We start from the raw sequence: 115,343 nt of genomic DNA, 5'->3' as shown, positions 1-115,343 counted from the left end.
TTATTAACAAGAGAGCAAGTGGAAGAACTATTTCACTCTCAAGAGTCATCAGAAGTATATTGACGAGTAGAGCCATTTCCTATGCCATTTATTTGGCTGGGGATGGCTTTATTTCATGGTTTTAGAAATGGCTTGTGTTAGTCATGCAGATTTTATATGATTAGAGATGAATGATTTTATTCGGAAAAGGATTCTTTGTTATATAAGGAGCAGAATTATGAAGGAAATCACACGTAAATTAAATGGCGAAATTGACCGGCTGACAAATAAGACATTCAAGTTTGATGAACGAGTAAAGGAAGGCTGGTTCTCTGCCGTCTATTTTTTGAAAACGAAAGAAATAGTGAAAGAAAATCTGGAAGACAATCATGTGACGATGCAGTTTTTCCAAAAGAATGATGCGGTGTTATGTGGTACGGATGAAGTGATTGCCCTTATCCACACGTTCGCTGACAATCCGGAAGAATTGGAAATCTATTCTCTTAAAGATGGCGATAAAATCAGCCCATTTGAGACAGTAATGACTATTTCAGGTCCTTATCAAAATTTTGGTTACCTGGAAGGGATTATTGATGGAATTTTTGCCCGACGGACATCTGTGGCTACGAATGTATATAACGTGGTGAAAGCTGCCCGGACCAGTGGCAAGCAGAAACCGATTATCTTTATGGGAGATCGGGATGATCATTATACCCAGCAAGCTGGGGATGGATATGCATCCTTCATTGGGGGATCGACAGCTCAGGCTACCCATGCGATGAATGAATGGTGGGGAAAAGAAGGCATGGGAACAATGCCGCATGCGCTCATTCAAATGTTCAAGGGTGATGTTGTAGCTGCAACGAAGGCCTATCATCAACAATTTCCTAAAGATGAACTGATGGCGCTTGTTGATTATAATAATGATGTCATCACCGATTCCCTGAAAGTGGCACGGGAATTTGGTGACGATCTGAAAGCAGTACGTGTAGATACTTCTCGGAGTATGGTGGATAAATATTTCTTGCGGAACCAGCATTTAATGGGTACATTCGACCCTCGAGGGGTAAATCCAGAGCTGATTTTCGCTTTAAGAAGAACCTTGGATAAAGAAGGTTTCGACCATGTGAAAATTGTAGTGAGCGGTGGGTTTACAGAAGGTAGAATTAAGATGTTCGAAGAATTAAAAGTCCCTGTGGATATGTATGGGGTCGGCGGCAGTCTGTTAAAAATAGATATCGGCTTCACAGGAGACAATGTTTTGCTGAACGGAAAACCTGAAGCTAAAGAAGGACGCCGTTATCATCCAAACCCAAGATTAGAAAAAGTTCCATATCATCCCCAAACAACAGAGGAAGACAACGAATAGTATAGTAGAAGACTTACGTATATAATGTAAGTCTTCTTTTCAATTTACTCCTTTTCTTAATCTGGTATTATTGGTGTCTGCCTAAAGTTCAACTTTAAAGGGTTAAAGTGTATGGGAATAGGCTATAACCAAAAGTGCCTGGCGAAAAGCCTATTATTTAAATATACTTTGTTTTTACTTCCTGTTATTCCATGCTAAAATAGGGAAGTATAAAATTATCCGGGCTCCTCATAGGGCAAATGTAATTTGTTTTAACAGCAGCCTGGCGACAAAATCGCAACTTTTAGTATGATACATATACTAAGGAAAAGTGACTCACTAATTTTGGAGGTACTTGTTTATGACGACTTACCATTTCATTGGTATCAAAGGGACTGGAATGAGTGCCCTGGCGCAAATTTTGCATGACTCGGGCGAACATGTCCAAGGTTCTGATGTTGACAAACGTTTTTTTACTCAAGAAGTATTGGAAGCTAAAAATATAAAGATATTGCCTTTTTCGAAGGGTAATATTCATGAGGGCTTAACGATTATTGCCGGAAATGCTTTTGCTGACGATCATGAGGAAATTGTAGCAGCTAAGGAACAAGGTCTTCCTTATTTCCGTTACCACGAATTTTTAGGTGAATGGCTTCAAAAATATACAAGCATTGCGGTAACAGGAGCCCATGGGAAAACCTCGACTACTGGATTGTTAGCCCATGTACTTTCAGAAAATTATCCAACTTCCTATTTGATTGGAGATGGCACTGGAAAAGGCCATAGAGACAGTCTTTATTTTGCCTTTGAAGCTTGTGAATATCGGCGTCACTTTCTTTCTTACCATCCGGATTATGCCATTATGACAAACATTGATTTTGACCATCCGGACTATTTCACAAGTATCGAGGATGTATTCCAGGCGTTTCAGGAAATGGCCAAACAGGTGAAAAAAGGGATTATTGCCTGCGGAGACGATGAACATTTACAGCATATTCAAGCAAATGTTCCTGTCTTATATTACGGCCTGGGAGATTCGAATGATTTTCAGGCACAGAATATTCAAGAGAGCAGTGAAGGCACGTCTTTTGATGTATTTGTAAGAAATACCTACTATGATACCTTCTTAATACCAGGGTATGGCAATCACCATGTGCTTAATGCTTTGAGTGTGATAGCTTTATGTCATTATGAAGGCATGACCGCGGAAGAAATTAAAAAAATGAGTTCCTTTGGGGGGGTTAAACGTCGATTCACCGAAAAACAAGTAGGTGATCAGGTATTGGTAGATGATTATGCGCACCATCCAATTGAAATTTCAGCCACCATCGAATCGGCGCGTAAAAAGTATCCAGAAAGAGATGTGGTAGCGATTTTTCAGCCGCATACATTTACCAGAACGAAAACCTTCCTGAAAGAATTTGCCGAAAGCTTGAAAGAAGCCGATGCCATTTATCTTTGTGATATTTTTGGCTCTGCCAGGGAGGAAAATGGTAATTTGACAATTCAGGATTTGCAGAATCTGATTCCGGAATCGAATCTCCTTATGGCAGAAAATACGGATGTTCTAAAAGAATATGATCACAGTGTATTAGTTTTCATGGGTGCCGGTGACATTCAAAAGTATCAGCAGGCGTATGAATTACAGTTAAATAATTAAATGAGGAGAGGCTGCATTTTCAAGAGTATCGACCCCAGCAGGTGCTGGAAGGCACTCTTGAAACAGCTTCTTTTGTTTTTATCGGAACATAAGAAAAAAATTTTTACAGATTCAGACGAAAAAAAAGGATATTCCAAGATTTAAAACGAATAATACAGTAATAGAACTGGTTCCCTATATCCACGTTTAGCAATAATCAAGCCAGGGTACTTACTAAAACATGACAAATACATAATAAAAGGAGTGAGCAGGGGGAATGGAAATTCTATTATACATTGCTGCACTCATTGCAGCTGTAGCTTTTGCAGTATTGGTGATCTACCTAAGTATCACCTTGAAATCAGTTTCCAGGACAATGAACAACGTAGCAGATACTCTCGAAGGTGTCGAGGAACAGATGGAAGGAATCACCCTTGAAACGACAGCGCTATTGAATAAAACCAATAAATTGGCAGAGGATGTAGGGGAAAAATCACAGAAACTCAATTCATTGGTAGATGGCGTTAAAGGAATCGGGGATTCTGTTCAGGAATTCAACCAGTCTATCCGATCCGTTTCAAGAAGCTTAACATCATCAAAGATCAATGATGATGATTCCGCAGCTCAGGCGATGAGGTGGGGGCAGGTAGCCATCAATCTGTACAAAAAATATAAAAAAGAAGATGGAAGAAAAACAGAGGGAGGAATTTAAGGATGAGTGAAAACAAGAACCAAAACCAAACAAACGGCAGAGATTTTCTGGTAGGATCTTTGATCGGCGGTGTTGTAGGTGCTGTAGTGGCACTGTTATTCGCTCCTAAAGCGGGACGCGAATTCCGTGATGATATTAATCAGGGATCGAATTACCTGAAGGATCGTGCCGGTGAGTGGAAGGACGTTGCATCTGAAAAAAGCGGAGAATGGAAAGAGCGCGCTGTTGAATCTTCTTCCCAGCTATCCAAAAACTTCTCAGAAAAATCCCAGGAGTTTGGCACAAAATTCAAGGATTCAACAAAAGTGATCAGCGATAAAGTCCGCAATATCCGAGGCCAGGATGACGCAGAGGCAGAAGAAGCCGCTCAGGAAGTTGCAGAAGCCATTGAAGAAGCTGCAGAAGAGCTGGAAAAGCAACAGGAAGCTACCACCACTTCAAGCAATGCAAAATAAATAAAATGACGAGGCTGCTAATAGTCTCGTCATTTTCATGTCTATCATAGAGGAGGAAGGAACATGAGTATACACGTATTAAAAAACGAAGAGGAATTTAATCAGTTAGTAGAAGAAAATAAAGATTTCTATCTGCTCAAACACAGTTTGACTTGCCCAGTCAGCACGTTTGTAAAAACACAATTTGAAAAATTTAATAATAAAACAGAAATACCATGCTACATGCTTCATGTACAGGAAGCCCGTCCATTATCTAACAAGATTGCTGAGGAATATGGTATCCGTCATGAATCGCCTCAGGCATTATTATTTCAAGGTAAGGAAGTAATCTGGCATGATTCTCACGGAGCCGTTACGGAAGAAGCATTAGAAGGGAGCCAACAAAAGCTCGGTTAGTTTTTCATTTTGGCTATGTAGGGATCTTCCATTAAAGATCCCTTTTCTTGAAGACTCAGTTTCGAGATAGTTTGTTTCCGTTACGGTAGTAACGGTGTGGAGGGCCGGGAAATTACTCGCTTTCCGTGGGCGTATGGTGAGCTTCCTCGGGCTAAAGCCATGTACTGTTCTCCCATTCGACTTTGAATAAGCTTCTTGAATAGACACCGCACGAAGGAAATGCGTAGCATTTTCGAGGAGTCTCGCAATTTCCCGGACCTCCTTGCATTTATAAGAGAACGGAAAAATCTGAATATCGTTCTTCAAAAAAGAGTGAGCTACGCATGAAATGTGAGCTTAAAACCCATCTTTGTTCAATTATCCATTAAAAGTAGAAGACATCTACAATATAACAGCGGTTCTTTTCTCCCATCCTTCGGATGGGGTGGTTGGGAAACTGCGAGACTCCCGTGGGAGAAGGATCTAGGCGAGATCCCACAGGGCGATAGCCCGAGGAAGCTCGCCAGTTCCCCCACAGGAAAGCGAGTGGTTTCCCAGCCGCCCCAGACACTTTTATGGTAAAGAACCCTAGATATCTCGAAATCAAGTCTTCGACTTTTCGGCCCTTTTATTGAATAAGCATTTTTTACAATCAAAAATGAGAAATCGTTATATTTTTAACTGTAAGCGATTACATAATTGTTTTGTTTGAACATCTAAAAATTCTTCTGGATTTTATCGCTTTAAAGGGGTGACAAGAAGAGTTAAGTCATATATAATGTTCCGTAATTATCATTTAAAAATATTCATTATTTCAGCAAAGTAAAACGGAATGGAGGCTTTTATTATGAGCAATGAACAACTAGATCAATTACGAGATGAACTGGATCGGGTGAATCTGGAAATTTTAGATCTTATTAATAAACGGGGAGAACTCGTACAGGAAATCGGGCAAGTTAAAACTACCCAGGGGGTCAACCGTTTTGACCCGGTCCGTGAGCGGAAAATGCTGGATCAAATCCAAGAACATAATAAAGGACCTTTTGAAACTTCCACGATTCAACAATTATTCAAAGAGATCTTTAAAGCCAGTCTTGAACTGCAAGAAGACGATCACCGCAAAGCACTACTGGTTTCCAGGAAGAAACAAGCTGAAGATACGATTATCGATATCAACGGTGAAAAAATTGGTGATGGCAATCCGCACTTTATCATGGGGCCATGTGCAGTAGAAAGCTATGAGCAAGTAGCGGCTGTTGCAGAAGCTGTAAAGAAACAAGGATTGAAAATTTTACGAGGTGGAGCATTCAAACCTAGAACATCCCCTTATGATTTCCAAGGACTGGGGTTAGAAGGGTTGAAGATTTTAAAACGGGTAGCTGATGAATACGACTTAGCAGTCATCAGTGAAATAGTGAACCCTGCAGATGTGTATAAGGCGGTCGACTACGTAGACATCATTCAAATTGGAGCAAGGAACATGCAGAACTTTGAACTCCTCAAAGCTGCAGGTTCAGTAGATAAGCCGGTATTACTGAAACGAGGCATGTCCGCCACTATTTCAGAATTCATCAATGCAGCAGAGTACATCATTTCCCGTAGTAATGCTAATATCATGCTTTGTGAACGTGGAATCCGTACCTACGAGAAAGCAACCAGGAATACATTAGATATATCTGCGGTACCAATCCTGAAGCAAGAAACGCATTTACCAGTAATGGTGGACGTTACCCACTCTACCGGCCGTCGCGACTTATTGCTGCCGGCAGCTAAAGCTGCTTTGGCCATTGGAGCAGACGGTGTGATGGCAGAAGTGCATCCTGATCCTGCTGTGGCACTTTCTGACTCAGCACAACAGATGGATATTGACATGTTCCATTCCTTCATGGAAGAACTGACTAAATAACTAGTAATCAAGTAGGGAGAACCGGACTGAGGCTCAGTCCGGTTCCTTTTGTTTTTGTACTTATTCATAATTTTGCCACCTTGTGGAAAACTGAGCGAAGAAACTTGTTGAATTGGTTACTTTGTAATTTTATAAAGTTCAATTATAGGGTATGATTTGTATAGGGATTTTTCTGTACGTCTTTATTGCGGCGAGTAATATAGTATAATATGATTGTTTTATTGATACGCAAACATAGAAGAAAGAATTTGAGGAGGGAACTTTGCATGAATGTAACTATATATGATGTAGCAAGAGAAGCAAATGTATCAATGGCGACTGTATCGAGGGTTGTGAATGGCAATCCTAATGTCAAGCCTGCGACTAGAAAGAAAGTGTTGGACGCGATTGAAAATCTGGGTTATCGCCCGAATGCAGTAGCTAGAGGATTAGCCAGTAAAAAAACTACAACCGTCGGGGTAATCATTCCCGATATTTCCAGCATCTTTTTTGCTGAATTGGCAAGAGGGATTGAGGATATTGCTACGATGTATAACTACAATATTATCTTAAGCAACTCGGATCAAAATAAAGAAAAAGAAATTCATCTAATAAATACAATGCTCGGAAAACAGGTAGATGGTCTCGTATTCATGGGTGGCAAGATTACGGAAGACCACATCCGTGAATTCAAGAATGCTTCTGTACCAGTAGCGTTGGCTGCTACCATTGATGAAACTGAAAGCACTCCATCGGTGAATATCAATTATGAAGAAGCAGCCTTTGAAGCCACTGAATTATTGATATCTCATGGGAATGATCGAATTGCATTTGTTTCAGGCCCTGAAAATACAGAAATCAATACACAGAAGCTTGATGGATACAAGCGTGCATTGAAAGAAGCGGGACGGGAAATATCAGAAGGTTTAATTGTAACGGGTGATTATTCTTATGATTCCGGCATTGAAGCTTTTGAACAATTGAATGCTGAAGGCCAGCCTCCTACGGCTGTTTTTGTAGCTTCTGATGAAATGGCTTTAGGTATCATCCATGGAGCACAGGACAAAGGGTTGAAGGTACCAGAGGATATCGAAGTATTTGGATTTGATAACACCCGTTTAGCTACAATGGTTCGTCCGACTCTTTCTACGGTCGTACAGCCAATGTATGATATTGGAGCGGTTGCGATGCGGTTATTGACAAAATATATGAACAAAGAAGAAGTGACCGAGCAAAATGTAGTACTTCCGCACCGAATTATTGAAAGAAACTCAACAAAGTAAATTGGATGTCGATATTAGGAGTAGAATATAACGCGTCAGTTAGGGAGAGAGAGTATGAAAAAGCGTGATATTTTAACTCCAGTTGGCATCACTCTAGGGACAATCATGATCATGTTTGGAATTTTGTCGAGTGGTGGGGCTTCTGGTTTCCAATCATTCATACAAATTTCTTCGATTGTGATTGTCCTTGGTGGTTTAATGGCAGCACTTATTATCAACTTTAATATCCGTGAACTTAAATTAACATATCGGGTGTTCAAGGAATCTTTTAATCAGAATGACTTGAACCTTCGCGAATTAATTACATTGTTCATTCGTTTATCCGATAGAGCACGCCGGGAAGGCTTGCTGGCATTAGAAACAGAATTGGAAGATGTAGAAGACCCTTTTATCAGAAAAGGCGTATTGCTGGCGGTAGATGGGATTGAACCCGAAGTTATTCAGGAAATTATGGAAGCAGAAATAACGGCTTTGGAAGAAAGGCATCAACGAGGGCGCTCTATTATTGAAAAAGCTGGAGAATATGCTCCGGCATGGGGCATGATTGGCACGTTGATCGGGCTGGTTTTGATGCTGAATAGTCTGACCGATCCCACAACGCTGGGTCCTAAGATGGCCGTCGCACTCCTGACCACTTTTTATGGTACAGTCATGGCAAATCTGGTATTTATCCCTATGGCAGGCAAGCTGGAAAATAAAACAGAGCAGGAGATCTTCCTAAAACAGATTATTATTGAAGGGGTCATAGGTGTCCAATCCGGTCAGAATCCGAAAATTTTAGAAGAAAAACTTAGTGCCTTCCTCTCAGATGAGGAGAAACAAGAAACGAAAGAGCAGGAAGAAGCGTTCATGGGGGAAGCGGCTAATGAAGTCTAGGAGATCCCTGAAGAAACGCGAAGAAAAGGGTGCACCGCGATGGATGGTGACATATTCTGATCTCATGACCTTGATTCTGGTTTTTTTCATTCTTTTATTTTCTATGTCACAGATTGACTTAGTTAAATTTGAGGCAATTTCCGAATCGTTTCGAAATCGGATGATTTTTGATTTTTATCCTTCCCCCGTAGAGATGGATAATCCCACAGAAAGGACGGACCCGCTTGAAAGTGGGGAAGCGTCGAATGAATTTGAGAACCCAACCAATGAAATGAATGCCACCACCTATGATTCAGAGGCTGAAGAGGCAAATGATGAAAACGATTTGGACCAATTAGTTGAAGAAGTAGAAGCTTTCTTAGATAAAAACGAGCTAAATGAAGTGATTTCTGCCAATCGTACAGACCGCGGTGTGGTGCTGGTTCTTCAGGAACAACTGTTATTTGATTCCGGTGAAGCAAAAGTATTAGAGTCAGGAAAGCCTTTTTTGAGCAAGGTGGGTACGTTATTGACGAATATACCTAACGATATCACGGTGGAGGGTCACACCGACAATCGGCCGATTTCAACATTCAGGTATCCTTCAAATTGGGAATTATCTGGTGCAAGAGCAAGCAGTGTCATCCGGTACATCGTAAGAGAGACTAGTCTGGATAGCGAGCGCTTTTCGGCCATCGCGTATGCAGATACACGTCCTGCTGTTCCTAATGATACACCTGAAAATTGGAGTAAGAATCGCCGTGTGGAAATCGTAATTTTAGAGGATACTTATAATAATGAACAAACTTCTTAATAATAAATGAATTAATAAATACCACCTCTCTCCAGGTGGTATTTATTAATTAGGGAGATAAATGGTTATATTTTTTCTGGTTATGGATGAATTGCAAAGCATTTGCTAAGACCTTTTTATTCTTTTCTGTGATTTCTGCTTTTCTTGGAATGGGTTTATAAAAGCCCTCCGGGTCATGCCACGTGGTTGGAAGGTCTACAGGTGACTTTTTTTGCCATTTTTCTATCCATTTAGCAGGGAGGTTACCTGTAAATGGCTGGCCGGTAGTCATAGTTTTCCAAATTTGTGCCCATGCCCTCGGGACGACTCTCCAAATGTCATAACCTCCTCCGCCCAGCGCTATCCACCGTCCTTCACAATGCTGGTGAGCTAATTCGTGTGCCAGCTTAGGTATCCGTTCATAGATTTGCATCGTTGAACATAAATGAGTCAATGGATCAAAATAGTGGGCATCTGCTCCGTTTTGAGTCACAATGACGTCAGGATTGAAATATTCCACAATTTCTTTGAATGCGGATTCATAAAGTTCCAGAAATGACTCATCTTCTGTAAAAGCATCAATAGGCAGGTTGAAGGAATATCCGTATCCTTCTTTTAATCCTCGTTCGGTTACATTCCCTGTGCCAGGAAACAGATAGCGACCTGTTTCATGAATGGAAAGTGTGCAAACGTTAGGATCATCATAAAATAACCATTGAACCCCATCCCCATGGTGTGCATCCGTGTCTACATAGAGGACTTTGTAGCCATACTTCTTTCGAATGTATTCAATGCCGACAGCTCCGTCATTATAGATACAAAATCCCGAAGCCTTCCGTTCAAAGCCATGGTGGAGACCGCCTCCAAGGTTGAGCGCATGTTCACATTCCCCTTCAAGTACTGCATCAATAGCAGTCAAGGTACTGCCGACTAGAAGAGAAGAAGCTTCATGCATGCCTTTGAACATAGGGGTATCCTCTGTGCCGATGCCAAATTCCATGCCTTCTTCTTCTGTAAGATTTCCTGTGCTTGCTTTTTTTACTGCCTCGATGTAGGTGGGACTATGTACCAGCGCTAACTCTTCTTCTGTAGCCGAGCGCGGGGAGAGAAGGTGTTCTGGTTGTATAGAATTTTCTAACTCCAACAGATCTTTTGTCATTTGCACGCGTAACTGGTTGAAGGGGTGGTCGTCACGAAATTTATATTGTGTAAAAGCAGGGGAGTATACAAAAGCAGACTGGCACTTCATAATGACATCCCTGGCATGTTTGGCCATAACACTTCATACCCTGCTTCTTTTAAGTCTTCGATTGTCGGCATGGGGTTCATCGTCTGGATACGGAATACCAGTATTTTATATCTGGAATCCGGTTTATATGGGTAAATTAAAACAGAACTGATATTCACTTTTCTTTTCCCGAAAACCTGGGTAACCTTCGGAAGGATGCCGGGAATATTTTTTACTTTTATTTCTATTTGTGAACTTTGTACGTTCGTACCTGTCAGCTGAATCAATGTATAAAGCATATCCTTTTCGGTAATGATTCCTATCAGTCTTTCTTCCTTTGTTACTGGTACACAGGCAATTTCATGTTCATAAAAAATGCTTGCTACTTCTTCTACAAAGTCAAGCGGGTGAACTGTAATAACGGGGTGGGACATAATCGTCTGAATTTCATTTTCAAATTCTTCAGCCTCTGAATCATCAAAAATGGAGGGACTTGCATCACGTACATCACGATCTGAAACAATGCCGATAACATAATTATTTTCATCCACAATAGGTAAATGACGGATATGATGCTCATTCAAAAGCTGCAATGCTTTTCCAATCGTTTCGGTCGGCTTCATAGTAATGACGTCTGTCTTCATGATTTCTTCTACTAGCATGGGGTTTACCTCCCTTGTGTACGTTGTTGATGTCGATTTAAAAATCTTAGACGATCAAATTTTTCAACAGATGATTGCGGAACATTCTCGCCAATGCGCACCATTAAACAGTTCGCCGGATGGGAAACGATTTCGGGATCGTCTGTAGGAGCAGGTTTCAGCCCACCTGCAGCCATCATTTTCTCCATCACTTTCCGATAGTTCCAAATGCTTAACCCCGTTCCTTTGAGGTCCCAATGCCAATAATATTCAGTAGAGATGATGATATAGTTTTCCATAAATTCATCCATCATCGCTACTCTCAGCAAATGAGATCCTACTCTTGCCCCGCGGAAATCAGGAATAACTTCAATGGCTCCCAGCTCAATTAAATCTTCCATTTGAAACTCTGACCATCGTTCTAATGGATCAGGGTGTAAATAAGTTACATAGCCAGCGATGGTATTTTCATGTCTTGCAATGATAATACGCCCTTCTTCAAAATCTGCAATGCTTTTGACTGCTTCAAATTGCTTAGGGCCTGGTCGGAAAGCATTTAAGTCTGGATGAAATTCATAGTTGGAGAGTTCTTCTGAGGTTAGGGGACCTTCGATGACTAATGGACCTTTTTCCGTATCTAAGACCTTGGAATGATACGTCTTTACATGCTTCATTGATACACCACCTGCTATAAAGGTTATTATCACTGTTGATTTTCATTATACATGAAATCTATTTAAATTGAATCTATCAGCTGGATCTAACAAGTGAAATCTTTGCAAAAAATCCTCCTCTCAAAAAGAGAGGAGGATTATTAAAGGCCGTTTATTATCGGTTAAAATTTTGGCTCATGATAGGAAAGGGCGGATTATTCTTCTCCATCTTCGGATGGTGCTTCGGATTCTTCATCTGCCCCATCTTCAGCTGCATCATCCGTATCTTCTTCTGATTGCTGTTCATCTGTCTGTGATTCGGATGTATCGTCTGTAGATTCTTCTTCAGGTGCATTGTTATCTTCTTCGGCCGGTTCATCGGATGGTTCTTCTTCCGGCTCATCTGCAGGGGCATCGGCCGGTTCATTCGGTTCATCCGGTTCATTAGGCTGACCAGGTGAACCTACTTTGACAGCGGAAGACATGGACGATTCCATACCGAAGTAATCGACTGCTTTTACAGCATAAAAGCCATCAGAACCAGAAAAACCATATCTGGTGTCTGTGGTACTGCCAATGAGGCTGTATGACCCATTCTCTGAGGAAGCACGATACACACGATATCCCACAACATCATTGCTGGATGAAGCCGACCAGCTAACTGCAGAACTGTTCGCTGTCACGCCACCCGGTGCGGCAGGATTCTTACCGTCATTTTCAATTCCTTCTGATGCGTCAATGGAACTGCCGTCTGGTAAAGCTACCTTGCTCCATTTATCCGAAGAAGGGATTAAATGAGGTAAAATATCCGGTTTATCCAGGCCTCTTTCTTTTAAGAAATCTGGATTCAGTGTTACGCCTCCGCTGCTCTTATTAACGAATTCGCTTGGTGTACTTGGACCTGCGACAACCAGCTTATCTTTGACTTTGACAAAGTCGCCGCCGCCACTGGTTAAGCTGTCATCTTTCTTAGTTGGAGCATGGTCGGCATTGTAAATATCTTTTTCGACTAAACCAGCTTTCGAACATAAGTCGGAAGGTACCAGCCCGGAAGTGGCACAATAAGAGCGCTCTACGATCCCGTCCGGCCGCTCGAAGCTTTTATTTGGTGCCGCCAGTTCAGGATTAACTTCCGATATTGCATTTACCACTCGCGCCCAAAGAGCTGTGTTCCGGCTGCTATAGCCATTACGGTCCAATTTGAGTTTATAGTCGTAGCCCATCCACATACTCACGGTGATATTCGGATTCGTGGCAACGAACCAGGTATCCGTATAATCATTGGATGTACCAGTTTTACCGGCCCAATCGACGCCTGGATTAGACAACTGTCCTTTAATACCGGAAGCTGTCCCATAATCGAGTACATCTCTCATCATATCAACCGTCAAATAAGCGGTCTGCGGGCTGAATACTTTTTCAGCTTTATTTTCATGTTCATATATCGGTTCGCCATTTTTATCGACAATTTTTTCTATCATGTAGCCATCAGCGAATTGGCCATTATTACCCAACGTTGCGAAAGCATTGGTATTTTCTTCAATGGTTACATCCTGTGCCCCGATAGCGGTTGCCTGGTAAGAGAAGGCTTCATCAGCAATGGTAGTGAAGCCCATTGCTTTTCCGTATTTCGCCATGTCCACGCTCTTGTTAGCTTCATTGAAAGCTTTGACAGCAGGTATGTTGTATGATTTAGCCAAAGCATATCTGATGGAAGTAAAGCCATGATACCCACCGGAATAGTTCCTCAGTTCTTGGTCGATTCCTACATATTTGAAAGGTACATCGGCAAAAACAGATCCAGGGTGTAATATGCCTTCCTCTATTCCTGGTGCATAAGCGATAAGTGGTTTCATGGTACTACCGGCTGATCGTCTGGCCTGGGTGGCGTGATTCAATTCTCCATGTTTGAAGAAGTCACGACCACCAATGAAGGCGAGTATCTTACCAGTCTTGTTTTCCATGATTACACTGCCGACTTGAACGGGTAGTGTGACATCAACCATATTGCCGTCCGCATCTTCCAATTGGGTGGTTTTATTGCGGCCATAGTTGTTATACTCATTTTTAACTTTCTGTACGACGTCATACATTTCTTTATCGATTGTTGTGTGAACTTTATATCCTCCAGAGCGGAGTTCGCGTCTGGCATTCGCTTCATACTCTTCCCGGAGTTCTTCATCAGATTGTAAATCTTCCATTGTATGGCCGTCTTGTTTTGCTAGACTCCTAGCGAGAATTTCCTGGGCACGTTCTTCTACTTCAAATGTAAGCCATGGATAATCATTAATAGAAGAAGGTTCTGGATCAGCCAGGTTTGATTTAATATCATACTCAAGCGCTTCTTCATATTCTTCCTCGGTTATATAGCCGCCCTCCAGCATTCTGGAGAGCACTTCCCGCATTCGGCTGAGTCCTGGTTCGATATTTTCTTTTTGCTGTCCTCCATTAGTAAAGGGAGAATAGTAAGTAGGACTTTGTGGAAGGCCGGCAATAAAAGCAGCTTGAGGAAGTGTGAGATCTTTAGCATCGACATTAAAAATCCCTTGTGCAGCTGTCTGGATACCTGCAATATTTCTTCCATTCGCATCACGTCCGAACGGGACGATGTTTAAGTATGCTTCTAAAATTTCATCTTTTTCGAAGAAGCGTTCTAAACGTAGAGCAAGCAGGATTTCTTTGGCTTTACGTTCAAAAGAAACCTCATTTGTCAGAATCTGATTCTTGATGATTTGCTGCGTCAAAGTACTTCCCCCGGTTTTTATGGAGGCATTGGTTACTTCCTGTGCCACAGCTCTCATAATTGCTTTTGGTACTACTCCGTCATGTTCATTGAAGTTTGCATCTTCTGTCGCAATGATGGCATTTTTTAAATAAGGGGCAACTTCATCGAGGGTCACTTCTTCTCTGTGTAAATCTGACCGAATTTTACCTAAATATTTATTATCTGCAAAATATAGTTCTGAGGTAGAAGCGTAATTATACACATCCTGGCTCATTTCCTCTTTGCTCATGACCTTTTCGTCTTTTACGAGTGAGGCAAAATAACCAGCTCCAGCACCTCCGGCAAAAAACAAACCGATAATACCGAGCACAATGAAAAATAAGATGATGTTCCACGTAACATCATAAGTAATACGGCTAGACTTTTGGAGTTTTCCACTTCGCCAAAATTCCAGCAGTTTTTCTTTATTTATACCTTTTTTGGGGTAATTAGACATAATAAGACCTCCTAAAAAATCCATTTTATATTATAACACATCCTGCCAATGTCAGGAATGCACGAATGGAATTAAGGATTGCTTTTTTGGCAGGTCTATGTTAAAAATATTATTAAGTTAAATAGCAAGAGCAATGAATGATTGCAGTAACAAGAGGATCACTGTATTCAGAGAGCCGGCGGCTGCTGCGAGCCGGTACAAATTCACCTTGTGAAATACGATCTGGAGCTTTCTTCTGATTAAACAGAAGACGGTTTTAACCGAGCCGTTATCGATACAAGTGGCACAGGAGTGTGCAACAAGGGTGGTACCGCGACAAATCTCGTCCCTTTTTTCTGCTGGGCGGGTTTTTTTATTTGTCCGGAAATATATGCATGGTGGTAATCAATTGGAGGAGTGAGGATATGGACATTCTACAAGATTTAGAAGAGCGTGGATTAATTAATCAAGTGACAGATGAAGAAGGTTTGAAAAAGCATTTAGCAGAAAATCAGGTGACACTATACTGTGGATTTGATCCGACAGCAGATAGTCTGCATATCGGTCATCTGCTTCCGATACTGATGTTGAAAAGGTTCCAGCGTGCCGGGCACCGTCCGATCGCCCTTGTGGGTGGCGGAACGGGGATGATCGGGGATCCGAGCGGCCGTTCCACCGAGCGACAGCTGAATGAAGCGCACGTAGTAGAAGGTTACAGTGAAAGTATTAAAAAGCAGCTTGCCAAGCTGTTGAATTTTGATGAAGGCGATAATGCAGCAGTCGCGCGTAATAACTACGAATGGTTGTCATCCATTAATATCATCGAGTTTTTGAGAGATACCGGCAAGCATTTTGGAATCAACTACATGCTCGCTAAGGATTCAGTGGAATCCAGAATTGAGCATGGGATTTCTTATACAGAGTTCAGTTACATGATTTTACAATCTCTGGACTTTTACAACTTGTACCAGAAAGAGAACTGTACGCTTCAAATTGGTGGAAGCGACCAGTGGGGTAACATTACAGCTGGGCTGGAATTCATTCGTCGCCGTGCAGCAGGAGAAGAAGAAGTGAAGGCATACGGCATGACGGTCCCATTGGTGACAAAGGCTGACGGCAGCAAGTTCGGAAAGACAGCAGGAGGAGCAATCTGGCTCGACAGTGAGAAAACTTCCCCTTATGAATTTTACCAATTCTGGATTAACACAGATGACCGAGATGTCATTAAGTTCTTGAAATCTTTCACATTCCTGGAGATGGCTGAAATAGCAGCTCTTGAAAAAGAATTGCAGGAGCAGCCGGAAAAGCGGGCCGCCCAGCGCAGGCTGGCAGAAGAAATGACGGAGATGGTGCATAGCAAGGAAGCACTGGAACAGGCGCAGCGAATTACCGAAGCACTGTTCAGCGGGGATATCAAATCATTGTCTGGTGAAGAAATTGAACAAGGATTCAAAGATGTTCCTACACACGTGGCAGACAACAAAGAACTCGGTTTGGTAGAACTGCTAGTAGAAGCGGGTATCGCTTCATCAAAAAGACAGGCGCGTGAAGATATCAAAAATGGAGCCATTTATATCAATGGGGAACGCCAGCAGGAGCTTGGATATACCCTCCGGGAAGAAGATCGTATCGAAGGAAGATTCACGATCATTCGCCGTGGCAAAAAGAAATACTTCATGATTCGCTTTCAATAAATCATTCAAAACCTGTGGCATAGACCACAGGTTTTTGCTTTTTGATAGGGACGCTCATTTATTACAGAATTAATCACCTTTATCTGTCATATAAAAAAAGCCATCCGAAAACTCGGATGGCTTTTTTGGAAGCATATTAACGAGAGTAGAACTCAACGATAAGCGCTTCGTTGATTTCAGAAGGAAGTTCAGCGCGTTCAGGAAGACGGCTGTAAGTACCTTCCATTTTCTCAGCATCGAAAGTAAGGTATTCAGGAACAAAGTTGTTCACTTCAACCGCTTCTTTAACGATGTCAAGGTTTTGTGACTTTTCGCGAAGGCCGATAACTTGACCAGGCTTCACGCGGTAAGATGGAATATCAACACGTCCACCATCGACAGTCACATGGCCGTGGTTTACCAATTGGCGAGCTTGACGGCGAGTACGAGCCAAGCCAGCACGGTAAACAAGGTTATCCAAACGGGATTCCAGTAAGATCATGAAGTTCTCACCGTGGATACCTTTCATGTTACCTGCTTCTTCGAATAGGCGACGGAATTGACGTTCCGTTAGTCCAAACATAAAGCGAAGCTTCTGCTTCTCTTGTAGTTGAAGACCGTATTCTGAAAGTTTTTTACGTTGGTTTGGACCATGTTGTCCTGGAGCGTAAGGGCGCTTGTCAAGCTCCTTACCTGTTCCGCTTAAAGAAATGCCAAGGCGACGTGACTTTTTCCAAGTCGGACCTGTATAGCGTGCCATAGGTATTTCCTCCTTTTTATTTTATTTGCATAAAATAAGAACAGTGTGTCCCACACACGATGCTCATTTTGTTTTCATGCACCATCGCTCCAGCAGCAGAGAGTTACACGATGCACCTCACCTGGAGGAACAAAATGATGACAACGCAGGTTCACATAGGCTGCCATTTATTTTACACAAAGGCTATTATAGGCTTTACACATAAAGAAGTCAAGGAAGAATTGAAATTTGATAGACTCTATCACTAGATGTACTGTTCCAGCATCCGGGCGAATTTTTCCAGATAGATTTGATCTGTTTCATCGAAGCGAGATTTTGATGGGCTGTCGATATCCAGTACACCGAACAATTCCTTGTTTTTAAAAAGAGGAACGACTATTTCTGACTGGCTGGCAGCATCACAGGCAATATGCCCAGGGAAAGCATGGACATCCTCCACAAGCTGGGTTTGTTTATCTGCTACAGCTGTTCCGCACACACCTTTGCCGGAAGGAATGCGTACGCAAGCCGGCAGTCCCTGGAATGGTCCCAGCACAAGTTCTCCTTCTTTCCAAATATAAAAGCCAACCCAGTTAACATCATTTAAAAACTGGTTTAATAGGGCGGAAGCATTTGAGAGGTTGGCGATCTGATCGCTTTCTCCTTCCAATAAAGCAGCAAGCTGCTTAATCAATAGCTGATAGTTTTCTTCGCGGGTACCATTATAATGCATAGTTTGGAACATAAGATTACCTCCAGTACATATTCGATATTTTTCGAGCCTGCAGGTGCAGGAATTGACGAACGTTTTTTACAGGATTCTTGGTGAATAACGGCGAATTTTTAATCTAATAAGAGAGGAGCTGATGTCCTGATGAAAAAGACCACGACCAGACAAAAAGTGATGGATGTCGCTTGCCGGCAGTTTTTCCTAAAAGGATACCATGGTACCTCCGTCAGGGATATTGCTGGTGAGGCCGCTGTGAATGTTTCTTTGATCAGTTATTATTTCACCAATAAGCAGGGCCTGCTTGAAACGTTGATCATTGATTATTATGAGGATTATATCGGTCTGGTCGAGCAGCAGGCTGATGCAATGGATGAATTAGACCCGATTGATCGTCTTTGCCGATTAATTGAAGTAATTCTACATTACAAGCAGGATCGTCATCAACTGACATGTCTTATCCAACGGGAGCTGTCTCTTGACAACCAGTTTGTACGTGAAATGCTGGTAACCTACTTGTCTAAAGAAAACCATTTGCTATATGGGTTATTCCAGCAAGTAGTAGCTCCGGTGGTGAGAGAAAAACGGGACGCCCGGTTTTTATTTCTTCAATTTAAAGGCATGCTTCAGTCCCCTTATGCTATGCCGCATGATTGGAAGGATTTTGTGACATTCGACCAATCCCATAGCTATTTTGCTCAACAATATAGCCGTACGGTTCAAAAGTGGGTGCAAATGCTTTGTAATCAGCCGGTTGTCAGTGTGTGATCGATTCGGTCAAAGCCTTGGCCGATTCCTTTGCTTTTATGAGCATCAGATCCATAGATAAGCTCGATTCCTGCCTGATACGCTTGTCTGGCGATACGCTGCGGAGGATAACTCTCCAGGCAGGCGGGCTTAAAATACCCTGCAGCGTTGTAGTCCAGCTGATAACGGCCCTGCTTAACTTTTTCCAACAACGCAGATATAGGAGCATCCCAGTCTGCGGGAGATGGAAAATGATGATGGAATTTGCGCACGAGCGTCATATGACCGATTCTGGCAGGCTTGTACGGCCCAAGGTCTGCCTTTATTGATTTTTCCAACGTTCGAAAGTAGGCATGGTAAACTTTTTCGAGCGAGCCGAAGTCATCGATTGCTCCTTGGAAAGCTGATTCACTAAAGTCAATGCAATGATAGTGGACTGGCCCTTTCAGAAAATGGACAGAAAGTATACTGTCATCTAATCTGCTGCCATATTTGGAAAGAAAATCACTGGTTTCCTGCTCGTAGCCTTCAATGTAATCGACTTCCAGCCCAATAAGAATGTCAATATCCCTTTGATATTCTTTTTTTACTTGTTCAATATCCTGGATATAGCGCTCCAGTAATCGGAGATCCATGCCACTGTCTTTATCAGGCACAGGATCAAGGAAAGATGGTGGCAGTGGTGCATGTTCTGTAAAGGTCATCGAGTGGTATCCTTGCTTCAAAGCCTCTTCTACGTAGGCTTTTAATGGATCGGAAGTGCCGTGTGGACAATAAGGAGTATGAATATGGCCGTCAATTTTCATCGAAATTCCCCTTTTGTGTAGAAAAAAATGTCATATTGTTAATTATTTTGAAATATTTTAGCCAAAATGATTGTTCTCATGGTATCATAATTACAACAATTTATCATTTTGGAGCCTATTTTCCCCTATTGGAAGGTGTCATCTGTTAGGAGGCTGTTTATGGAGTACGTGATCGGGATTATTGTATTGATTATCGGCTTAATCATATATGGATTAATTAGCCGTAAGAAGTTGTATGATCAAGTCGATCGACTGGAAAATTGGAAAATGGATATTATGAATCGGCAAGTGACCGAGGAGCTTTCTAAAGTAAAGAACCTTAACCTCTCGGGTGAAACTCAGGAAAAATTCGACGGTTGGCGAGGACGCTGGGATCGTATTCTTACCCAGGAATTGCCGGACTTAGAAGAAGATTTGTTTGATGTGGAAGAAGCTGCTGACCGTTACCGTTTCCGGAAAGCAAAACAGAAGATTCAAGAGACGGAACAAAAACTGGAAACGATAGAAGCGGACATCAAAAAGATTTTTAAAGAGCTTGAGCAGCTCCTTGAATCGGAACAGTCAAGCCGAGAGGAAGTAGAACAGGTACAACCTGTATTGAAAGAGCTGAAGAAAGAGTTAATGCAGAATCGCCATAAATATGGTAAAGCCTATCGTGCATTGGATAAAGAAGTAAGTGAGATTCAGCAATCCCTCGATGAATACAAGAAGTTGACCGAGCAAGGAGATTATATGGAAGCCAATGAGCTTGTCCAAACGTTAAAGGTTAACTTGGCAGACCTTCAGGAGCGAATTACCGCATTGCCGCTGTTGTATAAAAAATGCCGGCAGGAAGTTCCTGGCCAGCTTGACGAAATCCTTGCAGGTATGGCAGAGATGAAAGAAGAGGGGTACCGTCTGAGCCACCTTGGTTTTGAAAAAGAAATACATACTCACCGGGAGACATTGGCTGCGTGCGTGTCCACGATGGAAGATGGAAGCCTTGATGGCGTCGAAGATACTGTGAAAGAAATGGAAGCCCGTATTCAGGAAATTTATCAGTTGCTTGAAAAAGAAGCGATTGCCAGGAATACTATTGAAAAACAATTTGAGCCATACCAGGAAGTGCTGGAAGAATCCGAACAGATTCTACTTGCCACAAAACATGAAGTGCAAGAGCTGCAGCGTACCTACCATTTTGAAGATAAGGATATGGAAAAGCAGCTGCTGCTCGAGAAATGGATGGTTAAAATTAAAAAGCAATTCATGGATTTTCAAAAGAAAATGGAAGATGACACGACTTCTTATAGCGAGCTGCAAGAACAACTTAAGGATTGTCAACAGCAGCTGGAAGAACTGCAGGCTGAACATAAAGCGTTCAGTGAAAGCATTAGAGCTTTGCGGCAGGACGAAAATGAAGCAAAGCAGAAACTGGTAGCTATGCAGCAATCGTTACTGGATATAAACAGAAAGCTCAGCAAGAGTAATCTGCCTGGCATACCCGAGGAGCTTGCGGAGGAACTGAAGCGGGGCCATGAAGAGCTCGAAAGAGTTTTTATAAGTCTGGAAGAGCAGCCGCTTGAAATGACCAAGGTCAACAATACATTAGATGAGGCCTCTGAAAAAATCGGCCAGGTAACTGAAGCTGCAAGCCGGACAATGGATCAGGCTCTTCTGGCCGAACAGGTGATTCAATACGGGAACCGTTATCGCAGTCAATATCCATTGGTTGCAGCCAGGCTGTCTGAAGCCGAACGTGAATTCCGTTCGTTCAATTATGAGACTTCATTTGCACTGGCTTCTGAAGCTATAAAAGAAGTAGACCCAGACCTGATGAACCGATTGGAATCACGTGATGACGTATTAGTGTAAGATGGAAACGGTGGACATCCGTTTTGGATTAGACTTTAGACTTCCTTCCTGCTGAAATGAATAGTATTCCAGATAAATACAGGAACCATCAATTCTATGATGGTTCCTGTATTGTTTATTTTTAACAAAAGGTATGATAATATATGAGACTGCAAAATAACGCCAAAGGGGAAATCCCGATGATTTATTTAGATAATAGTGCTACGACGAAACCGTATCCAGAAGTAGTCGATACCTTCCAAAAAGTAGCGGAACAATATTATGCCAATCCTTCTTCCATCCATAGCTTTGGCAGTGAAGCTGAACGTTTATTGCTTCAATCCAAAAAGCAGGCTGCCCAGCTGCTTAAAATAGCAGCTGAAGAAGTTATTTTTACATCAGGTGGCACGGAAGGGAACAATATAGCTATCAAGGGAATTGCATTGGAGCACCAAAATCGAGGGAAGCATATCATTACCAGTCAAGTTGAACATCCTTCCGTCCTGGAAGCATGTGCTTCTTTAGAAAAGCTGGGCTTTGAAGTAACCTATCTACCTGTGACGGAAGCAGGAGAAGTGCGCTTGGAAGATGTGAAGGAGAGTATCCGTCAAGATACCATATTGCTTTCACTCATGTCTGTAAATAATGAGCTGGGGACTATCCAGCCGATTTATGAAATAGGGCAAGTCGTGAAACTACATCCAAAGTTGTTTTTCCATGTGGATCACGTACAGGGACTGGGTAAATTAGAACTTGATTTTTACGAGTGCGGAATCGACTTATGTACCATGTCCGGTCACAAGATTCACGGGTTGAATGGTACAGGTGCTTTATTTATAAAAAAAGGAACCAGGCTATTTCCTCTTCATCATGGAGGGGGACAGGAAGGGGCATACCGTGCTGGTACAGAAAACCTGCCTGGTATTGTTTCTTTTGTGAAAGCTTTGCGCTTAATTTTGGAAAAAAAGCAGACAGAACTTTCCACCTTGAAGAATTTGAATCGCCGACTCCGGGAAGGGTTAGCACAAAATAGATTTGTGATCATCAACTCCCCTAAGGACGCTGCACCGCATATAGTTAATGTTTCTGTTCCGGGTTTTAAACCGGAAGTGGTGATTCATGCACTTGGAGAAAAAAATATCTTTATCTCTACGATGTCAGCATGTTCCTCCAAACGAGCCGATGAAAGTGCGGTACTGGCAGCCTGTCGCCTAAGAGAAGACAGGACGACAAGTGCATTGAGAATCAGTTTGTCTTATCATACGACACAAAAGGAAATTGATATATTTGTCTCGGAATTAGCTAACGTTTTAACCGAATTAAATAAAGTAATGGGGTAGATAAAATGGAATTTGATCAAATAATGGTGCGGTATGGCGAGATGGCACTTAAAGGGAAAAACCGTCATAAATTCGAGCAAAAACTGCAAAGCAATCTGGTGCATAAACTGAAAAAGTTTCCTCTTGCCAAGCTGAAAAAAACGAGAGATCGTATGTATATCCTTTTGAATGGGGAAGATCCATATGAGGTAATGCAGACATGTCAGGAAGTCTTTGGCATTCAGAGTTTAAGTTTTGCCCTTCGTACCGAGCAGGATGAGGAAAAAATCAAGGAGGCAGCATTATTTGCTTTTCATGACGCTAAGCATGCCAGTACCTTCAAAATTTCTGCCAAGCGAACCGATAAGACATTTCCGGTCAAGTCTCAGGAAATGAATCAAATGCTAGGGGCGCATATCCTGAAAAATACGTCAGATGTTACAGTTGATGTTCACCGCCCGGATGTTGAAATAGTCGTGGAAATACGTCAGGATGCTGTCTATGTAACCTCGAAGAAATACCAAGGTGCTGGCGGACTTCCTGTCGGTACAACAGGGAAAACTTTATTGCTCTTGTCTGGCGGAATTGACAGCCCTGTTGCTGGATATCTTGCCATGAAGCGTGGAGTAGAGGTCGAAGCTATTCACTTCCACTCGCCACCTTATACAAGTGAACGAGCCAGACAAAAAGTAATGGATTTGGCTCAGGAAATGACCAGGTTCGGTATCAAAATGAAAGTGCATATGATACCTTTCACAAAAATTCAGCAGAAAATTCATCAGGAAATGCCTGAAGGTTACAGCATGACAATCATGAGGCGCATGATGCTTCGAATAAGTGAGGCTGTAGCAAGGGAACAGGACATTCTTTCTATGACAACTGGCGAAAGCCTTGGCCAGGTTGCCAGTCAAACAATGGAAAGTATGAGTGCTATTAATGAAGTTACAAATTTTCCTGTCATACGACCGCTAGTAGCCATGGATAAATTAGATATTATTTCGATATCACAAAAAATCGGCACTTACGATATTTCCATTCGGCCATATGAAGACTGCTGCACGGTTTTTGTGCCGAAAGCTCCTAAGACGAAACCAAAGAAGGAAAAAGCCCGCGAGTACGAATCTGCGGTCGATTTTTCTGAAGATATAAAAGAAGCGGTGGAGCAAAGAGAAGTGATAGAACTGAAGCTGCAAACCGAGTTGAAAATTGAAAATGAATTCGAAGATTTGTTTTAAACACTGATATTACAGGTTTCAAGCTACTAGCAACAAATACCAGCAAGAGGTCTGAATGAAAAAAATCCTCGTTACACATGATAGAAGTAACGAGGAGGTGAAATAACATGGCTCAAAACAACAACTCAAACCAATTGCTTGTACCTGGTGTACAACAAGCTTTGGATCAAATGAAGACTGAAATCGCTCAAGAATTCGGAGTTCAACTTGGTCCTGACTCAACTTCCCGCGCTAACGGTTCTGTTGGTGGTGAAATCACTAAACGCTTGGTTCAACAAGCTGAACAGCAATTTGGTGGTCAACAATAACTAATTAAATATGTATGGCAAAAAAGCCTTGCTGGCCAACAGCAAGGCTTTTCTTAATAATTTGCCCTGTTTAAGTTTCTTTACTTTAAGTAGTAAATAAATACCCGAAAAGTCGAAGACTTGATTCGAGTTAATTGTGGAAGCGTTTCACAGCCCATCCATTACCTTTCGGTAACGGACCCAACTATCTTGAAGGTAGGCTTCAATTAAAGGGAGCTTTAATTGGAAAAGCAAAACTTATATTAACAGCCAGTCATTCTGTAGTCGCAATCCTAATATTCAACATACCAGTTGTAAATAGTTGATGTATGAGCTGAGAAAGACGAAAATAAGGTAAGGAAAAAGATGAATTTATAGTATACAATGAGTGGAAAGAAGGGAGATGGGACAATGGCCGAACTATGGTATGGAGGCAAGATTTATACGATGGAGCGAGAGAACGACTGGGTAGAAGCAGTAGTTACCGATAAGGGAAAAATCATAGCGGTAGGCGACAGTCAACAATTGTACCGTACATATGGAGATCAACTTACCAAAGAATATAACCTGATGGGCCAGGTCATGTATCCTGGCTTCGTAGATAGCCATTTGCATATTATTGGACATGGAGAGCGGCTGCAGCGGCTCGATTTGTCGTTTATGAAGTCCGCTGAAGAAGTGAAGTGGGCGTTAAAACAGCACGCAGAGCAGGTTCCCAAAGGCGAATGGATCATTGGGGAGGGATGGAACGAAAATCAATGGAGTGACCAGCGGATTATCTATAAGGATGAACTGGATGAGATTACAAATGAACATCCCATGATGTTGACACGCATCTGCCGTCATGCACTGCTGGCTAATTCTAAGGCAATGGAACTTGCTGGTGTTACAGCTGCTACAAATGATCCTCAGGGCGGTCTGATTGTACGGTCGGACGCTGGTGAACCCCTTGGTTATTTTCATGACCAGGCACAGGAGCTGATCAAACAGGCAATGCCGGAAGTCACCCCTCATTATTTGGAACGGGCTCTGACATTAGCTGTAAATGATATGCATCGGCATGGATTGGTAGGCGGACATACGGAAGATTTAAATTATTATGGCGGCTTCCAAAAAACATTTGATGCTTTCTGTAAAGTCATTGATGGAAACCAACTGAAATTCCGGGCACATTTACTTGTCCATCACGAGGTAGTGGAAGACATGCATGACAATGGGTATCGATATAAAAGCGGTACAGAATTCGTGGAATTAGGAGCCATGAAGATCTTTTCGGACGGTGCCCTTGGTGGCAGGACGGCTTGGTTGTCCGAAGCGTATGCCGATGACCCATTGAATGAAGGAGTAGCTATACACGAAAAAGCACAGTTAGAAGCGCTTGTTCAGCAGGCAAGAAAAAAACGAATGCCAGTGGCTGTACATGCGATTGGTGATCAGGCTGTAGAAACAATAGCCGAGATTCTCCACGACAATCCACTGGATAGTGGGGAAAGAGATCGGATTATCCATGCACAAATATTACGGGATGAACTATATGATAAGCTGACAAAGCTGAATGTTATTTTAGATTTACAGCCGACTTTTGTAGCATCAGATTTTCCGTGGGTCATTGAGAGAATTGGAAAACATCGGCTGACACATGCTTATGCATGGAAAACATTGTTAGATAAAGGGATACCTTGTGCGGGTGGTTCTGATGCCCCGATTGAAGAAATTAACCCGTTATTAGGTATCCGCGCGGCAGTCGAGCGTAGAGCCAGTTTTGATCAGAAAATATATAATGCTTCCCAACAGCTCTCCATGTATGAAGCGATTTCTCTTTATACAAGTGGAAGTGCGTATGCTATCCGTCATGAAAATGACCGAGGTAAGATTAAAGAAGGCTACACAGCAGATTTCACTGTGTTAGATAGGGACCTGTTTACGTTAGCTCCCCATGAAATAGGCGATACAAACGTAACAATGACGATTGTAGACGGGGATGTAATGTATCAGCGGACATAAAAAACAGAAGCCTGACACAGGGAGATGTGTCAGGCTTCTGTTTTTTTATTAAAGTACTTCACCCTGCTCCAGCACTTACTTTGTGGCTTAAAGGAATGTGCGCTGGACGCGGTCCCAGAAGGTGTTATCTTTCATTTTAACGGTTTTGATGACTCGGTCACTTAATTGGATAGATAACTCCTTGATGTTTCTGATGGAGTATGCTTCGTTGTCCATCCCAATGATCGGATAGTCATTTCCATCCTGCTGCACTTTAAGTTTCAATGTGCGTTCATTGCCAAGGACAAATGGTGAGCCCAATGTGCGGTAGCGATTATTGTTTAAAGAAGCAAGTTCGCTGACCTGGAAACATGGGAGTTTTGGATCGATGACAGCTCCTTTGGTTGATTTGTTATAACCTGTACTTCCAGTTGGTGTTGAGACTACCAGGCCATCACCTCGGAAGGTTTCAAACTGGCGCCCATCGATGAATACATCAATTACGATCGTCTTAATTAATGTTGAACGTACACTGCATTCATTCAGGCAAAGCATGGTAGACTCGTTATTGACTGTAGTTTCTATGACGGGGAATCTTCTCACTTCCAGGTCGGCATTTACCATCGAATCAACCATTTTATCAAAGTCGTCGATATTGAAATCACAATAAAGACCTGCCTCATCTTCTCTGCGAACACCTACATATAAGCAATCCTGCCGGAAACCCGTTTTCCTGACTGCTTGCAGGAACGTCCCATCTCCGCCGACACTGACAATGATATTGGCGTCCTGTGGATCCTCTAATATAGTAAAGCCATTCTCTTCTGCTAAACGAAATAAAGGCTTTAGTTTTTCATCGAGCTCTTCATTAGGCGGGTAATAAAAGTATAGATTTTGTCTGTCATTTGCCATTATGTATGCCTCCCTCTACATGGTAATCCTTATTTTATCATCTCTGACTGTGAAGTGGAAATGCTAAGAGAGATGGTCGCCTATTTAAAATTAAGGTAAGTTTACAACCGTATAGAATTTAAGAATTGTCTATAATATCTTTTGGGAAAATCTGAGTTTTCTTTAAAATATTGATGATAGATGTTTATTAGGATGGTCATCTGAGGATACTAGTATGCAGGTGAGGCTCATGAAATGGATATTGATTAGCTTGATTGTGTTAATTATCATTGTGACCGGTTTATTGTTCATGAAGATATCATTACGTTTTCATTTAAAAATATTGCCAGAAGACAAGCGTCTGACTTTAGTCGCTTATTTCGGCTTTCTTCCTGTTTTCCGCCGCCAAATAGATTTTTCGCGGATAGTAGAAAATGAAGAAGAGTGGGCTAAAGTTGAAAAGAAAGCAGAAGAAATTTGGAAGGATAAAGTTTCGGAAGAGAAAGTTAAAAGGAGCCTTTCTTTCTCTCAGGTTATGGAATTGGGAAGGGTCATAACCGTACATAAAATGGATAGTATCATGCGTGTAGGCACGGGAATGGCTTCATCAACAGGATCCTTGGCTGGAGGGTTGATGGCTTTAGGGGCTCTTTTGGAACAGTTGCTCGACCAATTGTTTACCATAAAAAAACCAGCTAAATTCCGTGTGGAACCGTCGTTTCAAATGCCCTGTTTCCATGTACTTGCCGATGGTATATTTTCATTTCGTCTGGGCAAAGCTATATATGTGTGGTTACGATACGTGAACAGAAAAGCTGAGTAAGCCAGATGACAAGCAGGAGGTAATAACATGGATGAGCATCCGATTCAAGGTCTGATGACCACAGCAATGGATAGTCTTAAAGAAATGATTGATGTTAATACAATCGTAGGTGAACCGGTCGAGTCCCCTGATGGAAGCATCATCATACCTGTGTCCAGGGTAGGCTTTGGATTTGCTGCCGGCGGCAGTGAGTTCAAACCTAAAAGCGGAAGCGATCAAGGGCAGGACAGCGGCCAGGGGCAGTCTGATATGGAACTGCCTTTTGGAGGTGGAAGCGGGGGCGGAGTCTCTATTACCCCGATTGCATTTTTAGTTGTCAGAAAACAAGGAGTCCAAATGATCCATTTGAACGAACAGACCCACTTATATGAACGAATGCTTGACTTGGCACCGCCAGTCATTGAGAAGATACAGGAGATACTGCAAAAAGGTAATAAAAGTGGAAGCCAGCAGGAATCGAGATCGAGACGTTCTTCTTCCGATCTTTTATAGGTTAATATTAGACATTGAAACAAACTGCCTTCATAATAAAAGATAGGCAGTTTTTTTTGGGTAACTAAATTTTAATGGATGCAAGGAGGACGATGAAATGGCTTCAATTACATTTAAAGAAAACCCGGTTACACTAGTTGGAGAAGAAGTAAAGGCAGGGGACAAGGCACCTGATTTTAAAGTACTGGCAAATGACCTAAGTGAAGTTACATTGGATGATTACCAGGGCAGCGTGAAATTGATCAGTGTAGTTCCTTCTCTTGATACTGGAGTTTGTGCGGAGCAGACGCGTCGTTTCAACGAAGAAGCTACCAGCCTGGGGGATGTCAAAGTATTGACCATCAGTATGGATTTACCGTTCGCTCAAAAGCGCTGGTGTGGTGCGGAAGGTATCGAGAATGTTGATACGTTGTCAGATCATCGTGATGCTTCTTTCGGTAAGGCATATGGTGTATTGATTGAAGAACTGCGTCTCCTGGCTCGAGCCGTTTTTGTTGTTGATTCCGAGAATAAAGTCACTTATGCAGAGTATGTCAGCGAAGCAACGAACCATCCTGATTATGAATCAGCGATCGCTGCGGTTGAACAGGCCAAGTAAGTTGACTGCCATTACACGAAAATGTATCATCGGAATGTAAATAGGATATCGATTGAATCAACATGGCGCATTTCTAAAAATGAATGCGCCATTTGCTTGTTTATAAACTTTGAATCATAGGAAAGTGCAGGGGTAAAGTAAGGAGGAGACGTCAATGGACCATAAACATGTAGAAGAACTCTTTGAATGGATCGATGAAGCGGCGACAGCTATCGAATATCAGGAAAACAGCACCTATTTAGAAGCTGTTGCAGATGCCCTGGATGTTTTATTTCATCAAACACCCTTTGATGATATGGCTGAGCTGTTAAAACAGCAGCTAGAAAAACATTTAAAAGACATTGAGCTGAACAAGTATGAAAAAGAGGAAATCCGGAAATCGACACAGCTTGCGATATTAAAAGGGATGAAGGGAGCCACTCAGCAGCAGCATCTTATCACCCCCGATACGGTGGCTATGTTTATGGGGTATTTAACTCAGCGTTTATTTCCTGGTGAAAAGGAATTACGAATTTTCGATCCTGCCTGCGGTACTGCTAATTTGCTGACTGCAGTATTAAACCAGCTGGATAAGAAGGTTGCTGCTTATGGAAGTGATGTGGATGAAACGCTGATGAAGCTGGCCTTGGCAAATGCCAACCTTCAAAAGAGTGAAATAGAATTTTTCCATCAGGACAGCTTGCGGCCGTTTCTGTTAGAGCCAGTCGATTTTGTTTTAGCTGACCTTCCTGTTGGTTATTATCCTGATGAAGTCCAGGCGAAAGAGTTTACGTTACACGCGGAGGAAGGATATTCTTACTCTCATCATTTATTCATCGAGCAAGGGCTCCGGTATACAAAGCCAGGCGGATTTTTGTTGTTCATCATTCCTAACTTTTTGTTTGAGAGTGATCAGGCCCAGCAGCTGAATGAGTTTCTCAGAGAGCAGGCTCACATTTTCGGGATGCTTCAGCTGCCAGAAAGCCTGTTTAAAGAAGAAAAACATGCCAAAAGTATCCTGATTCTGCAAAAAAAGGGAGAAGGGTCTAAAGCACCGAAAGAGGCCTTGCTTGCGAAGCTTCCTTCCTTTAAGAATCACACCGCAATGGCTGACATACTGGGTCAAATCAATCAATGGTTCGAAAAAAATCATTCTTCCTAATTATGTGAAAATAAAGATTTTCTTGCGTAAACGTTACCATTTACCCTTGCATCTTGAAAATGTCTACGCCGGGTGATTAAATGGTAGTGGAAAGAAACAAGAGAGCCTAATTTAAGGGGATGAACAACCTTGAGTAAAATCATAGCTATTAATGCCGGCAGTTCTTCATTAAAGTTTCAACTGATGGAAATGCCGGAAGAAACTGTAATCACGAAAGGTTTAGTTGAGCGAATCGGCATCAACGATTCTATCTTTACTATAGAAGTGGGCGCCGAAAAAGTAACGACCACACAGGATATTGCTGACCATGCAGAAGCTGTCAAAATGCTTTTGGGGAAATTAACTTCTACAGGTATTATCGATTCTCTGGATGAAATCGATGGCGTAGGTCATCGTGTTGTCCATGGTGGAGAGCGGTTCAGTGATTCCGTTCTGATCACGGATGAAGTCATTAGAGAAATTGAAGAAGTTTCTGACTTGGCTCCACTTCATAATCCGGCTAACTTAACGGGCATCCGGGCATTTAAACAGGTACTACCGGAAGTACCATCGGTGGCGGTATTCGATACAGCTTTTCATCAAACAATGCCAGAACAATCGTATTTATATAGCTTGCCGTATGAGTATTATGAAAAGTATGGCATACGTAAATATGGCTTCCATGGTACTTCACATAAGTACGTTTCCGAACGAGCGGCTGAAATGCTAGGTTTGCCGATCGAACAGCTGCGCGTAATCTCCTGCCACCTAGGTAACGGAGCGAGTATAGCGGCAATCGAAGGCGGAAAATCCATCGATACTTCTATGGGATTCACTCCATTAGCTGGTGTAACGATGGGGACACGCTCCGGGAATATCGACCCTGCTTTGATTCCTTATATCATGGACAAGACAGGCAAAACTGCTGCGGAAGTGATGAATGTATTAAATAAGGAAAGCGGTATGCTTGCACTTTCCGGCTTCTCCAGTGACTTGCGTGATATTGAAGAAAAAGCTTCTGATGGAGAAGAGCGTGCAGAATTGGCTTTAGAAGTATTTGCAGCACGCATCCATAAATATATTGGCTCTTATGCCTCCCGCATGCATGGAGTGGATGCAATTATCTTTACGGCGGGTGTAGGAGAAAACAGTACAGCAATCCGTGAACGCGTCCTGAAAGGGCTGGAGTTCATGGGTGTTTACTGGGATCCTTCTCTTAATAAAGTCCGTGGAAAAGAAGCTTTTGTAAACTATCCACATTCACCAGTAAAAGTGATGATTATTCCAACCAACGAAGAAGTCATGATTGCTCGTGATACGGTTCGTCTATCCAGTTAATCTATAACCAGGTATCCAGCTCTTAAGGGTTGGATACCTGGTTTTCTTATATAGCAGATTTTCTTTTTTCTCCTATTCAAGCTAGAATAAGAATAGACATGTAAGAGAGGATGGGAGGAACCACAATGAGTGACAAAAAAGTGAGTAAAGACATCCAACTGTGGAAAAGACATTATACCGATTACCAGCCCAACGATTTTGAGCGGATGTATGATGCCTGGATCAATCAGACGTTTGAAAATATCGACCCAAAATGGAAAAAGCTATTTTTTAGTAATTTGGATAATTACTTATTCCATACCCATGCCTTCATCCAGGGCACCTCTTTTCAGAATGATGCAAGAGAGCGTATTATTACGGTAGGACGGGTATTTGATCCGGAAATTGAACAAATTTCCGACTTGGACGTTTTATCGGTCGATCGACTTACATATATCGCACAACAGCAGATTTCACGAATTCGGCTTTATTCTTTCGCTCAGGGCGGCCTTACAGGAACAGGCGGCTTGTTATTGTTCGGAATTGATTTTCCATTAATGATGGGGATGAACCTGAGGGCTGTACAGATGATTGGGTTGTCTTTTGGTCATGAAATGAACCACCCATACGAAATGATGCTTTCTCTTCGGGTCTTCCATGCCGCAACTTTACCGAAACGAATGCAGAAAAAGGCATGGGATGAACTTATCAAGGAAATAAGAAATGATAGACACCCGTATGTGTTTGAAGGCGCAGACGAGCTGACTGATGAATCCTGGCTGGAGCAGCCACTTAAGCAAGTGTTTAAATCTTTGTTTATCATGATGTTCCGTAAAAAAGTGATCCAGGGTCTCCCGTTAGTCAGTATGGGAGTGGGAGCTGTAGTCAATTATCGTCTGACTCGAAGGGTATCTGAATTCGCTCTAAGATTTTATCAATATCGGTATTTACTAGAACAAGAAGGTGGGGAGAACCATGTCCGTTGAACAACATAAACAAGAAGCAAAACTCTCTATCAGCTGCATGGTTATTACAGTCAGTGACACAAGAACTAAAGAAACAGATAAAAGTGGGGACTTAATGATCGATTATCTGACCTCGCATGGCCATCATATCGTTGATCATCGAATAGTAAAAGACGAGGAACAAGCGATAAGAGCAGCGGTTAGTGATGGTTGTGAAGACCCTAAAGTAGAGGCGGTTCTGACAAATGGCGGTACAGGGATCGCCAAACGTGATGTGACAATTGAAACAGTGGCTGCCCTGTTTGATAAGGAGATCACTGGCTTCGGGGAACTGTTCCGTATGCTGAGTTACACAGAAGATATCGGCTCAGCTGCGATACTCTCCCGTGCGATCGCCGGTGTAAGCGGGGATACTGCAATTTTTTCGACACCCGGGTCGAGCGGAGCGGTGAAATTGGCGATGGATAAGCTGATCATTCCTGAACTTAGCCACATCGTACGTGAAATCCAAAAAGATATCTAAAGTTAACCCTGCCTCTCTTATTTGATAGGCAGGGTTTTTTCGTTGTTTTTGGATGACGTAATGTGAGGGTTCGTCCGGTACCATATCCATAAGTCATTGATTGTAGAAGCAAACTCGCTGATTTGATTGTTCAAACGACAGGATGCTTCGAAATCATCTTCACGGTTAAGTTTATAAAGGCATTGGTCTATTTCTCTCTCCAGCTCCTTGACTCTATCCGGTATTGCTCCCCTATGATTTTCCCATTCAGCTAATATAATTGCCTGTTGCTCAATGGAATAGGAAGAGAATGAGCGGGGAAGTTGCGGTACAGAAATCCCGAGCCGTGAATCATAGGTGAAAAAATGTTCCATAAAGTCTCCAATCCATTATTTTTGTTCTGGCATCCGTACAACCAGTACATCACACTTGGCATATCGGGTAATATGTTCCGATACACTTCCGATGAAGAAGCGTTCCATAGCATTTAACCCGGTAGCTCCACAGATAATTAAGTCTGCTTTGTATTTTGGTGCTACATCTTTTGCAATTTTAATTTTAGGTGAACCATATTCAACATCGATTATGATATTGTCGACTCCTGCTGCTTTTGCTTTGTCCTGATATTCATCCAACAGCTCTTTCGCGTAACCTTCCGCGCGAATAGCAAGAGACCTGTCATAGGCTTCGACTGTTGCAAAGGCGCGTGTGTCGACTACATGGGAAAGAATCAGCTGGGCATCATTTCGTTTGGCGATATCTATCGCTTTTTTAAAAGCGTATTCAGCAGCGTTAGAACCATCAATAGCTACCACAATATGGCTATATTCAAATGACATAGGAAACGCTCCCTTCCTTTTTATACTTCTATTATAACATGCAGAATGTTATTAATGTAAACGTTGTCAGTGATGAAAATATACACTTTTGTGAACATTATTAATGGAGGTGGAAAATATGAAAAAAGACAAGAAGCTATTCAGGCAAGAAACGGGAACCCCGGAAGAAGGAATTAATGAAAGCTATCAGACAGGAAATATTGAATTCCAGCCACGTAAAGAAAAGCAGCATAAGAGTGACAGACATGACAACCCCGGATCGGATTGAATCAGAGGCAGCATGGCATAGTATTTCCATGCTGCCTTTTTGTTAAAAAGCGTCACATGTGAACCATTTTCGCTTTATGTAGTAAAGTAGAGGTAGCATGTATAGTTTATCATCTTGAGATCAGCGAAATGCTGGGATATTTACATAAAAAACAGCTGATTGTCAAAGACTGAAGGGGGAATCATTATGCGCCATGCGCTGATTACGGCCGGGACAAAAGGACTGGGTAAAGTAGTGACTACACGTTTCTTAGAGAAGGGACATTCTGTAACGGTCACCTATCGTACTGACCGTAATAAAGCGGAACAGCTTCTGGAAGAATGGCCAGAGGAGCACAGCCGCATTCAGATTATCCAGGCAGACGTAACAAAAAAAGAGGATCTGATCAGGCTTGTTCAGGAAACCGTGGACCGTTTTGGGAGGATTGATTATTTGATCAATAATGCGGGTCCTTACATCTTTGAACGTAAGAAATTACTCGATTATACACAGGAGGAATGGGACGCTATGATCCGTGGTAACCTGGATGCTTCCTTTCATTTATTTCAACAGGTTGCCCCTTATATGAGAAAGCAGCAATTCGGCCGAATCATCAATTACGGGTTTCAAGGGGCTGGTGCAGCATCAGGATGGATCTATCGTTCTGCTTTTGCAGCTGCTAAAGTCGGATTGGTTTCCCTGACGAAAACGATAGCTTTTGAAGAAGCGGAAAATGGCATTACATCCAACATGGTTTGTCCAGGAAATATTACGGGAGACATGAAGGAAACAACAATTGCAGAAAGCCGCAAATACCATGATGAACATACTCCAATAGGCCGGTCAGGTACAGGAGAAGATATCGCCCGTACCATCGAATTTTTATGCGATAAAGACAGCGACATGATAACCGGAGCCGTCTATGAGGTGACCGGAGGACTGGATGTCATCCACCGTCATCGATGATGGTGTAAATTTTGTCGATTTAAAATGTAAAAAAGTAAGATATTTGTTACAATGTAAAGGCTTACATTTGTGCCATCTATCCACTCGACACAAATAATGGTATAGTGATTGTGATAAGGGAAGGACAAGAGTCCTAGAACAATGGATTGGGAGGTAAATGAATATGAAAATCGGAGTACCCAGAGAGATAAAAAACAATGAAAATCGCGTTGCTATGACTCCGGCCGGGGTTATTTCTTTGACAAATGCCGGTCATGAAGTGTATGTGGAAGCAAATGCAGGAATAGGCTCTAATTTCACGGATGCGCAGTACATAGAAGCTGGAGCCCACATTGTCGACACAGCTAAAGAAGCCTGGAGTCAGGAGATGGTCATGAAAGTTAAAGAGCCCCTTCCTGAAGAATATGATTATTTTTATGAAGGGCTTATCTTGTTTACGTATCTTCATCTGGCTCCAGAGCCGGAATTGACAAAAGCATTGATCGATCGTAAGGTGGTCAGCATTGCTTATGAAACGGTTCAATCGGATAATGGCTCGCTGCCATTATTGACCCCGATGAGTGAAGTTGCCGGTCGTATGGCTACCCAAATAGGCGCGCAGTTTTTAGAAAAACTGCACGGCGGTAAAGGTATTTTACTTGGTGGTATTCCGGGCGTTCGCCGCGGCCGGGTGACCGTAATCGGCGGGGGAGTTGTGGGAACGAACGCTGCCAAAATAGCGATGGGACTCGGTGCCGATGTCACCATCATTGATTTAAATCCAGAACGTTTACGACAATTGGATGATATATTTGGGTCCGAAATCAATACATTAATGTCAAATCCATTGAATATCCAGGAAGCCCTTGCGGAATCGGACCTCGTAATCGGAGCTGTTTTGATTCCAGGAGCGAAAGCCCCGAAACTAGTTACCGATGAAATGGTACAGTCTATGATGAAAGGTTCAGTCATCGTAGATGTAGCAATCGACCAGGGGGGTATTTTTGAAACAACGGATCGAATCACTACCCATGACAATCCAACATATGAGAAACATGGTGTTGTCCATTATGCTGTTGCCAATATGCCTGGGGCAGTTCCGAGAACATCTACCATAGGATTGACCAATGTCACTATTCCTTACGCACTTCAGCTGGCGAACAAAGGATATCGTCAGGCTTGTCAGGATAATAAAGCATTGCGCAAAGGAATCAATACACTTGATGGTTTTGTCACGTACCGTGCAGTTGCTGAAGCTCATCAGTTGGAATACTCAGATGTTGAGACATTGTTAGCGTATAATTAATGGGGAACAGCGAGGAAAGATTAAACTTTCCTCGCTGTTTTAGATAGGATGAATATAAAAATTTTAATAAAAAAATGAAACGTTCTTATTATCATTCCGTATATAAAAGTGACGCAGCGTTTTCAGGAAGGAGAGGTGGCTGGTCTGGGACTGTTTTCACGTTTATTTTCAAATAAAAAAGCACAAGCTCCAAAAGTGAAAGAGCGAACGCCACTGAATATTCAAGTAGGAGATATCGTGAACTATGAACTGGTAGATTATGAAGTGGTAGGAAAAATCACTTATAGGGAACATGCCTATGAATGGTTTGGTTATCAATTGCTTGAAGGGCGCTCCACAATTTGGCTTTCAGCTGAAATGGACGATGAATTAGAGCTGGGTATTTATCGAACGATCAAACTGCCCGTCTCTCAGCCTTTCCCGAGCAAACTGGAATATGAGGGGAAGACCTTTCATAAGGATAGCGATGGGCAAGCAAGAGTAGTAGGTGAGGGAAGAAGCCGCAACGTTAATGGACAAATGATCCAGTATGCCGATTATATTTCAGAAGATGAGACAGCGTATCTTAGTGTGGAGGCCTGGGGCAGCGATACAGAAGTGAGTCTGGGTCACGATATTGATCCGTATGATATTAAAATTATAGCAGGGTCCCATTAATTTTAAGGAGGAGTTTAAAGATGTTCCAATTTTTTAAGCGTATGAAGACGGTTGTTAATTCAGAATTGAACGCGATGTTGGATAAAGCGGAAGATCCAGTGAAAATGCTGGATCAGTTTATGCGCGACATGGAAAATGATATCCGTGAAGCGGAGAGTGCTGTTGCCAAGCAGATTGCAAACGAGAAAATGTTGAAAAGGAAATATGATGACGCCCAGGCACTTGTCGATAAGCGAATGAAGCAAGCGGAACAAGCGATTGAAGCAGGGAATGAAGATCTGGCACGACGTGCACTGGAAGATAAGAATAGTCAACAGGAGCAGGCGGAGCAGCTGAAGGCATCGTGGGAACAGGCAAAAACAGATGCAGACAGTCTGCGCGAAAAGCTTGACGAAATGAAAAAGGAATATCAGCAGATGAAATTGAAGAAAGATTCTCTTAAAGCTCGTTCCGAATCTGCCAAAACCCGTACGAAGATGAATCGCACGATGTCCAATATCGGCGGAGATGAATCTCGCCAGGGTTTCGACCGGATGGAGGAGAAAGTACTCCAGCAAGAAGCGGAAGCAGAAACAAGCGAGGATATGTCACAGGCCAGCCGTTCTTTGGACGATGAATTTGAAGCTTTGGAGAAAAACGGAGTGGATGATGAGCTGGCAGCCTTAAAGAAAAAAATGGGCAAAGAGTAACCCACTTACTGAGCATAGCTATGACAACAGATAATGGAGCTATGGTAGAAGGGTCTGACTCGAATAGTCAGGCCCTTCTCCGTTAGTCCATGAATCTCTCTCCAGAAAGGAGGACTCGATATGAAGGATTACCTGGTATTGTTTGGCTTAGGTATTATTGTAATCGTCTTGTTCATGAATGTCTTTGGCGGTAATGACGACAGGTCAAGAGGGATTACCGGGCCCCTATCTAACGAGGAACGTACATATGATGAGTTACCTGATGAACAGGCAAAAACAGATATTATCTCCGCTATGGAACAATCCAGCCCGGAAGATGCTGATAAAATGGTCAGTGACCATTTCCCCCTGATTGACACTATACGTACCGATCAGGGCATTTCCAAGATATATGTAACCAGGAAGTTCACCATACCCGAACTTGCCGATCTGCTTTCTGAAACGCTTGAGCCGGAAGAGAAGAGTGATTTTACCGAGAATAAACAAGTGCTTGTTTATCCGGATGATTTTGTAATTATGAAAGAAAGTGAAGAAGAGCCTGGAGTGGTGTTCATAGAACTGGCGAATGATCAATTCGTACGCAATCATTACTCCCCAGGTTTCTTTAATGGACTCCTGACTTATGCCGTGTTGAACCGAATGCTGAACTCCAATAATTGGGCAGATAAACAGGCTGGGCGTTGCCGGGCATCCAATGATTGTTATGGAGGGTACTCGATGTACGGTGGATACCGTTCAGGTGAGACAGGTACATTTCGTGGTTCGTCGGGACGTGGTGGAGGACCTGGCACAGGAAAATAATTATCTAGGAGGTTGAATTATGGGACCATTCATTGCTACTTTTGCTTATTTTGTTATTGCCATTATTGTTGTATTGGTCGGCTTGGTAATTTTTGAAGTGATCACGTCCAAGTATAAAGATTGGGATGAAGTTAAACAGGGTAACACTGCAGTTGCGTTATCGATAGCCGGAAAGATAGTTGGAATTTGTATCATCCTTTCATTTGCCATATATCATAGTTTGACACTGTGGGATACATTGATTTGGGGTGCTTATGGTGTGGCGTTGCAAATGCTTGCCTATTACCTGTTTGAAATTTTCACTCGAAAGTTCTCTGTCGAAACCATGCTGAAGGAAAACAATATCGCAGTCGGCATCATTTCAGTAGGTGTATCGATCGGCTTAGCCTTCGTTATCGGGGCATCCATCACATAAGCCTTCGTCTCGGGCTGCCTCCGCTTAGGCGGTGCAGCCCTTTTCTTTATTTTAAGAAAGTTTAACTTTGTTGAAGGATTAAAGTATAAGATAAACTAAGGCTTTCGCTATAAGTGCTTGGCGACAAGCCATATTTTCTAATGTGCATTCGGAGTGATTAACAATGAAACAAGAAGCTGTCAAACAGAGTCATTTCATATACTGGGCTTCTGGTATTGTCTCCATTTGCGGTATCATTTTTGAAGTTTTATTTGGCGCGTTAGGTTCCTACATACTTGGGGATGGAGTCAAACAATATACATTGACTATCAGCCTCTTCTTGACAGGCATGGGGATTGGAGCTTCCATTAGCGAAAAGGTGATGAAGCGATTAATTGTCGCTTTCATCTGGATAGAGTTCCTGGTTGCTTTAATTGGGGGCTTTTCCAGCTTCATTATGTTTGGAATGACAGCTTTTGCACCAGACGGGACAGATGCTTTATTTTTATACACGGTGACTTTAACCATTGGGGCACTGACAGGGCTTGAATTGCCGATTCTCATCAGAAAAGCAAATGAGATTGGCGTAGAACTTAACCGGAGTACTGCCCGCGTGTTATTTTCTGATTATGCCGGTGGATTAATTGGCGGTCTGTTATTTGTTTTCTTGTTGAGGCCACAATTAGGTATGGTTAAAAGTGCATTTTTTGTAGGGCTGATCAACCTGACAGTAGCCATGGCTGTGCTGTATTTATTCCGAAAAGAAATCTTAAAGCTGAAAATTCACCTGATTTCCGGGGTGGGAATCGCTATATTCCTGATTGCAGGATTGTTTTTTGGAGAAGAAATGGCATTTTCTTTTGAGCAGAAATTATACAAGGATCCCATCATACATTCAGAAAACAGCGCTTATCAAAAAATTATCCTTACCAAAGAACAAGGGGACACCCGTCTTTATCTAGATGGTTCGCTGCAGTTCAGCTCTTTTGATGAGTATCGTTATCATGAGACCCTTGTTCACGTACCGATGACTGCAACTGAAGATGCTAAGCGTGTATTAGTGCTTGGCGGTGGGGATGGTCTTGCTGTCAGGGAACTTTTAAAATATGACGAATTAGAATCAATCTACCTGATAGATTTGGACCCTGCCATTACCGAGCTGGCTAATAATAATTATCATTTGCTGCAGCTGAACCAGGGGGCATTGAAGGATGATCGAGTAACTGTGCGTAACGAAGATGCCTTTGAATATTTGGAAAAAGACGGGATGTTTTATGATGTCATTCTCATTGACCTTCCTGACCCGAATAATGAAAGCCTGAACAAATTATACACACGGGAGTTTTACTCTCTCGTAAGAAATCATCTGCGTCCTGGGGGAGCAGCAATGGTACAAGCCACAAGCCCTGTGTTTGCGACAGAAGTCTATTGGACGATAGATGAAACAATCCGTTCCGCCGGGTTGGAAACGGAAAATTTTCATGTAGATATCCCGAGCTTTGGGAATTGGGGTTTCGTCATGGCATCCCGGGATCCGATTAATTTATCTGGACTGGACTTTACTGTTGAAACCGATTTTCTGACCGAAGAGCTGCTTTCTGCTTTTACGGTGTTTGGAAAAGATGAGGACAGGGAAATATTCAATCGCAAAGGGGAAAAGGTTTCCCTGAAACCCAATACATTGATCGACCCTCATTTAATTGAAAAATACGAGCAGGCTTGGGATAATTACTAAATGAGGTTATAGTAAATTTTACGAACGAAGGAGAGGATAGTGTGAAAGCAACTTATCATGGTCATTCAGTCGTAAAAGTGGAAGCGAATGGAAAAATGATTTTATTCGATCCGTTCATTTCTGAGAATGGAAATACGGACCTTAATGCTGATGAAGTTAAAGCGGATGTGATCCTGTTGACGCATGGTCATAACGATCATGTGGGGGACACGGTAGATATAGCTAAGCGTAATGACGCATTGGTAGTAGCGCCTTTCGAACTGGCTACTTACCTTGGAAATAAAGGCGTGAATGCGCATCCGATGTATATTGGCGGCTCTCATGAGTTCGATTTTGGTAAAGTGAAGTTTACTCAGGCATTTCATGGCTCTTCTTACACGGAAGAGGATGGTACCATCGTCTACACTGGTATGCCAACTGGTATTTTATTGACGGTTGAGGGGAAGACCATCTTCCATGCGGGTGATACTGGATTGTTCAGTGATATGAAAATGATTGGTGATATGAATAATATCGAGTTGGCGTTCCTTCCAATCGGAGATAATTTCACTATGGGACCTGACGATGCATTAGTCGCAGCGAAGTGGCTCGATGCTAAACAGGTTGTACCTATACACTATAACACCTTCGATTTAATCAACCAGGACGGAAAAGCATTCGCAGAAAAAGTGAGCCCTGGAACAGGGAAAGCATTGGAAGTAGGCGAATCTATTGAACTATAAGTAAGACATGGAACCGTCACTCTACATGAGTGGCGGTTTTTTAACTGGTTAAACAGCATGGCGGCTTTACCAATGAAAATCCCGAGCTTGGATTTTCTGTAAAAAATTGCAGGAAGCCTGTATCATCTGTATAATAACAATTAGATACATAAACACTAGTACAGTTAGAAAGAATGGTGAATGACAATGGCTACGAAACATGAACAGATCCTGCAATTTATTGAATCACTTTCTGTGGGCAATAAAATATCCGTACGCCAAATCGCGAAAGAATTAAATGTAAGTGAAGGAACCGCCTACCGAGCGATTAAAGAAGCGGAAAATCAAAGCCTTGTGAGTACAATTGAGCGGGTGGGGACAATCCGCATCGAAAAGAAGAAAAAGGAAAACATTGAACGGCTCACCTTTGCGGAAATTATCAATATAGTTGATGGTCAGGTCCTTGGTGGTAGAGAAGGGCTATATAAAACATTGAATAAGTTTGTCATCGGTGCCATGAAACTGGAAGCGATGATGCGCTATACAGAAGCAGGGTCGTTATTGATTGTCGGGAACCGTACGAATGCGCATGAATTAGCGTTAAAAGAAGGAGCGGCTGTGTTAATTACAGGTGGTTTTGACACCGAAGAACGAGTAAAAAAGCTTGCGGATGAGAAAAAACTCCCGATCATTTCCACTAGCTATGATACGTTTACCGTAGCTGCAATGATCAACCGTGCTATTTATGACCAGCTGATTAAAAAAGAAATCGTCCTTGTCGAAGATATCTATACTTCATATGAGCAATCTTATTACCTTAAAACAACAGATTCCGTCCAAAATTGGCATGAATTAAATGAGGCTACTTCTCACAGCAGGTATCCAGTAGTCGACGCAGCTAACCGGGTAGTAGGGATGGTAACGTCTAAAGATGTCATCGGAAAAGACAGAAGTCTTGGTATTGATAAAGTGATGACAAAGAACCCTATGACCGTCCAGACGAAAACTTCCCTGGCAAATGCCGCTCACATGATGGTGTGGGAAGGTATTGAGATCATGCCGGTTGTTGATCAGCATCATAAACTCCAAGGCCTCATTTCAAGGCAGGATGTATTAAAAGCCCTCCAGCATATCCAGCGCCAGCCTCAGGTGGGTGAAACCATTGACGATCTCGTAAGCAAACAAGTAGAAGTTCTCGCTGAAGAAGGCAATGATATGCTGTTCCAGGTAGCTGTTACACCTCAAATGACCAATCAGCTTGGCAGCCTTTCTTACGGAGTATTTACTTCTCTCGTCACAGAAGCAAGCAGCAGACTGCTTCGCAAGTATAAAAAAGGTGATTTGGTGGTGGAGAATTTATCCATCTATTTCATTAAGCCGGTACAAATAGAAAGTGTTATTGAACTTAAACCGGAAATCATGGAAGTAGGTCGTAAATTCGCAAAAGTGGATGTGGAGCTTTACCATGAAAAAACGTTGGTTGGAAAAGCTTTGTTGATGGCTCAGCTAATCGATCGGTAATAAGAGAAACCTTTGATATATTTCACATTTTGGATGTTAATTAGATATAACATGATAAAAAGGCAGTGCGAATATGCGCTGCCTTTTCGATCGACATCAGTTTGAGACTGCTGCCTCTTGTTTTTGATATTCTTTTTTATAATGGCGTGAACTTTTAAAACCGGTATACATTTGCATCCCGCCTAGAATGAGGAATACGATCCCGATATATAGGGAAAGTTTTGTACCATAAAAAAGGTATTGGTTGATACCGAAGAAGAATACGAAGCTCCCTAGACAGATACGTGCTTTTCCATTGAAATATAATTGTGTCAATCTGTCCCTGGTCCGGGTAATATTCACTTTATAATAAATATATAGAACGAGTGATACCAGAATCAAGGTAGAAAATATCAACATGAAATCTACTCCCTAAAAATGTCTTAAATCAATACCATTGTAGCTTGTTTTAAAGATTTATGCTACCTGATATTAAGTTTCTATGATTAAATAAGAAGTAACCATGCAAGGTAAGGAGAAATCATATGTGCAAAAAAGAGATCTTCCAGAAAATTAAAGACTACGAGAAAATCATTATTCACAGACATGTACGTCCTGACCCGGATGCTCTGGGATCAACGGGTGGACTGAAAGAAATCATCCGCGCCAGTTTTCCAGACAAAGAAGTTTTACTTGCCGGGGAGGAAGACCCATCACTAAATTTTCTTATAAGGATGGATGAGGTATCCGATGATGATTATAACCATGCGCTTGTCCTCGTCTGCGATACCGCTAATGAAGCAAGAGTTGATGATCAACGCTATACAAAAGGAAAAGAAGTAATTAAGATTGACCATCATCCCAATGTAGACAAATACGGGGACATCCAGTGGGTTGACACGGATGCGAGCTCCACCAGTGAGTTGGTTTATGAATTTTATCTTGAAATGAAAACAGAGGGAGCCAGGCTCACCGAGGAAGGAGCCCGCCTTTTGTATGCAGGTATTGTGGGGGATACGGGGCGCTTTCTATTCCCTAGCACCACTCCGAAGACGTTGAAATATGCCGCGGATTTAGTCGAATATTCGTTTGACCGTCCAAGTTTATATGATGGGATGTATACAACGAGGATGAATATTGTACGGCTGAAGGGGTACATTTTGCAACATTTCACAGTTTCCTCTTCAGGACTGAGTACGATTCGGATAACAAAAGAGATTATGGAAGAATACGGGGTTTCCGTCCTGGAAACAAGTCAATTGGTAGGCATACTTGGTGATGTGGAAGGGGTTCTTTCCTGGGCATTCTTTGTTGAAGAAGATGAGGTAATCCGGGTGCGATTGCGTTCCAGAGGCCCTGTGATCAATGGGGTTGCGGCAAACTTTAATGGCGGTGGCCATCCAATGGCAGCAGGCGCTTCAGCCCATTCCTGGGAAGAAACGGAAGCTATCGCCGCGGAACTGGAAGAAGTGTGCCGTAAGTATAAGCTTGAGCACAGCTGACACTTTGTAAAAAACAAACAAAATAACCCTCCGACCTGTCTCAGGTCTGTGAGGGTTCATCATTATTAATGCTTAGATTCGACCGGATCTACCGGAATAAACCAACAGCCGGTATCGGTACGATCGAAAAAGACATTAAGCTGGCGTCTGGCTACATCTCTTTTCATTAGACGGATGAGTTCATCAGTTTCTGCGTATGCGGTGTAACCGTTCATAAGCTGTGCAATCTTTTCTTCAACCAGACGGTGACGGTCCATTATCAACATATCACTCACCCCTTTGGATAGAATGCTATTTATCTAACTCTATTGTATAATGTTCAACAGTTTTCTGCTACATTTTTCTGAAAATTTCATCATTTTGTCATAATTTCAATTTTGCTCTTTAAGTATCAATAGAAATGCTTAATTCTAGGCTTAGCTGTCTGTAAATGATAAGCTGAACGACCTCTACCCGGTAAGTGAACTCATCAATTTGATACCGTTTATTTTCTACAGCTTTAATAAGGAAGTCACGGTTTTCGCCGACATCTTCTACATTTCTCCCTATGACATCCTCTAATTCTCCTTTGATTAGAGTTTCTAATTGGTGTTTCGTCAGCCGATCCAATTGCAGACGTTTATCGTTTGTGAAGGTGATCCCGATTTGTTTAATGGTGAATTGTTCCTGTTCTTCTTCATGGGTGTTCAATAGTCCCTCATACGCAGATTCAAGTTCTGTCAATTTTCCGCGCAGTCGAATGTTTTCCTCTACCCAATGTTCAAGCAAGCTCCCGTGTACATATAAAAAAAGACCATAGGCAATAATGGCACCGACGACTGCCCCGGCAAAAAAACGCTGCCAGCTTTCCCGTTTATAGTATGTGGGTATATGCATTATGTGATATCCTCTTGCAGGATCCATTGAAAAAATACCATGGCTGCTTTTACTCCACCCATGGCTGCCACAATGACCATGATCTGTTTAAATAAATCAAAGGTTGATCCATCTAAAATTCCTTTTTCAAACCGGGCAATCGTATCAAATGTTCCTCCGATAGCTGCAACAATTGCCCAAATCCGCAACCCTTTGGCAATCCGTACCATCGATGTATAAGGAGCTTCTCCGGTTATAAGACTACCCAGACTTCCAATAAAGGCTCCGCCCACCATCACCCCGAACGCAATGAAAAAAACATGAATCATGGAGACAATCAATCGTTCTTCCACTATCATTCATCCTCTCTTGCATGTACTACCCAGCCTGTCTTTTTATACACTTCTATTATATTTATGAATTTATCAGACAAGGTATGCGGTCTGGTTTCATTCCGCTTCATGTATCAGCTATAATTATAGTTAAGGAAGAAAGGTGATTGGAATGGCTTCGTTTACCCACTTGCAAGTACGTAGTGGTTATAGCTTAATGAAAAGCAGTATTTCCATAAAAAAATTAGTGGAAAGAGCAAAACAGAGCGGCTTTAATTCATTGGCACTAACGGATGAGGGGGTCTTGCACGGGGCCTTGGAATTTTACCAGGCGTGTCATGAAGCGGACATCCATCCGGTAATTGGCATGTCAGTGGAATTGGTGGAAGGAGAAACCCTCTTTTCTGCCGTATTATTAGCAGAAAATCAGGAGGGATATAGAAATCTCTTAAAATTGAGCACATACATACAAACTGGAGATACACGTAGTTTGGAACTGGAGGAGTTACAGCCCTACACTACGGGCGTAATTTTTATCTTGCCGGCAGCAGGGTCGCCGTTAGCAGTCTATCTTGAGAAGGGACAGGAAGAAGCTGCCTATCACTTTTTCTCGGAATGGTCTTCGTTATTTGAAAGATCAAAGGCTTATATAGGGGTAGAGGACCACCAGCTGGAAAAGGAAAGAAGATTACACAGAACCCTGAAGCCGTTTGTCGATCAGTATGGAATTGCTGCAGTCGCTTTGCAGGATGTCCGATATCTGCAGGAGGAAGATGCGCAGGCATATGACTGCTTAACAGCGATCAGGGAAGGGCGGCGCTGGTCATCTGATGCAATGGATAACTCAAACAAAAATCGTCATCTAAGAAATCCTGATGAAATGGAAGAGTTGTTCTCTGACTGGTGGCCAGAAATTCTTACATCATCCAATCAGATTGCCGATCAATGTAAGGTGACACTGGCCCTGGAAGAAAAAAGAATCCCCAATTTTCCAGTCCCTGATGGAAAAAACTCCGATGAGTATCTAAAGGAATTATGCATGAAGGCATTAGAAAAAATGGAGGAAACGGAAAGAAAGCAGGCAAAGGAACGCCTGGAATACGAATGGGGAGTAATCGCTTCTATGAATTTTAGCGATTATTTTCTGATTGTTTGGGACTTTGTTGCTTATGCTAAGCGGAATAATATCAAAGTAGGACCAGGGCGGGGATCAGCTGCTGGATCGCTAGTCGCCTATCTGCTTGGTATCACGGAAGTCAATCCGATCCAATATGATTTATTGTTTGAACGATTTCTAAATCCGGAGCGGGTGACAATGCCTGATATTGACATTGATTTCTCTGACCATCGAAGGGATGAGGTGATCCAGTATGTCACCAACAAATATGGGACCGATCGTGTAGCTCAGATCATCACTTTCGGTACATTTGCAGCCCGGAGCTTGTTAAGGGAACTTTTTAAAACCATAGGCATCGATCAACAGGATGCGGCTTTTATACTCAAAGAGTTTTCTGCCAGCAGTGACAGAACAATTGTAGGAACTGTAAAGCAGTCCGAAGAGCTGGCGGCCTATATCCGCCAGTCTCGAAAGTTACAATTATTGTTTAAAATTGCCGCCAAACTGGAAGGTTTGCCACGACATACTTCTACGCACGCAGCCGGTGTAGTCATCAGTGATGTTCCGCTCACCCAGGAAGTACCGTTGATGGCTGGTCATGAAGGTGTCCCCCTCACGCAATATGCTATGGGAGATTTGGAAACAATCGGCTTGCTTAAAATGGACTTTCTTGGTTTACGGAACTTAACGCTGCTCGAGAGAATTGAAGCAAATATTATACGTTCTGGCAATCCGGGATTTTCACTTGATTCTATTCCTTTTGAAGACACGGAAACCTACCAACTATTGCGTGACGGGCGTACGAATGGAATTTTTCAATTAGAATCCCAGGGAATGAAAAATGTTTTACAAAGACTAAAGCCAAATCGGTTTGAAGATGTGGTAGCGGTCAATGCGTTATACCGGCCAGGTCCGATGGAATATATCCCGGTCTATATCGCACGGAAACACGGAGAAACTTCTGTAACCTACCCCCATCCGGATGTAGAGCCGATATTAGAAAAAACATTCGGTGTGCTGGTCTATCAAGAGCAAATCATGCAGGTAGCCAACCAAATTGCAGGCTTCAGCCTGGGGCAGGCCGATATTTTAAGAAGAGCAGTCAGTAAAAAAAAGCAAGGTTTGATAGAAGAACAGTACAAAGCCTTTATCGAGGGCGCCAGGCAACAGGGCTATCAGGAAAATGTAGCAGAAGAAATATATAAGTGGATTGTTAAGTTTTCCAACTACGGATTTAACCGAAGCCACGCGGTAGCGTATAGTATGATTTCCTATCAGCTCGCTTATTTGAAAACTCATTATCCCGCTTTCTTTCTAGCAGAGCTGATGAATGCTAATGCAGGTAATCATGAAAAGCTTGCATCGTATATCAGGGAAGCTAAAGACACTGGTGTTCAGGTTCTTTCCCCTTCCATCAATCATAGCAATATGGTTTTTCGAGTAAAAAAAGGAAATATCCACATGGGGCTGCTTTCCATAAAAGGTGTAGGAATGCAGGCGGTACAGGAAATACTGGAAACCAGAAAGCAAGGCCCATTCAAAAATATCTTTGATTTTTGTTTAAGGGTTCCTTTAAAGGCAGTAAACAGACAAGTGATCGAAGCGCTTATTCTGGCAGGGGCATTTGATGAAATATACAATAACCGGGCTAGCCTCCTTGCCAGCGTCGATCATGCTATAGAACAAGGAGAACTTTTTAAGGAGTTTGATGATCAGCCATCCTTTTTTCAGGATGAATTGACGCTGGACGTCAATTATGTTCAAACAGAGCCGTTTTCCCAAATGAAACAATTGTCCATGGAAAAAGAGGTGCTTGGCACCTACATGTCGAGGCACCCCTTAGAAACTTACCGGCAGAAACTTCGTGCCAATGCCTTTATCGCATTAAGGCAAATGGATGCCGTCAAGCAGAAGAAACGGTTAAAAGCTTGTGGGGTAGTCGAACATATTAAGCAAATCAGGACCAAGCGCGGAGACCCAATGGCTTTCATGACTATCAGTGATGAACAAGGAGAAGCAGAGACCGTGATATTCCCTGAGCTATACAGAAAGGTAAGGCCATGGCTTCAGGAAGAAATGTTGATCTGTTTTGAGGGGAATATTGAGGATCGGAACAATCAGCTTCAATGGCTGCTTGCTGATATCCAGCCATTTTCAGAAGATATTCTGGAAGCGGACATAGAGACTCCTAAAAAACTTTTCATCAAACTTTCGGAACAGGAAGAGCTTGATGCTTTGCAGGCGATTCGGCAAATAGCTGAACATTTCCCAGGTAATACGCCTGTTATTGTCCATCATGCCAGAAAGGGAAAAACCTATCAGCTCTCCAGCGAGTATTACGTAAAACTCACAAGAGAATGCCTGACAGCGCTGCATGATTATTTCGGGAAAGACTCAGTCGTTCCAGCATCTGCTAAATGAACAGGATGGGCTTAGCAGACCAAAAAAGGTCTGTTAAGCTTTTTCTTATATAAAAGCTCTAAACTTATTAATTTTTCAATAGAGACTTCTTCAACAAAAGGTCCGAAAAGTCGAAGACTTGCTTCCGAGATATACACTTACCACCGTAAGGGAAACAGTTTCTCTTGAAACTGAGTGTTCAGCAATTGGGAGATTTACTGGAAAATCAATATGGTGATTAACAGTTCTAAGTAGATGGTGGGTGTCGCTTTACACCTATATATCATCTGTTATAATTAAGGAGTCTAATAATGGTGGTCTGACCACTCGATGCTTTTATATTATTCATTATCTATTGTTTATAAAGGAGCGGTTATAAGTGTCAAACTTAAGAGATGAAGCATTACATGTTCATCGTGTCAATAAAGGAAAATTAGCTACACATTCAAAGGTACCAATAAAGAATGCTAAAGATCTCAGCCTCGCTTATTCCCCAGGGGTGGCAGAGCCGTGTAAAGAGATCTATGACCATAAAGAATCGGTTTATGATTATACGATGAAAGGGAACATGGTAGCTGTTGTCAGTGACGGGTCAGCCGTGCTCGGATTAGGTAATATTGGCCCTGAAGCTTCCTTGCCTGTCATGGAAGGGAAAGCTGCATTGTTCAAAAGTTTTGCTGGTGTTGATGCTTTCCCGATCTGTCTGGACACGCATCAAGTGGATGAAATTGTAAACACAGTCAAACTGATGGAGCCTACCTTCGGTGGAGTGAATCTTGAGGATATCGCTGCTCCAAATTGTTTCCTTATTGAAGAAAAACTGAAAAAAGAAACGAATATCCCCATTTTCCACGACGACCAGCATGGAACTGCTATCGTAACAGTAGCTGGTTTGATGAATGCTTTGAAAATAGTAGGAAAATCGTTTTCTGATATCAAAGTAGTCGCTAATGGTGCCGGTGCTGCCGGAATTGCTATCATCAAACTCCTTTACCACTTCGGTGTCCGGGATATCATCATGTGTGACTCGAAAGGCGCCATTTTTGAAGGCAGAAATTATGGTATGAATGATGTGAAAGATGAAATAGCTAAAATAACGAATAAGGATAAACAAGAGGGCTCATTGGAAGAGATTATGACAGACGCAGATGTATTTGTCGGCGTTTCAGTGGGTGGATTATTATCAAAAGAAATGGTGGAGTCCATGAATGATGATCCAATAATTTTTGCTATGGCTAATCCAGATCCGGAAATCATGCCAGAAGATGCAAAGGCTGCAGGAGCACGAGTAATTGGGACAGGGAGATCGGATTTTCCTAACCAGGTAAATAATGTTCTCGCATTCCCGGGAATTTTCCGTGGAGCGTTAGATGTACGGGCAACTCGCATCAACGAAAAAATGAAGATTGCGGCTGCAGAGGCAATCGCTTCTCTTGTTACAGCTGACGAATTAAACGCTGATTACGTAATCCCTGCACCTTTTGATGCACGTGTAGCCCCAGCTGTAGCTGCTGCAGTGGCTAAAGCGGCAATGGAGTCAGGAGTAGCACGTATGCATGTAGATCCGGAACAAGTAGCTGAAAAAACAAGACAACTTACTATGATTGATGAAGATTAATGAAGGGAAGGGAGAAAGCATCCATGTCTTTCTCTCCCCATTACATAAAGGAAGATATTTCTCTCTTTTGGGAAGAATTAGTCAGGTGTTGGTATAAAGGAGTGGCTTTCCCGTGTCTGGGTCGCAAAAAGTAAAAGTTTATGAAGAGGTATTGCAGCAAGTTAAAGCATATATTGAAGAACATCACCTTAGCCCAGGAGATAAACTCCCCTCTGAACGTGAACTTAGTGAGTTGTTGAATGTCGGCCGTTCGTCAATCAGGGAAGCATTCCGTGCCCTGGAGCTGCTTGGTCTGATTGAAACGAGAAGGGGTGAAGGTACTTTCATGCGTACTTATCGTCCTTATCATATGGTGGAATTGCTCTCGACTTTTATCTTGCATGAGGCAAGGACGAAAGAGGAGCTGGCGGCTGCAAAAATGATGCTCGAGCTCGAAGTGATTAATAAGATTCTCCCGTTGTTGACAGAAGGACATATAGAGCATCTGACAAGTTTGGTGAAAGGTACCAATTCCGAAAAGGAAGCTCAAACTCTTCACCATTCTTTTTTTCAGTATCTATTTGAAATATCAGGGAATGAACTGCTCAATCGAATGTGGCAGTTGATAGACGGGTTCGCCAATACGGTCCATGATTTTACCTTCTCGAATTCCTTTTATAAAAAGGTGTTGGAGGAAATGGAAAGAGGCAAATTGAATGACGTGAGAAGCTGGTATGAAAAAGAGCTCAATTTGTCGAATTAATATTGACATAGAACGACAATCTTTTTGAAAAATTTTCGCTACATTAAACAGAAGAAGTTTTGTCCCGAAGGAGGAATAACCTTGCTTAGAGATATATTCAACAAGAAACGTAAATACGCTTCTCTTCCCAACCAGGAGGGGAAACAGGATGTACCAGAAGGTTTAATGCAGAAATGTCCAGGGTGTAATAAAATATACTATCGTAAAGAATTAGAAAGAAACTTGAATGTATGTCCCCATTGTGATTATCATCATCAGCAAAATGCTTACGAAAGGCTTGAGAGTCTTTTAGAGAAGGATTCCTTCGAAGAGTGGGACAAGTATATGATTTCAACCAATCCATTGGGATTTCCGGAGTATGAAGAGAAGCTAGAAAAAGACCGTAAAAAATCAGGTTTGAATGAAGCCGTTATTACCGGAAAAGGAAAGATAAGAGGATATGAAACGGCTATTGCTGTTATGGATGCCCGCTTCCGCATGGGAAGTATGGGAGCGGTTGTAGGAGAGAAGATAGCTAACGCAATTGAACAAGCAAGAAAAGAAAAAATTCCTTTTATCATTTTTACAGCTTCCGGGGGAGCCAGGATGCAGGAAGGGGTCATCAGTTTAATGCAGATGACCAAGACATCCGTAGCCATCCAACGTCTCCATTCAGATGGTGGATTGATGATCTCTGTCATGACGCATCCGACTACAGGAGGCGTTTCTGCCAGTTTTGCCTCGCTTGGAGACTTTAACTTTGCAGAACCGGGTGCTTTGATTGGGTTTGCTGGAAGGCGAATCATTGAACAGACGATCCGCGAAAAGCTTCCGGAAGACTTTCAAACGGCAGAGTTTTTATTAAAACATGGACAGTTAGATGATGTTGTTCATCGTCATGACTTGAAAAATAAACTGGAAACGATCCTCAGCATTCATCAACCTGGAGGTGAGTTGTCGTGAAGCAGGTACTGGATTTTGAAAAACCGGTTATAGAACTTAGAGGAAAAATTGAAGAATTGAAGAAACTCACACAGGAAAGTGAGATGGATTTAAGTGAGGAAATTGAAACGTTGGAACAGCGGCTCGAAAAGCTGGAAGAAGATGTTTATGATCGCCTGAGTCCATGGAATCGAGTTCAAATGGCACGTCATCCAGAGCGGCCTACCACCCTCGATTATATTCATTCCATTTTCACCGATTTTATGGAATTGCATGGTGACCGGTTATATGGGGATGATGAAGCGATCGTAGCCGGAATTGCTAATTATAAAAATCAGCCCGTCACGGTCATTGGCCATCAACGAGGCAATGACACGAAAGAGAACCTTCGACGCAATTTTGGTATGCCTCATCCGGAAGGGTACCGGAAAGCTTTACGGTTAATGAAGCAGGCGGATAAGTTCAACCGCCCGATAATTTGCTTTATCGATACGAAAGGCGCTTACCCTGGAAAGGCTGCTGAGGAGCGGGGTCAAAGTGAGGCGATTGCGCGAAACTTGATGGAGATGGCAGGGTTGACCGTTCCTGTGGTATGTATTGTTATTGGAGAAGGAGGTAGTGGAGGTGCTCTGGCATTAGGTGTTGGGGACCACATCCATATGCTGGAAAATTCTACTTACTCGGTTATTTCTCCTGAAGGAGCTGCTGCTTTATTATGGAAGGATTCCAATCTCGCTCAGAATGCTGCAGAAACCATGAAAATTACTTCCTATGACTTGAAGGAGCTCGGCATCGTGGACAAGGTCATTCCTGAAATTCGTGGTGGTGCTCACCGGGATATTAAGGCACAGTCAGAGAAAATCGATCAGATACTGCAGGAATCGCTGGAAAACCTGAAATCACTCAGTAAAGAAGAATTATTGGAGTCACGATGGGAAAAATATAAGAAAATTGGAGATTATACAACTCTTCCATTATAATAGAAGTAGTCTGAAGGACAGGGGAAAGTCGCACAATTGTGCGACTTTTCGCATCTTATCAGGAAGGGAGCGCTTTCATGCTTAAATACCTGAATCTTCCTGTTCTTCATATTTGCCAAGGGTTTGTGCATGCCGTATAATTTTTTTCGCAAACTGAGAGGCTCGATTGTTACAACTGCCTAAACATGAAAATGTCACAGAATCGATGTTGCTATTCGATACGTTTAGATTTATCTTGAGATGGGGACAAAAGAAACAGTGGAACCTATAAAATGAGGTGATTGGTTATGAAAAAAATAGGAGTATTGACGAGTGGCGGAGACGCCCCGGGGATGAATGCCGCCATCCGCGCGGTAGTAAGAAAAGCTATCTATCATGATATAGAAGTGTATGGCATTAAATATGGCTATCAAGGTCTGATTGATGGAAATATAGAAAAAATGGAGCTTGGGTCTGTCGGTGACATTATCCAACGTGGCGGCACGAAGCTTTATTCTGCACGTTGTGAAGAGTTTAAAACGGAAGCAGGACAGCAGAAAGGTATCGAGCAGCTGAAAAAACACGACATTGATGGTCTCGTTGTCATTGGCGGAGACGGTTCTTTTAGAGGAGCTAAAAAACTGACAGAAAAAGGTTACCCTTGTATCGGGGTTCCAGGTACTATCGATAATGATATACCAGGTACCGACTTTACCATCGGTTTTGATACAGCGTTGAACACGATAATTGAAGCCATTGATAAAATTAGAGATACAGCTACCTCTCACGAGCGTACATACGTGGTGGAGGTTATGGGAAGAGATGCAGGTGACTTGGCATTATGGGCAGGTCTTGCTGACGGAGCTGAAACGATAATGGTACCTGAACGTAATGAAGACTTTGATGATGTAGTGCAACGTTTGAAACGTGGTCACGATCGTGGGAAAAAACATAGTATCATTATAGTCGCTGAAGGAGTTGGCAGTGGCTTTGACTTTGGCCAGCGCATCAAAGAAGCGACCGACCTCGAGACGCGCGTTACGGTTTTAGGCCATACCCAGCGTGGAGGTTCACCAACAGCTGCAGACCGGGTATTGGCGAGCAGATTAGGTGCGAAAGCTGTAGATATTCTTCTTGCCGGCAAAGCCGGCCGCATGGTGGGTATCCAAAATAACAAACTGGTCGACCATGATATCCTGGAAGTATTGGACCAGGGGCATATGCTGGATATGGATATGTACAAGCTTTCCCAGGAGCTGTCTATCTAAAGTTTGCAATAGGTCTGTCAGTTTTCAGTTTAATAAAACGCAGCTTGAAATAAGGAGGAAAAACATGATTAGAAAGACTAAAATCGTATCGACGATTGGTCCGGCATCCGAGCAGGTTGAAACGTTGACCAGGTTAATTGAAGCAGGTTTGAATGTAGCACGTCTTAACTTTTCCCATGGTGATTATGAGGAGCATGGCCAGCGGATCATAAATATCCGTGAAGCCGCCAGTAAAGCCGGCAAGAATATTGCCATTCTGTTGGATACGAAAGGCCCGGAAATCCGTACTGGTGTCATGAAGGATGGAGGTGTCAAGCTTGAGCAAGGGTCCAGCCTTTATGTAAGTATGGAGGAAGTGGAAGGAACAAGTGAACGTATTTCTGTCACGTATCCAGGACTTATCGATGATGTCCATCCAGGCTCTAAAATCCTCCTGGATGACGGTTTGATCGAATTGCAAGTAGAAGAAATCAATACTGAGAACAAGGATATCAAGACTACCGTACTTAATTCGGGGCTGTTGAAAACTAAAAAGGGTGTAAACGTGCCGAATGTAAGTGTAAACCTGCCTGGTATTACAGATAAAGATGCCAAGGATATTGAATTCGGCATTGAACAGAATGTGGATTTTATTGCTGCATCTTTCGTTCGCCGTGCATCCGATGTACTGGAGATTCGAGAGCTGCTTGAGAAACATGATGCCACTCACATTCAAATTATACCTAAGATTGAGAATCAAGAAGGCGTGGACAATATTGATGAAATCCTTGCTGCAAGTGATGGCCTGATGGTTGCTCGTGGGGATCTTGGCGTGGAGATTCCTGCTGAAGATGTACCACTGGTACAAAAGAAACTGATCCGTAAGTGCAATCAAGTTGGCAAGCCGGTCATTACGGCAACACAAATGCTGGACTCAATGGAACGAAATCCTCGTCCTACACGGGCAGAGGCTTCTGATGTAGCAAATGCTATCTTCGATGGCACGGATGCGATCATGCTTTCAGGAGAAACGGCTGCCGGTAATTATCCAGTAGAAGCTGTTCAAACAATGAACAACATTGCAAAGAAAACGGAAACCGGGTTAGACTATAAAGCGATTCTACAAGAACGCTCCAAAACAAGCGATATGACGATTACGGACGCAATCAGTCAATCGGTTACACATACCGCTATTAATTTATCTGTCAACGCGGTAGTAGCACCAACTGAAAGTGGTCACACAGCACGGATGATTTCAAAGTATCGCCCAAAGGCACCGATTGTAGCGATTACCTCTAATGAACGTGTACTTCGCCAGCTTTCACTAGTATGGGGAGTACATGGAGTGTTAGGTAAGCGAGCTGCTACTACGGATGATATGCTCGGTGAAGCAATTGACCGAGGCCTTGCTTCCGGCGTGGTTAATCGGGGTGACCGCGTCATCATCACAGCTGGGGTTCCTGTTGGCGAAAGCGGGACAACCAACCTGATGAAAGTCCATGTCATCGGTGATGTTTTGGCAAAAGGTCAGGGGATCGGTCAAAGCACTGCCTATGGCAGAGCGGTGATCGCTAAAAGTACCCAGGAAGCGTTAGATAAAGTGGAAGATGGAGATATTCTGGTAACATATGGAACTGATAAGGATATGATGCCGGCAATTGAGAAAGCTGGCGGCATTATTACCCAGGAAGGCGGGTTGACTTCCCACGCGGCAGTAGTTGGGTTAAGCCTTGGGATTCCAGTGATTGTAGGTGTTGAAGAAGCGCTTGAATTGATTAATGACAAGGATGAACTGACGATTGATAGTGCTCGTGGTGATATATACAGCGGACATGCCGGGGTACTTTAATTAATAGGGAAGGATGATATCATAAGACGGTATCATCCTTTTCTTTTTAGGTTATTTCCCATCTATCGTATAATAGAAGAGAAGACGGAAAAGGAAAGGATCATGCCAATGTTTCGTTGGTTATTATTATTTATATTAGTAGTACCTGCTCTGGAAATTGGTTTACTTGTCTGGGCTGGTAATTGGATTGGACCTTTATGGGTGGTCTTGTTGATCATTCTTACTGGAATAGTTGGTGCCTGGCTTGCTAAGCAGCAGGGCTTAGAAACTATATACAATTTCAGACAATCGGTAGCAAGCGGCCGTGTACCTCAGGATGCACTTCTGGATGGGGCTTGTATTTTAGTCGGCGGTGCGGTGCTTCTGACTCCCGGCTTCATCACAGATGCAATTGGTTTTCTTTTACTCCTGCCACCTACACGAGCTCCAATTAAGCGTTTAATACGTAAATGGACACGAAAAATGATGGATCGTGGAACGATTACTATTTATCCGAAGTGATTAACAAAGATAGAATCAATAATATAGGTAACAAAGGGGCTTTGTTCCTTTATATATAGGCTGTTCCCTAAGTCTGAAACGGGCTTCAGGGGACAGCTTTTTGCTCATCAACTACTTACGTACCACGCAAGCTTTAATGTACGGAATAAAATTAAGCCGTATTTTTTGGTTCGTTAATGAATCTCCAAATTTCGTGAAAAACACCCGCCTGGTGCAAAGTGTTCAATATGACAAGCGCGACCGGACCAATAATCAAGCCTAAAAAACCGAATAATTGAAATCCGATAAATAAAGAGATGAGAGTAGCTAATGGATCAAGCCCGATATTAGTGGATAGTAATTTCGGTTCCAGCATTTGACGCTGAATAATTACTAACATATAAAGAATCGCGAGACCGATCGTAAGAGAATAATTACCAGTCAGGAACATGTATATGATCCAAGGAATAAAAATCATTCCACTCCCCACATATGGCATCAGATCGACCGCCCCTGTAATCACAGCAATTGTCACGGCGTGGTCAACTCGTAAGACAAGTAAGCCGCATAGAACAGTACCTGCAGTGATCGAAGTCAGGATTGCCTGAGCTTTCATAAAACCAGCCAACGCCTGCTTTAACCCCTTTAGGACCGTCACAAAAGAAGTAACTACCTTAGATGGAATAATAGAAGTAAACCTATATGAGATCTTATCCCAGTCTTTGCTGATAAAAAAAGTCCCCAGGAACGAAAATACTAAAACGGTGAAATAATTGGGAAGCTCTTTGATGATCATTGGAATACCCTGAAGTAAAGATTGGATGATTCCAGCTCCCTGCTGTGCTATATTTTCACCAATTTGTTGCAAGTTTCCGATGACCGCCTCCTGCTGGGAAGGTTCCAGGGTACTAATGAGGGTCAGAATGCGTTGGTATATCGGGATGATGGTAGATGTTATAAAATCCTGGATATAGGTAATAAGTGTTTGGAAGTGTTGAGGCACCACTGTTGCCAGATAAGCGGTACCATTAGTGATTTCAACAACCAATAAAATTAAAACCCCGATACATAATCCCAGGAATATTAATATTAAAAGAATTACAGCAATACCTCTGGGAAAGTTAAGTTTTTCTTCTAGAAAGTTAACTGCAGGATTGATGAATAAAGCAATGAGGAATGCGAAAAAGAAAGGGTAGGCATATTGGAATGCATAATAGGCGAGTATCAAAGCAGCAGTAAGAGTTAACAAAACGACAAAAAGACGAAAAATTTTATTAATCATGGATGTTTCCATATTTGTATCCTCGCTTTGCAATAGGTTGTATAAACAAAGATTTTGGCTTGTCTATTACCATACCTATTCTTTAATGTGGTAGGATATAATAAGAGTCTTACTGTTTATCTGGAAAAATGCAGACTGTCATTGGTTCATGTCCATCCCCGATTTTCTGAATGATACTCCTATCCCTCGTTACATAGGTAAAGACGAGTCGATTATGATAGCGGTCATCATTCTGTTAGAAGTAAAGGGATCTTAAAATTGTATGAAGATTCAGTATGATACATAGATAATCATGTTGGATAAAGTGAAATCATCTCCAATTTTTACCGATTTAAATACAAAAAATGATAAAATCTATTCAAATTAACCGGTTTCAATTCACATATTTTTTAGAATGTTTTATAATTGCAGTGGGGATGATTTCCTATTCAGATTAACAGCTTGTTGGTAAAGCGTTTTCTTTTATAAATGTATATTTGGAAAGCGTCATCAAAAATAAAGGAGAGAATGGGTATGACAGCAACTAAAGGTCTTGAAGGTATTATTGCAACGCAATCATCAATTAGTTCCATCATCGATGATCAATTGACATATGTCGGTTATGACATCGATGATTTAGCCGAGAATTCCAGTTTTGAGGAAGTTATTTATTTATTATGGAATCAAAAGTTACCTAATGAACAAGAACTTAAATCTTTAAAAGAAGATCTTGCTTCCAATATGGAACTTCCACAGGAAGTCATTGATCATTTGAAGTCTTATGATCTATCAACCGTACACCCAATGGCAGCTCTTCGTACGGCTGTATCTATGCTCGGTCTTTATGATTCTGAGGCTGACGTGATGGAAGAAGAAGCAAATAAACGTAAGGCTGTACGCCTGCAGGCGAAAATTCCTGCGATCGTTACAGCATTTGCTCGTCTTCGCAAAGGACAAGATCCTATCAGTCCGAAAAAAGAATTCAGTTTTGCGGCGAATTTCCTTTACATGCTGAATGGAAAGGACCCGGAGGATATCGAAGTCGAAGCTTTCAACAAAGCGCTTGTCCTCCACGCTGACCATGAATTGAATGCATCTACCTTTACAGCGCGTGTCTGCGTGGCAACATTGTCTGATGTCTACTCAGGTGTTACCGCGGCAATCGGCGCTCTAAAAGGGCCTCTTCACGGTGGTGCGAATGAGCGTGTCATGAAAATGCTTACTGAAATTGGAGAAGTGGATAATGCTGTTCCATACATTAAGGAAAAGCTCGAAAATAAAGAAAAGATCATGGGAATGGGACACCGGGTCTATCGGAAAGGTGATCCACGTGCTAAATTCCTGAAAGAAATGTCAAAAGAACTGACAAAACTGACAGGTCACTCCAAGTATTATGAAATGTCCATTAAGATTGAGGACTTTATCAAAGAAGAAAAAGGACTGCCGGCAAATGTAGATTTCTATTCTGCGTCTGTTTACCACAGTCTGGGAGTGGATCATGACTTATTTACGCCGATTTTCGCTGTCAGCCGTGTTTCTGGATGGTTAGCGCATATCCTTGAACAATATGACAATAACCGTCTGATTCGCCCGCGTGCTGAATATGTAGGACCAAAAGGACAGACATATAAGTCTCTTGACCAACGCTGAGATCCTTCAGTGGTTCTATCCTAAAAGGGTGCATGATAATGAAAAGGGTATCACCTGAGTAATTATCTGCTAAATCCTTTTTATTCATGTTTATTTATCGTATGATAATGAATGTAATCCACATACCAACAACACATTAGGAGGTAATGAGATTGACACAAGCTGAAAAAATTACAGTAGAAAATGGAGTACTAAATGTACCTGATCGTCCGGTGATCCCGTTCATCGAAGGTGACGGAATCGGACCAGATATTTGGGCAGCTGCGAGCCGAGTAATTGAAGCAGCGGTTGATAAAGCCTATAACGGTGAAAAGAGTATCGAATGGAAGGAAGTTCTTGCTGGTCAGAAAGCGTATGACAACACTGGCGAGTGGCTCCCATCTGAAACATTGGATACAATCCGTGACTATAAAATTGCAATTAAAGGACCATTGACTACACCAATTGGTGGCGGTATCCGTTCCTTGAACGTAGCTCTGCGTCAGGAACTTGACTTATTCACATGTCTTCGCCCAGTACGTTGGTTCACTGGTGTGCCGTCTCCTGTTAAACATCCGGAAGATACAGACATGGTTATTTTCCGTGAAAATACAGAAGACATTTATGCTGGTATCGAATGGCAGAAAGGTACACCAGAAGCGAAGAAAGTCATTGACTTCCTTCAAAACGAAATGGGTGTACATAATATCCGTTTCCCAGAAACTTCTGGTATTGGTGTTAAACCTGTGTCGGAAGAGGGAACAAAACGGATCGTCCGTGCAGCTATCGAGTATGCATTGAACGAAGGTCGTAAGAATGTCACATTGGTACACAAAGGCAATATCATGAAATTTACCGAAGGGGCATTTAAAGCTTGGGGATATGAGGTTGCAGAAGAGGAATTCGGTGACAAAGTATTCACATGGCGCCAGTACGATGAAATTGTAGAAAAAGACGGTAAAGACGCAGCTAACAAAGCTCAGGACGAAGCGGAACAAGCTGGCAAAATCATTGTGAAAGATGCCATTGCCGACATCTTCCTGCAACAAATCCTGACTCGTCCAAAAGAGTTTGATGTGGTAGCTACTATGAACTTGAATGGGGATTACATTTCTGATGCCCTAGCAGCTCAAGTAGGTGGAATCGGTATTGCTCCAGGTGCGAACATCAATCAGGAAACTGGACACGCTATTTTTGAAGCAACTCACGGTACTGCACCTAAATATGCTGGGCAAGACAAAGTAAACCCTTCATCTGTCATTCTTTCTGGTGTATTGATGCTTGAACACCTGGAGTGGAGAGAAGCAGCTAACCTGATTACCAAATCTATGGATAAAACTATTGGTAATAAAACCGTAACGTATGATTTCGCACGCATGATGGAAGGCGCTACAGAAGTGAAGACGTCTGAATTCGGTGATGCATTAATCAAAAACATGGACTAATCCACACGACAGGGAAGGGGATTAAAATGGGAATCACACGTAAAAAGATTTCAGTAATCGGTGGAGGTTTCACTGGTGCTACCACAGCACTGATGCTGGCTCAAAAAGAGCTGGGAGATGTAGTGTTGGTGGATATTCCTGATATGGAAGGCCCGACAAAAGGGAAAGCTTTGGATATGCTTGAAGCAAGCCCGGTGCAAGGGTTTGATTCCAATATCATCGGTACCGCCAGCTATGAAGATACGAAGGACTCTGATTTAGTGATAATCACTGCCGGAATCGCTCGTAAGCCTGGTATGAGCCGGGACGACCTCGTAAGCACCAACTCGAAAATCATGAAGAGTGTTACGAAAGAAATCGTTAAGTACTCACCTGACTGCCTGATTGTTGTATTGACAAACCCGGTCGATGCAATGACTTACTCTGTATTTCAGGAAGCAGGCTTCCCTAAAAACCGCGTCATCGGTCAATCCGGTGTGCTTGATACAGCGCGATTCCGTACGTTTGTAGCACAAGAATTGAACCTGTCTGTTAAAGATATAACCGGATTTGTTCTAGGCGGACATGGGGATGATATGGTTCCATTAATCCGCTACTCTTTCGCAGGTGGTATCCCACTTGAAAAGCTCATTCCAAAAGAGCGCCTGGATGCAATCGTAGAACGTACCCGTAAAGGTGGCGGTGAAATCGTCAACCTTCTTGGCAACGGAAGTGCCTATTATGCTCCAGCTGCTTCTTTAGTCCAAATGGCAGAAGCTATTTTGAAGGATCAACGTCGTGTCATACCATCGATTGCCTACCTGGAGGGCGAGTATGGCTATGAAGGCATTTATCTCGGTGTACCAACCATCCTTGGTGGAAATGGTATCGAAGAAGTAATTGAACTTGATTTGACGGATGAAGAAAAAGCGCAATTAGATAAGTCTGCTGAGTCTGTTAAAAAAGTTCTTACTATTTTACAATAAATGTGAATGAATAATGGGGATTCGGGGTATACCTCGGATCCCTTTTATCACCAAAAAGAAAGCGTTTACATTAAGGGGGCGATGTAATGATAGGTAAAAAGCGCAAACTCGGCAAAAAAATTAATGAATTGAAGATTGGCGATCATTATACAACCGAAAAAACGATAGAAGATCGGGATCTATTAATGTATTTAGGACTGTCTGATGATGCAAACCCTCTTTATATCCAGCACGATTATGCATCCCAAACACCGTTCAAGCGACCGGTAGCTCCAACGGTGATGCTGCAGGGAATGATTTCTTCTCTGATTTCCATGCAATTACCAGGTCCAGGAAGTCACATTTTGCGGCAGGAGATGGATTTTCCCAAACCTGTTTATCATTATGCAGATCTCTCTTTTCGATTAGAAGTTGTGGAAAAGGATACAGCAAAGCATTCTGTAACTTTATCAATCATAGTAAAAGATTCAGATGGCGATGAGGTGATTAAAGGAGTAGCAGTAGTTTCTCCTCCTTACGAACCTGAATCCATGACTGCCAAATCTTTAGAGAATTTTTATTGATATAGAAGTTGAATAGTTAATACTGGCAGGAACGCTGTTATGAAGCCTTCCTGCCAGTTTTTTCATTGGTTCAGAAGAATAGGATTTAAGCCATAGGGAAGACTTTTACGAGACGAAAATCGCAGCCATCTATCAATTTCAACTATGTTCAAACGCTGATGTTCATTGTATGATGAAGATAGTTTCTTCGAGAGGTGATTAAAATGGCAGAAAAAATATTAATTGTAGATGATGAAGAATCTATCGTGACCTTGTTAAAGTACAATATTGAACAGGCAGGTTATGATACGGATGTAGCCTATGACGGTTCTGAAGCCTTACATAAAGCAGATGAGAATGATTATGACTTGATTGTTTTGGACATTATGCTTCCAGAATTAGATGGAATGGACGTATGCAAACAACTCCGCATTAATAAGATGGATACCCCTATTCTTATGCTTACAGCCAAAGATGATGAATTCGACAAAGTCCTTGGACTGGAACTTGGAGCGGATGATTATTTGACGAAACCTTTTAGCCCACGGGAAGTGGTAGCAAGAATAAAAGCAATTTTAAGAAGGGCCAATCGTACGGTTCAGGAAGAGAAGAAAGATACAATCGAGATAGCCGACCTGGTCATCTATCCGCAACAATATGAAGCTGCTATCAACGGAAAGCAATTGATTTTTACACCGAAAGAGTTTGAATTACTATTATATCTTGCTAAGCATAAAGGAAAAGTCTTAGCACGAGATCAATTGTTGAGCGCTGTTTGGAACTATGATTTTGTAGGAGACACGAGGATCGTGGATGTTCATGTCAGCCATTTACGTGAGAAAATTGAACCGGATACTAAGAAACCGGTCTACATTAAAACCATACGTGGGTTAGGATATAAAATGGAGGAGCCAAAATAAATGAGAGCTTATGCTCGCCCATTAATCACTTATACGCTTCTTGCCCTCCTCATCATGCTTGGATTAGGTGTTATATTAGCTCAGCTTACCCATGGTTATTTTGTTACTTTATTTGAGGAGAGAATCAAGAATGAAAGTGATTATTATGCTGGGGCATTTGAACGCTATATCGAGGATGACCACTATGACATCGAAGGGCTGGAGAAATTCAGTCAGGAAATTAATTCTGCTTTTATTTTTTTCGACGAAAACAATCAACTTCAAATTAATACTATGCCCATCATTCATAAAGAAAGTACAAATGAAAATGAAGCCATTGAAACAGCGACGGCTATGCAAAAGGACGGAGCACCCGGACAGTTTGTAAGAAATGATTATTATTATCCTGTATCCCTGGATACCAACGAAGTTAAAGGTACACTGGTTGTCGTTACCCCTGTTGCATCGTTGGAAAATATCACAAAGAATATATGGCTCCTGATTTCTTTTACGATACTGCTTGGTCTAGTAATTATTGCCATTATCGGTTATAGGATATTTGAAAAATATATCAAACCCATCCGCTCAGCTGCTGATACGGCACACCAATTAGCAGAAGGTAATTATAAAGCAAGGACTTATGAAGGTTATTTTGGTGAAGCAAAAAAGTTAAGTGAATCGATTAATATTCTTGCTCGTAACCTGCAAGAGATGACCACAGAGCAAGATATGCAGGAAAATAGACTGGAAGCCGTTATCAATAACATGGGCAGTGGCCTACTAATGATTGATGAAAAAGGTTATATTCATCTGGTGAATCGTGCCTTCTTAAAAAGCTTTACAGGAAGCCCGAAAGAATACGTGGGCAGACTATATTATGATGCCATTCCTTATCCATCGATCCATGAAGCGATTCAATCTGTGTTCATGTTAGAAAAGACAGTAAGAGAAACTTTTGTCTTACCCATCAACATCGACCGGAAATATATGGAGATTACAGGTGCTCCTATTTTTAATGAAAGTGGAAAGTGGAAGGGAGTAGTTTTAGTCTTCCATGATATTACAGAGTTGAAGCGCCTGGAGCAAATGAGAAAGGATTTTGTTGCTAATGTTTCTCATGAATTAAAAACGCCGATCACTTCCATACGTGGATTCTCAGAAACTTTATTAGACGGTGCTATGAAGGATCCTGCCCTAGTCGATCAATTCCTTAATATTATTTATAAAGAAAGTACCAGGCTGCAAACATTGATAAAGGATCTGCTGGAGCTGTCAAAGCTTGAAAAAGCTGAATTTAATTTGAACCTGGAAAATATCAGGCTGGATCAGTTATTGCAGGATCTACTTACCATTATAGAACCCAGTGCGGAGAAGAAAGCTATTCGCATCCGAAAAGAGATGGATCCTGATTCTTTGATAGAAGGTGATTCGGCGAGGTTAAAACAACTTTTCCTTAATTTACTGACAAATGCGGTAAGTTATAGCTCTCAAAATGGGGAAATTACGGTAATCCTTCGCCAGCTGGAGGAAAAGGTGCGTGTATCGGTAACAGATACTGGAATCGGTATCCCGAAAGAAGAAATACCGAGGATCTTTGAGCGGTTTTACCGGGTAGACAAAGCACGCAGCAGGAACTCTGGTGGAACCGGCCTCGGTCTGGCAATCGCAAAGCACATCCTGGAAGTTCACGAAGGTAAAATTGAGGTGGATAGTGAGCCTGGGAAAGGTACTACCTTCCATGTAACCTTGCCTAAACGTTTACACTAAATTAACAATTGCTTAATTTTTCCTTTAAATAGTTTTGTTATGCTTTAATTGACCCCTTCATCCAGGGTGTTTCTCTTTTTAAGCAGCCATTAACGGCTGCTTTTTTTATTGTCTTTAGAAATATAAAGGAAGCAAAATTGCTCTATCCGAGGGGGGCTTTTTTCTTCTGTCATTCAATCATGGTAGAATAGATACGGCAGTAATTTTACTTAGAAAACAAACGACAGAGTAAAGAGACATACAACCCCAGGTCTGTGACCCGGTATAAAGTTTTGAAGGAGTGGAACTATGGCAGATAAGTTAGTCTTGATTGATGGCAATAGCATTGCTTACCGTGCATTTTTTGCCTTGCCATTATTGAATAACGATAAAGGAATTTATACGAACGCAGTATATGGGTTTACTACTATGCTTCTAAGGATTTTAGAGGAGGATCAACCCGATCACATTCTGGTAGCATTTGATGCAGGTAAGACCACATTCCGTCATAAAACATATGTGGATTACAAAGGTGGCAGACAAAAGACCCCGCCTGAACTTTCAGAACAATTCCCTGTACTGAAGGAATTGTTGGATGCGTTCAGCATTCCACATTATCAACTGGAGCAATATGAAGCGGATGACATTATCGGTACGTTGTCCCAAAGTGCCGAGAAAAAAGGCTGGGACGTCAATGTTATTTCAGGGGATAAAGACCTTCTTCAGCTGGTTTCTGATCATATCGATGTCACTTTAACGAGAAAAGGAATTTCAAACGTGGAAAAATATGATCCGGCTTTTCTTGCGGATAAAATGGGAATTCGTCCGGATCAGGTTATTGATTTGAAAGCATTGATGGGAGATAATTCCGATAACATTCCAGGGGTACCTGGAGTTGGAGAAAAAACCGCCGTTAAATTACTGAAGCAATTTGATACATTGGAGAACCTCTATGAGAACATTACGGAAGTGAAAGGTAAGCTGAAGGAAAAACTGGAAAATCATAAAGATGATGCCTTTATGAGTAAGCAGCTGGTCACGATCAAAAGGGACTCACCTGTCACCATCGGTTTGGAAGATTTGACCTATGAAGGGTATAGTAATCGGGACGTAAGCAATATTTTTAAAGACCTGGGATTTCAATCGCTGTTAGGGCGAGTGGATGGTTCCGATCAGCAAGCGGAAGAGGCAGCAGAAGAGCTTCCTGAAATAGAAGTGGAACACGTAACAGAATTAACTGATGAAGTGTTTACTGGTACAGAAGCAATATTTGTAGAGATGCTGCACGAAAATTATCACCAGGCTGAAATCGAAGGTATTGCCATCGTCAATAAAGATAAGAACTATTTTATTCCGGTAGATATCGCTGCCGAGTCTGATGTTTTTTGTGAGTGGGCTAAAAATGCTCAGAAGCGAAAATGGGTATTTGACGCAAAAAGAACGGTAGTTGCACTGTTGCGTAAAGGCATTCATTTAAAAGGAGTGGACTTTGATCTTCTGCTTGCTTCCTATTTGATTAATCCATCGGAAAACAACCATGACATTCCATCTATTGCCCACCGAATGGGAGAAACTTCGGTTCAATATGATGAAGAAGTCTATGGAAGAGGAGCTAAAATCAAGCGGCCTGATGACGAGAAGTTAGCAGAGCATATGGCTAGAAAAGCTACCTTGCTTTATAAACTGAAAGACAAAGTTGAAGAACAATTGAAAGATAACCATCAGTTAGAATTATATCATGATCTGGAAATGCCTCTCGCCTTGATACTTGGTGAGATGGAACACCTCGGTGTCCAGGTGGATGTGGACCGTTTGAAAGATATGGGGGAGGAACTGCGCACCCGCCTGAAAGAAATCGAAGAGCAGGTTTATGATCTGGCAGGTGAAACATTCAACTTGAATTCACCAAAGCAGCTCGGCCCGATATTATTTGATAAATTAGGATTACCAGTTATTAAAAAAACAAAGACAGGCTATTCCACCTCTGCGGATGTGTTAGAACAGTTAGAAGATAAGCATGAGATTATCCCTAAAATATTAATCTACAGGCAGTTGGGGAAATTGCAGTCCACATACATTGAAGGTCTTTTAAAAGTTGTCGATAATGATACTCATAAAATCCATACTCGCTTTAATCAGGCCCTGACACAGACGGGGAGGTTGAGTTCGACGGATCCAAATTTGCAAAATATACCAATACGTTTGGAGGAAGGGCGGAAGATACGTCAGGCATTTATTCCTTCTAAACCAGGCTGGGTGATGTTTGCAAGTGATTATTCTCAGATTGAACTTCGGGTGCTTGCTCATATTGCTCAAGACGAAAAGCTGATTGCTGCTTTTAAAGAAGGACGGGATATTCATACCCAGACAGCGATGGAAGTATTCAAAGTAGAAGCAGAAGCGGTTACCGGTGAAATGCGCAGGCATGCGAAAGCTGTAAACTTTGGGATTGTATATGGAATTAGTGAATATGGTCTATCCCAAAGCCTTAGTATTACACGTAAAGAAGCTAAAGAATTTATTGACCGCTATTTAGAAAGTTATCCAGGTGTAAAAGTTTATATGGAAGAAACTGTACGTAATGCCAAGCAAACTGGTTTTGTCACAACATTCATGAATAGAAAAAGATTCTTACCGGATTTAACAAGCCGGAACTTTAATCGCCGGAATGCAGCAGAACGAACAGCTATGAATACACCTATTCAGGGAAGTGCAGCTGATATCATTAAAAAAGCGATGATCGACTTGCATCACCGTCTTGATGAGGAGAAGTTGGAAGCAAACCTGCTTTTACAAGTCCATGACGAACTAATTCTGGAAGCTCCGGAAGAAGAAATTGAACAGCTGAAGAAAATTGTACCAGATGTGATGGAAAACACCGTAGAGTTAGACGTGCCACTGAAAGTTGATTCATCGTACGGGCCGACCTGGTACGACGCAAAATAATAAAGGGGAAGTAAAGTATGCCAGAATTACCAGAGGTAGAAACAGTGAGGCAGACCTTGCGCCAATTAATACTGAATAAAAAAATCACTGATGTGACGGTATTATGGGAGAATATCGTCAAACTTCCATTAGAGACGGAAGCTTTCAGGCAGGAATTAAAGGGTCAGACAGTTAGAGAAATCAATCGTAAAGGTAAATTCTTAATTGTGGAATTTGATGACATCGCCATGGTCTCTCACCTACGAATGGAAGGGAAATATGGTGTTTATCCTGCAGCAGAACCACGAAAAAAACATACGCATGTCATCTTTCAATTAGATGACGGTACGGAGCTTCGTTATAACGATGTCCGTAAATTCGGGACTATGCATCTATTTAAAAAAGGGGAAGAAAGACATCAGAAACCGCTCGCTCTGCTCGGTCCAGATCCATTCGATTCCTCTTTTACCCTTGATTATTTTTATAATAGATTGCAAAAGACACAACGTTCTATCAAAGCAGTATTGTTAGATCAAAGTATTGTGGCCGGCCTGGGAAATATCTATGTCGATGAAACCTTATTCCGGGCTGGTATCCATCCAGAGCGTAAAGCAAATACCCTCACTTCCGGGGAAGTGGATAAGGTCAGGTGTGCTGCAATAGAAACGCTTCAGGAAGCGGTTGAACAGGGAGGTACTACCATTCGCTCCTATGTCAACAGTCAGGGACAGATCGGTAAGTTTCAGCAACGTCTGTTTGTTTATGGAAAAGAAGAGGAGCCCTGCCAGCAGTGTGGTGGCCCGATTGAAAAAATCAGAGTCAGTAACCGCGGCACTCATTTCTGTCGTAATTGTCAACAGTAACACACTGTGAATAGATCCCCATATACTATCTCATATTCCGATTGCAGAAGGAGATCGTATAATGGGAGTCTATGTAACCTTGATTTTACTCGTCATGGCTGTCAGTCTGGACAGCCTGGGACTAGGAGTCGTTTATGGACTGAAGAAAATAAGGCTTTCTTTCCTGCCGATGATGATGATTGCCGGGTTATCAGCGCTGATATTTTATGTAGCTATCACGGCAGGCAACATGTTAAATGATTTCCTTCCTGAACATGCAGGGGAAAATTTAGGTGCCTTTATACTGATTGGCCTTGGAGCATGGTTTTTGCTTCAATTAATCATGCCTTCCAAAGAATCAGGAGAAGAAAAAGAGCCTTCAACCTGGTCTTCGCCTTCTGATATATTAAAAGACCCGGAGCTTGCGGATATGGATAACTCGGGTTCCATCAAAGGCTGGGAAGCAGTTCTGTTGGCTATGGCTTTATCGTTAGACACATTAGGAGCGGGTATAAGTGCAGCATTCATGAAGCTCCCCTCACTTATTACCGCATTATCTATTGGTTTTATGACCAGCTTTTTATTATACACAGGGCTTAAGCTCGGGCACCGCTTTAGCAAATGTGAATGGGTGGATAAGGCAGTGGTCGTGCCCGGGATCATGTTAATACTTCTGGGGATCTTCAAGTTAGTTTAAGGAGGGATTCTGTGACACTTGTTATTGGGCTTACAGGCAGTATAGCCAGTGGAAAAAGTACCGTTTCATTAATGTTTGATGACTATAATATACCTGTAATTGATGCAGATAAATTATCCAGGGAAGTTGTAAAGCCTGGGGAAAAAGCCTATCAGGAAATCGTCACGGAATTTGGCGAAACTATTCTAAGAGAAGATGGTGCAATCGACCGCAAAAAATTAGGATCGATCGTCTTTCAGGATGAAGAGAAAAGAAAAGTATTGAACAGTATTGTCCACCCGGCTGTACGCCAACGTATGATCGAGCAGCGTGACTATTATTGTAACCAGGAAGTACCTGCTGTGGTATTGGATATCCCTTTACTTTTTGAAAGTAAGTTAACTCATTTTGTTGACAAAACCATAGTGGTTTATGTAGATGAAGATGTGCAGATCAATCGATTAGTGGAAAGGGATGATTCCAGCAGAGAAGAGGCTTTGCAAAGAATAAAAGCCCAGCTTCCAGTTAAAGAAAAAGCAGAAATGGCAGATGAGGTCATTGATAATAACGGAAGCAAACAAGAATCATATCAGCAATTGACTACCATTCTTAGAAAGTGGAAGGTTATTGGATGATTTAATAGGTATTTTTTAGGGAACGACGCTATTAGGCGTCGTTTTTTTAAAGAAAACATGAACTTTATTGACCATGAACGCTTACAATGTGTTATACTATTTGTGAAAATTAACCGTCAAAAGTATATCATATATAGGAGGCTCTTATTATGAATAAAACCCGCATCGCTATTAATGGTCTAGGCAGAATTGGACGTATGGTACTACGAAGAGCAATAATGGAGGAAACTCTCGATGTAGTGGCCATAAATGCGAGCTATCCTGCCGAAACACTTGCTCACATGATCAAATATGATAGTGTACACGGGCGTTTTAGCAAAGAAGTGAAAGCGCTTAATGATAGCCTGGAAATAGATGGAAAAGAAATAAAGTTATGCTCTACACGTGATCCTCGGGAACTGCCGTGGAAACATCTGGATATTGATGTAGTAATTGAAGCCACCGGAAAATTTAAAACGAAAGAAGATGCTGGTCTGCATCTGGAAGCCGGTGCTAAAAAGGTAGTGATAACTGCTCCAGGCAAACAGGTAGATGCCACGATTGTTATGGGCGTAAACGAGGACGAATATGACACGGCAAAACATGACGTGATCTCTAATGCGTCTTGTACAACCAACTGTCTTGCTCCTGTCGTAAAGGTGCTCGATGATGAGTTTGGTATTGAAAATGGATTAATGACTACCGTACACGCATTTACAGGAGATCAGAAAAATGTTGATAACCCTCATAAAGATTTACGCAGGGCTCGAGGCTGTACGCAATCGATTATCCCTACCTCTACAGGAGCAGCGAAAGCATTGGGTGAAGTACTCCCTCATATGAATGGCAAGCTGCATGGTATGGCTTTGCGTGTACCGACACCTAACGTGTCACTTGTTGATTTGGTTGTCGATTTGAAACAGGATGTTACAGCAGAACAAATCAATGAAACATTTAAGCAGGCGGCAGATCATGGCTTGAAAGGCATCCTGCAATATAGTGATGAACCACTGGTTTCCATTGATTATACGACGTCTGAATTCTCTTCTATCATTGATGGCCTGTCAACAATGGTCATGAGTGATAGAAAAGTGAAAGTATTGGCATGGTACGACAATGAATGGGGCTATTCCTGCCGCGTCGTCGACCTTGCAAAGCACGTTGGCAGCAAGCTGATGCAAAAGAAAGAAGCACATGTTTCTTAATAACAGGACTATCCCCCATTAAGATGGAAAAGGAAATATTTCCAAGGTTTATCCATGATGTTAAATAATTAACTTGCAAAACAAGGGTAAACCATATATAATTTCTTTGAACTTCTGAATTCTTGCAATCAGATGGCTACTCAAAGGGTTAGGACCTCTCTGGACTAACTTTCCCCCGTGGTAGTTATTTCCGTAGTATTCGGAAGTCGATCTTTAACCGTTAAAAGGGGGATACCATATTATGGATACAATGGGAAGACATGTTATTGCGGAATTATGGAACTGCAATATGGATAAATTGAACGACATCAACTATATTGAAAAAGTTTTCGTTGATGCTGCACTTAGAGCAGGAGCTGAAGTGAGGGAGGTAGCTTTTCACAAGTTTGCCCCACATGGAGTCAGCGGTGTGGTCATCATTTCTGAATCACATTTGACTATCCACAGCTTTCCTGAACATGGCTATGCTAGTATAGACGTATATACATGCGGAGATAGAATAGACCCGAATGTTGCTGCTGATTATATATCAGAAGCATTAGAAGCACAAACAAATGAAAGTGTAGAGGTCCCACGTGGAATGGGACCTGTAGAGGTACAACAGACAAAAGCTTTATAAAGAAAGATAGGAAAGCCACTAGACGCCTGCGTCTGTGGCTTTTTTGGTGTTGCAGAGAACAACAAGGACTTGAATAGTTGTTCATTTAACAATAGGCATGTTTCTACATATTATCCGACATTTTTTGCTGTCATCATTTATGCTTTACTAAAAAACATGTTAAAATAAAATAAGTATAAGCACGGAAGAGGGAAATCGAGAAGGAGATACGCATGAAAAAGTTTATTTCAAAGTATTTAACGAGTCACTCAGAGACAAGGGAAAATCATGAGGACGAGGCGTTACAGACCCATTACTATAAGACGACTAAAGATAAAGCATTACAGGCTGTACTGGAAGTTTTTGAGGGAGGAGAATATAGTATCCTTTCTACTTCAGAGGAACATGGAGAAGTCAGCGTCAATTACAAAGGGAAGAAGAAAGCTTTTATTGTTGCCAGTATCGTAATGGTCAAGCCGTTCCGGACAGCGGTGGATTTCTCTGTAAGTACCGAATCTGGCGGCCCTGTAGACTTTGGCTTCAGCAGGAATCTGATTATCCAGTTAAATGAAAAGCTGAAGAAACGATTGCCTTACTTGGAAACCTCGATGGCCAATAAATTGAATCAATAGAATAAATGCTTGTTGTATAGCGGTGGAGATGATCGTAAGTGAGATGCCCAAATTGCCAATTTAAAAATACCAAGGTGCTGGATTCGCGACCAATTGAGGAAGGCAGAGCGATTCGCAGACGTAGAGAATGCGAACAGTGTGGATTCCGGTTCACCACTTTTGAGCGGATTGAAGAAGTGCCTCTTATTGTCGTGAAAAAAGAAGGGACAAGAGAGGAATTCAGTCGTGAAAAGTTGATGCGAGGTCTGATTAAGGCTTGTGAAAAAAGACCCGTCGCTTTAGAAGAAATAGAGACAATTGCTTTAGAAGTGGAAAAGGAATTAAGGAATCAGGGTAATTCAGAAGTAATGAGTGAAGATATCGGAGAAATGGTGATGGAACGGCTGGCTAAAGTGGATGACGTCGCTTATGTACGTTTTGCATCCGTTTATCGTCAATTTAAAGATATTAATGTTTTTCTGGATGAATTAAAAGATTTAATTAAACGGGAAGACTGATGTCCGGGAAGCTAAGCCGGGCTCTTTTTTCTTTTTATTTCGGTTATTGGGGGTGGAGATGATGAATCAATCGATTGGTAAACTATTGCCGGTAGACGGATATTGTGTGCAATTGAATGGAAGCGTACCAAGAGACTATGGGAATGCATTGTCTCACTTATACCAGCCGATCATTGGTGTAGAAGCAGTCACGCTTTATCAGACGCTGTTAAGTGAATATGATTTAGCAGCGGAACCTGAAGTCCATTCGCATCATACATTGATGAATTATTTAGCGATGCCCCTTGACCGAATATATAATGCCCGTAGAAAATTGGAAGCTATTGGTTTGATGCAGACCCTTTCTACGGAGGAAGAGTCGCGCGCCTGCTATATTTATAATTTACAGCCACCATTTTCACCGGAACAATTCTTTTATGATGATATGCTCTCTTTATTACTTAATCATGAATTGGGAGCAGATAAGTACAACAAGCTGCGGAACCGTTTTATGAGAGTGAAATATCCACTAACAGACTGTGAAAATATAACGGCGTCGTTCGATGAAATATTTCATGACTACCAGACATCTGGACCTGCATTTACTGCAAGAATGGCGGAAAAAGATTCGACCCTGGTCACGTTGCAGCAAGCAAACGGTCCTCTTTTGCAGGATGACCGCATCGATTTCAACTGGATATATCAATCATTAAAAGAAAAAATGTATCCAGCTGAAAAAATTTTGAATGTCCGTTATAAACGAATCATGATGCAGCTTGCTTCGTTATATGATTTGTCCTCCCAGGATTTAGAAAAAGCGATCGGATGGGCTTTGAATGAAGAGAATCAACTGAACGTGGCCGAGTTGAAAGAGGCTTGCCATGATCTGTCGCCGAAAAAAGGGAAAGTCACTTCCATGAAAACGGTAGAAACCAGGGATAAATGGACAGACAAACAAGCAGACGATGTAAAGACTTCAAAAGAAGAACAATTCATCTCGATGCTGGAAAGAAAATCACCGAAAGAACTTCTGGAGGACTTGTCCACTGGTAATAAAGCTTCTGAGCAAGATCTGAAGCTGATTCGTGATGTAATGACGGAACAGGGATTATCACCAGGTGTCATGAATGTCCTCGTACATTATGTCCTCTTGAAAACGGATATGAAATTATCTAAAGCATATTTAGAGAAAATTGCGAGCCATTGGGCAAGAAAAAATGTTACTACTGTACGCCAGGCTATGACAATGGCAAAAGCTGAACATCAAAAGTATCAGCAATGGGGAAAAAATAATAAAAGCAGAGGGAAGAAACAAACGAAAGAGATTATACCCGATTGGTTCAAAGAAAACCAAAATGATGGCAAACAGCAGCAGGAAGAGAAAAAGAGCAATAGCAAAATTAACAAAGAAGAAATTGCTGCTCGAATCAAACGGATAACGAATAATGGAAATTGAAAAACAGGGTGTGATGGAAAATGGAACCGATACAATCCTCTCTTAAAAGGTGGATGCGTGAAAATAAAAACTTCCAGGGGCATTTTACTAAGATTAAACAGGAACTGTTGGCATCTCCAAATGTGCAATCCTTACTTCGTAAATATCCCGAATTGAATGAGCAAGCATTGGAAAAGCAGCTGATGAAGCTTTATGAATACGAGAGCCAATCTAAAAAATGTGAGCAGTGCCCTTCTTTAGAGGGTTGTATCAATATTCTTCCAGGTCATACTCCGCACCTCACGGTAGAGGGAAAGCAGCTCCACCTTTCCTATGATAAATGTCCCAGGAAAGTAAGGCAGGAACAGCAGCAGAAACAGGAATCTTTAGTGAAAAGTCTTTATATGCCAAAAGAAATTCTGGAAGCCAGTTTAGATCGTATTGATTTATCAGATGATGATCGAGCAGATGCTATTGCCCGCATGATTAGTTACCTGGAAGGAATAAATGACGAACTCCCGAAGAAAGGGTTGTATTTTCATGGCCCATTCGGTGTAGGGAAAACGTATTTCTTAGGTGCAGTAGCCAATCGTTTAAGTGAAAAGAATATTCCTTCGATGATTATTTATATGCCGGAGTTTGTGAGAGAAATGAAATCCTCGATTAAAGATGATACTTTGAACGAAAAAATTCAGGCATTTAAAACAGTCCCTGTACTGATGCTGGATGATATAGGGGCAGAATCTCAATCGGCCTGGTTCCGGGATGAAATACTTGGCTCCATTCTTCAGTACAGGATGATGGAGCGGCTGCCTGTATTTTTCAGTTCCAATTACAATATGAAGGAACTTCAGGAAGTTTTCACGACTTCGAATCGCGGTGATGTAGAACGTGTCAAAGCTTCACGGATCATTGAACGGATTAAACAGGTCAGTGAAGTGATACCTTTATATGGTGATAATCGTAGAAATTGAATAACTTTTCCGCTATGCCTATACAGTTATCGAACTGTATGGGCATTTTTTCATCTCCTTGTCCATATAGATAGAATAGATTGATTGTTGTTAGGGGGAACGGGGCTGATATGATACGTTTCTTTTTCATTTCAAGGCAAGAGACGATAACATTTTGTGATGCAATTATGCGGGAAGGTGCAAAGTTCGAAGTCCAATGGAAGGGGGATGATAAAGGCGGAAATCAAGTCTCTCTATTTGGAAGTGATTGGGGAGAGAGGGAAAGAGATATATTAGTTAATATATTATTAGAAGTGGTTTTCAAATACCGACTCCCATCATGGCAAAAACAACTAATCATGAAAAAATTCTATTATCAGGATGAAGAAGAAATCAACCGGATTATTGAGATATGTGAGTGGCTGAATGATAGTGAACAACGTAAAAAGCTAGGTGTTAACTTGCCATCGCTGGAGGAGAGCATCAAATCTTTTATTCGAAAAAGAATACAATTGAAAAGTGTTGTGAATTTCAATGAAATTATGCCTTTTTGTTTTCAGCATGCACGGTCACTATTGCTGAATTATATCGGTGCGGCACTCGATGAATTTAAACGAGAAGAGGAGTATTTATTGTGGGTGGATTCTTTACGTCATTATATGAAAGATAAGCACTCAAAAGTGGACGAACTGCATCTTCTTCAGCGACAACAAATTCATTTTTATAGAAAAGACGGTAGTCTTTTATCTAAAATGGAGATTAAGTCATTGCTAAAAAAAGAACCGATACGTATATTTTCAGGTGAAAATGACGATTATAGTATCATGGCTGCATTGGTTTATGCACCTAAGAAAATTTACCTTTACGGAGACCCTTTTGAGCCGAAGATTCAAACAATCATTAATATCTTCCAGGAAAAAGCAATTTGTAAGCCGGTTCAGGCTTTTCCTTTTCATCACCCGTCCCATGCCCATTAAAAATGGGCTTGATTTCTCTTGGCACTATCGCTATAATACGTACATATCCTATAACATCAAGGTAACGATGAGGACACGGACGAAAGTCATCGATGCGAAAGAGAGGGAAGCCGCCGGCTGAAAGCTTCCTGCATACGAGCTTCTGTTCACCACCTCTGAACCCTTTCTGTGAACAGTGCAGTAGCAGAAAGCGTATGGTCTGCGTTAAAGATGTCAATGAGCCGCATAAATTTTGCGGGAATTAGGGTGGAACCGCGAGTCAACGCTCGTCCCTTTGCCAATTGGGCAGAGGGATGGGCGTTTTTTATTTATACAAAAAAGATAGGAGTGAAAGGTCATGTCTGAACAAATTCAAATCACTTTCCCGGACGGCAATGTCAAAGGTTTTTCTAAAGGAACGACAGGGGAAGATATAGCAGGAGATATTTCGCCCGGCCTGAAGAAACAAGCACTTGCCATTAAGCTTAATGGGGAGATGTATGATTTACGCAGGCCAATAGAACAGGATGGAGCTGTCGAAATCATCACATATAAAAACCCGGAAGGGCTGGAGGTTCTTCGGCACTCTACAGCTCATCTCATGGCCCAGGCCTTAAAACGGTTATACGGGAATGTAAAACTGGGGGTCGGACCTGTTATTGAAAGTGGCTTTTACTATGATATCGATATGGAAGAATCCTTGACGCCGGAAGACCTTCCTAAAATCGAAAAGGAAATGAAAAAGATAGTCGATGAAAACCTGGAAATCGAACGGTTAGAAGTGAGCCGGGAAAAAGCGAAAGAAATGTATCGGGATATCGGGGATGATCTTAAGATTGAACTGATCGAGGATATTCCTGAAGGTCAACCGATTACAATTTATAAACAAGGAGAATTTTTCGATCTGTGCCGTGGTGTACACGTGCCGCAGACAAGCAAAATCAAGATCTTCAAACTACTCAGCATTTCAGGGGCCTACTGGCGTGGTGACAGCAACAATAAAATGCTGCAGCGTATTTATGGTACGGCTTTTGAAAAACAAGGGCAACTGGATGAGTACCTTCGTCTTCTTCAGGAAGCGAAGGAACGCGACCACCGTAAACTGGGTAAAGAACTGGAGATTTTTACTGTCAATCAAAAAGTCGGCCAAGGGCTGCCGTTATGGCTGCCGAAAGGAGCAACTATTCGCCGTACCATTGAACGTTATATTGTTGATTTAGAGGAACGTCTTGGTTATGACCATGTCTATACTCCGGTATTAGGGAGTGTCGATTTATATAAAACAAGCGGGCACTGGGATCATTATAAAGATGATATGTTTCCGGTCATGGAAATGGATAACGAAGACCTGGTACTTCGCCCGATGAACTGTCCCCATCATATGATGGTATATAAAAATCAATTGCACAGCTATCGTAACTTGCCTGTTCGCATCGCAGAATTAGGAACTATGCATCGCCATGAAATGTCCGGTGCATTAGCCGGTTTACAGAGAGTCCGTGCGATGACTTTAAATGATGCTCATATCTTCAGTCGCCCAGACCAGTTGAAAGACGAATTCATACGGGTTGTCCGACTCGTTCAGGCCGTTTATGAAGACTTTGGTATCAATGATTATTATTTCCGTTTGTCTTACCGTGACCCGGAGGATAAAGAGAAATATGTCGACAATGATGAAATGTGGAACAAAGCCCAGGCCATGTTGAAGGAGACTATGGAAGATCTTGGGGTAGAGTATGTAGAGGCAGAAGGAGAAGCTGCATTCTATGGCCCGAAACTTGATGTCCAAGTCAAAACAGCACTTGGAAAAGATGAAACACTCTCTACTGTACAGTTGGACTTCCACTTGCCAGAGCGGTTTGATCTGACTTATGTTGGTGAAGATGGTAAAGACCACCGCCCAGTTGTTATTCACCGCGGTGTCGTATCGACTATGGAACGTTTTGTCGCATTTCTGATTGAAGAGTATAAGGGCGCGTTCCCTACTTGGCTTGCTCCTGTCCAGGCAAAAATTATTCCAGTATCAGCAGATGCTCACTTGGATCATGCTAAGAAGCTTGAAGATGAACTGCGTGAAGCGGGCATTCGAGTCGAAGTGGACGAACGTGACGAAAAAATCGGTTATAAAATCCGCGAAGCCCAAATCCAAAAAGTACCATTCGCACTTGTTATCGGAGATAAAGAAATCGAACACAATTCTGTTAATGTCCGTCGTTATGGAGAAAAGAATTCTGAGACTAAGCCATTGGATATATTCAAGTCAGAAATCACAAACGAAATCGAGCAGAAAATCCTGACTAAAAAGTAATCGGTTATAATTACAAAACTGGTACGGGTGTGGAACATAAAATAGTTTCATGCTCGTACTTTTTTTATTATATTGTTGATTTCTGGGATGGTTTTCGATATTCTTATATAGTCAGTCTGATGGTTAATTGGTGGATGTTTGACATGTTCACCATACCGTGATATTATATTTTAGGTGAACAATAAAAGAACGGATCTGAGACAAGTAGAAGCACCCGCTTCTCACCTGATCGACGCATCAAGCAGTTGGCAGGTCACTAATCCTTTTGAAGTCGAATGGGATACGTGTGGGTGCATTGTGATGTGCCGACACTTTTTTTATTGCTTTAAAATCACTTGTCGATGACAGATCTTTATATTTTCCTAAAATTATTTGGAGGTGGCTGGTTATTAGCAAAGATAACATGAACGTTAATGAGAAAATCAGAGCACGTGAAGTACGTCTCATTGATAACAACGGTGACCAATTAGGAGTTAAATCTCGTCAAGAAGCACTTGAGATCGCTCAAAACGCCAATCTTGACTTAGTATTGGTAGCTCCAAACGCAAAACCACCGGTCTGCCGCATCATGGATTACGGTAAATACCGTTTCGAACAGCAGAAGAAAGAAAAAGAAGCTCGTAAAAAGCAGACTACCATCAAGGTGAAAGAAGTCCGCTTAAGCCCTGGAATTGAAGAGCATGACTTCAATACAAAACTGCGCAATGCTCGTAAATTCCTCGAAAAAGGCGATAAAGTGAAAGCTTCTGTCCGTTTCCGTGGACGTGCAATTACGCATAAAGAACTTGGGCAAAAAGTTCTTGAGCGTATGGCGGAAGAGTGCAAGGACGTTGCACAAGTTGAGACGAAGCCGAAGATGGAAGGCCGCAGCATGTTCTTGATGCTGGCGCCATTGGCTGAAAAGTAAGCACAGATTGAACTAAGCAGAAGGAGGAACTACTCATGCCAAAAATGAAAACCCATAAAGGTTCTCAAAAACGATTTAAAAAGACAGGTAGTGGAAAGGTGAAACGCTCTCATGCGTTCACAAGCCACTTGTTCGCGAACAAGTCTACAAAACAGAAGCGTAAATTGCGTAAAGCCACCCTTGTATCTAAGGGCGACTTGAAGCGTATCGCTCAAATGCTGCCAAAAAAATAAGACAACTAAGATATATGATCCAAAATAGGAGGGATTTATCATGCCACGTGTAAAAGGTGGAACAGTGACACGCCAACGTCGTAAACGTGTCCTTAAATTAGCAAAAGGTTATTATGGTTCAAAACATGCATTATTCAAAACTGCAAAACAGCAAGTGATGAAGTCAGGTCAATATGCTTACCGTGACCGTCGTCAGAAAAAGCGCGACTTCCGTAAGCTATGGATCGCTCGTATCAATGCTGCAGCTCGTATGAACGACATTTCATACAGCCGTATGATGCACGGCCTTAAGCTTGCAGGAATCGAAGTAAACCGTAAGATTCTTGCTGATCTTGCTGTTACTGATGAAAAAGGTTTTGCAAGCCTTGCTGAAAAAGCAAAATCAGCACTAAAATAAGTTATGTCTGAGGCCATTTCCGTACGCCGGAAATGGCCTTTTTCATTATCGAACAGAAGGAGTGTGGAGGGTTAGTGGATGTTTTTACATATCTTCTTATTTATTTGACTGCCATCAATGGGATCCTATATAGTTTGATGGGTGTCGATAAAAGTCGAGCACGAAAACGAAAGCAGCGAATACCGGAAAAGCAACTATGGGGGTTTGCTATATTAGGGGGAGCGTTGGGAGGAAGTTTGGGGATGCGTCATTTTCGACACAAAACTAAGCATCCTTCTTTCCTGTATGGTTTTCCTTTTTTAGTATTGCTGCAGGCAATCCTTGTCGGATACCTTGTCCTGAAGTTATATACGCCCTAATCTTGTCATAGTATAGGATAGGGGGGATATACATGGAACAGTTTGCGCTTGGATTTATAGAACTCATGCAGGTGAGTGGCTGGTACGCCCCGATCTTATTTATATTATTCCATTTGCTTCGCCCATTGCTTTTTTTGCCCGTAGTCTTGATTTGCATTTCCGGAGGAATATTGTTCGGTGCCGTCGCAGGTACTGTGTATTCTGTAGTTGGTATTACTTTATCCAGCACCGTCTTTTATCAGCTTATCCAAAACGTACCTAGCCTTTTGAAGCGATTGCAGCGGCTGAAAAGTAAAGTGATAAAAAAACAGAACACATTAACAGTAAGTCAGGTAGCCGTCTTGCGTTTAGTGCCATTCATTCATTTTCATCTGTTATCCCTCTGTTTGATTGAAATCTGTGTCGACTTTAAAGATTATATAAAGGCCTCCTTCTTATCAAATATTCCCCTTGCCTTTGTTTACACAACCGTGGGTCAATGGCTTACCAGAATATCCTTCCCGTTAATGGTTATTTTCCTTTTTTTACTGGCAGGTTTAACTTACTTAATCCGCAAAAAACAATACTCATTAACATTGAATGAATTCTTTCAGCCGAATGGATAAACTAAAGAAAGCGATCATCCTAAGAAGGATGGTCGCTTTCCTTTTTTGGAGAATGAATGAAAAGACGATTGAGTGGGTACTTCCATTCGATAGTGGCATATGGATACCGAATCAGTATTTCTTTTTCAAGAAAATAAATATCGTCCCGTTCAATACCCATCAATTGGTCTGGCTGCCTGGTCGAAACATTGATATTGACGACCTCAAAAGCACTTTCTGTTGTACCTAAATATTTTTCTCCCTCAAACAGGACGCCTTTATAGGTTATCAGGAAGTTTTGTTTGCTATTATCAGGATCATCATAAAAGTAGAACGTTTTACTTTCTTTAGCAAGTTTAAGCTTCCTTCCCGGGCTCTTAATATAAGAGTAGAAGGTGTAAAAAATGAATATGATTGCAAGCAATATTAGCAGTCGAAATAGAATGACAATCATAAGGACTTCCTCCTGAGTTAGGAATTGATTACTTGGTTTACGAATACAGATACCCAAAAGTTTCATGAAATGTTACATTTAATTGTACAAATTTAAATAAAGGATGAATTTAGTATGAATTGGGAAGAGTTGTTTGAGACACAATTACGTTTGGATCGCTATATTGAGGAAAACAATCAACTGGAAGAAGCTGATTTGTTTGAGGACAAGGTGCTAGCCCTTCTGGTAGAGCTGGGTGAACTGGCGAATGAAACAAGATCTTTCAAGTTCTGGAGTCAAAAACCCCCGAGTTCTGAAGATGTTATCCTGGAGGAATACGTAGATGGCCTCCATTTCATTCTTTCCCTTGGATTAGAAAAAGGTTTCCGTTACGCGGACAAGCCGAGTAACACCGGGGTTGAAGTAACTAAAGGATTTCACCAGGTCTATGAGAAGATCTTAAAATTTAAAGCTAGTCCGGTAAAAGAACACTATCAGGAGATGTTCTCCAGCTTTTTATCCCTGGGAGCGGCTCTAGGTTTCACTGAAATGAAAATTAAAACGGCATACCATGAAAAGAATCAGCAAAATCATCAAAGGCAGGATAAAGGGTACTGAAAGCGTTTTTTTTATTTTTTGTTAATTTTGAATAAAAACGCTATAATAAAATAGTCAAACTTTATAGAGGGGGCAATTACATATGGCAAAAACAGATGAAACACTGACCATGCTGAAGGACTTGACCGATGCCAAGTCCATTCCCGGTCATGAAAAAGAAGCAAGAGATGTAATGAAGAAATACATTACACCTTATGCGGATGAGGTATATACGGATAATTTAGGCAGCTTGATCGCAAAGAAATCTGGGGATACAAACGGTCCAAAAGTAATGGTAGCCGGTCATTTGGATGAAGTCGGCTTCATGGTAACCCGAATAGACGATAATGGTTTTGTTTATTTTCAAACTGTTGGCGGCTGGTGGAGCCAGGTTATGCTGGCTCAGCGAGTAACGATCGTCACACGAGAAGGCACGGTTACCGGAGTGATCGGATCTAAACCACCTCACATCCTGCCTCCGGAAGCTCGCAAGAAGCCGGTGGAAATCAAAGATATGTTCATCGATATTGGTGCTTCCAGTAAAGACGAAGCAAAGGAATTTGGTGTGCGCCCAGGGGATTCTGTTGTACCTTACTTTGAGTTCACCCAGATGAAAAATGAAAAAATGCTGCTTGCTAAAGCTTGGGACAACCGGATCGGTTGTGCGATTGCGATTGAGGTATTAAAGCAACTGAAAAACGAAAAACATCCAAATACCGTTTATGGTGTTGGGACCGTACAGGAAGAGGTCGGCTTACGTGGTGCCCGTACTTCTGCTCATGCTATCAATCCTGATATAGCATTTGGTGTAGATGTCGGTATTGCTGGAGACACCCCAGGCGTATCAGATAAGGATGCCTCCAGTAAAATGGGAGAAGGGCCTCAGATTATTCTTTATGATGCCTCCATGGTTTCCCACAAAGGGCTTCGCGATCTAGTAACAGATACTGCTGATGAAAAAGAAATTCCTTATCAGTTTGATGCCATTGCTGGCGGGGGGACAGATTCCGGTGCTATTCATTTGACTGCTAACGGGGTGCCTGCGTTGTCTATTACCATTGCGACCCGTTATATCCATTCTCATGCAGCCATGCTTCACCGTGATGACTTTGAGAATGCAGTCAAATTAATCGTAGAAGTCATCAAGAAACTCGATGCAGATACCGTGAAAGAAATTACGTTCAATTAATAGAAAGAGCTCTGTCCCTATTGCAGGGGCAGAGCTCTTTTCTTGTCCTTTAAAAAAGCTTAACTTAGTGATTAGCCAGGTTTTTGTATAAATTTATTGCTGGTTCACACTTTGTTCTAATGCTTCAAGCATTTCTTCTTTTTCACTTTCGCTTGATTCCTGCCAGATAAGTTCAAATAAAACTCCAAGACCAGGAAGCATCTTTTCTTCCCCTTTTTGGATAGCATCTACAATGGTAGCTTCCAATTGCTCCCTATTATTTCCAGCGATATTAGAAAGTATGGCTTCCCTTAAGTTTAAATCCATGACTGACACTCCTTTTTAACTTTTTCTTTGGTTAGTTTGACCTTCCTTCCCAATAATATGTATGATAAGCAAAGAAGCTAAGAAAAAGAGGTAAAAAAATGCTGACATCCTTACAAAATACACGTGTCAAACAATGGATTAAATTAAAAAAAAGGCGTGAAAGAGAAAAGTCCCAAACTTTCCTGGTAGAGGGTTTTCATTTAGTTGAAGAAGCTGTGAAAAGTGATTGGGCAATCCAGGAAGTGATCGTGCAGGAAAATATGGAAGCTCCCCATTGGACGGTCCATGAACGAATCACGCAGGTTTCGAAGGAGGTTTTCGCGGCACTGGCGGATACGGAAACACCCCAGGGAATAGCAGCGGTTGTAGAAATGAAGCAATTTAGTCCTGAAGCTTTCCGCCATGTCCTGCTAATTGATGCTGTCCAGGATCCAGGAAATCTTGGCACCTTGATAAGAACCGCTGATGCCGCTGGTTTTAATGGGGTTATAATCGGTAAAGGTTCTGTCGATCCTTATAATGATAAGGTCATCAGAGCTACCCAAGGTTCCCTATTCCACCTGCCACTGTTTTCTGGTGACCTCAAAGAATGGGTCCCTCAACTGCAGCAACAGGGAATAACTGTTTGGGCTTCTGCCCTGGAAGATGCTCAACCCTACCAGAAGATAAGCATAGCTGATAAAGGTGCGCTTATTGTCGGAAATGAAGGGGCAGGGATCCAGGAAGATTTGTTAGGGCTTGCTGATGAAAAAGTCTATATTCCGATATATGGACAGGCAGAATCCTTGAATGTGGCAGTAGCTGCCGGGATACTCATGTACCATATGAAAATATAGGCTTGCAAGAAAGCCCATGATTTTCTATAATAAATGAATAGTTATAGAGCGAATAGCATTGAAGGAGCCAGTAGATAATCATAACATCGATACAGGGAAGAAGTGCCACAGACTGCAAGCACTTCTATCGTGGTGATTATTGAACTTTCACTCTGGAGCTGGCATCTGATTAAAAGATGTCCCGGATGTCAATCCGTTATCCGTAATGAAGTGGGCATACCATACGTATGTCAACAAGGGTGGTACCGCGAAACGGCCATATAGTCTCGTCCCTTTACTAGGGAGGAGACTTTTTTATGTTGCTTAACTCCTGTTGAAAAAAGTAAAGGATTCATTCGTTACAGGAACATAGTGATCGTCAGGTTGTTACATGTTTGAAAGGTCAATTTTACTAACGAATTTAAGTAGAAGAAACACTTAGGATTTTGCCATAAAGGCATTGCGATATGCAGGGTTTTCTAATGTAAAAAAGGAGGAGTATCGAAATGAAAGATCGTTTGCAGGAATTGCAATCAGAAGCATTAGAGAAAGTGAAGTACGCAGAGGATTTAAAAGCTTTGCAAGATATTCGAGTAGCTTATTTAGGAAAAAAAGGGCCAATTACAGAAGTGCTTCGGGGTATGGGCAAATTGTCCAAAGAAGAACGTCCAGTAATCGGCCAATTGGCAAACGATGTAAGAGAAAGCATTGCCAGTGCTATTCAAACGAAGCAAGATAAATTAGAAGAAGAAGCATTGGAAAAGCAACTGGAAGAAGAGAGTATTGATGTCACCTTGCCAGGCCGTCCTGTACATGTGGGAGGACCACATCTACTGACGAGCATTATCGAGGAAATTGAAGATTTATTCATTGGGATGGGATTTGAAATCAAAGAGGGACCGGAAGTCGAAACAGATTATTTTAATTTTGAAGCTCTCAACCTTCCTAAAGGACATCCGGCCAGGGATATGCAGGATTCTTTTTATATTACAGAAGAACTGCTTTTACGTACCCACACCTCACCTGTTCAGGCTCGGACGATGAAGCAGAAAGACGGGCACGAAGCGGTACGAATGATATGTCCTGGTAAAGTTTATCGCCGTGATACGGATGACGCCACCCATTCCCATCAATTCACTCAGGTAGAGGGGCTTGTGGTGGATGAAAATATTAAGATGAGCGATTTGAAAGGCGTTCTTAATGCTTTTGCTAAGCAGATGTTTGGTTCAGAACGAGATATACGCCTTCGACCAAGCTTTTTCCCGTTTACAGAGCCATCGGTAGAAATGGATATTTCGTGTAAAATGTGTGGCGGGGAAGGCTGCTCGGTATGTAAAGGCACTGGCTGGATTGAGATCTTAGGCGCAGGGATGGTACATCCAAATGTGTTGGAGACGGCAGGGTATGACCCGGAAGTCTACTCAGGGTTTGCTTTTGGCATGGGGCCGGAGCGTATTGCTATGTTGAAATATGGTGTCGATGATATCCGTCATTTCTATACAAACGATATTCGATTCTTGAAACAATACCATAAAGTGTAAGGGAGAGTCCAAACAATGCTAGTATCTTTGAATTGGTTGAAACAATATGTGGATATTGAAGATCAGACACCGGAAGAATTAGCTGAGCTGATTACGAAAACAGGCATAGAAGTAGAAAGTGTCGAACCGATAGCGGAGAAGCTGAATGATGTGGTGGTCGGCCATGTACTTTCCTGTGAACAGCATCCAAATGCAGATAAGCTCAATTTATGTCAGGTCGATGTAGGGGAAGAAACGCTGCAGATTATATGTGGAGCACCGAATATTGCTGCCGATCAAAAAGTCGCAGTGGCAAAACCGGGTGCTGTGTTACCTGGGAATTTCAAAATTAAAAAAGCGAAGCTGAGGGGAGTAGAGTCCAATGGAATGATTTGCTCTCTTCAGGAGCTTGGAGTAGATGAAAAAGACGTACCAAAAGAGTTTGTCGACGGAATTTTTGTTTTCCAGGATGAAGTGGAAGTCGGAGAGAATGCGATCGAACTGTTGAACTTGGATGATATCATTATTGAATTGGGTCTGACACCTAATCGTGCTGATTGCTTGAGCATGCTTGGAGTCGCTTATGAAGTGGCGGCGATATTAGATCAGCCGTTCACCCCTCAGGAGGAAATCCTTCATCCTGTGCAGGAAAAAGCATCTGACTATATCTCTGTCCATGTGGAAGATCCCGATTTGAATCCTTATTATGGAGCATTTATAGTCAAGGAGGTCAAAATAGGGCCATCACCATTATGGATGCGGAATCGTTTGATTGCCGCAGGGGTGCGCCCAATTAATAACGTGGTTGATATCACGAACTACGTATTGCTGGAATATGGCCAGCCACTCCATGCGTTTGATTTGGACCGTTTCGGAACAGACGAAGTGGTCGTGAGACGAGCGAAAGAAAATGAAACGATCACCACTCTGGATGAGCAAAAGCGCAACTTAAAACCGGACCATCTGGTGATTACTAATGGCAAGCAGCCGACAGCGATTGCCGGTGTCATGGGTGGTGCTGATTCCGAAGTACACGAGGGTACATCTAATATTTTATTAGAAGCAGCATACTTCCAGCCAGTAGCCGTACGTACCGCCTCTAAAGACCACGGACTCCGAAGTGAAGCCAGTACGCGTTTTGAAAAAGGCGTGGACCCGAACCGGGTTGTTCGTGCCGGGATGAAAGCGTGCGAATTGCTGGAAAAATATGCGAACGGAAAAGTGTTAGATGGCGTTGTAGAATTCGATCAATTGGCCAGGGAACCTAAAAAGGTAGAAATTACTTCTTCTCATATCAATGAGCGATTGGGTACCTCTATACCTGATGAGGAAATTGCCGATATTCTCCGCCGTCTTCAGTTCGGTTATGAGCAGAAGGGAGAAATGTTTACGGTAACTGTTCCAACTCGCAGAGGGGACGTGGAACTTTTTGAAGACATGCTGGAAGAAGTAGCAAGAATCTATGGTTATGATAATCTTCCGTATACGTTGCCGGGTGGTGCGTCTCAGGCGGGTGGACTTACATTACACCAGCAATTGAAACGAAAAGTAAAAAACTACCTTCAGGGTGCAGGGCTGGATGAAACAATCACTTACTCGTTAACAAATGCTGAGCGAGTAAGTCAACTGGTCAGTCGTGAGGTTAAGAAACAAGCGGCAGCCCCTGTTTCCTTAGCGATGCCAATGAGCGAAGAGCATAGTCATCTTCGGCTGAGCATATTACCGGAATTACTTGCTTCCTTATCTTATAATGTGGCAAGAAAACAAACCGACCTTGCTTATTATGAACTAGGGACTGTATTTATCAGTGAAGAAGAACAGGTGACCGTGCAGCCAAAAGAGCAGCTGCGGTTATCAGGAGCCCTTACTGGTAATTGGCTTGTACACCCATGGCAGCAAGAAAAAAAAGCCGTAGATTTCTTTGTTGTCAAAGGGTTAGTAGAAGGGATGGCTGATTTGCTTGACCTTAAGCTGACTTACAAACAGGCTAAACTCCCGGATATGCATCCGGGACGCACAGCTGAAGTTTATCTTGGTGAAAAGGTAATCGGCTTTATTGGTCAAGTCCATCCCAAGCTGCAAAACGACCTGGATTTGAAGGACACCTATGTATTTGATTTAAATGCAGAAGAGTTATTCGCTCATTATCAAAAAGAAGAGGCATTTCAGGCTATACCTAAATACCCTTCCATCAGCAGGGATATTGCATTGGTAGTAGAGGAACAGTCTGCAGCGGGTGAAATTGCGGAAACCATCTTGCATGCAGGTGCTCCATTAGTGAAAGACGTCCGCATTTTTGATGTCTACCAGGGTGAACATTTGGAAGAAGGTAAAAAATCCATCGCCTTTAATCTGTTATATATGGATCCAAATCGCACGCTGAAAGACAAGGAAGTGGAAGAGGCTCACGAAAAAATTCTTACAGCAGTGAAAGAAAAACACCAGGCAGAATTAAGAGGCTGATAAAAAAGAGCTTGCCGAAATCACGGCAAGCTCTTTCTTATAAGTATTTATAAGCTTTTTGAGTGGTGGCAAAATGAATTTTTGCTATATCATCCAACTTAGCTTTGCCATACTTTTTAATAACGGCAGCAGCAGCCCTATCCACTTGCAGGGATGCTCCTTTTGGGATGGTTAGACCGACATCCGCCTCGATATCTTCCATTGCCTTCACAAAACTGGCTCTGGCAAGAATGGATGCCGTGGCGACGGCAATCGAATAACTCTCTGCTTTGGTCATGAAGTATACATTTTCCTGCAACTTATTCCCTTCGGATGCCAGGTGGCGTTTATAGACATCAGGTTCTGAAAATTGGTCGACTAGAATCCCGTCTGGATGCTCGGGCTTGATTTTCTCCAAAAGTTTTTCCAATGCGTGATGATGGAGCATGGTTTTCATTTTTCCCTGACTCCAGCCTTTTGACTGTAACTGGTTATATTTTTTGTTATTCAATTTCAATAAAATATAAGGGATTTCCAAGTGGATAATATCCTTTGCAATTACACGAATCTTATCATCAGTCAGGTGCTTGGAATCTTTGACACCAAGCTCCTTTAATAGAGCAACCTGTTCTGCTTTTACATAAGCGGCCGCAACTGTGATCGGACCAAAGTAATCACCGGTTCCTGCTTCATCAGAGCCGATATGAGAACTGGAAAATAAAGATTGTGGCGGATGATAGGTATGTTTTTTAACTTTTTTCTTAACCGGTTGTTCGGCACTTCCCCATTTAGCGGCTTCCGCTTCCGGGTTTTTACCTTGGAATAATACCTTTCCGGAACGATAAGCTGTAATCGTGCTTCCTGGTGTCTTGGCTACAAATAGGGCGGATGGAGGCACATCCGGTTTGATCTGTGCTTTATAATAATCTTTCATTTCACTTAAAGTTTTTTTTGCTACGGTAAGTACAACTTGACCCATTTTTATAATCCTCTCTCTTCAAGCATTAAGCCTGCTTATATTTATGCTTAGTATACCAGACGACAGAATGAGACAGAACCGTGCAAAGTACGATAGATTTAGTTTCCCTATTTTTCCCCTTCGTGTTAAGATAAACTTTAGGATTCTATTGTCAGGGGGGATACTATGTCCCATTCAAAAGATAAAAAATCACGAACTACCGTTGAGATATATAATCGTTCTTATACGATTGTTGGAGAGGAATCACCAAACCGTGTGAAGATGGTGGCAGGACTTGTGGATCAGAAGATGCGTGAAATCCAGGAGGGTAACCGTTCCTTGGATACTGCCAGACTTGCGGTACTGACGGCAGTCAATACGATGAATGATTACATAGCTTTGAAAGAATCGTATAATGAACTCCATGAGAAATTGAAAAACATTGAAGAAAAGGAAAGAAAACAAGATGATTGATATTCTGTTGATTATTATGTTGATTATTGGTTTACTGAATGGATTACGCCGCGGTTTCATCCTTCAGCTTTTCCATATTATTGGCTTCATAGCCGCTTTTGTTGTCGCTGTTTTGTATTACGATGATTTAGCGGAACGGCTGACACTTTGGGTGCCTTATCCTGATTTACCAAGTAGTGCCGAATGGGCGATTTTCCTGGAAAGCCTTCCATTAGAAGTTGCCTTCTACAATGCAATCGCTTTTGCGATTCTCTTTTTTGGTGTGAAGATCATCGTACAAATAATCGCCTCTATGCTGGACTTTGTTGCAGATCTGCCTATATTGCGAACATTGAATGGTTTATTAGGAGCGGTTCTGGGATTCATTGAAACGTATTTGATTCTATTTATCCTCCTATCCATTGCCGCACTGCTCCCGCTTGAAGCAGTACAAAATGCATTAGATAACGCAACAATTGCCCAGGCAATAATTGAACATACACCGATGTTCTCGCAGCAGCTGAAGTCGCTCTGGTTTGAGCATGTAGCAGCACTATTATAAAACTTCTCTTAAATGGAGAAGTTTTTTCTTTACGAGATTGGAAAAATTCATAGCAAGGAGTGAATGGCATGGCGGTAGATAAAAAACAAGTGATCAAATTACTGGAACAAGTAGCAATATATCTGGAACTGAAAGGGGAAAATCCTTTTAAAATATCAGCCTACAGAAAAGCTGCTCAGGCATTGGAACAAGACGAACGTTCCTTAAGTGAAATTGATGACTTTACGAAGCTGAAAGGAATTGGAAAAGGGACAGCAGAGGTTATTAATGAATTCATAGAAAATGGTAAATCTGATACATTGATGCAGTTGCAGGAAGAAGTGCCAGGTGGTTTGGTACCGCTGTTGGATTTACCGGGACTGGGAGGGAAAAAGTTATCTAAACTCTATCAAGAATTAGGAGTAACCGATGCTGCTTCCCTGAAAAAGGCTTGTGAAGATGGTCGAGTGGAAGAATTACAGGGCTTTGGGAAAAAATCGGCAGAAAAGATAGTAAAGGCACTTGAAGAAGCGGATAGCCGTCCGGAACGCCTTCCAATAGCCATGATGCTGCCATTGGCAGAAAAAATCGAGGCATTCCTTGATACGTTGAAAACAGTGGAAAAATACTCCCGTGCAGGAAGCCTGCGCAGAATGAGGGAGACGATTAAAGATTTAGATTTTATTATCGTATCCAATCATGCGGAAGCGACACGTAATGAATTATTAGAATACCGGGAAATTGAAGAAGTGATTGCTTCTGGGGAAACAAAAGTTTCTATTGTTGTAAATGAAGGATATGATATCAGTATAGACTTTAGGATTGTCAAACCGGAGGAATTCGCGACTACCCTCCATCATTTTACCGGATCAAAGGATCACAATGTGGCCATGCGGCAATTGGCTAAACAACAGAATGAGAAAATTAGTGAATATGGCATCGAGAATGTAGAAACAGGAGATGTAAAAACTTTTAAAGAAGAAGAAGAATTCTTCGCTCATTTCGGCCTGCATTGGATTCCGCCAGAAGTACGTGAAAATTTAGGTGAAATTGAAAAAGCACAAGAAGAAATCAATTTAATCGAACTTAATGATATAAGAGGCGACCTTCATATGCACAGCACATGGAGTGATGGAGCCCAGTCGATTCGCGAGATGGCAGAACAGGCAAAACAGACGGGGTATGAGTTTATTGCCATCACGGACCACTCCAAGTACTTACGAGTCGCCAACGGCCTTAATGAGGAACGTCTGCGAAAACAAAGAAAAGAAATTGATAAAATCAATGAAGAGATGAAAGATTTTCATATTTTTGCCGGTATCGAAATGGATATCCTTCCGGATGGCTCACTGGATTTTGACGATGATTTTTTGCAGGAAATGGATTTTGTCATTGCCTCCATCCATTCAAGCTTTACGCAGTCACAAGATAAAATCATGACGCGGCTGTTAAATGCGATGGAGAATCCGTATGTTCATATGATTGCCCATCCAACCGGACGTTTGATAGGCAGAAGAAAAGGATACTCGGTGGATTTAGATACATTGATAGAAAAGGCGGAGCAGACCGGCACTATACTTGAATTGAATGCCAATCCGAACCGGCTCGATCTGAATTGGGAAACGTTAATCAAAGCCCAGGAAGCGGGAGTGCATATTGCAATCAACACCGACGCGCATAATTATTCCATGCTGGATCATATGAGGATAGGTGTTGGAGCTGCCCGCAAAGGGTGGCTGCGTAAGGAAAATGTGATCAATACTTGGAAAAAGGAGGACTTACTAAACCTTTTCCAAGGAAAAGCCAGGAAATAAAGGAGTCAATCAATCATGAATCAACGTGTTTTTCATGTGTTGGAATATAAAAAAATTATCGACCAGTTAACAGCCCATGCTGCATCTTCCCTCGGGAAAAATAGGGCACTAGCTTTAAAACCTTCAACAGAGCTGGACGAAGTTAAGCAATGGCAAAATGAAACGGACGAAGCGGCCCAGGTAATCCGGCTTCATGGGAGTGTTCCACTAGGTGGGATTTTTGATATCAAACCAAGCATCAAGCGTACAATTATCGGCGGTGTTCTAAGCCCTCTGGAATGCCTGGATGTTGCATCTACCATTTATGGCGGAAAGCAGATAAAAAGGTTCATCGAACAAATGGAAGAACCGGAAGCCCCAATTTTACGTAAACTGGTAGATGGCATTGAGCCGCTGGGTGAACTGGAACGGAACATCAGAGGCTGTATTGATGATCATGGTCATGTCATGGATGGAGCATCGGAGAAACTGCGCACCATCAGGTCCCGAATCCGAACGTATGAAAGCAGGGTAAGGGACAAAATGGATAACTATACAAAATCTAAGAGTAAAATGCTTTCCGATGCCATTGTGACTATCCGAAATGAACGCTATGTACTTCCGGTAAAGCAAGAGTATCGAGGTGCGATAGGGGGGATTGTACACGATCAATCAGCATCTGGAGCTACCCTATTTATTGAACCTCAAGCTATTGTGGACCTCAATAATCAACTGCAGGAAGCGAAAGTCCAGGAGAAGCATGAGATTGATCGGATACTAAAAGAATTATCAGAAGCGATTGCTGCAGACGAGTCTTTTCTTTATCAAAATGTCGAGCTTCTGGAACAAATCGACTTTATGTTTGCCAGGGCGAAGCTCGGCCATTCAATGAAAGCCGCTATGCCTGCCATGAATGACCAGGGCGTTATAAAAATGAAGCAGGCGAGACACCCATTGATTGATAAGGAAGAAGTGGTAGCGAACGACATTGAACTCGGTGAGTCGTTTACCTCTATTGTAATTACCGGTCCTAATACTGGTGGTAAAACTGTCACCTTAAAATTGGTCGGTCTGTGTACGTTGATGGCTCAGTCAGGGTTGCAAGTCCCTGCGCTTGATGGATGTGAAATGGCTGTCTTTGAAAATGTATTTGCTGATATTGGTGATGAACAGTCCATCGAACAGAATTTAAGTACGTTTTCATCTCACATGACAAATATTGTGGATATACTCAAGCAAGTTAATGATAGAACGTTAGTGTTATTTGACGAGCTGGGAGCTGGAACGGATCCCCAGGAAGGGGCAGCTCTTGCGATGTCCATTTTAGATGAAGTAGTCTCACGTAATGCGAGAGTTATCGCTACTACGCATTACCCGGAATTAAAAGCCTACGGCTATAATCGTGAAGGAGTTATCAATGCTTCTGTAGAATTTGATATCCAGACATTGCAGCCTACATACCGATTATTGATTGGTGTTCCAGGACGAAGCAATGCCTTTGAAATATCCCGGCGTCTGGGATTAGATGAGCAGGTGATAGAGACTGCCAAGGGTCACGTAGGAAGTGATTCGAAGAGCGTCGAGAATATGATTGCTTCCCTTGAAGCTTCTACAAGGGGTGCGGACCGTGATTATGAAGAAGCAGAAAAAGTTCTTCAGCAGGCCCAAGAGCTGCACGAAGAATTGCAGAAGAAGTGGACGCAGTTTGAAGACAAGCGTGAGCAGCTATACCAGCGGGCTGAACAAAAAGCTGAAAAGGCTGTAGAAAGAGCGAGAGCTGAAGCGGAAGAAATAGTAAGTGAATTACGAAATAGGAAACAACAAGCTGACTTCAAAGAACATGAATGGATTGAAGCCCGAAAAACCTTAGAGGATGCCCGGCCTGAGCTCGCTGATAGAAAACAAAAAGAGAAAAAGCCGGTTTCCAAAGGTGAACGGAAGCTTAAATCTGGAGATGAAGTCAAGGTACTGTCCTTAAACCAAACGGGCACGATTATTGATGTAATAAGCGATAATGAGTTCCAGGTCCAGGTTGGTATTATGAAAGTAAAAGTAAAACGTAAAGATTTAGAATATATCAAATCCGAGCAGCCGTTGAAAGAGAAACCAATGGCCACCGTTAAAGGAAAAGGGTATCATGTGAAAACAGAATTGGATCTACGCGGGGAAAGGTATGAAGAAGCGCTCCACCGTTTAGAAAAATATGTGGATGACGCAATACTGGCTGGTTACCCACAGGTGTCTATCATTCACGGTAAAGGCACCGGGGCACTTCGTAATGGTGTGAAAAGTTTTGCTGACCGTCACCCTTCTGTTAAATCCCATCGCTCGGGGGGAATGAATGAAGGTGGTGGAGGAGTTACTGTGTTAGAACTGTCATGAGGACACGAGGGGGAATCGTAGATGAATAGCTTTTGGGAGTATCCATTGATTGAGACAGCTGCAAGATATAGTGTTGTCATACTATGTCTGGTTGTTTTCATGGCTGTCTTTGAAATTGTTACTCGTTATAATAACTGGAAAGAAATCAAAGAAGGTAACTTGGCTGTAGCGATGGCGACTGGCGGTAAGATTTTTGGGATAGCTAATATTTTTCGATATTCCATTGAGCATAATGATTCCTTGCTTCAGACCATGGGCTGGGGAGTATATGGATTTCTATTGCTGTTGATTGGCTACTTCATCTACGAATTTCTAACCCCACATTTTAAAATAGACGTTGAAATAGAAAAGGACAATCGGGCAGTCGGGTTTATTTCGCTTGTTATTTCCGTAGGACTTTCTTTTGTAATCGGGGCTAACATTATTTAAGGAGCGAGCAGATGGAAACATTAGCAAAGGTGCTGGGTGTAGTGGCAGCATTATTTATCATAGTGGGAGTCATATTTACCATGATGAATTAAAAAAAGACAGGCTACTTAAGTCCTGTCTTTTTTCTGTTTTTGTTACCTTTAACCTATGTAATATTTTCAAAATTTTAAATAATGATTCATTTCATGAGGAGAAATGGTTATAATAAGAGTAAGCGTTAGATAAAGGGAGGAATTCGGATGACACAAAAGTTTGAAAGACCTTGGCATCGTCATTACCCAGAAGAAATTCCCGCTACCCTGGAGTATGACAAAAAAGCGTTGCCTCTCTATTTAAATGAAGCTGCTGAACGTTACCCGGAAAAGAAAGCGCTTCATTTTATGGGGAAGGAATTAACCTACCAGGAGGTGTTCGAAGAAACGAAAAAATTCGCTGCATACCTTCAGAACCTTGGTATAGAAAAAGGGGATAGAATTGCCATCATGCTTCCGAACAGCCCGCAGTCAGTAATTGCTTATTATGGCGCTCTAATGGCTGGCGGCATTGTAGTTCAAACCAACCCCTTATATATGGAAAGAGAATTGGAATACCAGATGAATGATTCAGGGGCGAAAATAATTATTTGTTTGGACATTCTTTATCCAAAAGTAAGTAACGTAAAAGGTAATACCGATCTGGAGCATGTAATCATTACCGGTATAAAAGATTATCTTCCATTTCCAAAAAACAGGATTTACCCATTTATACAAAAACGACAATATAAATTGGTTGTAAAACCCGAGCAGACACAGGATACCCATTTATGGGATTATATTATGGACGTTTCAGATGGAATAGTGCAACAAGTGGAGATTAATCCGGAAGAAGATTTAGCCTTGCTGCAATATACAGGGGGAACAACCGGTTATCCTAAAGGTGTCATGCTGACTCATATGAATCTGGTAGCCAACACGCAAATGTCAATGAAGTGGCTGTATAAATGCAAGCAAGGAGCAGAAATTGTATTAGGTGTACTTCCATTTTTCCATGTGTACGGAATGACTGCTGTCATGAACCTCTCTATAATGATGGGGTCAAAAATGGTGCTGCTGCCTAAATTTGACGCGGGGGAAGTTTTAAAGACAATTGATAAACAGAAACCTACCTTATTTCCTGGGGCCCCAACCATTTATATTGCATTATTGAACCATCCCAGCTTGAAAAAATATGATCTATCTTCCATTGAAGCCTGTATAAGCGGGTCAGCACCGTTACCGATAGAAGTGCAGGAGCGTTTTGAACGAATTACTGGAGGAAAGCTGGTGGAAGGATATGGACTAACGGAAACTTCTCCTGTCACTCACTCTAATTTCGTTTGGGATCGTCGAATTAATGGCAGTATAGGAGTACCTTGGCCGGACACGGATGCGAAAATTTTACGAATAGAAAGTGAAGATGAGGCTGATTATGATGAGGTCGGCGAAATCGTTGTAAAGGGCCCTCAAATCATGAAGGGTTATTGGGGGCGCAAAGAAGAGACAGAACAAGTGCTTGACCAGAAAGGCTGGTTCCGCACTGGCGACCTTGGATATATGAATGAAGAAGGCTACTTTTATGTGGTAGATCGCAAGAAAGATATGATTATTGCAGGTGGATTCAACATTTATCCACGCGAAGTTGAAGAAGTTTTATATGAACATGAAGCTGTACAAGAAGCTGTAGTGGTAGGCGTTCCAGACCCTTATCGAGGAGAAACGGTGAAAGCATTTATTGTAAAACGAGAAGATTCTTCTGTAACAGAGGAGGAATTGGATGCTTTTTGTCGAAAACATATGGCAGCCTATAAAGTTCCTAGAGTATATGAATTTAGAAAAGAATTACCAAAGACAGCTGTAGGTAAGATTCTACGTCGCACGTTGATTGAAGAGGAAAAAAATAAACTAACGTCGGGAAGCAAGGAACCAATACAACCTTAAGGGCTTGTCCCTCTTTTTATTGACAGGATGAAAACGGGGATGTAGAATAATAAGTGAATGACCATTCATTCATTTTCAGAAAAGATAGGCAGGAGATACAAGTGAAAAAGAATAAGCCGAAGTATACACAAATTATTGATGCAGCTGTGAAGGTAATTGCTGAAAATGGATACCATTCCTCGCAAGTTTCTAAGATTGCGAAGCAGGCAGGGGTGGCGGATGGTACCATTTATTTATACTTTAAAAATAAAGAAGACATATTAGTTTCCTTATTTCAGCAAAAAATGGGAAACTTTATTCAAAAGATAGAAGAAGAGACCAATTCCCAGCAAACAGCAGTGGAAAAACTGCTTAAATTAATTGAAAAACATTTTGAACAGCTGACCGCTGATCATCATCTTGCTATTGTCACCCAGCTGGAGTTAAGGCAATCCAACAAGGAGTTACGGTTAAAGATAAATGAAGTTTTAAAAAGGTATTTGACTGTAATAGATCAAATTATAGAAGAAGGGGTCCAGGATGAAATCTTCCGGAACGATATCGATAAACGTCTGGTTCGTCAAATGATTTTTGGGACCCTGGATGAAGCCGTAACCAATTGGGTAATGAAAGAACAGCACTATGATTTAGTTGAACAGGCCGGGGCGGTCCATGATATGATCGTCCGAGGCTTGACATATAGAACATAGCAAGGGGAGGTAGTAGATTGGGGAACATATCCTATCATGTAGAAAATCATGTAGCAACGCTTACATTACAAAGTCCACCTGCAAATGCGTTATCCACTTCCTTATTGGAAGCACTATCAGCAAAATTGGATGATATAGAAAAGGATGGGACTGTAAAAGCAGTACTTTTAAAAGGCGAAGGTAAATTCTTTTCAGCGGGAGCTGATATAAAAGAATTTACTTCGCTTCAAAATGAATCCGATTACACGAGCCTTTCTCAAAAAGGGCAGGAGTTATTCAATCGAGTGGAAAACTTCCATGTTCCTATTATTGCAGCCATTCATGGAGCCGCTTTAGGGGGTGGGCTTGAGCTTGCCATGGCCTGCCATATTCGCTATGCAGCCAAGGACGCTAAATTCGGATTGCCTGAATTGAACCTGGGCATCATCCCAGGGTTTGCCGGAACTCAACGCCTGCCTGCTTATGTAGGAGCATCCAAAGCATATGAAATGATGTTGTCCAGTAAGCCGATATCAGGAGAAGAAGCCGAACATGCAGGCTTGGTAAATAAAAGTTTTGAAGAGGACGAAATGTTCCAGGCTGCTGAAAAGTTAGCAGGAACAATTGCTCAAAAGAGTGGTCCGACAATCAATCAGGTGATGGAATTAGTCTCCTATACACGTAACCCGCAGTTCAAGGAAGGTGCACTGGCTGAAGCGAAAGCCTTTGGTGTGGCTTTTGGTACAGAGGACGCCAAAGAAGGTATCCAGGCATTCATGGAAAAAAGAAAACCTAATTTTAAAGATCAATAGACTAGGAGGTTTTTATATGAATATTTATGTTCTATTAAAACGTACTTTTGATACCGAAGAAAAAATTGCGATCAACGATGGCCGCATCGAAGAAGAAGGTGCAGAGTTCATCATCAACCCGTATGATGAATATGCAGTGGAGGAAGCAATCAATCTTCGTGATGAACATGGCGGAGAGGTCACTGTAGTCACGATTGGAGAAGAGGAATCTGAAAAGCAATTACGTACAGCACTTGCAATGGGTGCAGATAAAGCAGTATTAATCAACACAGAAGATGATTTGGAGGATGGGGATCAATATACTACCGTCAAGATATTGGAAGCCTTCTTTGAAGATAAAGAAGCAGATATCATTCTTGCCGGAAATGTAGCCATTGATGAAGCAAGTGGACAGGTTGGACCTCGTCTGGCTGAGCGTCTGGATATTCCGTATGTTACAACCATCACTTCTATTAGTGTCGATGGAGAGACAGTTCAAATTGAACGGGATGTCGAAGGGGATGTGGAGAAAGTAGAAACTTCTCTTCCATTACTTGTTACATGTCAGCAGGGGCTGAATGAACCACGCTATCCATCATTGCCAGGCATTATGAAGGCTAAGAAAAAACCGTTAGAAGAATTAGAGTTGGATGACCTGGATTTAGACGAAGATGATGTGGAAGCTAAAACAAAAACAGTGGATATTTTCCTGCCACCAGAAAAGGAAGCTGGAAAAGTCCTTGAAGGTGAAATAGACGATCAAGTGAAAGAACTTGTATCCTTATTAAGAAACGAAGCGAAGGTACTATAAACTCAGTATTTATTGGGAAAGGGGAATCGGTATGGGTAAAAGAATGTTAGTGATCGGGGAATCTCGTGAGGGCGCTTTACGTAATGTAACATTTGAAGCGATTGCTGCTGCCAAACAAATTAGTCCGGATGGTGAAGTGGTAGGCGTTTTATGTGGTGAGGGCGATTTGGCTGAACAAGGTAACGAAATGATTTATTATGGAGCAGACCGTGTAATTACTGTTTCAGACGAAAAATTGAAAACGTATACATCGGAAGGGTATGGACAAGCAATTAAAGCAGTAATAGATGACGAAAGCCCGGAAGGTATCGTGATGGGCCACACAGCAGTAGGGAAAGACTTGACGCCTAAGCTTGCCAGTAAGCTGGAAACAGGATTAATTTCAGATGTAACAGAAGTCAGCAGTGAAGGTGGGAATATCATCTTCACACGTCCGATATACTCTGGTAAAGCTTTCGAAAAGAAAATGATTACAGACGGAATCGTTTTCGCAACGATTCGTCCGAATAATATCGCATCACTTGATCGTGATGATTCACGTACAGGAGAAGTAACTACGAAAGACGTGGATATCGCAGATCTTCGGACGATCATTAAAGATATAATCCGAAAAGGTTCGGAGGGTGTCGACTTATCAGAATCGAAAGTAATCGTAGCAGGCGGACGCGGTGTTAAGAGCGCAGAAGGATTCGAACCGCTGGAAGAATTGGCAGAAGTATTAGGAGGAGCAGTTGGTGCATCACGCGGAGCTTGTGATGCAGGATATTGCGATTACTCCCTTCAAATTGGCCAGACTGGTAAAGTGGTAACACCGGATCTATATATTGCGGCGGGTATCTCGGGTGCAATTCAGCACTTGGCTGGTATGTCCAACTCGAAAGTCATCGTGGCTATCAATAAAGATCCAGAAGCTAATATTTTCAATGTGGCAGACTATGGTATTGTGGGAGATCTATTCGAGGTCGTACCGAAATTAATAGAAGAGATCAAACAAATCAAAGTAAATGCGTAACACAAAATTGCCGGGGCAGGGGACAACGCTGCCTCGGCTTTTTATAATGCATACTCTTTTATCCGGAGTCCGTAACCGCCAACAAATATTCGAAATAATAAATTAGGCTTTTCGAGTTTATAACTGAATTTAAGGGCTGGACTTATCCTAATACGATGAATAAGATCAGGGTTTATGTGGTATAAACAAAGTATTAGCTACTCAATTGGGAAAATGATATACTCAATTTATGCTTAAAATGATTGTTCGAGGAGGAATATTGAAATGGCAATTGTAACTGCAACTGATCAAAACTTTACAGAACACACAAATGATGGTTTAGCACTAGTCGATTTTTGGGCTCCTTGGTGCGGACCTTGTAAAATGATTGCACCAGTACTTGAAGAAATCGACGATGAAATGAGCGATCAAGTCAAGATTGTTAAGTTGGATGTTGATGAAAATCAGGAAACTGCCAGTAAATATGGCGTTATGAGCATTCCAACGCTTCTGCTTTTCAAAGATGGTAAAGTAGTCGATCAAGTAATCGGCTTCCAGCCAAAAGAAGCATTGACTGATCTAATTCAAAAACACGCATAATCCTAAGACACTCAAGCCACGTTACAAGCGTAACGTGGCTTTTACTATGGGTTTCAACATTTTGTAGTTACAATATGGCATTTTTATAAAAAATTCAGAGCTAATATTCCATTAAAGCTCCCTTTTCTTGAAGACTCAGTTTCGAGATAAATTGTTTCCGTTACGATAGTAACGGTTAGGAGGTCCGGGAAATTACTCGCTTTCCATGGGCGTACGGTGAGCTTCCTCGGGCTAAAGCCCTGCGGGATCTCACCATGTACTATCTTCCCATTGGAGTCTCGCAATTTCTCGGCCCTCCTTTCGTTTATGGGAAAAACGGAAACATCGTTATGCAGTCCTTCTACCTAAGATAAGAGAGAACTACTTGTAAAACATGCTTGTAACAGTGATTGTAGAAACAGTCTCCTCTATAACAAGGGTTCTTTTCTCTCACCTTTCAGATTGGGTGGATGGGAAACTGCGAGACTCCCGTGGGAGAAGGATCTAGGCGAGATCCCACAGGGCGACAGCCCGAGGAAGCTCGCCAGTTCCCCACAGGAAAGCGAGTAGTTTCCCAGCCGCCCCAGATACTTTTATGGTAAAGAACCCTAGGTATCTCGAAATCAAGTCTTCGACTTTTCGGCCCTATTGTTGAATAAGCCTTATATGAAAAGTCACTAACAATGTTTAGCAGTGCCAATTAAAAATCGTGACACTGTATTCTATTGAGGAGGATATGGTAAATTTATAATATACCCGATAGATGGAGGGATAGAGTATGAATCAGACCATACAGGAAAAGTTAGCTGTCCTTCCTGACCAGCCAGGCTGTTATTTAATGAAAGATAAAAACGATACCGTTATATATGTAGGTAAATCAAAAGTCTTGAAAAATCGCGTGCGTTCTTATTTCAGAGGCGCGCATGACGGAAAAACACAGCGACTGGTGCAGGAAATCGTGGATTTTGAATATATTGTCACCACATCGGAAATGGAAGCACTGATCTTGGAAATGAATCTTATTAAAAAATATGATCCTAAATATAATGTTCTTCTAAAAGATGACAAGACATATCCGTATTTGAAAGTTACTGCGGAAAAACAGCCTCGTTTAATTGTGACGAGAAAAATAAAAAAAGATAAAGGAAAGTATTTCGGACCTTATCCCAACGTACTGGCAGCACGTGAGACCAAGAAACTCCTGGACCGGCTTTACCCTTTGAGAAAATGTAATACGATGCCTGATAGAGTTTGCCTTTATTATCATATGCATCAATGTTTAGGGCCCTGTGAATATCCGGTATCTCAGGAAACGAATCAAAATATTGTCCAGAACATTACTTCATTTTTGAGTGGCGGGCATAAAGAAATTAAGAAAGATTTAAAGAAAAAAATGTATCAGGCTTCAGAGGACTTGGACTTTGAGCGTGCAAAGGAATTGCGTGATCAGATTGAACATATCGAGTCGGTCATGGAGCAACAAAAAATGACTTTGAATGATCAGGTCGATCGTGACGTGTTTGGTTATGCTTATGATAAAGGCTGGATGTGTGTCCAGGTCTTCTTTGTACGGCAAGGTAAATTAATAGAGAGAGATATTGCCCTGTTCCCATTTTTTGATGATGCAGAAGAGACCTTCTTATCCTATATCGGCCGGTTTTATCTTCATCAGAACCACCCTTACCCGAAACAGATATTGGTTCCAGTTGCTACAAACATCTCCTTACTGGAAGGAGTTTTGGATACCAAAGTCCATATCCCGATGAGAGGAAGGAAAAAAGAGCTGGTTGAACTGGCAATGAAAAATGCAGACATAGCGCTTAAGGAAAAATTTGCATTAATCGAACAGGATGAAGAACGTACAATCAAAGCTGTAGAAAAGCTTGGTGAGAAACTTCATATAGAAACCCCAAGAAGGATTGAAGCATTTGATAATTCCAATATTCAAGGAACAGATCCAGTTTCAGCCATGGTGGTATTTATAGATGGAAAGCCACAAAAGAAAGAATACCGTAAATATAAGATTCGTGATGTCAAAGGTCCAGACGACTACGAAACGATGAGAGAAGTGATTCGGCGCAGATATAAGAGAGTTTTGAAAGAAGAAGCTCCACTGCCCGATTTGATTATGGTGGACGGATCTAAAGGACAAATGAGCGCTGCAATTGATGTGCTTGAAAATGAACTCGGGTTGGATATTCCTCTTTGTGGTTTAGCTAAGGATGATAAGCATAAAACTAGTGAATTACTTTATGGAGAGCCTCCGCAAGTAGTAGAGTTAGACAGAAAATCACAAGTTTTTTATCTTATTCAAAGAGTACAGGAGGAAGTACACCGTTTTGCGATCACTTTCCACCGGCAGCTTAGGGGGGAAGGTGCGATTCAATCGGAGTTAGATGGGATTGAAGGCGTTGGACAGAAGCGTAGGCGTTTATTGTTACGACATTTTAAATCTATCGAAGAAATTCGCCGTGCTTTACCAGAAGACATTACAAAATTGGGGATTCCGTTTCCGGTAGCCCAAAAAGTAATTGAACATTTGAACCAGGATCAACAAGAAGAGCCAGCAGAAGAATAAGCTGGCTCTTTCTCTTATGTATGAATGACTTTAAATATAACTAAGTTCTTTTTCTTATCTACCTCTTCAAAGCCTTCTCCGTTTACATCTTTTAACATGTTCATGGCTTCTGCCAGGAAGCCTGCTTCCATTTTAAAATCCACTTCCAGAAGAGGGTTTTGGATTCTTTTCTCCAATACATGGCCGCTAAGTTCAAAAAGAGTTTCTTTTTTCTTCTCTTGTACAACAGACAGGGTTCCCCAGCCAAACTGCTGGAAATATTCGGTAATATCCTCCGGCTTTTCCATGTTGCTGTTCCGTGCCAAATTCTTGCCCATATAATAAAGAAGAAACGGTGCTTCTTTACCTAATAAATCTGGAAGTATATAGTACCTGAGCACGTCATAACCAGCCCCGGTGTGCACCAGCGACTGCAATTGTTCCAGGTTGATCTTGGATGTATTTCCCCTCATATTCGGTCATTCCTTTCTACATAATTTATTATCGCTTGATTAGTTTTTAAGTGCAACCAAAATTAAAGGATTTAGTAATATTTGATTAATCTTTCGAATGGCGAATTTATTGTTCAGTCTTCTTGACGCTCCTACACGATAGAAGTACAATAAATATGTCACTTTTTGTACATTTATCAACAAAACACACGAAACGGGGATGATGCCCCTATTATTTTTATACATTGCCATTGACGCTTTACCAAGGCAAAGTGTAAAAATGTAGGCTGAAGTGGAAGAAATGTACCCGTTGTTTTGTTTCATGCGCTTTTTAAAGCGCTTTTATATGGATGGGTGTTCAAAAAGATTCCCAGGAAAATTAACCGGATGAGGGAAGGAAGGGCTATTAAAGATAAAGTTAATGGGAAATGGCTAAATATATTCTTCACCTTGGCCAATGGTTGGTTTTCTTGAATTTTTTTGACATCAGGAATTGCTGATAATGTACATACTATTATGAACTATTTATTTAACTTGAGGGGGGTAAAACATGGCGGGAAATCGCGACTATATTAACAGAAGAATTCATTCATTACTTGGGGTTCTTCCCATCGGGCTCTTTTTGATCCAACACTTGACCGTAAACTTTTTTGCTACACGAGGCCCGGTAGCATTCAATGCTGCGGCACATTTTATGGAAAGTTTACCATATCGGTATGTACTTGAACTTTTTATCATTTTCTTACCGATTTTATTCCATGGGATTTATGGGGTGTACATTGCCTTCACAGCCAAGCATAACGTCTCCAATTATGGGTATTTCCGTAACTGGATGTTTATGCTCCAAAGGTACACTGGGGTAATTACACTGATTTTTATTGCCTGGCATGTATGGGAAACTCGTATTGCAATCGGTCTTGGCTGGGTTGACCTTAACTACCAATTGATGGAGAACATTTTGACTAATCCATTCTTCTTCTGGTTCTACGTAGTGGGGGTAGTATCAACAACTTTCCACTTTGCAAACGGACTATGGTCGTTCTTTGTCAGCTGGGGTATAACGATGACTCCAAGGTCACAACGCATCATGACTTATGTCAGTATCATCGTATTCTTAGCGGTTTCTTATGTAGGTGTACGTACACTATTCACTTTTGCCTACGGAATTTAATTTTGACATAACTTAATCAGATAAAATTGATAGTACTTAGAGGGAGTGAGTTTTTAAATGAGCGATCGAAATATAGTTATTGTCGGCGGTGGCCTGGCTGGTTTGATGGCAACCATCAAAGCGGCAGAGGCAGGCGTTCACGTCGATTTGCTTTCCATTGTACCTGTAAAACGTTCTCACTCTGTTTGCGCGCAAGGCGGTATTAATGGAGCCGTAAATACAAAAGGTGAAGGGGATTCACCTTGGGAACACTTTGACGACACAGTTTATGGCGGGGACTTTCTTGCTAATCAGCCACCTGTAAAAGCGATGACTGACGCTGCTCCTGGCATCATTCATTTATTAGACCGTATGGGAGTTATGTTCAACCGTACCCCTGAAGGGTTATTGGACTTCCGGCGGTTTGGCGGCACACAGCACCACCGGACAGCATTCGCTGGTGCTACAACAGGACAGCAATTACTATATGCTTTGGATGAGCAGGTTCGCCGTCATGAGGTTAATGGCCTGGTTACGAAATATGAAGGCTGGGAGTTCGTCTCTGCTATCATTGATGAAGAAGGTACTGGACGTGGGGTTGTCGCTCAGAATCTGCATACCCATGAAATGAAAGCTTTCAAATCGGATGCAGTAATCATGGCTACTGGAGGACCTGGTATTATCTTTGGTAAATCAACCAACTCCGTTATTAATACTGGTTCTGCAGCTGGTGCACTTTATCGACAGGGCGTCAAGTATGCAAACGGAGAATTCATCCAGATTCACCCTACAGCTATTCCAGGCGATGACAAACTCCGGCTAATGAGTGAGTCGGCCCGTGGTGAGGGTGGCCGTGTATGGACATATAAAGACGGTGAACCATGGTACTTCCTTGAAGAAAAATACCCTGCCTATGGAAACCTTGTTCCTCGTGATATCGCTACCCGTGAAATTTTTGATGTCTGCGTAAACCAGAAGCTTGGTATTAATGGGGAAAATATGGTCTATTTGGACCTATCACACAAGGATGCTGAATTCCTTGATGTTAAGCTTGGCGGTATCATTGAAATCTATGAAAAATTCGTTGGGGAAGACCCTCGTAAGGTTCCGATGAAAATTTTCCCTGCTGTCCATTATTCCATGGGTGGCATGTGGGTTGATTTCGACCAGATGACTAATATCCCGGGTATCTTTGCTGCTGGTGAATGTGATTATTCTCAGCACGGAGCAAACCGTCTTGGAGCTAACTCCCTTCTTTCTGCTATTTATGGGGGAATGGTAGCTGGTCCAAATGCTGCAAAATACATCGATGGTTTAGAGAAGACATATGAAGACATCGATGAGAGCGTATTTGAGAAGCAATTAGAAGTAGAAAAGGATAATTTTGAAAAGATTATGAAGATGGATGGCGACGAGAACGCTTACCAGCTCCATAAAGAACTTGGTGAATGGATGACGGATAATGTTACTGTTGTTCGTGAAAATGCTAAATTACTTGAAACAGATAATAAGATTCAAGAACTTATGGAACGTTATGAACGCATCAACGTAAATGATACATCCCGCTGGAGCAACCAGGGAGCAATGTTTATCCGTCAACTGCAGAACATGCTGCAATTAGCGCGTGTAATGACTTTGGGGGCTTATAACCGTAATGAAAGTCGTGGCGCACACTATAAGCCTGAATTCCCGGATCGTAATGATGAAGAATGGTTGAAGACAACGATCGCAACTTACGATAAGGCTGAAAACAAACCAGTTTTCACCTACGAGGAAGTCGACACTTCCCTGATCAAGCCTCGTAAGCGCGATTACTCAAAAAGTAAAGGGGGTAAATGATCATGAGTGAAGAGAAAAAAATCACACTCATTATCGAACGACAAGACAGTCCTGAATCTGCCCCGTATGAAGAAACGTTCGAAGTTCCATATCGCGAAAATATGAATGTCATTTCTGCATTAATGGAAATTCGGCGAAATCCTGTTAATGCCAAAGGGGAGGCAACAACACCAGTATTTTGGGATATGAACTGCCTTGAGGAAGTGTGTGGTGCTTGCTCCATGATCATCAATGGGAAGGCACGCCAATCCTGTACAGCATTAGTCGATCAGCTGGAACAGCCGATTCGTCTGGCTCCAATGAGCACATTCCCTATTACCAGAGACTTGGCTGTGGACCGCAGCAGGATGTTTGATTCTTTGAAGCGTGTCAAAGCATGGGTGCCAATTGATGGAACTTATGATTTAGGACCTGGTCCTCGTATGGCAGAGAGCAAGCGCCAATGGGCATACGAATTATCTAAGTGTATGACATGTGGTGTTTGCCTGGAAGCATGTCCAAACGTGAATAGTAAATCAGATTTTATTGGGCCGGCAGCTATTTCTCAAGTCCGCTTGTTCAATTCACATCCGACAGGGGAAATGAATAAAAGCGAACGGCTGGAAACTGTCATGGGAGATGGTGGAATCATGGGTTGCGGGAATGCGCAAAACTGTGTGCAGTCTTGCCCGAAAGGTATCCCATTGACTACATCCTTAGCTGCTATCTATCGTGACACAGCTATTGAATCTTTCAAAAGCTTCTTCGGGAGCGATAATAAGCTATAATATTAAGCTTATCCAATGCAAAAGAGCCTCGCCTATCACGGAGAGGCTCTTTTGTTACATAGGCAAATGGAAATTAAGGGGGCAGGAAGCATGAAAACGCCAGAGTATATCGATGATATTGACAAGTGGACGAAGGGGTTTAAGTTTAACATAGAAGTTCGTATCAGGTTTTCTGAAACAGATCAATTTGGCCATATGAATAATACTGTGCCCTTTATATATTTTGAGGAAGCACGTATTGAATTCATGAAACAATTGGGTCTCTCTCTCAATAAAGTCAAAGAACCCAAAGTTGTCCCTGTGGTTGCTGATCTACAATGTGACTTCCATCGCCAACTTTATTTTGATGATATTCTGAAAATATTCGTGAAGGCTGAACAAATAGGGAATACTTCTTACGATCTTCATTATTTGGCGCTCACGGAAGAAGGGGGAACAGCTTTGACTGGTAGGGGGAGGATAGTGCAAGTCGATTCATCCACCGGTAAACCAGTGCCATTGGGTGACGAGTTTAAACATAAACTTGAATCCGAATCTACTGCTTGTTTTTGACAGTCGATAAACTTCAATTATTCTGTATAATAAAAGAGTCAGCGATCAGTTGCTGGCTTCTTTTTGTGAAATTTTATGAATTCTTATTTTAAAAGTAGGCTGGGGCTGGGGAAAGAATTTCAAGGGGGGAGCATCTTGGGGATAATTAATAAAAAAAATGTTGCTATAGGGTTGTTTTTCCTGTTGTCTGCCTTTTATTTGCTATATGTCTCCTTGGCTTATCCTTATATAGGCATAGAGACAGAAGAACAGTCAGGAGAAGTTAAAATAGCAGCTTTGGAAAATCAAGGCTGGGCTATTAGAAATGAACTGCCGTTAGGAAGTAAAGTCACGGCAATAAACGATAAACCTCCACTTCAGCATTATACGGTAAATCTCAACGGTGAAATTGAAAAGATCCAAACACTTACGATCGAATATGAAGGAGAAAAAGTCCAATTTGATAATATAGAAGGATTGAGTCTTCAGCATTGGCTTTTATATATCATGATGCCTGTCCTCTTTTTTATAATTATAGTGGCTATTGCTTATACGCTATATAATCGCAAGAAGTCTCGTTATTCCTCAAATTTACTGATTTTATTCTTTATGACCATTGCCTTAGGGTTAATGACGAATAGTGGGGCTATCCGAAATGACTTATACGCTACTTTTCTTAATGTCACACTATTTCTCTTTGCCCCTGTAATATTAATTCATTTTTTATATGCCTATTTTCTTGAATTCTCGGTTAAATGGTTTTCTAAGTATATTTATTTTATCCTGTATGTGATTGTCAGTATTGTATCTGCAGCTGAAGCGTACTTTCTCTTAAACCTTCATTATCCATTATTTATGGATCGGCTGCCGAACGTTTTATTATTTTTTCTGATTATTTTTTCACTTGGATTAATTTTAACTGGGTATTACAAATATAAGACCACTCCATATGGTCCGATGTTTAAGTACATCAATTTAGGTATGAGTGTAGCATTTTTACCGTATATTTGTTTCTATTTGATTCCAAGCTTAGTTCTTGGCCAGCAAATTATCCCATTGGATGTTGCTGCAATTTTCGCTTTTGCTTTGCCGATTACTTTTGTTTATATGGTAACAAGACAACGGTTGATGGATATCACCTTTGTAATGGGAAGGCTTAGGTATTATACTGTCATCAGTTTTTTACCGAGCATACTCCTTTTAGTAGCTGGCTCCTTTATGGTTGAGCAGATATTTCCGGCGATCAAACTTGCTCAGCTTTATCTATTCATTCATATTGTGCTGATTTTATTTTTGATGATTAAAGAAACATTAGATTTTAGACTGCAACGGAGGCTGATTGCGGCTAAATATAGTTATCAGGATAGTATGCATCGGATGTCCCAGGACATGAAAAAAGAAACAAATGTAGTGGATTTATTGAAACGATTACGTTACGAGCTTAAAAATGTCCTGAATGTGAAAGAAGTCTATGTCTATTCAAAACATTTAAAATCACAACCGTATTGCGTATATAGGGAAGTACCAGAACATCTGCTCAAGCATGTTACATTGGTTTTACAAGAGTCACATTCAGAGATTGGAAAGTTAATTGAAACAGAAGAAGGCTTTGGTATTGTAGTAGGCCACTCCCTTCACAAAGTAACCATGGTCTGGTGTACGGGGAAAAAAGACTTTACGACATTGAACCGTGATGAAAAAACGTACCTGCAGACAGTTGCTCATAATACAAATATCGCTCTGGAAAATTTGGCATTGATTGAAGATCTGGTAAAAGAATTAAAACAATTAAAAAATGATGATCACAACCAGCAATATCCCACATGGCTATCTCGTCTGCTCTTCACCATTGCAGAGAATCAAAGAAAACAATTATCTATTGATATCCATGATACTGTGTTACAGGAGCAATTATATTTATATAGAAAAGTAGATGATTTGTTGCAAAATCGTCCGGTTGCCAATGATTCATTGAAAGCTGAGCTTATGATGTTTAAAGAATCCCTGCTTGATAGCATTCATCTAACTAGGGAAACTTGTAATGAATTACGCCCGGCCTTCATAGAGGAGTTAGGCTTGGTTCAATCTTTGCGTAATCTCATCCAGCAATATCAATTACGTTCTAACTTTACTGTTTATTTCGATGACCAATACTTTAACGTGGAGTTAGACCAGGAAAGAATTCTTGCGATTTACAGAATTGTCCAGGAGTTATTATCCAATGCTATGAAACATTCAGAAGCTAAAGTCGTTAAATTGAGTCTGTTCAATGATGGCAATCGGGTACACCTTTACTATTCAGATAATGGTATCGGGATGGATTATTCTATTCTAAAAGATTTGTTTTCTCACTTCGGTCTCTCTGGAATCGAACAGAGAGTTAATGGTCTATATGGGAAAATGAATGTAGAAACCGCACCAGGAGCAGGATTCCGTATGGAGGTAACTATTCCGCAAGTCACCGTACAGAAGGGGGTTATGATATGAACAGAGTTTTGATTGTCGACGATCATCCCGCTGTTGGAGAAGGAACAAAAGCCATGCTCGAACAAGAACAAGATATACAAGTGGATGTAATCTCCAACAGTGAAGATACGAAAAAATATATAGAGAAATATAATTATGATGTGCTCTTATTTGATTTATATATGCCGGGTTTGAATGGGGTTGAGTTAGCGAAAAAAGTCAGACAAAATTATCCGGATTTGGTTATTTTGATTTATACGGGTTTTGATTTAAGTACTCACTTTAATATGCTCGTAGAAGCTGACATTTCCGGTTTCGTAAGCAAGACTGCCAGCAAAGAAGAACTAGTCACTGTTATTCGGTGTGCTTTACGCGATGAAGTTGTTATCCCGCTTCATTTGTTTAAGCAATTGCGACGCACAGAAGCTTGCCCTAGTAATCAAATTGACTCACCGGTAGGTACGGATATTTCTTTAAATGAAAAAGAACAGTCGATTTTGCAGGAAATTGCAGCAGGGTTGACTAACCGTGAAATAGCGCAAAAGCTTCACATGTCTCAACGAAGTGTGGAGTATACTTTAACAGGAATTTTCAATAAATTGAATGTCAGATCACGTACAGAGGCTCTGTTACAAGCCCAAGAATTAGGTTTAATTTCTAAATCTTCATAGAAACGGAACAGCAGTCAATCTCTCTTCATACGATATTATGACTAAATAATTCCCTCTCAGTGCAGCTCAAAGAGCAAGGAGGGGTACACATTTGAAGGAGAACGACTACAGACCAAAACAAATTTTGACGAAACGTGAAAAAGAAGTCTTTGAGCTCCTTGTCCAAGATAAAACTACAAAAGAAATTGCAAAAGAACTGTTTATCTCTGAAAAGACTGTCCGCAACCATATTTCAAATGCCATGCAAAAATTGGGTGTCAAGGGGCGATCGCAAGCGGTCATTGAGCTGTTGAGGATGGGGGAATTAAAACTTTAGTTCACTTTAATTGACGGTTTAATTACTGCCGTTCCTTCAAGAATCACAAGTTTTTTGTGATTCTTTTTTTATCTCTCGGCTCTGCTCAACCCCCGTGTTGTTGTTCCATTAAAGCTCCTTTTTCTTGAAGACTCAGTTTCGAGATATGTTGTTTCCGTTACGGTAGTAACGGTTTGGAGGTACGGGAAATCACTCGCTGGCGACAAACCTATTTTTCATTTATTATTATAAGGTCATTAGCTGTTACAGATTTCTTTCTTGAAATTTTGTAAGGAAACGACGAGAATGAAGGAAAAGCTTATTCTTTGAGGAGTGCGTGTATTTGGCAAACACTGAAACCACAACAGTAATTTCTGAAATTGAAAAAGAAATGAGATACATATCGGGTATCATAAAGCAAAAAGGCCGGGAGATATTAAACCATTACCCGATAACTGCTCCACAGTTTCTGGCTTTGCAGTGGCTGCTGGAGAAAGGGGATATGACCATTGGCGAGCTCTCCTCTTGCCTAAACCTGGCGTGCAGCACCACTACCGACCTTGTTGATCGAATGGAAAAAAATAAGCTGGTGGAGCGGGTGAGGGATCCGAAAGATCGGCGAGTGGTCAGAATTCATGTATTATCGAAAGGGACAGCAATTATTCATGAAGTCATTGAAAAACGACAAGCTTATCTGGAAGGTGTTTTAAAGGATGTTCCATCAGAACAAGTTGAAACATTGAACCAGTTGTTGCACATGCTTCATGAGCAAATGCTCCATTCCGAAGGCCAAGAGACAAAGTGACCAGTCAGCATAGAATGAGGAGGAAGGAATGTGCAACGACAAGCTATTGGTGTGATTGATTCCGGTGTAGGGGGATTAACGGTTGCAAGAGAATTAATGAGGCAGCTGCCTAATGAGCAGCTGATTTATTTGGGAGACACAAAGCGCTGCCCGTATGGTCCCCGGACTCGAGAGGAAGTAATAGAATTCACGTGGCAAATGGTCAATCATCTTCTCAATAAAGATATTAAATTATTAGTGGTAGCCTGTAATACAGCTACTGCCTTTACTTTGGAAGAACTTCAAGAAAAGCTGGAAATTCCCGTTATCGGAGTCATTCAACCTGGTGCAAGAGCGGCCATCAAAGTGAGCCAAAATAAGCGGATAGGAGTGATAGGAACAGAAGGTACCATAAGCAGTCAGGCGTATACGAAAGCCCTGCATGGAATCGATAAGTCGATTGTAGTCAAAGGGCTTGCCTGCCCGGCGTTTGTTCCTATGGTGGAAGATGGCATTTTAGAAGGTGAATTAGCAGAAGAAACTGTGAAAAACTCACTTCACCCCCTAAAGGCCAATAATGGAATCGATACACTTATTTTAGGATGCACCCACTATCCATTGATCAGACATTTGATTCAACAAGAAATGGGTAAAAAAATCCAAGTCATATGCTCCGGGGAAGAAACTGCACGTGAAGTCAGTTTGATATTAGCTTATCAGAAGCTTACATTTAACGGAGATGATAAGCCGCAACATGAATTTTATACCACCGGCGACCTGGAGAAATTCGAAAAAGTTGCGAATATCTGGTTTGAGGAACCAATTGAGTATTTAAAACCTGTCATCATTGATTGATATTAAATGTTAGATACCGTTCAGCATTCTGCCTGAGCGGTATTTTTTATTGTCTAGGAAATTATAAAGCTTTCTTTTTGTGGATAACTTTTCGTGGTGGGATCTATCCAGCTCCGACGCACAGGACGTGCTAGTGCCGATGTCGCCACAGGACGTGGCGCCTTCATCGGCCAGCGCCTGCCCCTCGAGGTCTTAAGTCAATCCTCTCTGTGATTAGCAAGGCGCTTGCACTTTTGTTCTGGAATGGTAATTTAGCTGTCGCTAATGAGGAATTTTGTTGTTACAACTTTCGGGCAATCGAAGCTTTTTTAGTGAATCTTCTTTGGTCTAATTTTCCCACAAGCTCGTATACATAATAGTACAAACCATCATAGGAGGGGAAAGCATGAAAATGCGAGTTATTGGATCACTGGTAATCGGCCTGTCGACCACGCTATTATTGACAGGATGTTTTTTTGAAGGCGAGCAGTCCATAGAAAAAATGGACGCACCCCAGGATGTAGACTACGTTGATCAAACCGATGAAGCAGCTGATAAGACTACCGAAGATTCGGTTGACGATACAAATAGCGAGGCTAACGAGGAGGCAACCGGAACCTCAACTCGTCAACTTTACTTATTGGACGCCAATGGTATGGTTGTTTCTCAAACCTTGGAGTTGCCCAACATTTCTTCTAAAGAGGTAGCTACTCAATCTTTAGAATACCTCGTAAAAGGCGGTCCAGTCACTGAACTACTTCCGAACGGATTTGAAGCAGTCTTGCCTGCAGGGACAGAAATTTTAGGGTTGAACCTTAAAGAAGATGGAACTATGATCGTAGATGTATCCAAAGAGTTTGCAGAATATGCCCCGGAAGATGAGCAAAAGATTCTTCAGGCGATGACTTATACACTAACGCAATTTGAGAACGTAGAACGAATAAAGCTTTGGATCAATGGGCATGAGCAGGAAGTTATGCCTGTGAAAGGCACTCCTATCTCCTCGGGAGTCTCACGAGCGGATGGTATTAACATCTACGCAAGTGACGAGGCAGATGTGATGGATAGTAAAGCTGTGACGCTTTACTATCCTGCTCAAAATGAGAATCAGGACTTTTATTATGTACCTGTAACTACCCACTTGAATACAAGTGACAACGACTCTTATGAATCTATCGTACAAGCCCTGGTAGAAGGTCCTTCCTTTGATCTTCCATTACTGACAGCGTTTAACGAGGAAGCTGAACTGCTGGAGACAAGCTTTGAAGATGGGGTGCTGTCCCTGTCATTCAACGAAGCACTCCTATCCAATCAAGAAAAGCAATCGGTGTCGGAACATGTGATGAAGAGCCTGGTTATGACACTTACAGACCAACAAGGAGTGGAAGCTGTCGAGGTACACGTAGATGGGGTAGAACAGGTATATAGTGAAGATGGTGTCCCTTATGCAGAGCCGGTGACTATAAACGATATAACTGGTGCAGACAGTTTATAACTCTCCAAAAAGCCCCGAATTCGGGGCTTTTTGTATGCAGAAAAAGGAATAATGGACCAAATCCAATAAGCAATTCACCTGAAAATAATGCCGAACAGGGCTGGCTTTATGAATGTTTCCAGAGCTTTTTCCCAAGCTACGCTTTTCTGATAAATTGTGTTAAGATGGGCAAGGATATGGAAAAAGGAGGACGTTATAGTGAGAGCGGATGAAAGAAACACAGACCAGCTTCGACCAATTGAAATAGAAACCGAATATGTCATGCACCCGGAAGGGTCTGTATTAATAAGTGTAGGAAACACAAAGGTAATATGTAATGCAAGTGT

Annotated in this window: 113 protein-coding genes and 4 other annotated features (2 of these 117 only partly in view); of the genes, 94 read left to right on the top strand and 19 right to left on the bottom strand. The window is 41.8% G+C overall.

The genetic code is table 11. The features are described 5' to 3' along the window. The 10 genes from B9Y67_RS20255 to motS all read left to right on the top strand — a co-directional run. Nucleotides 1–63, top strand: the final stretch of a protein-coding gene (locus B9Y67_RS20255) for a DNA translocase FtsK (protein ID WP_085509133.1). The gene continues 2,745 nt to the left of window position 1, outside the view; 63 of the gene's 2,808 nt are visible here — the last part of the coding sequence; the start codon falls outside the window, past its left edge; it ends in the stop codon at nt 61–63. A 154-nt stretch (nt 64–217) separates the two neighbouring features. After that, nucleotides 218–1,348, top strand: a complete 1,131-nt coding sequence (locus B9Y67_RS20250) for a nicotinate phosphoribosyltransferase (protein WP_085509132.1) — start codon at nt 218–220, stop codon at nt 1,346–1,348. Between the two features lie 340 nt (nt 1,349–1,688). Then, entirely contained in the window at nt 1,689–2,987 is a 1,299-nt protein-coding gene (murC, locus tag B9Y67_RS20245; RefSeq protein ID WP_085509131.1) for a UDP-N-acetylmuramate--L-alanine ligase, read from the top strand. Between the two features lie 256 nt (nt 2,988–3,243). Beyond that, a complete protein-coding gene (locus B9Y67_RS20240; RefSeq protein ID WP_085509130.1) occupies nt 3,244–3,678 on the top strand; it encodes a DUF948 domain-containing protein in 435 nt (144 codons plus the stop codon). 2 nt (nt 3,679–3,680) lie between these two features. Then, nucleotides 3,681–4,133 (top strand): YtxH domain-containing protein, encoded by a 453-nt coding sequence (locus B9Y67_RS20235; protein ID WP_085509129.1) that lies wholly within the window; start codon nt 3,681–3,683, stop codon nt 4,131–4,133. Nucleotides 4,134–4,196: 63 nt separating this feature from the next. Next, entirely contained in the window at nt 4,197–4,529 is a 333-nt protein-coding gene (ytxJ, locus tag B9Y67_RS20230; protein ID WP_085509128.1) for a bacillithiol system redox-active protein YtxJ, read from the top strand. 826 nt (nt 4,530–5,355) lie between these two features. Then, the gene (locus B9Y67_RS20225; protein ID WP_085509127.1) at nt 5,356–6,414 is read left to right on the top strand and encodes a bifunctional 3-deoxy-7-phosphoheptulonate synthase/chorismate mutase; all 1,059 of its coding nucleotides are present in this window, start codon (nt 5,356–5,358) and stop codon (nt 6,412–6,414) included. A gap of 266 nt (nt 6,415–6,680) precedes the next feature. Next, nucleotides 6,681–7,676: a catabolite control protein A gene (gene ccpA, locus B9Y67_RS20220; RefSeq protein ID WP_085509126.1), complete on the top strand. Its 996-nt coding sequence runs from the start codon at nt 6,681–6,683 to the stop codon at nt 7,674–7,676. 54 nt (nt 7,677–7,730) lie between these two features. Then, nucleotides 7,731–8,552, top strand: coding sequence for a flagellar motor protein MotP (motP, locus tag B9Y67_RS20215; protein WP_085509125.1), 822 nt, complete (start codon nt 7,731–7,733; stop codon nt 8,550–8,552). Further along, nucleotides 8,542–9,345 (top strand): flagellar motor protein MotS, encoded by an 804-nt coding sequence (motS, locus tag B9Y67_RS20210; protein ID WP_085509124.1) that lies wholly within the window; start codon nt 8,542–8,544, stop codon nt 9,343–9,345. The genes motP and motS overlap by 11 nt, the downstream gene beginning before the upstream one ends. Before the next feature lie 49 nt (nt 9,346–9,394). Here the strand turns inward: motS and B9Y67_RS20205 are convergent, their stop codons facing one another. The 4 genes from B9Y67_RS20205 to B9Y67_RS20190 all read right to left on the bottom strand — a co-directional run bounded on the left by B9Y67_RS20205 (nt 9,395) and on the right by B9Y67_RS20190 (nt 15,067). Next, entirely contained in the window at nt 9,395–10,573 is a 1,179-nt protein-coding gene (locus B9Y67_RS20205) for an acetoin utilization protein AcuC (RefSeq protein ID WP_085509257.1), read from the bottom strand. After that, on the bottom strand, nt 10,570–11,214 hold the full coding sequence (locus tag B9Y67_RS20200) for an acetoin utilization AcuB family protein (protein ID WP_085509123.1): 645 nt from the start codon (nt 11,212–11,214) through the stop codon (nt 10,570–10,572). The genes B9Y67_RS20205 and B9Y67_RS20200 overlap by 4 nt, the downstream gene beginning before the upstream one ends. A 5-nt stretch (nt 11,215–11,219) precedes the next feature. Beyond that, nucleotides 11,220–11,867: a GNAT family N-acetyltransferase gene (locus tag B9Y67_RS20195; RefSeq protein WP_085509122.1), complete on the bottom strand. Its 648-nt coding sequence runs from the start codon at nt 11,865–11,867 to the stop codon at nt 11,220–11,222. Nucleotides 11,868–12,061: 194 nt separating this feature from the next. Further along, complete coding sequence (locus B9Y67_RS20190; RefSeq protein WP_085509121.1) at nt 12,062–15,067, bottom strand: transglycosylase domain-containing protein; 3,006 nt, start codon at nt 15,065–15,067, stop codon at nt 12,062–12,064. Between the two features lie 124 nt (nt 15,068–15,191). Further along, nucleotides 15,192–15,400 (top strand) — a binding site (T-box leader). Nucleotides 15,401–15,471: 71 nt separating this feature from the next. On the opposite strand from B9Y67_RS20190, the gene tyrS reads away from it, so the two are divergent. After that, nucleotides 15,472–16,740: a tyrosine--tRNA ligase gene (gene tyrS / locus B9Y67_RS20185; RefSeq protein ID WP_085509120.1), complete on the top strand. Its 1,269-nt coding sequence runs from the start codon at nt 15,472–15,474 to the stop codon at nt 16,738–16,740. Nucleotides 16,741–16,876: 136 nt separating this feature from the next. Here tyrS and rpsD read toward each other — a convergent pair whose 3' ends face one another. Together rpsD and B9Y67_RS20175 are read right to left on the bottom strand one after the other, a co-directional pair. Continuing rightward, complete coding sequence (gene rpsD, locus B9Y67_RS20180; protein ID WP_062447371.1) at nt 16,877–17,479, bottom strand: 30S ribosomal protein S4; 603 nt, start codon at nt 17,477–17,479, stop codon at nt 16,877–16,879. Between the two features lie 244 nt (nt 17,480–17,723). Beyond that, entirely contained in the window at nt 17,724–18,203 is a 480-nt protein-coding gene (locus B9Y67_RS20175) for a GAF domain-containing protein (RefSeq protein ID WP_085509119.1), read from the bottom strand. Nucleotides 18,204–18,332: 129 nt separating this feature from the next. Here B9Y67_RS20175 and refZ point away from each other — a divergent pair, with 129 nt between their 5' ends. Then, nucleotides 18,333–18,953 (top strand): forespore capture DNA-binding protein RefZ, encoded by a 621-nt coding sequence (gene refZ, locus B9Y67_RS20170; RefSeq protein WP_085509118.1) that lies wholly within the window; start codon nt 18,333–18,335, stop codon nt 18,951–18,953. Here refZ and hisJ read toward each other — a convergent pair. Beyond that, nucleotides 18,932–19,738, bottom strand: coding sequence for a histidinol-phosphatase HisJ (hisJ, locus tag B9Y67_RS20165; RefSeq protein WP_085509117.1), 807 nt, complete (start codon nt 19,736–19,738; stop codon nt 18,932–18,934). The genes refZ and hisJ overlap by 22 nt on opposite strands. Nucleotides 19,739–19,897: 159 nt before the next feature. On the opposite strand from hisJ, the gene ezrA reads away from it, so the two are divergent. The 5 genes from ezrA (at nt 19,898) to B9Y67_RS20140 (ending at nt 26,413) form a co-directional block, all read left to right on the top strand. Then, nucleotides 19,898–21,589: a septation ring formation regulator EzrA gene (gene ezrA, locus B9Y67_RS20160; protein WP_085509116.1), complete on the top strand. Its 1,692-nt coding sequence runs from the start codon at nt 19,898–19,900 to the stop codon at nt 21,587–21,589. Nucleotides 21,590–21,768: 179 nt separating this feature from the next. Further along, the gene (locus B9Y67_RS20155; protein ID WP_085509115.1) at nt 21,769–22,908 is read left to right on the top strand and encodes a cysteine desulfurase family protein; all 1,140 of its coding nucleotides are present in this window, start codon (nt 21,769–21,771) and stop codon (nt 22,906–22,908) included. Between the two features lie 5 nt (nt 22,909–22,913). Beyond that, complete coding sequence (gene thiI, locus B9Y67_RS20150) at nt 22,914–24,122, top strand: tRNA uracil 4-sulfurtransferase ThiI (protein ID WP_085509114.1); 1,209 nt, start codon at nt 22,914–22,916, stop codon at nt 24,120–24,122. A gap of 107 nt (nt 24,123–24,229) precedes the next feature. Then, on the top strand, nt 24,230–24,430 hold the full coding sequence (locus B9Y67_RS20145) for an alpha/beta-type small acid-soluble spore protein (protein WP_062447352.1): 201 nt from the start codon (nt 24,230–24,232) through the stop codon (nt 24,428–24,430). Between the two features lie 390 nt (nt 24,431–24,820). Next, a complete protein-coding gene (locus B9Y67_RS20140; RefSeq protein WP_085509113.1) occupies nt 24,821–26,413 on the top strand; it encodes an amidohydrolase in 1,593 nt (530 codons plus the stop codon). Between the two features lie 87 nt (nt 26,414–26,500). Here the strand turns inward: B9Y67_RS20140 and B9Y67_RS20135 are convergent, their stop codons facing one another. Then, the gene (locus tag B9Y67_RS20135) at nt 26,501–27,304 is read right to left on the bottom strand and encodes an NAD kinase (protein WP_085509112.1); all 804 of its coding nucleotides are present in this window, start codon (nt 27,302–27,304) and stop codon (nt 26,501–26,503) included. A gap of 229 nt (nt 27,305–27,533) precedes the next feature. Between B9Y67_RS20135 and B9Y67_RS20130 the strand changes: the two genes are divergently transcribed. The 7 genes from B9Y67_RS20130 to B9Y67_RS20100 all read left to right on the top strand — a co-directional run bounded on the left by B9Y67_RS20130 (nt 27,534) and on the right by B9Y67_RS20100 (nt 33,121). Next, nucleotides 27,534–28,106 carry a DUF2953 domain-containing protein gene (locus B9Y67_RS20130; RefSeq protein WP_176224070.1) on the top strand — a complete coding sequence of 191 codons (573 nt, stop codon included), beginning with the start codon at nt 27,534–27,536 and terminating at the stop codon, nt 28,104–28,106. Between the two features lie 27 nt (nt 28,107–28,133). Beyond that, entirely contained in the window at nt 28,134–28,598 is a 465-nt protein-coding gene (gene ytfJ, locus B9Y67_RS20125; protein ID WP_085509110.1) for a GerW family sporulation protein, read from the top strand. 97 nt (nt 28,599–28,695) lie between these two features. After that, nucleotides 28,696–29,196: a thiol peroxidase gene (gene tpx / locus B9Y67_RS20120; protein WP_085509109.1), complete on the top strand. Its 501-nt coding sequence runs from the start codon at nt 28,696–28,698 to the stop codon at nt 29,194–29,196. Nucleotides 29,197–29,350: 154 nt separating this feature from the next. Beyond that, entirely contained in the window at nt 29,351–30,337 is a 987-nt protein-coding gene (locus B9Y67_RS20115; RefSeq protein WP_085509108.1) for a class I SAM-dependent methyltransferase, read from the top strand. Between the two features lie 129 nt (nt 30,338–30,466). After that, on the top strand, nt 30,467–31,654 hold the full coding sequence (locus B9Y67_RS20110; RefSeq protein WP_085509107.1) for an acetate kinase: 1,188 nt from the start codon (nt 30,467–30,469) through the stop codon (nt 31,652–31,654). Nucleotides 31,655–31,779: 125 nt separating this feature from the next. Then, on the top strand, nt 31,780–32,619 hold the full coding sequence (locus B9Y67_RS20105; protein WP_085509106.1) for an EcsC family protein: 840 nt from the start codon (nt 31,780–31,782) through the stop codon (nt 32,617–32,619). Next, nucleotides 32,609–33,121 carry a MogA/MoaB family molybdenum cofactor biosynthesis protein gene (locus tag B9Y67_RS20100; protein ID WP_085509105.1) on the top strand — a complete coding sequence of 171 codons (513 nt, stop codon included), beginning with the start codon at nt 32,609–32,611 and terminating at the stop codon, nt 33,119–33,121. The genes B9Y67_RS20105 and B9Y67_RS20100 overlap by 11 nt, the downstream gene beginning before the upstream one ends. A gap of 17 nt (nt 33,122–33,138) precedes the next feature. On the opposite strand, the gene B9Y67_RS20095 is transcribed toward B9Y67_RS20100, so the two are convergent. Both B9Y67_RS20095 and B9Y67_RS20090 read right to left on the bottom strand, forming a co-directional pair. Beyond that, entirely contained in the window at nt 33,139–33,474 is a 336-nt protein-coding gene (locus B9Y67_RS20095; RefSeq protein WP_085509104.1) for a hypothetical protein, read from the bottom strand. A gap of 15 nt (nt 33,475–33,489) precedes the next feature. After that, complete coding sequence (locus B9Y67_RS20090) at nt 33,490–33,939, bottom strand: universal stress protein (protein ID WP_085509103.1); 450 nt, start codon at nt 33,937–33,939, stop codon at nt 33,490–33,492. 118 nt (nt 33,940–34,057) lie between these two features. Between B9Y67_RS20090 and B9Y67_RS20840 the strand changes: the two genes are divergently transcribed. From B9Y67_RS20840 to B9Y67_RS20045, 10 genes are all read left to right on the top strand, one after another. Next, a complete protein-coding gene (locus B9Y67_RS20840; protein WP_176224069.1) occupies nt 34,058–34,207 on the top strand; it encodes a hypothetical protein in 150 nt (49 codons plus the stop codon). Between the two features lie 186 nt (nt 34,208–34,393). Next, entirely contained in the window at nt 34,394–35,152 is a 759-nt protein-coding gene (locus tag B9Y67_RS20085; RefSeq protein ID WP_085509102.1) for an SDR family oxidoreductase, read from the top strand. 163 nt (nt 35,153–35,315) lie between these two features. Further along, entirely contained in the window at nt 35,316–36,437 is a 1,122-nt protein-coding gene (gene ald / locus B9Y67_RS20080; protein WP_085509101.1) for an alanine dehydrogenase, read from the top strand. A gap of 144 nt (nt 36,438–36,581) precedes the next feature. Next, the gene (locus B9Y67_RS20075; protein ID WP_085509256.1) at nt 36,582–37,094 is read left to right on the top strand and encodes a DUF4178 domain-containing protein; all 513 of its coding nucleotides are present in this window, start codon (nt 36,582–36,584) and stop codon (nt 37,092–37,094) included. A 20-nt stretch (nt 37,095–37,114) separates the two neighbouring features. Further along, entirely contained in the window at nt 37,115–37,783 is a 669-nt protein-coding gene (locus B9Y67_RS20070) for a PspA/IM30 family protein (protein WP_085509100.1), read from the top strand. 120 nt (nt 37,784–37,903) lie between these two features. Then, on the top strand, nt 37,904–38,584 hold the full coding sequence (locus B9Y67_RS20065) for a DUF4247 domain-containing protein (protein WP_085509099.1): 681 nt from the start codon (nt 37,904–37,906) through the stop codon (nt 38,582–38,584). Nucleotides 38,585–38,603: 19 nt separating this feature from the next. Next, on the top strand, nt 38,604–38,999 hold the full coding sequence (locus B9Y67_RS20060) for a DUF350 domain-containing protein (protein WP_085509098.1): 396 nt from the start codon (nt 38,604–38,606) through the stop codon (nt 38,997–38,999). 163 nt (nt 39,000–39,162) lie between these two features. Further along, nucleotides 39,163–40,713 (top strand): polyamine aminopropyltransferase, encoded by a 1,551-nt coding sequence (locus B9Y67_RS20055; protein ID WP_085509097.1) that lies wholly within the window; start codon nt 39,163–39,165, stop codon nt 40,711–40,713. 41 nt (nt 40,714–40,754) lie between these two features. Then, complete coding sequence (locus tag B9Y67_RS20050; protein ID WP_085509096.1) at nt 40,755–41,435, top strand: metal-dependent hydrolase; 681 nt, start codon at nt 40,755–40,757, stop codon at nt 41,433–41,435. A 186-nt stretch (nt 41,436–41,621) separates the two neighbouring features. After that, the gene (locus B9Y67_RS20045) at nt 41,622–42,935 is read left to right on the top strand and encodes a CBS domain-containing protein (RefSeq protein WP_176224068.1); all 1,314 of its coding nucleotides are present in this window, start codon (nt 41,622–41,624) and stop codon (nt 42,933–42,935) included. A 96-nt stretch (nt 42,936–43,031) separates the two neighbouring features. Here B9Y67_RS20045 and B9Y67_RS20040 read toward each other — a convergent pair whose 3' ends face one another. Beyond that, a complete protein-coding gene (locus B9Y67_RS20040) occupies nt 43,032–43,334 on the bottom strand; it encodes a YtpI family protein (protein WP_085509094.1) in 303 nt (100 codons plus the stop codon). A gap of 125 nt (nt 43,335–43,459) precedes the next feature. Between B9Y67_RS20040 and B9Y67_RS20035 the strand changes: the two genes are divergently transcribed. Continuing rightward, the gene (locus B9Y67_RS20035; protein ID WP_085509093.1) at nt 43,460–44,416 is read left to right on the top strand and encodes a DHH family phosphoesterase; all 957 of its coding nucleotides are present in this window, start codon (nt 43,460–43,462) and stop codon (nt 44,414–44,416) included. Nucleotides 44,417–44,481: 65 nt separating this feature from the next. Here B9Y67_RS20035 and B9Y67_RS20030 read toward each other — a convergent pair whose 3' ends face one another. The 3 genes from B9Y67_RS20030 to B9Y67_RS20020 all read right to left on the bottom strand — a co-directional run bounded on the left by B9Y67_RS20030 (nt 44,482) and on the right by B9Y67_RS20020 (nt 45,624). Beyond that, the gene (locus B9Y67_RS20030; RefSeq protein WP_028783444.1) at nt 44,482–44,682 is read right to left on the bottom strand and encodes a hypothetical protein; all 201 of its coding nucleotides are present in this window, start codon (nt 44,680–44,682) and stop codon (nt 44,482–44,484) included. Between the two features lie 118 nt (nt 44,683–44,800). Then, complete coding sequence (ytrI, locus tag B9Y67_RS20025) at nt 44,801–45,292, bottom strand: sporulation membrane protein YtrI (RefSeq protein ID WP_085509092.1); 492 nt, start codon at nt 45,290–45,292, stop codon at nt 44,801–44,803. Further along, complete coding sequence (locus tag B9Y67_RS20020; RefSeq protein WP_085509091.1) at nt 45,292–45,624, bottom strand: YtrH family sporulation protein; 333 nt, start codon at nt 45,622–45,624, stop codon at nt 45,292–45,294. Before B9Y67_RS20020 ends, ytrI begins: the two co-directional genes overlap by 1 nt. Before the next feature lie 151 nt (nt 45,625–45,775). Here B9Y67_RS20020 and dnaE point away from each other — a divergent pair, with 151 nt between their 5' ends. From dnaE to B9Y67_RS19980, 8 genes are all read left to right on the top strand, one after another. Continuing rightward, entirely contained in the window at nt 45,776–49,141 is a 3,366-nt protein-coding gene (gene dnaE / locus B9Y67_RS20015) for a DNA polymerase III subunit alpha (RefSeq protein ID WP_085509090.1), read from the top strand. Between the two features lie 358 nt (nt 49,142–49,499). Next, on the top strand, nt 49,500–50,738 hold the full coding sequence (locus tag B9Y67_RS20010; protein WP_085509089.1) for an NADP-dependent malic enzyme: 1,239 nt from the start codon (nt 49,500–49,502) through the stop codon (nt 50,736–50,738). A 112-nt stretch (nt 50,739–50,850) separates the two neighbouring features. Then, a complete protein-coding gene (locus tag B9Y67_RS20005; RefSeq protein ID WP_085509088.1) occupies nt 50,851–51,480 on the top strand; it encodes a FadR/GntR family transcriptional regulator in 630 nt (209 codons plus the stop codon). A gap of 81 nt (nt 51,481–51,561) precedes the next feature. Continuing rightward, nucleotides 51,562–52,422 (top strand): acetyl-CoA carboxylase, carboxyltransferase subunit beta, encoded by an 861-nt coding sequence (accD, locus tag B9Y67_RS20000; RefSeq protein WP_085509087.1) that lies wholly within the window; start codon nt 51,562–51,564, stop codon nt 52,420–52,422. Next, the gene (gene accA / locus B9Y67_RS19995; RefSeq protein ID WP_085509086.1) at nt 52,419–53,381 is read left to right on the top strand and encodes an acetyl-CoA carboxylase carboxyl transferase subunit alpha; all 963 of its coding nucleotides are present in this window, start codon (nt 52,419–52,421) and stop codon (nt 53,379–53,381) included. Before accD ends, accA begins: the two co-directional genes overlap by 4 nt. A gap of 287 nt (nt 53,382–53,668) precedes the next feature. Then, nucleotides 53,669–54,628: a 6-phosphofructokinase gene (gene pfkA / locus B9Y67_RS19990; protein ID WP_085509085.1), complete on the top strand. Its 960-nt coding sequence runs from the start codon at nt 53,669–53,671 to the stop codon at nt 54,626–54,628. A 64-nt stretch (nt 54,629–54,692) separates the two neighbouring features. Beyond that, a complete protein-coding gene (pyk, locus tag B9Y67_RS19985) occupies nt 54,693–56,456 on the top strand; it encodes a pyruvate kinase (protein ID WP_085509084.1) in 1,764 nt (587 codons plus the stop codon). A gap of 108 nt (nt 56,457–56,564) precedes the next feature. Continuing rightward, complete coding sequence (locus B9Y67_RS19980) at nt 56,565–56,957, top strand: FxsA family protein (RefSeq protein WP_062448082.1); 393 nt, start codon at nt 56,565–56,567, stop codon at nt 56,955–56,957. 151 nt (nt 56,958–57,108) lie between these two features. On the opposite strand, the gene ytvI is transcribed toward B9Y67_RS19980, so the two are convergent. Continuing rightward, nucleotides 57,109–58,230 (bottom strand): sporulation integral membrane protein YtvI, encoded by a 1,122-nt coding sequence (ytvI, locus tag B9Y67_RS19975; RefSeq protein ID WP_085509083.1) that lies wholly within the window; start codon nt 58,228–58,230, stop codon nt 57,109–57,111. Between the two features lie 501 nt (nt 58,231–58,731). Here ytvI and citZ point away from each other — a divergent pair. The 23 genes from citZ (at nt 58,732) to B9Y67_RS19860 (ending at nt 81,544) form a co-directional block, all read left to right on the top strand. Continuing rightward, nucleotides 58,732–59,847, top strand: coding sequence for a citrate synthase (gene citZ, locus B9Y67_RS19970; protein WP_085509082.1), 1,116 nt, complete (start codon nt 58,732–58,734; stop codon nt 59,845–59,847). A gap of 152 nt (nt 59,848–59,999) precedes the next feature. Further along, nucleotides 60,000–61,271: an NADP-dependent isocitrate dehydrogenase gene (icd, locus tag B9Y67_RS19965; protein ID WP_062447245.1), complete on the top strand. Its 1,272-nt coding sequence runs from the start codon at nt 60,000–60,002 to the stop codon at nt 61,269–61,271. A 26-nt stretch (nt 61,272–61,297) separates the two neighbouring features. Then, entirely contained in the window at nt 61,298–62,236 is a 939-nt protein-coding gene (gene mdh, locus B9Y67_RS19960) for a malate dehydrogenase (protein WP_085509081.1), read from the top strand. 86 nt (nt 62,237–62,322) lie between these two features. Continuing rightward, nucleotides 62,323–62,799 carry a MaoC family dehydratase gene (locus B9Y67_RS19955; RefSeq protein ID WP_085509080.1) on the top strand — a complete coding sequence of 159 codons (477 nt, stop codon included), beginning with the start codon at nt 62,323–62,325 and terminating at the stop codon, nt 62,797–62,799. 203 nt (nt 62,800–63,002) lie between these two features. Further along, nucleotides 63,003–63,698, top strand: a complete 696-nt coding sequence (locus B9Y67_RS19950; protein WP_085509079.1) for a response regulator transcription factor — start codon at nt 63,003–63,005, stop codon at nt 63,696–63,698. After that, on the top strand, nt 63,699–65,444 hold the full coding sequence (gene pnpS, locus B9Y67_RS19945) for a two-component system histidine kinase PnpS (RefSeq protein WP_085509078.1): 1,746 nt from the start codon (nt 63,699–63,701) through the stop codon (nt 65,442–65,444). It abuts the gene before it with no gap. A gap of 288 nt (nt 65,445–65,732) precedes the next feature. Beyond that, the gene (polA, locus tag B9Y67_RS19940; RefSeq protein ID WP_085509077.1) at nt 65,733–68,369 is read left to right on the top strand and encodes a DNA polymerase I; all 2,637 of its coding nucleotides are present in this window, start codon (nt 65,733–65,735) and stop codon (nt 68,367–68,369) included. A 17-nt stretch (nt 68,370–68,386) separates the two neighbouring features. After that, entirely contained in the window at nt 68,387–69,211 is an 825-nt protein-coding gene (gene mutM, locus B9Y67_RS19935; RefSeq protein WP_085509076.1) for a DNA-formamidopyrimidine glycosylase, read from the top strand. Between the two features lie 61 nt (nt 69,212–69,272). Then, nucleotides 69,273–69,887: a sporulation membrane protein YtaF gene (ytaF, locus tag B9Y67_RS19930; RefSeq protein ID WP_085509075.1), complete on the top strand. Its 615-nt coding sequence runs from the start codon at nt 69,273–69,275 to the stop codon at nt 69,885–69,887. Nucleotides 69,888–69,898: 11 nt separating this feature from the next. Continuing rightward, nucleotides 69,899–70,501: a dephospho-CoA kinase gene (coaE, locus tag B9Y67_RS19925; protein WP_085509074.1), complete on the top strand. Its 603-nt coding sequence runs from the start codon at nt 69,899–69,901 to the stop codon at nt 70,499–70,501. Nucleotides 70,502–70,650: 149 nt separating this feature from the next. After that, entirely contained in the window at nt 70,651–71,685 is a 1,035-nt protein-coding gene (locus B9Y67_RS19920) for a glyceraldehyde-3-phosphate dehydrogenase (RefSeq protein WP_085509073.1), read from the top strand. Between the two features lie 241 nt (nt 71,686–71,926). Then, a complete protein-coding gene (gene speD / locus B9Y67_RS19915; RefSeq protein WP_062447217.1) occupies nt 71,927–72,304 on the top strand; it encodes an adenosylmethionine decarboxylase in 378 nt (125 codons plus the stop codon). Nucleotides 72,305–72,516: 212 nt separating this feature from the next. After that, a complete protein-coding gene (locus B9Y67_RS19910) occupies nt 72,517–72,915 on the top strand; it encodes a cytosolic protein (RefSeq protein ID WP_085509072.1) in 399 nt (132 codons plus the stop codon). A gap of 38 nt (nt 72,916–72,953) precedes the next feature. Further along, entirely contained in the window at nt 72,954–73,412 is a 459-nt protein-coding gene (gene nrdR, locus B9Y67_RS19905; protein WP_085509071.1) for a transcriptional regulator NrdR, read from the top strand. Between the two features lie 61 nt (nt 73,413–73,473). Then, a complete protein-coding gene (locus B9Y67_RS19900) occupies nt 73,474–74,847 on the top strand; it encodes a replication initiation and membrane attachment family protein (RefSeq protein ID WP_085509070.1) in 1,374 nt (457 codons plus the stop codon). A gap of 20 nt (nt 74,848–74,867) precedes the next feature. Next, nucleotides 74,868–75,800: a primosomal protein DnaI gene (gene dnaI, locus B9Y67_RS19895; protein WP_085509069.1), complete on the top strand. Its 933-nt coding sequence runs from the start codon at nt 74,868–74,870 to the stop codon at nt 75,798–75,800. Between the two features lie 110 nt (nt 75,801–75,910). Beyond that, complete coding sequence (gene ytxC / locus B9Y67_RS19890) at nt 75,911–76,756, top strand: sporulation protein YtxC (RefSeq protein WP_085509068.1); 846 nt, start codon at nt 75,911–75,913, stop codon at nt 76,754–76,756. A 55-nt stretch (nt 76,757–76,811) separates the two neighbouring features. Next, nucleotides 76,812–77,033, top strand: a binding site (T-box leader). 60 nt (nt 77,034–77,093) lie between these two features. Next, nucleotides 77,094–79,043, top strand: coding sequence for a threonine--tRNA ligase (thrS, locus tag B9Y67_RS19885; protein WP_085509067.1), 1,950 nt, complete (start codon nt 77,094–77,096; stop codon nt 79,041–79,043). Between the two features lie 196 nt (nt 79,044–79,239). Further along, nucleotides 79,240–79,367 (top strand) — a sequence feature (ribosomal protein L20 leader region). Between the two features lie 79 nt (nt 79,368–79,446). Next, the gene (gene infC / locus B9Y67_RS19880) at nt 79,447–79,950 is read left to right on the top strand and encodes a translation initiation factor IF-3 (protein ID WP_062447192.1); all 504 of its coding nucleotides are present in this window, start codon (nt 79,447–79,449) and stop codon (nt 79,948–79,950) included. A gap of 35 nt (nt 79,951–79,985) precedes the next feature. Further along, nucleotides 79,986–80,183, top strand: a complete 198-nt coding sequence (gene rpmI / locus B9Y67_RS19875; RefSeq protein ID WP_028783413.1) for a 50S ribosomal protein L35 — start codon at nt 79,986–79,988, stop codon at nt 80,181–80,183. Nucleotides 80,184–80,223: 40 nt separating this feature from the next. Further along, on the top strand, nt 80,224–80,580 hold the full coding sequence (gene rplT, locus B9Y67_RS19870; RefSeq protein WP_062447185.1) for a 50S ribosomal protein L20: 357 nt from the start codon (nt 80,224–80,226) through the stop codon (nt 80,578–80,580). A gap of 32 nt (nt 80,581–80,612) precedes the next feature. After that, nucleotides 80,613–80,939: a DUF1294 domain-containing protein gene (locus B9Y67_RS19865; protein ID WP_085509066.1), complete on the top strand. Its 327-nt coding sequence runs from the start codon at nt 80,613–80,615 to the stop codon at nt 80,937–80,939. A 32-nt stretch (nt 80,940–80,971) separates the two neighbouring features. Next, entirely contained in the window at nt 80,972–81,544 is a 573-nt protein-coding gene (locus B9Y67_RS19860; RefSeq protein WP_085509065.1) for a TVP38/TMEM64 family protein, read from the top strand. A 19-nt stretch (nt 81,545–81,563) separates the two neighbouring features. Here the strand turns inward: B9Y67_RS19860 and B9Y67_RS19855 are convergent, their stop codons facing one another. Further along, a complete protein-coding gene (locus tag B9Y67_RS19855) occupies nt 81,564–81,977 on the bottom strand; it encodes a sigma-w pathway protein ysdB (protein ID WP_085509064.1) in 414 nt (137 codons plus the stop codon). A 114-nt stretch (nt 81,978–82,091) separates the two neighbouring features. On the opposite strand from B9Y67_RS19855, the gene B9Y67_RS19850 reads away from it, so the two are divergent. Together B9Y67_RS19850 and B9Y67_RS19845 are read left to right on the top strand one after the other, a co-directional pair. Then, nucleotides 82,092–82,574: a dUTP diphosphatase gene (locus B9Y67_RS19850; protein ID WP_085509063.1), complete on the top strand. Its 483-nt coding sequence runs from the start codon at nt 82,092–82,094 to the stop codon at nt 82,572–82,574. An 82-nt stretch (nt 82,575–82,656) separates the two neighbouring features. Then, entirely contained in the window at nt 82,657–83,742 is a 1,086-nt protein-coding gene (locus B9Y67_RS19845; protein ID WP_085509062.1) for a M42 family metallopeptidase, read from the top strand. 93 nt (nt 83,743–83,835) lie between these two features. Here the strand turns inward: B9Y67_RS19845 and sspI are convergent, their stop codons facing one another. Beyond that, on the bottom strand, nt 83,836–84,048 hold the full coding sequence (gene sspI / locus B9Y67_RS19840; protein ID WP_085509061.1) for a small acid-soluble spore protein SspI: 213 nt from the start codon (nt 84,046–84,048) through the stop codon (nt 83,836–83,838). A gap of 98 nt (nt 84,049–84,146) precedes the next feature. On the opposite strand from sspI, the gene B9Y67_RS19835 reads away from it, so the two are divergent. From B9Y67_RS19835 to pheT, 3 genes are all read left to right on the top strand, one after another. Continuing rightward, nucleotides 84,147–84,884, top strand: a complete 738-nt coding sequence (locus B9Y67_RS19835; protein ID WP_085509060.1) for a TrmH family RNA methyltransferase — start codon at nt 84,147–84,149, stop codon at nt 84,882–84,884. A gap of 49 nt (nt 84,885–84,933) precedes the next feature. Beyond that, nucleotides 84,934–85,161, top strand: a binding site (T-box leader). Nucleotides 85,162–85,369: 208 nt separating this feature from the next. Further along, complete coding sequence (gene pheS, locus B9Y67_RS19830) at nt 85,370–86,404, top strand: phenylalanine--tRNA ligase subunit alpha (protein ID WP_085509059.1); 1,035 nt, start codon at nt 85,370–85,372, stop codon at nt 86,402–86,404. Between the two features lie 15 nt (nt 86,405–86,419). After that, entirely contained in the window at nt 86,420–88,846 is a 2,427-nt protein-coding gene (gene pheT / locus B9Y67_RS19825) for a phenylalanine--tRNA ligase subunit beta (protein ID WP_085509058.1), read from the top strand. A 37-nt stretch (nt 88,847–88,883) separates the two neighbouring features. On the opposite strand, the gene rnhC is transcribed toward pheT, so the two are convergent. Beyond that, a complete protein-coding gene (gene rnhC / locus B9Y67_RS19820) occupies nt 88,884–89,804 on the bottom strand; it encodes a ribonuclease HIII (protein WP_085509057.1) in 921 nt (306 codons plus the stop codon). A 165-nt stretch (nt 89,805–89,969) separates the two neighbouring features. Between rnhC and zapA the strand changes: the two genes are divergently transcribed. The 12 genes from zapA to uvrC all read left to right on the top strand — a co-directional run bounded on the left by zapA (nt 89,970) and on the right by uvrC (nt 103,754). Continuing rightward, complete coding sequence (zapA, locus tag B9Y67_RS19815; RefSeq protein WP_085509056.1) at nt 89,970–90,257, top strand: cell division protein ZapA; 288 nt, start codon at nt 89,970–89,972, stop codon at nt 90,255–90,257. Beyond that, nucleotides 90,250–90,798, top strand: a complete 549-nt coding sequence (locus B9Y67_RS19810; protein WP_085509055.1) for a CvpA family protein — start codon at nt 90,250–90,252, stop codon at nt 90,796–90,798. Before zapA ends, B9Y67_RS19810 begins: the two co-directional genes overlap by 8 nt. 68 nt (nt 90,799–90,866) lie before the next feature. Beyond that, nucleotides 90,867–92,591 carry a DNA polymerase/3'-5' exonuclease PolX gene (gene polX / locus B9Y67_RS19805; RefSeq protein ID WP_085509054.1) on the top strand — a complete coding sequence of 575 codons (1,725 nt, stop codon included), beginning with the start codon at nt 90,867–90,869 and terminating at the stop codon, nt 92,589–92,591. Between the two features lie 15 nt (nt 92,592–92,606). Beyond that, entirely contained in the window at nt 92,607–94,952 is a 2,346-nt protein-coding gene (locus tag B9Y67_RS19800) for an endonuclease MutS2 (RefSeq protein ID WP_085509053.1), read from the top strand. A gap of 21 nt (nt 94,953–94,973) precedes the next feature. Beyond that, nucleotides 94,974–95,381 carry a DUF350 domain-containing protein gene (locus tag B9Y67_RS19795; protein WP_062447145.1) on the top strand — a complete coding sequence of 136 codons (408 nt, stop codon included), beginning with the start codon at nt 94,974–94,976 and terminating at the stop codon, nt 95,379–95,381. Between the two features lie 239 nt (nt 95,382–95,620). Beyond that, on the top strand, nt 95,621–97,336 hold the full coding sequence (locus B9Y67_RS19790; protein ID WP_085509052.1) for an AMP-binding protein: 1,716 nt from the start codon (nt 95,621–95,623) through the stop codon (nt 97,334–97,336). 101 nt (nt 97,337–97,437) lie between these two features. Then, nucleotides 97,438–98,025 (top strand): TetR/AcrR family transcriptional regulator, encoded by a 588-nt coding sequence (locus B9Y67_RS19785; RefSeq protein ID WP_085509051.1) that lies wholly within the window; start codon nt 97,438–97,440, stop codon nt 98,023–98,025. Between the two features lie 17 nt (nt 98,026–98,042). Next, complete coding sequence (locus tag B9Y67_RS19780) at nt 98,043–98,816, top strand: enoyl-CoA hydratase (protein ID WP_085509050.1); 774 nt, start codon at nt 98,043–98,045, stop codon at nt 98,814–98,816. Nucleotides 98,817–98,832: 16 nt separating this feature from the next. Further along, nucleotides 98,833–99,606: an electron transfer flavoprotein subunit beta/FixA family protein gene (locus tag B9Y67_RS19775; RefSeq protein WP_085509049.1), complete on the top strand. Its 774-nt coding sequence runs from the start codon at nt 98,833–98,835 to the stop codon at nt 99,604–99,606. 31 nt (nt 99,607–99,637) lie between these two features. Further along, entirely contained in the window at nt 99,638–100,618 is a 981-nt protein-coding gene (locus tag B9Y67_RS19770) for an electron transfer flavoprotein subunit alpha/FixB family protein (protein ID WP_085509048.1), read from the top strand. Nucleotides 100,619–100,882: 264 nt separating this feature from the next. Further along, nucleotides 100,883–101,197, top strand: a complete 315-nt coding sequence (gene trxA / locus B9Y67_RS19765) for a thioredoxin (RefSeq protein ID WP_062447130.1) — start codon at nt 100,883–100,885, stop codon at nt 101,195–101,197. Between the two features lie 757 nt (nt 101,198–101,954). Then, complete coding sequence (uvrC, locus tag B9Y67_RS19755; protein ID WP_085509046.1) at nt 101,955–103,754, top strand: excinuclease ABC subunit UvrC; 1,800 nt, start codon at nt 101,955–101,957, stop codon at nt 103,752–103,754. Nucleotides 103,755–103,768: 14 nt separating this feature from the next. Here the strand turns inward: uvrC and B9Y67_RS19750 are convergent, their stop codons facing one another. After that, on the bottom strand, nt 103,769–104,206 hold the full coding sequence (locus B9Y67_RS19750; RefSeq protein WP_085509045.1) for a YslB family protein: 438 nt from the start codon (nt 104,204–104,206) through the stop codon (nt 103,769–103,771). Between the two features lie 529 nt (nt 104,207–104,735). On the opposite strand from B9Y67_RS19750, the gene B9Y67_RS19745 reads away from it, so the two are divergent. The 11 genes from B9Y67_RS19745 to rph form a co-directional block, all read left to right on the top strand. After that, nucleotides 104,736–105,356: a succinate dehydrogenase cytochrome b558 subunit gene (locus tag B9Y67_RS19745; RefSeq protein WP_085509044.1), complete on the top strand. Its 621-nt coding sequence runs from the start codon at nt 104,736–104,738 to the stop codon at nt 105,354–105,356. Between the two features lie 57 nt (nt 105,357–105,413). After that, a complete protein-coding gene (gene sdhA, locus B9Y67_RS19740) occupies nt 105,414–107,174 on the top strand; it encodes a succinate dehydrogenase flavoprotein subunit (protein ID WP_085509043.1) in 1,761 nt (586 codons plus the stop codon). A 2-nt stretch (nt 107,175–107,176) separates the two neighbouring features. Then, nucleotides 107,177–107,941 carry a succinate dehydrogenase iron-sulfur subunit gene (gene sdhB / locus B9Y67_RS19735; protein ID WP_062447118.1) on the top strand — a complete coding sequence of 255 codons (765 nt, stop codon included), beginning with the start codon at nt 107,177–107,179 and terminating at the stop codon, nt 107,939–107,941. Nucleotides 107,942–108,031: 90 nt separating this feature from the next. Next, nucleotides 108,032–108,493, top strand: coding sequence for an acyl-CoA thioesterase (locus B9Y67_RS19730; RefSeq protein ID WP_085509042.1), 462 nt, complete (start codon nt 108,032–108,034; stop codon nt 108,491–108,493). Nucleotides 108,494–108,628: 135 nt separating this feature from the next. Next, nucleotides 108,629–110,959: a sensor histidine kinase gene (locus tag B9Y67_RS19725; protein ID WP_176224067.1), complete on the top strand. Its 2,331-nt coding sequence runs from the start codon at nt 108,629–108,631 to the stop codon at nt 110,957–110,959. Next, on the top strand, nt 110,956–111,609 hold the full coding sequence (locus B9Y67_RS19720; protein ID WP_085509040.1) for a response regulator transcription factor: 654 nt from the start codon (nt 110,956–110,958) through the stop codon (nt 111,607–111,609). The genes B9Y67_RS19725 and B9Y67_RS19720 overlap by 4 nt, the downstream gene beginning before the upstream one ends. Before the next feature lie 91 nt (nt 111,610–111,700). Beyond that, nucleotides 111,701–111,925 carry a helix-turn-helix domain-containing protein gene (locus tag B9Y67_RS19715; protein ID WP_028783382.1) on the top strand — a complete coding sequence of 75 codons (225 nt, stop codon included), beginning with the start codon at nt 111,701–111,703 and terminating at the stop codon, nt 111,923–111,925. Nucleotides 111,926–112,247: 322 nt separating this feature from the next. After that, nucleotides 112,248–112,709, top strand: coding sequence for a MarR family winged helix-turn-helix transcriptional regulator (locus tag B9Y67_RS19710; RefSeq protein WP_394461087.1), 462 nt, complete (start codon nt 112,248–112,250; stop codon nt 112,707–112,709). A 30-nt stretch (nt 112,710–112,739) separates the two neighbouring features. Further along, nucleotides 112,740–113,543, top strand: coding sequence for a glutamate racemase (racE, locus tag B9Y67_RS19705; RefSeq protein WP_085509039.1), 804 nt, complete (start codon nt 112,740–112,742; stop codon nt 113,541–113,543). Nucleotides 113,544–113,928: 385 nt separating this feature from the next. Next, nucleotides 113,929–115,017 (top strand): GerMN domain-containing protein, encoded by a 1,089-nt coding sequence (locus B9Y67_RS19700; protein ID WP_369668777.1) that lies wholly within the window; start codon nt 113,929–113,931, stop codon nt 115,015–115,017. A gap of 198 nt (nt 115,018–115,215) precedes the next feature. Beyond that, nucleotides 115,216–115,343, top strand: the 5' portion of a protein-coding gene (gene rph, locus B9Y67_RS19695) for a ribonuclease PH (RefSeq protein ID WP_085509038.1). 634 nt of this gene lie beyond the right edge of the window; the window shows 128 of its 762 coding nt (coding positions 1–128); the start codon lies at nt 115,216–115,218; its stop codon lies off the right edge, out of view.

It is taken from the genome of Thalassobacillus devorans (assembly GCF_900176565.1).
Taxonomy (GTDB): Bacteria; Bacillota; Bacilli; order Bacillales; family Halobacillaceae; genus Thalassobacillus; species Thalassobacillus devorans_A.
This window is presented reverse-complemented; position numbering and strand designations above follow the sequence as displayed.

Excerpts from the sequence above, each read along its gene's own strand:
- B9Y67_RS20250 (WP_085509132.1), top strand. The coding sequence starts at position 218 with ATGAAGGAAATCACACGTAAATTAAATGGCGAAATTGACCGGCTGACA.
- murC (WP_085509131.1), top strand. The coding sequence starts at position 1,689 with ATGACGACTTACCATTTCATTGGTATCAAAGGGACTGGAATGAGTGCC.
- B9Y67_RS20240 (WP_085509130.1), top strand. The coding sequence starts at position 3,244 with ATGGAAATTCTATTATACATTGCTGCACTCATTGCAGCTGTAGCTTTT.
- B9Y67_RS20235 (WP_085509129.1), top strand. The coding sequence starts at position 3,681 with ATGAGTGAAAACAAGAACCAAAACCAAACAAACGGCAGAGATTTTCTG.
- ytxJ (WP_085509128.1), top strand. The coding sequence starts at position 4,197 with ATGAGTATACACGTATTAAAAAACGAAGAGGAATTTAATCAGTTAGTA.
- B9Y67_RS20225 (WP_085509127.1), top strand. The coding sequence starts at position 5,356 with ATGAGCAATGAACAACTAGATCAATTACGAGATGAACTGGATCGGGTG.
- ccpA (WP_085509126.1), top strand. The coding sequence starts at position 6,681 with ATGAATGTAACTATATATGATGTAGCAAGAGAAGCAAATGTATCAATG.
- motP (WP_085509125.1), top strand. The coding sequence starts at position 7,731 with ATGAAAAAGCGTGATATTTTAACTCCAGTTGGCATCACTCTAGGGACA.
- motS (WP_085509124.1), top strand. The coding sequence starts at position 8,542 with ATGAAGTCTAGGAGATCCCTGAAGAAACGCGAAGAAAAGGGTGCACCG.
- B9Y67_RS20205 (WP_085509257.1), bottom strand. The coding sequence starts at position 10,573 with ATGAAGTGCCAGTCTGCTTTTGTATACTCCCCTGCTTTTACACAATAT.
- B9Y67_RS20200 (WP_085509123.1), bottom strand. The coding sequence starts at position 11,214 with ATGCTAGTAGAAGAAATCATGAAGACAGACGTCATTACTATGAAGCCG.
- B9Y67_RS20195 (WP_085509122.1), bottom strand. The coding sequence starts at position 11,867 with ATGAAGCATGTAAAGACGTATCATTCCAAGGTCTTAGATACGGAAAAA.
- B9Y67_RS20190 (WP_085509121.1), bottom strand. The coding sequence starts at position 15,067 with ATGTCTAATTACCCCAAAAAAGGTATAAATAAAGAAAAACTGCTGGAA.
- tyrS (WP_085509120.1), top strand. The coding sequence starts at position 15,472 with ATGGACATTCTACAAGATTTAGAAGAGCGTGGATTAATTAATCAAGTG.
- rpsD (WP_062447371.1), bottom strand. The coding sequence starts at position 17,479 with ATGGCACGCTATACAGGTCCGACTTGGAAAAAGTCACGTCGCCTTGGC.
- B9Y67_RS20175 (WP_085509119.1), bottom strand. The coding sequence starts at position 18,203 with ATGTTCCAAACTATGCATTATAATGGTACCCGCGAAGAAAACTATCAG.
- refZ (WP_085509118.1), top strand. The coding sequence starts at position 18,333 with ATGAAAAAGACCACGACCAGACAAAAAGTGATGGATGTCGCTTGCCGG.
- hisJ (WP_085509117.1), bottom strand. The coding sequence starts at position 19,738 with ATGAAAATTGACGGCCATATTCATACTCCTTATTGTCCACACGGCACT.
- ezrA (WP_085509116.1), top strand. The coding sequence starts at position 19,898 with ATGGAGTACGTGATCGGGATTATTGTATTGATTATCGGCTTAATCATA.
- B9Y67_RS20155 (WP_085509115.1), top strand. The coding sequence starts at position 21,769 with ATGATTTATTTAGATAATAGTGCTACGACGAAACCGTATCCAGAAGTA.
- thiI (WP_085509114.1), top strand. The coding sequence starts at position 22,914 with ATGGAATTTGATCAAATAATGGTGCGGTATGGCGAGATGGCACTTAAA.
- B9Y67_RS20145 (WP_062447352.1), top strand. The coding sequence starts at position 24,230 with ATGGCTCAAAACAACAACTCAAACCAATTGCTTGTACCTGGTGTACAA.
- B9Y67_RS20140 (WP_085509113.1), top strand. The coding sequence starts at position 24,821 with ATGGCCGAACTATGGTATGGAGGCAAGATTTATACGATGGAGCGAGAG.
- B9Y67_RS20135 (WP_085509112.1), bottom strand. The coding sequence starts at position 27,304 with ATGGCAAATGACAGACAAAATCTATACTTTTATTACCCGCCTAATGAA.
- B9Y67_RS20130 (WP_176224070.1), top strand. The coding sequence starts at position 27,534 with ATGAAATGGATATTGATTAGCTTGATTGTGTTAATTATCATTGTGACC.
- ytfJ (WP_085509110.1), top strand. The coding sequence starts at position 28,134 with ATGGATGAGCATCCGATTCAAGGTCTGATGACCACAGCAATGGATAGT.
- tpx (WP_085509109.1), top strand. The coding sequence starts at position 28,696 with ATGGCTTCAATTACATTTAAAGAAAACCCGGTTACACTAGTTGGAGAA.
- B9Y67_RS20115 (WP_085509108.1), top strand. The coding sequence starts at position 29,351 with ATGGACCATAAACATGTAGAAGAACTCTTTGAATGGATCGATGAAGCG.
- B9Y67_RS20105 (WP_085509106.1), top strand. The coding sequence starts at position 31,780 with ATGAGTGACAAAAAAGTGAGTAAAGACATCCAACTGTGGAAAAGACAT.
- B9Y67_RS20100 (WP_085509105.1), top strand. The coding sequence starts at position 32,609 with ATGTCCGTTGAACAACATAAACAAGAAGCAAAACTCTCTATCAGCTGC.
- B9Y67_RS20095 (WP_085509104.1), bottom strand. The coding sequence starts at position 33,474 with ATGGAACATTTTTTCACCTATGATTCACGGCTCGGGATTTCTGTACCG.
- B9Y67_RS20090 (WP_085509103.1), bottom strand. The coding sequence starts at position 33,939 with ATGTCATTTGAATATAGCCATATTGTGGTAGCTATTGATGGTTCTAAC.
- B9Y67_RS20840 (WP_176224069.1), top strand. The coding sequence starts at position 34,058 with ATGAAAAAAGACAAGAAGCTATTCAGGCAAGAAACGGGAACCCCGGAA.
- B9Y67_RS20085 (WP_085509102.1), top strand. The coding sequence starts at position 34,394 with ATGCGCCATGCGCTGATTACGGCCGGGACAAAAGGACTGGGTAAAGTA.
- ald (WP_085509101.1), top strand. The coding sequence starts at position 35,316 with ATGAAAATCGGAGTACCCAGAGAGATAAAAAACAATGAAAATCGCGTT.
- B9Y67_RS20070 (WP_085509100.1), top strand. The coding sequence starts at position 37,115 with ATGTTCCAATTTTTTAAGCGTATGAAGACGGTTGTTAATTCAGAATTG.
- B9Y67_RS20065 (WP_085509099.1), top strand. The coding sequence starts at position 37,904 with ATGAAGGATTACCTGGTATTGTTTGGCTTAGGTATTATTGTAATCGTC.
- B9Y67_RS20060 (WP_085509098.1), top strand. The coding sequence starts at position 38,604 with ATGGGACCATTCATTGCTACTTTTGCTTATTTTGTTATTGCCATTATT.
- B9Y67_RS20055 (WP_085509097.1), top strand. The coding sequence starts at position 39,163 with ATGAAACAAGAAGCTGTCAAACAGAGTCATTTCATATACTGGGCTTCT.
- B9Y67_RS20045 (WP_176224068.1), top strand. The coding sequence starts at position 41,622 with ATGGCTACGAAACATGAACAGATCCTGCAATTTATTGAATCACTTTCT.
- B9Y67_RS20040 (WP_085509094.1), bottom strand. The coding sequence starts at position 43,334 with ATGTTGATATTTTCTACCTTGATTCTGGTATCACTCGTTCTATATATT.
- B9Y67_RS20035 (WP_085509093.1), top strand. The coding sequence starts at position 43,460 with ATGTGCAAAAAAGAGATCTTCCAGAAAATTAAAGACTACGAGAAAATC.
- B9Y67_RS20030 (WP_028783444.1), bottom strand. The coding sequence starts at position 44,682 with ATGTTGATAATGGACCGTCACCGTCTGGTTGAAGAAAAGATTGCACAG.
- ytrI (WP_085509092.1), bottom strand. The coding sequence starts at position 45,292 with ATGCATATACCCACATACTATAAACGGGAAAGCTGGCAGCGTTTTTTT.
- dnaE (WP_085509090.1), top strand. The coding sequence starts at position 45,776 with ATGGCTTCGTTTACCCACTTGCAAGTACGTAGTGGTTATAGCTTAATG.
- pfkA (WP_085509085.1), top strand. The coding sequence starts at position 53,669 with ATGAAAAAAATAGGAGTATTGACGAGTGGCGGAGACGCCCCGGGGATG.
- pyk (WP_085509084.1), top strand. The coding sequence starts at position 54,693 with ATGATTAGAAAGACTAAAATCGTATCGACGATTGGTCCGGCATCCGAG.
- B9Y67_RS19980 (WP_062448082.1), top strand. The coding sequence starts at position 56,565 with ATGTTTCGTTGGTTATTATTATTTATATTAGTAGTACCTGCTCTGGAA.
- ytvI (WP_085509083.1), bottom strand. The coding sequence starts at position 58,230 with ATGGAAACATCCATGATTAATAAAATTTTTCGTCTTTTTGTCGTTTTG.
- citZ (WP_085509082.1), top strand. The coding sequence starts at position 58,732 with ATGACAGCAACTAAAGGTCTTGAAGGTATTATTGCAACGCAATCATCA.
- mdh (WP_085509081.1), top strand. The coding sequence starts at position 61,298 with ATGGGAATCACACGTAAAAAGATTTCAGTAATCGGTGGAGGTTTCACT.
- B9Y67_RS19955 (WP_085509080.1), top strand. The coding sequence starts at position 62,323 with ATGATAGGTAAAAAGCGCAAACTCGGCAAAAAAATTAATGAATTGAAG.
- B9Y67_RS19950 (WP_085509079.1), top strand. The coding sequence starts at position 63,003 with ATGGCAGAAAAAATATTAATTGTAGATGATGAAGAATCTATCGTGACC.
- pnpS (WP_085509078.1), top strand. The coding sequence starts at position 63,699 with ATGAGAGCTTATGCTCGCCCATTAATCACTTATACGCTTCTTGCCCTC.
- polA (WP_085509077.1), top strand. The coding sequence starts at position 65,733 with ATGGCAGATAAGTTAGTCTTGATTGATGGCAATAGCATTGCTTACCGT.
- mutM (WP_085509076.1), top strand. The coding sequence starts at position 68,387 with ATGCCAGAATTACCAGAGGTAGAAACAGTGAGGCAGACCTTGCGCCAA.
- ytaF (WP_085509075.1), top strand. The coding sequence starts at position 69,273 with ATGGGAGTCTATGTAACCTTGATTTTACTCGTCATGGCTGTCAGTCTG.
- B9Y67_RS19920 (WP_085509073.1), top strand. The coding sequence starts at position 70,651 with ATGAATAAAACCCGCATCGCTATTAATGGTCTAGGCAGAATTGGACGT.
- speD (WP_062447217.1), top strand. The coding sequence starts at position 71,927 with ATGGATACAATGGGAAGACATGTTATTGCGGAATTATGGAACTGCAAT.
- B9Y67_RS19910 (WP_085509072.1), top strand. The coding sequence starts at position 72,517 with ATGAAAAAGTTTATTTCAAAGTATTTAACGAGTCACTCAGAGACAAGG.
- B9Y67_RS19900 (WP_085509070.1), top strand. The coding sequence starts at position 73,474 with ATGAATCAATCGATTGGTAAACTATTGCCGGTAGACGGATATTGTGTG.
- dnaI (WP_085509069.1), top strand. The coding sequence starts at position 74,868 with ATGGAACCGATACAATCCTCTCTTAAAAGGTGGATGCGTGAAAATAAA.
- ytxC (WP_085509068.1), top strand. The coding sequence starts at position 75,911 with ATGATACGTTTCTTTTTCATTTCAAGGCAAGAGACGATAACATTTTGT.
- thrS (WP_085509067.1), top strand. The coding sequence starts at position 77,094 with ATGTCTGAACAAATTCAAATCACTTTCCCGGACGGCAATGTCAAAGGT.
- infC (WP_062447192.1), top strand. The coding sequence starts at position 79,447 with ATGAACGTTAATGAGAAAATCAGAGCACGTGAAGTACGTCTCATTGAT.
- rpmI (WP_028783413.1), top strand. The coding sequence starts at position 79,986 with ATGCCAAAAATGAAAACCCATAAAGGTTCTCAAAAACGATTTAAAAAG.
- rplT (WP_062447185.1), top strand. The coding sequence starts at position 80,224 with ATGCCACGTGTAAAAGGTGGAACAGTGACACGCCAACGTCGTAAACGT.
- B9Y67_RS19865 (WP_085509066.1), top strand. The coding sequence starts at position 80,613 with ATGGCCTTTTTCATTATCGAACAGAAGGAGTGTGGAGGGTTAGTGGAT.
- B9Y67_RS19860 (WP_085509065.1), top strand. The coding sequence starts at position 80,972 with ATGGAACAGTTTGCGCTTGGATTTATAGAACTCATGCAGGTGAGTGGC.
- B9Y67_RS19855 (WP_085509064.1), bottom strand. The coding sequence starts at position 81,977 with ATGATTGTCATTCTATTTCGACTGCTAATATTGCTTGCAATCATATTC.
- B9Y67_RS19850 (WP_085509063.1), top strand. The coding sequence starts at position 82,092 with ATGAATTGGGAAGAGTTGTTTGAGACACAATTACGTTTGGATCGCTAT.
- B9Y67_RS19845 (WP_085509062.1), top strand. The coding sequence starts at position 82,657 with ATGGCAAAAACAGATGAAACACTGACCATGCTGAAGGACTTGACCGAT.
- sspI (WP_085509061.1), bottom strand. The coding sequence starts at position 84,048 with ATGGATTTAAACTTAAGGGAAGCCATACTTTCTAATATCGCTGGAAAT.
- B9Y67_RS19835 (WP_085509060.1), top strand. The coding sequence starts at position 84,147 with ATGCTGACATCCTTACAAAATACACGTGTCAAACAATGGATTAAATTA.
- pheS (WP_085509059.1), top strand. The coding sequence starts at position 85,370 with ATGAAAGATCGTTTGCAGGAATTGCAATCAGAAGCATTAGAGAAAGTG.
- pheT (WP_085509058.1), top strand. The coding sequence starts at position 86,420 with ATGCTAGTATCTTTGAATTGGTTGAAACAATATGTGGATATTGAAGAT.
- rnhC (WP_085509057.1), bottom strand. The coding sequence starts at position 89,804 with ATGGGTCAAGTTGTACTTACCGTAGCAAAAAAAACTTTAAGTGAAATG.
- zapA (WP_085509056.1), top strand. The coding sequence starts at position 89,970 with ATGTCCCATTCAAAAGATAAAAAATCACGAACTACCGTTGAGATATAT.
- B9Y67_RS19810 (WP_085509055.1), top strand. The coding sequence starts at position 90,250 with ATGATTGATATTCTGTTGATTATTATGTTGATTATTGGTTTACTGAAT.
- polX (WP_085509054.1), top strand. The coding sequence starts at position 90,867 with ATGGCGGTAGATAAAAAACAAGTGATCAAATTACTGGAACAAGTAGCA.
- B9Y67_RS19800 (WP_085509053.1), top strand. The coding sequence starts at position 92,607 with ATGAATCAACGTGTTTTTCATGTGTTGGAATATAAAAAAATTATCGAC.
- B9Y67_RS19795 (WP_062447145.1), top strand. The coding sequence starts at position 94,974 with ATGAATAGCTTTTGGGAGTATCCATTGATTGAGACAGCTGCAAGATAT.
- B9Y67_RS19790 (WP_085509052.1), top strand. The coding sequence starts at position 95,621 with ATGACACAAAAGTTTGAAAGACCTTGGCATCGTCATTACCCAGAAGAA.
- B9Y67_RS19775 (WP_085509049.1), top strand. The coding sequence starts at position 98,833 with ATGAATATTTATGTTCTATTAAAACGTACTTTTGATACCGAAGAAAAA.
- B9Y67_RS19770 (WP_085509048.1), top strand. The coding sequence starts at position 99,638 with ATGGGTAAAAGAATGTTAGTGATCGGGGAATCTCGTGAGGGCGCTTTA.
- trxA (WP_062447130.1), top strand. The coding sequence starts at position 100,883 with ATGGCAATTGTAACTGCAACTGATCAAAACTTTACAGAACACACAAAT.
- uvrC (WP_085509046.1), top strand. The coding sequence starts at position 101,955 with ATGAATCAGACCATACAGGAAAAGTTAGCTGTCCTTCCTGACCAGCCA.
- B9Y67_RS19750 (WP_085509045.1), bottom strand. The coding sequence starts at position 104,206 with ATGAGGGGAAATACATCCAAGATCAACCTGGAACAATTGCAGTCGCTG.
- B9Y67_RS19745 (WP_085509044.1), top strand. The coding sequence starts at position 104,736 with ATGGCGGGAAATCGCGACTATATTAACAGAAGAATTCATTCATTACTT.
- sdhA (WP_085509043.1), top strand. The coding sequence starts at position 105,414 with ATGAGCGATCGAAATATAGTTATTGTCGGCGGTGGCCTGGCTGGTTTG.
- sdhB (WP_062447118.1), top strand. The coding sequence starts at position 107,177 with ATGAGTGAAGAGAAAAAAATCACACTCATTATCGAACGACAAGACAGT.
- B9Y67_RS19730 (WP_085509042.1), top strand. The coding sequence starts at position 108,032 with ATGAAAACGCCAGAGTATATCGATGATATTGACAAGTGGACGAAGGGG.
- B9Y67_RS19720 (WP_085509040.1), top strand. The coding sequence starts at position 110,956 with ATGAACAGAGTTTTGATTGTCGACGATCATCCCGCTGTTGGAGAAGGA.
- B9Y67_RS19700 (WP_369668777.1), top strand. The coding sequence starts at position 113,929 with ATGAAAATGCGAGTTATTGGATCACTGGTAATCGGCCTGTCGACCACG.